The 82,493-nt window shown below is 45.3% G+C and carries 79 protein-coding genes, 5 tRNA genes and 1 other RNA gene; 51 read left to right on the forward strand and 34 right to left on the reverse strand.

Annotation, left to right across the window (positions count from 1 at the left end; translation table 11 throughout):
• Position 1: 1 nt before the first annotated feature.
• From R7190_RS19740 to mutY, 5 genes are all read right to left on the reverse strand, one after another.
• Positions 2–74, reverse strand: a tRNA-Thr gene (locus R7190_RS19740).
• Positions 75–140: 66 nt separating this feature from the next.
• Positions 141–216 (reverse strand) — tRNA-Phe (locus R7190_RS19745).
• A gap of 100 nt (positions 217–316) precedes the next feature.
• On the reverse strand, positions 317–1,456 hold the full coding sequence (gene mltC, locus R7190_RS19750; RefSeq protein WP_005381001.1) for a membrane-bound lytic murein transglycosylase MltC: 1,140 nt from the start codon (positions 1,454–1,456) through the stop codon (positions 317–319).
• A 77-nt stretch (positions 1,457–1,533) separates the two neighbouring features.
• Positions 1,534–1,806 carry an oxidative damage protection protein gene (locus R7190_RS19755; protein ID WP_005381002.1) on the reverse strand — a complete coding sequence of 91 codons (273 nt, stop codon included), beginning with the start codon at positions 1,804–1,806 and terminating at the stop codon, positions 1,534–1,536.
• Positions 1,807–1,825: 19 nt separating this feature from the next.
• Entirely contained in the window at positions 1,826–2,902 is a 1,077-nt protein-coding gene (gene mutY, locus R7190_RS19760) for an A/G-specific adenine glycosylase (RefSeq protein WP_017635575.1), read from the reverse strand.
• A 203-nt stretch (positions 2,903–3,105) separates the two neighbouring features.
• Between mutY and trmB the strand changes: the two genes are divergently transcribed.
• The 3 genes from trmB to glsB all read left to right on the forward strand — a co-directional run bounded on the left by trmB (position 3,106) and on the right by glsB (position 5,890).
• Positions 3,106–3,825: a tRNA (guanosine(46)-N7)-methyltransferase TrmB gene (trmB, locus tag R7190_RS19765; protein ID WP_005384506.1), complete on the forward strand. Its 720-nt coding sequence runs from the start codon at positions 3,106–3,108 to the stop codon at positions 3,823–3,825.
• A gap of 17 nt (positions 3,826–3,842) precedes the next feature.
• Positions 3,843–4,871: a TRM11 family SAM-dependent methyltransferase gene (locus R7190_RS19770; RefSeq protein ID WP_005384509.1), complete on the forward strand. Its 1,029-nt coding sequence runs from the start codon at positions 3,843–3,845 to the stop codon at positions 4,869–4,871.
• A gap of 98 nt (positions 4,872–4,969) precedes the next feature.
• Positions 4,970–5,890, forward strand: coding sequence for a glutaminase B (glsB, locus tag R7190_RS19775; RefSeq protein ID WP_005381007.1), 921 nt, complete (start codon positions 4,970–4,972; stop codon positions 5,888–5,890).
• Between the two features lie 90 nt (positions 5,891–5,980).
• On the opposite strand, the gene hemW is transcribed toward glsB, so the two are convergent.
• The 7 genes from hemW to R7190_RS19810 all read right to left on the reverse strand — a co-directional run bounded on the left by hemW (position 5,981) and on the right by R7190_RS19810 (position 11,038).
• Positions 5,981–7,159 (reverse strand): radical SAM family heme chaperone HemW, encoded by a 1,179-nt coding sequence (hemW, locus tag R7190_RS19780; protein ID WP_186584654.1) that lies wholly within the window; start codon positions 7,157–7,159, stop codon positions 5,981–5,983.
• 18 nt (positions 7,160–7,177) lie between these two features.
• Positions 7,178–7,780: an XTP/dITP diphosphatase gene (locus R7190_RS19785; RefSeq protein ID WP_005381009.1), complete on the reverse strand. Its 603-nt coding sequence runs from the start codon at positions 7,778–7,780 to the stop codon at positions 7,178–7,180.
• 118 nt (positions 7,781–7,898) lie between these two features.
• On the reverse strand, positions 7,899–8,330 hold the full coding sequence (locus R7190_RS19790; protein WP_005381010.1) for a DUF4426 domain-containing protein: 432 nt from the start codon (positions 8,328–8,330) through the stop codon (positions 7,899–7,901).
• Between the two features lie 128 nt (positions 8,331–8,458).
• Positions 8,459–8,749: a DUF167 family protein YggU gene (yggU, locus tag R7190_RS19795; RefSeq protein WP_005381011.1), complete on the reverse strand. Its 291-nt coding sequence runs from the start codon at positions 8,747–8,749 to the stop codon at positions 8,459–8,461.
• Positions 8,749–9,306, reverse strand: coding sequence for a YggT family protein (locus tag R7190_RS19800; RefSeq protein WP_005381012.1), 558 nt, complete (start codon positions 9,304–9,306; stop codon positions 8,749–8,751). Before R7190_RS19800 ends, yggU begins: the two co-directional genes overlap by 1 nt.
• 52 nt (positions 9,307–9,358) lie before the next feature.
• Positions 9,359–10,177 carry a pyrroline-5-carboxylate reductase gene (proC, locus tag R7190_RS19805; protein WP_005381013.1) on the reverse strand — a complete coding sequence of 273 codons (819 nt, stop codon included), beginning with the start codon at positions 10,175–10,177 and terminating at the stop codon, positions 9,359–9,361.
• A gap of 159 nt (positions 10,178–10,336) precedes the next feature.
• The gene (locus R7190_RS19810; protein ID WP_005384521.1) at positions 10,337–11,038 is read right to left on the reverse strand and encodes a YggS family pyridoxal phosphate-dependent enzyme; all 702 of its coding nucleotides are present in this window, start codon (positions 11,036–11,038) and stop codon (positions 10,337–10,339) included.
• Positions 11,039–11,066: 28 nt separating this feature from the next.
• Here R7190_RS19810 and R7190_RS19815 point away from each other — a divergent pair, with 28 nt between their 5' ends.
• Both R7190_RS19815 and R7190_RS19820 read left to right on the forward strand, forming a co-directional pair.
• Positions 11,067–12,107, forward strand: coding sequence for a type IV pilus twitching motility protein PilT (locus R7190_RS19815; RefSeq protein WP_005381015.1), 1,041 nt, complete (start codon positions 11,067–11,069; stop codon positions 12,105–12,107).
• A 30-nt stretch (positions 12,108–12,137) separates the two neighbouring features.
• On the forward strand, positions 12,138–13,244 hold the full coding sequence (locus R7190_RS19820) for a PilT/PilU family type 4a pilus ATPase (protein ID WP_005381016.1): 1,107 nt from the start codon (positions 12,138–12,140) through the stop codon (positions 13,242–13,244).
• A 61-nt stretch (positions 13,245–13,305) separates the two neighbouring features.
• Here R7190_RS19820 and ruvX read toward each other — a convergent pair whose 3' ends face one another.
• The 8 genes from ruvX to metK all read right to left on the reverse strand — a co-directional run bounded on the left by ruvX (position 13,306) and on the right by metK (position 20,035).
• On the reverse strand, positions 13,306–13,731 hold the full coding sequence (ruvX, locus tag R7190_RS19825; RefSeq protein ID WP_005381017.1) for a Holliday junction resolvase RuvX: 426 nt from the start codon (positions 13,729–13,731) through the stop codon (positions 13,306–13,308).
• A gap of 35 nt (positions 13,732–13,766) precedes the next feature.
• Positions 13,767–14,330: a YqgE/AlgH family protein gene (locus R7190_RS19830; RefSeq protein ID WP_005381020.1), complete on the reverse strand. Its 564-nt coding sequence runs from the start codon at positions 14,328–14,330 to the stop codon at positions 13,767–13,769.
• 128 nt (positions 14,331–14,458) lie between these two features.
• Positions 14,459–15,409, reverse strand: a complete 951-nt coding sequence (gene gshB / locus R7190_RS19835) for a glutathione synthase (RefSeq protein WP_005381021.1) — start codon at positions 15,407–15,409, stop codon at positions 14,459–14,461.
• A gap of 14 nt (positions 15,410–15,423) precedes the next feature.
• Entirely contained in the window at positions 15,424–16,155 is a 732-nt protein-coding gene (gene rsmE, locus R7190_RS19840; protein WP_053350809.1) for a 16S rRNA (uracil(1498)-N(3))-methyltransferase, read from the reverse strand.
• A gap of 113 nt (positions 16,156–16,268) precedes the next feature.
• Complete coding sequence (endA, locus tag R7190_RS19845; protein WP_318137591.1) at positions 16,269–16,964, reverse strand: deoxyribonuclease I; 696 nt, start codon at positions 16,962–16,964, stop codon at positions 16,269–16,271.
• Positions 16,965–17,114: 150 nt separating this feature from the next.
• Complete coding sequence (locus tag R7190_RS19850; protein WP_005381025.1) at positions 17,115–17,612, reverse strand: SprT family zinc-dependent metalloprotease; 498 nt, start codon at positions 17,610–17,612, stop codon at positions 17,115–17,117.
• A 68-nt stretch (positions 17,613–17,680) separates the two neighbouring features.
• Complete coding sequence (locus R7190_RS19855; RefSeq protein WP_005381026.1) at positions 17,681–18,478, reverse strand: DUF2189 domain-containing protein; 798 nt, start codon at positions 18,476–18,478, stop codon at positions 17,681–17,683.
• Positions 18,479–18,880: 402 nt separating this feature from the next.
• Positions 18,881–20,035 carry a methionine adenosyltransferase gene (metK, locus tag R7190_RS19860; protein ID WP_186584655.1) on the reverse strand — a complete coding sequence of 385 codons (1,155 nt, stop codon included), beginning with the start codon at positions 20,033–20,035 and terminating at the stop codon, positions 18,881–18,883.
• 315 nt (positions 20,036–20,350) lie between these two features.
• Here metK and tkt point away from each other — a divergent pair, with 315 nt between their 5' ends.
• Complete coding sequence (gene tkt, locus R7190_RS19865) at positions 20,351–22,345, forward strand: transketolase (protein WP_318137592.1); 1,995 nt, start codon at positions 20,351–20,353, stop codon at positions 22,343–22,345.
• Between the two features lie 91 nt (positions 22,346–22,436).
• On the opposite strand, the gene R7190_RS19870 is transcribed toward tkt, so the two are convergent.
• Positions 22,437–23,330, reverse strand: a complete 894-nt coding sequence (locus R7190_RS19870; protein WP_017633561.1) for a LysR family transcriptional regulator — start codon at positions 23,328–23,330, stop codon at positions 22,437–22,439.
• A 140-nt stretch (positions 23,331–23,470) separates the two neighbouring features.
• On the opposite strand from R7190_RS19870, the gene R7190_RS19875 reads away from it, so the two are divergent.
• The 5 genes from R7190_RS19875 to mscS all read left to right on the forward strand — a co-directional run bounded on the left by R7190_RS19875 (position 23,471) and on the right by mscS (position 30,438).
• Entirely contained in the window at positions 23,471–25,429 is a 1,959-nt protein-coding gene (locus tag R7190_RS19875) for a ligand-gated channel protein (protein ID WP_005380999.1), read from the forward strand.
• Positions 25,430–25,564: 135 nt separating this feature from the next.
• The gene (gene epd / locus R7190_RS19880) at positions 25,565–26,602 is read left to right on the forward strand and encodes an erythrose-4-phosphate dehydrogenase (RefSeq protein ID WP_053306782.1); all 1,038 of its coding nucleotides are present in this window, start codon (positions 25,565–25,567) and stop codon (positions 26,600–26,602) included.
• Positions 26,603–26,753: 151 nt separating this feature from the next.
• Entirely contained in the window at positions 26,754–27,914 is a 1,161-nt protein-coding gene (locus tag R7190_RS19885; RefSeq protein WP_005384547.1) for a phosphoglycerate kinase, read from the forward strand.
• A gap of 154 nt (positions 27,915–28,068) precedes the next feature.
• A complete protein-coding gene (gene fbaA / locus R7190_RS19890; protein WP_005380996.1) occupies positions 28,069–29,145 on the forward strand; it encodes a class II fructose-bisphosphate aldolase in 1,077 nt (358 codons plus the stop codon).
• 426 nt (positions 29,146–29,571) lie between these two features.
• A complete protein-coding gene (mscS, locus tag R7190_RS19895) occupies positions 29,572–30,438 on the forward strand; it encodes a small-conductance mechanosensitive channel MscS (protein ID WP_005384548.1) in 867 nt (288 codons plus the stop codon).
• 47 nt (positions 30,439–30,485) lie between these two features.
• On the opposite strand, the gene R7190_RS19900 is transcribed toward mscS, so the two are convergent.
• Both R7190_RS19900 and R7190_RS19905 read right to left on the reverse strand, forming a co-directional pair.
• Positions 30,486–30,968, reverse strand: a complete 483-nt coding sequence (locus R7190_RS19900; RefSeq protein WP_042521288.1) for a YbaK/EbsC family protein — start codon at positions 30,966–30,968, stop codon at positions 30,486–30,488.
• 26 nt (positions 30,969–30,994) lie between these two features.
• Positions 30,995–31,624 carry a LysE/ArgO family amino acid transporter gene (locus tag R7190_RS19905; RefSeq protein WP_031780897.1) on the reverse strand — a complete coding sequence of 210 codons (630 nt, stop codon included), beginning with the start codon at positions 31,622–31,624 and terminating at the stop codon, positions 30,995–30,997.
• Positions 31,625–31,771: 147 nt separating this feature from the next.
• Between R7190_RS19905 and R7190_RS19910 the strand changes: the two genes are divergently transcribed.
• Positions 31,772–32,668 carry a LysR family transcriptional regulator ArgP gene (locus R7190_RS19910; RefSeq protein WP_025768836.1) on the forward strand — a complete coding sequence of 299 codons (897 nt, stop codon included), beginning with the start codon at positions 31,772–31,774 and terminating at the stop codon, positions 32,666–32,668.
• A 208-nt stretch (positions 32,669–32,876) separates the two neighbouring features.
• A complete protein-coding gene (locus R7190_RS19915; RefSeq protein WP_005384550.1) occupies positions 32,877–33,569 on the forward strand; it encodes an oxidative stress defense protein in 693 nt (230 codons plus the stop codon).
• A 71-nt stretch (positions 33,570–33,640) separates the two neighbouring features.
• Here the strand turns inward: R7190_RS19915 and serA are convergent, their stop codons facing one another.
• The 5 genes from serA to R7190_RS19940 form a co-directional block, all read right to left on the reverse strand.
• Complete coding sequence (gene serA / locus R7190_RS19920; RefSeq protein WP_017821632.1) at positions 33,641–34,873, reverse strand: phosphoglycerate dehydrogenase; 1,233 nt, start codon at positions 34,871–34,873, stop codon at positions 33,641–33,643.
• A 274-nt stretch (positions 34,874–35,147) separates the two neighbouring features.
• Positions 35,148–35,804 (reverse strand): ribose-5-phosphate isomerase RpiA, encoded by a 657-nt coding sequence (gene rpiA, locus R7190_RS19925; RefSeq protein ID WP_005380982.1) that lies wholly within the window; start codon positions 35,802–35,804, stop codon positions 35,148–35,150.
• 53 nt (positions 35,805–35,857) lie between these two features.
• A complete protein-coding gene (locus tag R7190_RS19930; protein WP_054701889.1) occupies positions 35,858–36,457 on the reverse strand; it encodes a 5-formyltetrahydrofolate cyclo-ligase in 600 nt (199 codons plus the stop codon).
• A 5-nt stretch (positions 36,458–36,462) separates the two neighbouring features.
• Positions 36,463–36,647, reverse strand: a non-coding RNA gene (ssrS, locus tag R7190_RS19935) — 6S RNA.
• An 8-nt stretch (positions 36,648–36,655) separates the two neighbouring features.
• On the reverse strand, positions 36,656–36,964 hold the full coding sequence (locus R7190_RS19940) for a cell division protein ZapA (protein WP_005384553.1): 309 nt from the start codon (positions 36,962–36,964) through the stop codon (positions 36,656–36,658).
• 249 nt (positions 36,965–37,213) lie between these two features.
• Here R7190_RS19940 and R7190_RS19945 point away from each other — a divergent pair, with 249 nt between their 5' ends.
• The 3 genes from R7190_RS19945 to R7190_RS19955 are packed head-to-tail and all read left to right on the forward strand — an operon-like array spanning position 37,214 to position 40,234.
• Positions 37,214–37,792, forward strand: a complete 579-nt coding sequence (locus tag R7190_RS19945) for a YecA family protein (protein WP_005380976.1) — start codon at positions 37,214–37,216, stop codon at positions 37,790–37,792.
• Positions 37,793–37,815: 23 nt separating this feature from the next.
• The gene (ubiH, locus tag R7190_RS19950) at positions 37,816–38,994 is read left to right on the forward strand and encodes a 2-octaprenyl-6-methoxyphenyl hydroxylase (protein ID WP_186584656.1); all 1,179 of its coding nucleotides are present in this window, start codon (positions 37,816–37,818) and stop codon (positions 38,992–38,994) included.
• A gap of 31 nt (positions 38,995–39,025) precedes the next feature.
• A complete protein-coding gene (locus R7190_RS19955; protein WP_033907445.1) occupies positions 39,026–40,234 on the forward strand; it encodes an FAD-dependent 2-octaprenylphenol hydroxylase in 1,209 nt (402 codons plus the stop codon).
• 65 nt (positions 40,235–40,299) lie between these two features.
• Here R7190_RS19955 and R7190_RS19960 read toward each other — a convergent pair whose 3' ends face one another.
• The 3 genes from R7190_RS19960 to ygfZ form a co-directional block, all read right to left on the reverse strand.
• A complete protein-coding gene (locus R7190_RS19960) occupies positions 40,300–40,506 on the reverse strand; it encodes a DUF1107 domain-containing protein (protein ID WP_005380970.1) in 207 nt (68 codons plus the stop codon).
• A gap of 639 nt (positions 40,507–41,145) precedes the next feature.
• Entirely contained in the window at positions 41,146–41,619 is a 474-nt protein-coding gene (locus R7190_RS19965; RefSeq protein WP_021707783.1) for an aminoacyl-tRNA deacylase, read from the reverse strand.
• Positions 41,612–42,580, reverse strand: coding sequence for a tRNA-modifying protein YgfZ (gene ygfZ / locus R7190_RS19970; RefSeq protein WP_005380959.1), 969 nt, complete (start codon positions 42,578–42,580; stop codon positions 41,612–41,614). Before ygfZ ends, R7190_RS19965 begins: the two co-directional genes overlap by 8 nt.
• Positions 42,581–42,769: 189 nt before the next feature.
• Between ygfZ and R7190_RS19975 the strand changes: the two genes are divergently transcribed.
• Both R7190_RS19975 and R7190_RS19980 read left to right on the forward strand, forming a co-directional pair.
• Positions 42,770–43,030 (forward strand): succinate dehydrogenase assembly factor 2, encoded by a 261-nt coding sequence (locus R7190_RS19975; RefSeq protein WP_005380951.1) that lies wholly within the window; start codon positions 42,770–42,772, stop codon positions 43,028–43,030.
• On the forward strand, positions 42,999–43,460 hold the full coding sequence (locus R7190_RS19980) for a protein YgfX (RefSeq protein WP_232284629.1): 462 nt from the start codon (positions 42,999–43,001) through the stop codon (positions 43,458–43,460). Before R7190_RS19975 ends, R7190_RS19980 begins: the two co-directional genes overlap by 32 nt.
• Positions 43,461–43,482: 22 nt before the next feature.
• Here R7190_RS19980 and nadB read toward each other — a convergent pair whose 3' ends face one another.
• Entirely contained in the window at positions 43,483–45,096 is a 1,614-nt protein-coding gene (gene nadB / locus R7190_RS19985; RefSeq protein ID WP_005380947.1) for an L-aspartate oxidase, read from the reverse strand.
• A gap of 554 nt (positions 45,097–45,650) precedes the next feature.
• Here nadB and rpoE point away from each other — a divergent pair.
• The 11 genes from rpoE to acpS all read left to right on the forward strand — a co-directional run bounded on the left by rpoE (position 45,651) and on the right by acpS (position 54,890).
• Entirely contained in the window at positions 45,651–46,229 is a 579-nt protein-coding gene (gene rpoE / locus R7190_RS19990) for an RNA polymerase sigma factor RpoE (protein WP_005380946.1), read from the forward strand.
• A gap of 26 nt (positions 46,230–46,255) precedes the next feature.
• Positions 46,256–46,882, forward strand: coding sequence for a sigma-E factor negative regulatory protein (locus tag R7190_RS19995; RefSeq protein WP_005380944.1), 627 nt, complete (start codon positions 46,256–46,258; stop codon positions 46,880–46,882).
• A complete protein-coding gene (gene rseB / locus R7190_RS20000; protein ID WP_005380941.1) occupies positions 46,879–47,838 on the forward strand; it encodes a sigma-E factor regulatory protein RseB in 960 nt (319 codons plus the stop codon). The genes R7190_RS19995 and rseB overlap by 4 nt, the downstream gene beginning before the upstream one ends.
• A gap of 2 nt (positions 47,839–47,840) precedes the next feature.
• Entirely contained in the window at positions 47,841–48,311 is a 471-nt protein-coding gene (locus R7190_RS20005; protein WP_005384575.1) for a SoxR reducing system RseC family protein, read from the forward strand.
• A 158-nt stretch (positions 48,312–48,469) separates the two neighbouring features.
• Positions 48,470–50,263: a translation elongation factor 4 gene (gene lepA, locus R7190_RS20010; RefSeq protein ID WP_005380934.1), complete on the forward strand. Its 1,794-nt coding sequence runs from the start codon at positions 48,470–48,472 to the stop codon at positions 50,261–50,263.
• 104 nt (positions 50,264–50,367) lie between these two features.
• The gene (gene lepB, locus R7190_RS20015; protein ID WP_005380933.1) at positions 50,368–51,267 is read left to right on the forward strand and encodes a signal peptidase I; all 900 of its coding nucleotides are present in this window, start codon (positions 50,368–50,370) and stop codon (positions 51,265–51,267) included.
• A 21-nt stretch (positions 51,268–51,288) separates the two neighbouring features.
• Positions 51,289–51,966 (forward strand): ribonuclease III, encoded by a 678-nt coding sequence (gene rnc / locus R7190_RS20020; RefSeq protein ID WP_005380932.1) that lies wholly within the window; start codon positions 51,289–51,291, stop codon positions 51,964–51,966.
• Positions 51,959–52,921, forward strand: a complete 963-nt coding sequence (era, locus tag R7190_RS20025) for a GTPase Era (RefSeq protein WP_005380931.1) — start codon at positions 51,959–51,961, stop codon at positions 52,919–52,921. Before rnc ends, era begins: the two co-directional genes overlap by 8 nt.
• A 115-nt stretch (positions 52,922–53,036) precedes the next feature.
• Positions 53,037–53,768: a DNA repair protein RecO gene (gene recO, locus R7190_RS20030; RefSeq protein WP_005384578.1), complete on the forward strand. Its 732-nt coding sequence runs from the start codon at positions 53,037–53,039 to the stop codon at positions 53,766–53,768.
• Entirely contained in the window at positions 53,765–54,499 is a 735-nt protein-coding gene (gene pdxJ / locus R7190_RS20035; protein ID WP_005384579.1) for a pyridoxine 5'-phosphate synthase, read from the forward strand. Before recO ends, pdxJ begins: the two co-directional genes overlap by 4 nt.
• Before the next feature lie 10 nt (positions 54,500–54,509).
• Positions 54,510–54,890: a holo-ACP synthase gene (gene acpS, locus R7190_RS20040; protein WP_012841407.1), complete on the forward strand. Its 381-nt coding sequence runs from the start codon at positions 54,510–54,512 to the stop codon at positions 54,888–54,890.
• 69 nt (positions 54,891–54,959) lie between these two features.
• Here the strand turns inward: acpS and barA are convergent, their stop codons facing one another.
• Complete coding sequence (gene barA / locus R7190_RS20045) at positions 54,960–57,758, reverse strand: two-component sensor histidine kinase BarA (RefSeq protein ID WP_005383774.1); 2,799 nt, start codon at positions 57,756–57,758, stop codon at positions 54,960–54,962.
• Between the two features lie 192 nt (positions 57,759–57,950).
• On the opposite strand from barA, the gene rlmD reads away from it, so the two are divergent.
• The 13 genes from rlmD to rpoS all read left to right on the forward strand — a co-directional run bounded on the left by rlmD (position 57,951) and on the right by rpoS (position 72,370).
• Complete coding sequence (rlmD, locus tag R7190_RS20050; protein WP_186584657.1) at positions 57,951–59,270, forward strand: 23S rRNA (uracil(1939)-C(5))-methyltransferase RlmD; 1,320 nt, start codon at positions 57,951–57,953, stop codon at positions 59,268–59,270.
• Between the two features lie 123 nt (positions 59,271–59,393).
• Entirely contained in the window at positions 59,394–61,613 is a 2,220-nt protein-coding gene (gene relA / locus R7190_RS20055) for a GTP diphosphokinase (protein ID WP_005380915.1), read from the forward strand.
• 349 nt (positions 61,614–61,962) lie between these two features.
• Positions 61,963–62,766, forward strand: a complete 804-nt coding sequence (gene mazG / locus R7190_RS20060; protein WP_005383780.1) for a nucleoside triphosphate pyrophosphohydrolase — start codon at positions 61,963–61,965, stop codon at positions 62,764–62,766.
• A gap of 204 nt (positions 62,767–62,970) precedes the next feature.
• Positions 62,971–64,611, forward strand: coding sequence for a CTP synthase (locus R7190_RS20065; RefSeq protein ID WP_021034029.1), 1,641 nt, complete (start codon positions 62,971–62,973; stop codon positions 64,609–64,611).
• Positions 64,612–64,689: 78 nt separating this feature from the next.
• Positions 64,690–65,991, forward strand: coding sequence for a phosphopyruvate hydratase (gene eno / locus R7190_RS20070; RefSeq protein WP_005383785.1), 1,302 nt, complete (start codon positions 64,690–64,692; stop codon positions 65,989–65,991).
• A gap of 402 nt (positions 65,992–66,393) precedes the next feature.
• Positions 66,394–66,675: a cell division protein FtsB gene (gene ftsB, locus R7190_RS20075; RefSeq protein WP_005380907.1), complete on the forward strand. Its 282-nt coding sequence runs from the start codon at positions 66,394–66,396 to the stop codon at positions 66,673–66,675.
• 1 nt (position 66,676) lies between these two features.
• Complete coding sequence (ispD, locus tag R7190_RS20080) at positions 66,677–67,384, forward strand: 2-C-methyl-D-erythritol 4-phosphate cytidylyltransferase (RefSeq protein WP_054701898.1); 708 nt, start codon at positions 66,677–66,679, stop codon at positions 67,382–67,384.
• 14 nt (positions 67,385–67,398) lie between these two features.
• Positions 67,399–67,875 (forward strand): 2-C-methyl-D-erythritol 2,4-cyclodiphosphate synthase, encoded by a 477-nt coding sequence (gene ispF / locus R7190_RS20085; protein WP_005380896.1) that lies wholly within the window; start codon positions 67,399–67,401, stop codon positions 67,873–67,875.
• A gap of 45 nt (positions 67,876–67,920) precedes the next feature.
• Positions 67,921–68,964, forward strand: coding sequence for a tRNA pseudouridine(13) synthase TruD (gene truD / locus R7190_RS20090; RefSeq protein ID WP_033907437.1), 1,044 nt, complete (start codon positions 67,921–67,923; stop codon positions 68,962–68,964).
• Entirely contained in the window at positions 68,964–69,740 is a 777-nt protein-coding gene (gene surE / locus R7190_RS20095) for a 5'/3'-nucleotidase SurE (protein WP_005380894.1), read from the forward strand. The genes truD and surE overlap by 1 nt, the downstream gene beginning before the upstream one ends.
• Complete coding sequence (locus R7190_RS20100) at positions 69,740–70,366, forward strand: protein-L-isoaspartate(D-aspartate) O-methyltransferase (protein WP_005380892.1); 627 nt, start codon at positions 69,740–69,742, stop codon at positions 70,364–70,366. The genes surE and R7190_RS20100 overlap by 1 nt, the downstream gene beginning before the upstream one ends.
• Positions 70,367–70,379: 13 nt before the next feature.
• A complete protein-coding gene (locus R7190_RS20105) occupies positions 70,380–71,303 on the forward strand; it encodes a peptidoglycan DD-metalloendopeptidase family protein (RefSeq protein ID WP_017633546.1) in 924 nt (307 codons plus the stop codon).
• Positions 71,304–71,383: 80 nt separating this feature from the next.
• Positions 71,384–72,370, forward strand: a complete 987-nt coding sequence (gene rpoS / locus R7190_RS20110; RefSeq protein WP_005380887.1) for an RNA polymerase sigma factor RpoS — start codon at positions 71,384–71,386, stop codon at positions 72,368–72,370.
• Between the two features lie 82 nt (positions 72,371–72,452).
• On the opposite strand, the gene mutS is transcribed toward rpoS, so the two are convergent.
• Positions 72,453–75,014, reverse strand: a complete 2,562-nt coding sequence (gene mutS, locus R7190_RS20115; protein WP_064354301.1) for a DNA mismatch repair protein MutS — start codon at positions 75,012–75,014, stop codon at positions 72,453–72,455.
• An 84-nt stretch (positions 75,015–75,098) separates the two neighbouring features.
• On the opposite strand from mutS, the gene pncC reads away from it, so the two are divergent.
• The 9 genes from pncC (at position 75,099) to R7190_RS20160 (ending at position 82,490) form a co-directional block, all read left to right on the forward strand.
• Entirely contained in the window at positions 75,099–75,581 is a 483-nt protein-coding gene (gene pncC / locus R7190_RS20120) for a nicotinamide-nucleotide amidase (RefSeq protein ID WP_017633544.1), read from the forward strand.
• A gap of 200 nt (positions 75,582–75,781) precedes the next feature.
• Complete coding sequence (gene recA, locus R7190_RS20125; protein ID WP_005380874.1) at positions 75,782–76,825, forward strand: recombinase RecA; 1,044 nt, start codon at positions 75,782–75,784, stop codon at positions 76,823–76,825.
• A 127-nt stretch (positions 76,826–76,952) separates the two neighbouring features.
• Complete coding sequence (gene recX, locus R7190_RS20130; protein ID WP_017633543.1) at positions 76,953–77,420, forward strand: recombination regulator RecX; 468 nt, start codon at positions 76,953–76,955, stop codon at positions 77,418–77,420.
• Positions 77,421–77,562: 142 nt separating this feature from the next.
• Positions 77,563–80,145, forward strand: a complete 2,583-nt coding sequence (alaS, locus tag R7190_RS20135) for an alanine--tRNA ligase (protein WP_186584658.1) — start codon at positions 77,563–77,565, stop codon at positions 80,143–80,145.
• A gap of 212 nt (positions 80,146–80,357) precedes the next feature.
• Complete coding sequence (locus tag R7190_RS20140; RefSeq protein WP_005383803.1) at positions 80,358–81,545, forward strand: aspartate kinase; 1,188 nt, start codon at positions 80,358–80,360, stop codon at positions 81,543–81,545.
• Between the two features lie 92 nt (positions 81,546–81,637).
• A complete protein-coding gene (gene csrA, locus R7190_RS20145) occupies positions 81,638–81,835 on the forward strand; it encodes a carbon storage regulator CsrA (RefSeq protein WP_004415691.1) in 198 nt (65 codons plus the stop codon).
• A 334-nt stretch (positions 81,836–82,169) separates the two neighbouring features.
• Positions 82,170–82,261, forward strand: a tRNA-Ser gene (locus R7190_RS20150).
• Between the two features lie 31 nt (positions 82,262–82,292).
• Positions 82,293–82,369: transfer RNA gene (locus R7190_RS20155), tRNA-Arg, on the forward strand.
• 29 nt (positions 82,370–82,398) lie between these two features.
• Positions 82,399–82,490, forward strand: a tRNA-Ser gene (locus R7190_RS20160).
• The last annotated feature ends 3 nt before the right edge of the window (positions 82,491–82,493 follow it).

Below are 82,493 nucleotides of genomic sequence, written 5' to 3' on the forward strand. Positions count from 1 at the left end.
GTGCCGACTACCGGAATCGAACTGGTGACCTACTGATTACAAGTCAGTTGCTCTACCTACTGAGCTAAGTCGGCACACTTTATTCTTTGTGCTTTTGTCCGTGTTATAACATTTCGTTAAGACACCAACAAATCAAATTGTGGTGCCCGGAGGCGGAATCGAACCACCGACACGAGGATTTTCAATCCTCTGCTCTACCGACTGAGCTATCCGGGCAACGGAGCGCTATTAAACGGATTTTCCCGCGTTGCGTCAACCACTTTTTTTAAATAATTTCAAAAAAGTGGTTGTTCGAACGCTTTTTATTCAACTGTCACTACAAAGTTTGCTTCGAGTTAAATTCCTTTTTGAAATTTGTAACTTTTTCTAGGTAGCGACGCGCTTCTGCGTTCGGGTGTTTCTTGGTTAACGCCCAATAAACTTGGTTGGGTTGCAATGAATTAAGATCTTGCATTGCGCGTTTGCGATCACTGCGATGAAATGTGTTTAAAACTCCTCCAGTACCGCCATTGTAAGCTGAAATCATGCTGTACTCGAGAGAGGTAGGGTGGCGGACTTCTCTTAAATAACGATTTTTTAAGATATAGAAATACGCAGTACCAGTATCTATGTTGTTTTCTGGATTAAACAAATATTCAGGGCTTGGTTGGCCCGAGCGCTTTTTCACGAGTTTGAACACATCTCGTCCCGCTGTTTTAGGTACAACTTGCATTAGGCCATATGCATTTGCCCAACTTACCGCGTATGGGTTGAAACTGCTCTCGGTTTTAATAATGGCGTATATCAAGTCTTCTGGAATGTCGTATTTCTTGGAAGCTCGACGCACGATATCGGCGTATTGGTAGCTGCGTGTTGAAAAGTGGTCTTCAACCATGGGAATTTCGACGTAATACGCTTTCTTGAAATCTACATTTTTGGTTTTTATTTTATTTGCGATGAGGTATTCCGCAAATCGGTTTGCCCGCCAAGACCATTGAATTGGCTTATTGTCTTGGTCGACAACTTGTTTATACAGGAATGGTTGCCCCTCTAACGTGATACCTTTAGAGGAGAATAAGTCGACGTGCGCGGGATCGTCTGGTGTTAATAAGGTGGTGACAATCGCGTCTTTTAGGTGTTTTTGGGGCTCGGTCGGTGATACGGTCTCTATCGTGATCACGCCTTTGCGAAAGTCGACCTCGGCGCGGCTAAGGTAGTTATCGATGTACTTAACGTAATTACTCTTGCCAGCGTACTTGATTTCTTTTTTACCCCAGCGCTTTTGAATATTGCCTGAAAAGCTATTGATTAAGGCATCTAGCGCCGCAGTATCTTTTTCAAATTGTCCTGGTAGCTCAGCTAAGTTATTGGCAAAACGGTTTGTTGGCTCGTAGTTGACGTCATAAATCTTTTCGACGAATTCACGGCTACAGCCTGCCATTAAAAGTGCGGCAGCAATAAAGACAATTTTTTTCATAAGTATCAGAGTTATTGAAGGTAATAGAAAAATGACACCACAAATGGTTGTGATGTCATTGTTTAACTCAAGCGACTTTATTCGCTCGGAGGTGTGTAACCTTCGATATGAACGTCTTTTCCTTCAAAGAGGAAATTTACCATTTCTGTTTCGATCAGTTTGCGGTGTTCTGGATCCATCATGTTGAGTTTCTTCTCGTTGATCAACATGGTTTGTTTGTGTTGCCACTGAGCCCACGCTTCTTTCGAGATGTTGTCGAAAATGCGTTTACCTAGTTCACCAGGGTAAAGTTGAAAGTCTAGACCTTCGCCTTCTTTCTTTAGTCGAGCACAAAATACAGTGCGGCTCATAATGACTCCTTGTATTCAATTAACGAAGTTCGTGGGGTAGCGTTTCCAGCAATAGTTTTACTGGCGCGGCTAAACCGACTTCTTCAGGTTTAGATAAGTTATACCAAAGACCTTTGTTGCCTTCCATTATCACGTCCGGTTGCTTTGATAAATCAATCAAAATTGGCGTGATATCTAGGTGGTAATGGCTGAATGTATGACGAAAGGTAATCAGTGTTTGCTTCTGTTTGATATTGCTGGCTTGAATGCCGCGTTGATCCAGTAGCAATTCAATGTCGCTTTCTGCATCCACATGTTCGGTTTGTGGGAAGCAGAATAAGCCACCCCAAATGCCTGTTTGTGGTCTTTGCTCCAACCACACCTCATGACCATTTTCGGTGTTGTGGTGAAGCATCACGAAACGAGTTTGCTTGATTGGCTTATCTTTCTTCGGTTTTTTGCCCGGGTAGTCGAGCACATTACCTTGTTGCTTTGCCACACACAGATCAGCAACAGGGCAGAGGCTACATTTGGGTTTGCTGCGTGTGCAGACCATTGCGCCCATGTCCATCATTGCCTGGTTATACTTATCTACATCCGTTTGTGGGGTGTGCGTTTCGGCAATTTCCCACAGCTGGTTTTCAACCTTTTTTTGTCCTGGCCATCCTGCAACTGCGAAACAGCGGGATAGGGTGCGCTTCACGTTACCATCAAGAATCGCGTGTGGTTGTTTATACACAGACGATAAAATGGCGGCAGCGGTAGAGCGACCAATCCCCGGTAGGGCGTTCATTTTCTCTATATCAAGAGGAAACTCACCATTGTATGTAGAGGCGACCTCTTGTGCTGCTTTGTGAAGGTTACGGGCTCGGGCGTAGTACCCTAAGCCAGTCCAAAGGTGTAGGACTTCATCTTGCTCAGCATTGGCAAGATCGATCACGGTTGGAAAGCGCTCCAAGAAACGTTGGTAATACGGAATAACCGTAGTGACCTGAGTTTGCTGAAGCATAATTTCAGACAACCAGACACTGTATGCGGTCTTATTTTGTTGCCACGGAAGATCTTTTCTTCCATATGCGTCATACCATTCTAGGATGGCACTGGCGAAAGGTGTCACGACTTGCTCTGTATTCTATTATTGGTTAGGTGCAAAATTGCACCACATAATGGGCAAGAAGTACAACGGATAAACAGTAGGGATATAAAGAGGTGTGTCGTTGCTTTTGGGTTGCCATAGACCAAGAGCTCAACAAATACTTGCACCTAAGTAAATTCTTTGGATAATCCCCGCTTTGATTAATCAATGTGCAGGCAAAATCAATGAGTGAAGTAACCACTAACGAATACAACGAAGACGGAAAGCTGATCCGCAAAATCCGCAGCTTTGTACGCCGTGAAGGGCGTTTGACTAAAGGTCAAGAGAGCGCGATGAATGAATGCTGGCCTACGATGGGTATTGACTTCAAAGCTGAACTTCTCGATTGGAAAGAGGTGTTTGGCAACGATAACCCAGTAGTGCTTGAGATCGGTTTTGGTATGGGTGCTTCATTGGTTGAAATGGCAAAGAACGCGCCAGAGAAAAACTTCATCGGTATCGAAGTTCATAGCCCAGGCGTTGGTGCTTGTCTTGCCGATGCTCGCGAAGCGGGAATTACTAACCTGCGTGTAATGTGTCACGATGCGGTAGAAGTATTCGAACACATGATCCCAAATGGCAGCTTATCGACACTGCAATTGTTCTTCCCAGACCCTTGGCATAAGAAGCGTCACCACAAGCGTCGTATTGTTCAATTAGGTTTTGCGGAAATGGTGCGTGAGAAGCTTATCCCTAATGAAGGTATTTTCCACATGGCGACCGACTGGGAAAACTACGCAGAGCACATGATTGAAGTGATGAACCAAGCGCCAGGTTTCGAAAACATTGCTAAAGATGGTGATTTCGTTCCTCGTCCAGACGATCGCCCGCTAACGAAGTTTGAAGCTCGTGGTCACCGTCTTGGTCACGGTGTTTGGGATATCAAATATAAGCGTATTGCGTAACCAGAGGAGTTCATGGGATGTACCATTACGCGATATTAGCGAATCCGGGTCATAACCGAATTTACTTTGATAGCGCAATGACCATTGCCTGTTCTGAGCTAAAAGCAATTTTAGCTTCACAAGGCGTGGATGTGACAGAAATTGGTAGTAAAGACGTTGGCTTACCTGCTGCGTTGGTGTTTTCTTGTCAGGAAGCGCTAACCGATGAGCAGGCGCGAAGAATCGCAGCCTCTTCGATTTACTATGCGCTATTTGAAGTGCGCGAAGATGGTTTACTTCGACCAGTTCAAGCGCCCGTATTTAACACTTTCCCGGAAAGTATGAGCCAGATTTTGCGCTACACCGGGAAAACAAACGAGCAGTTTACCCGTTTGATGGTGAATATCGGCATTAGTGCGTCCAATACGGGAAGTGAACAACTGACCTTAATGGATCCAATGTGTGGTAAAGGTACAACCTTATTTGAAGGCTTGATCCACGGTTTGAACGTGGTAGGGGTTGAGATCAACGCCAAGTGGGTGCAAGAGATCCAGACCTTTATTGTTAAGTTCATGAAGAATGGCCGCTTTAAGCACAAAGTGAGCAAAGAAAAGCGCACTGCGGGTGGCAAGAAAGTGGCGGATGGTTTCGTGGTTGAAGCTGCAGCAAATAAAGAAGATTACAACCAAGGCAATCTTCAATTTATGAAGCTGTATTCGGCTGATACTCGTATCGCTGATCAAGTCGTGAAAAAGAACTCAGTTGATGTGATGGTGTCTGATCTGCCTTATGGCGTGCAGCACGGCAGCAAAAATGCCAAGGACAGCAAACTGAACCGTAGTCCACTAGAGCTTTTAAAAGAGGCTCTGCCTGCATGGAAAGTGGTATTGAAAAAGCAAGGTTCAGTGGTGTTGTCTTTCAATGAATTCACATTGAAATGGAAAGATGTCGCGGCATTATTTGAAGAGCAAGGTTGGAAGGTACTTTCAGAAGAGCCTTACATCGGTTATCTTCACCGTGTTGATCAATCTATCAACCGCAATATTATTGTGGCAGTAAAACCATAATCGACTTGAGTCGAACGAACCCTATGGAAAAGCCAACGACACGTTGGCTTTTTTTACCTCTGAGCTCAACGAGTTCTCTTGTAAATAGAAGGTAGAGAATGAAACCGACAGTGGAAATTTTGACAGATATTTTGGCGGAAGTACGCCCTTTAATCGGCCAAGGTAAAGTGGCTGATTACATTCCTGCTCTGGCAAAAGTACCCAGCAACAAGTTAGGTATTGCGGTATACACCAACGAAGGTGAGGTTATTAAGGCGGGTGATGCCGATGAACCTTTCTCTATCCAATCTATTTCAAAAGCATTGAGCTTGACGTTAGCGATGTGCTTGTACAAGCAAGAAGAAATTTGGTCTCGAGTGGGAAAAGAGCCTTCGGGGCAGGCATTTAATTCGCTAATCCAGCTAGAAATGGAGCAAGGTATTCCTCGTAATCCATTTATAAATGCTGGAGCGATAGTAGTGGCGGATTTGTTACAAACTCGCTTATCTGCGCCTCGTCAGCGCCTGTTGGAGTTTGTGCGTCAGCTTTCTGGTGATACCCATATTGTGTATGACAAAGTCGTTGCGGCATCCGAAATGATGCATGGTGACCGTAATGCGGCGATTGCATATCTCATGCGTTCTTTTGGCAACTTCGAAAATGAAGTGATTCCAGTACTACAAAATTACTTCCACGCTTGTGCGCTGAAGATGAGTTGCGTCGATTTGGCTAAAACGTTTAGCTATTTAGCAAACAAGGGCACATCGGTACAAACGGGCAAGCCTGTAGTTTCTCCTGTGCAAACCAAACAACTTAATGCACTGTTAGCAACGTGTGGCTTGTATGATGGCGCGGGCGAGTTTGCTTATCGCGTTGGTATGCCTGGTAAGTCTGGTGTTGGTGGTGGCATTATTGCGGTAGTACCTGGTGAAATGACCATTTCAGTATGGTCTCCAGAGCTTGATCCTTCAGGTAACTCGCTTGCTGGTACTAAGGCGCTTGAGCTGCTCTCAGAGCGAATTGGCCGTTCAATTTTCTAATGTTGGAAATGTGTCAACCTTATTTAGGATGGTACTGTTTCTAAATAAAAAGCCTCTCAATTGAGAGGCTTTTTTTGTTTTGGGGTTGCGTTAGTCTTCGCTTTCTTCGGCCATAAAGGCTTCGAGCAAATCATTAAGGAAGAGCTTCCCTTTTTCAGTAATTTGCCAATGGGTAGCCGTTTCACTCAGGTAGCCCATTTCTATCGCCCAGTCGATGGTTTCTTGAATCGTACTGAGCGGTAAGCCCGTGGTGTCCACATAATCTTGCTTCGGACAGGCTTCGATTAAGCGGAATCGGTTCATAAAAAACTCGAATGGACGATCTTCATCCGCGACGACATGTTCTGTATGCAGATAAGGTTTGACCATATTTTGATAAGCCGCTAAATAGCCTCGCGGGTGTTTTACCTTTGTCGTTCGAATAATACGTCCGTCGGTAAAACTGAGTTTGCCATGAGAGCCACAACCGATACCAAGGTAATCACCAAAGCGCCAGTAGTTGAGGTTGTGCTGACACTGATAGCCCGGCTTGCTGTAACCGGAGATTTCATATTGCACATAACCCGCGGCTGCAAGTTTTTGGTGTCCGAGCTCGAAAATATCCCACAAGTCATCATCGTCAGGTAGCGTTGGTGGCTTGTAGTAGAACATGGTGTTTGGTTCGATGGTCAGCTGATACCAAGACAAGTGCGGCGGTGCCAACTCAATCGCTTTGTCCAAATCTGCCAAGGCTTGTGCGATGCTTTGATCAGGTAAGCCGTGCATGAGATCGAGGTTAAAGCTGTTCAAACCGATTTGGTGCGCCAGCTTAGCAGCATTGACGGCTTCGTCTTGGCCGTGAATGCGCCCCAAACGCTCAAGCTTCTGCTGCTCAAAGCTTTGTACGCCGATAGAGATACGCGTTACACCAGCTTTGCGGTAGCCAACAAAACGCTCTGCTTCGATGGTGCCTGGATTCGCTTCCATGGTTATTTCGATTTCAGGCTTGAACGGGATACGCGCTTCAATGCCCTTAAGTAGACGCTCGATGCCTTCTGCCGAAATCAAACTCGGCGTACCACCACCAATGAAGATTGAATGCAGTGGACGTGGCGCTTCGTTAAGTCGGTATTTCTCAATGTCGGTATCCAAATCTTCTAAAAGGGCACTGATGTACTCTTCTTCTGGAATCTCGGTTTTGAGCGCGTGAGAATTAAAGTCGCAATACGGGCACTTTTGCACACACCACGGGATGTGTACATACAAGCTGAGTGCTGGGGGCGTTAACATGGTCTAATTCGCTCGTGATTACTGAGACACTTGCTCAGACAGTTGAGCAAACAACGACTTGAGCGCTTTACCGCGGTGAGACAGTTGTTTCTTACGTGCAGGTTCAAGTTCGGCTGACGCACAGTTGTCTTCAGGAACAAAGAAGATTGGGTCGTAGCCAAAGCCATTTTCACCGTGTGCTTCAGTTAGAATTCGGCCTTCCCATTTACCGTGACAGACGATAGGCGTTGGGTCGTTCTCGTGACGCATGAGGACTAATACGCAGTGGAAACGTGCTGTACGCTCTGCTTCTGGTACGCCTTCCATTGCCGCTAGCAATTTTTCTAGATTCTCTTGATCAGATGCGCTCTCGCCTGCGTAACGTGCAGAGTAAATGCCCGGAGCGCCTTTTAAGAAATCGACTTCTAATCCAGAGTCGTCTGCAATGGCAGGAAGCCCTGTTTCTTGTGCGGCATGGCGAGCTTTAATGATTGCGTTTTCAATGAAAGTTGTACCCGTTTCAGCTACTTCCGATACATTGAATTCACTTTGCGCTAATACTTCAAAGCCGAAGTCAGACAACAAATCTGCCATTTCACGAACTTTGCCTTGGTTACCAGTTGCTAGCACAATTTTTTTCATGGGAATCTCTTTTAATAGTGATAGAGGAGAACAAATCGTTCTCCTCTAGATATTCTTTAACTAATAAGTGGTTTTTAGCCTGCTTAGATCCAAAAGCTTTTGGAACATCACAACCCAATTACTCTTCAACATAAAACTTCTGGGTGAATTTAAGCTTACCTGAGCCTTTGTTTCCAGCTTTTACGTCAATATCGAAAGTAAAAGTTTCTTCGTGGGTAATTGGTAGTTCGGCTAAATAGTATATCGCATTGCCTTCTTTGACTTCACGAAAGGTCAAGGTCTGAGTTTGGCCGATAAGGTTCTTCGCGCGTCCAGCAATTTTTGCTTCTAATGCTGGCTTACCCAATGAAGCTCTATCTAACACGCTAATATTAACCACAGCGAGGTATCCATTACGTTTGATATCGTAGCTACGTGCGACTTTGGGTGTTAGGAATGTTGAGTTAAACGCGACATAGTGTACTTCGATATCTTTCATATTTTTAAACTGATCGGCGAAGCTTGGTAACGACAACAGGCTAATCAGTAATGCGGTAATCCATTTGCTCATTGTTACTTCCTCAAAGCACTTGTTATAAAACAACCATAGCTGCAATTTTACCTTGGTCAGGGGGTAAAAAATGCGTACTCAGTTGTTGGTATTAGTAAGTGTGGTACAAAATCGTAAATAAAAAGCCATCATATGATGGCTTTAATTTCTGTCGGTATCTGGGTAGGCGATTCTATCCGAATTTGTTTGTGCCGTCCTAATTCACCTTTTTCTATGTGAACCAAGCCCTTAGCGATTTTAAACTGCTTGGCTAAGAACTTAGTTAGGTGTGCATTAGCTTTGCCATCGACAGGTGGAGCAGTAATGGCGATTTTTAGCTCTTCACCATGCAAGCCAACGATTTTATCGCGGCTAGCTTTAGGTTGAATATAGAGCTTCAGGATGATGTCCTCACCATCTTGCCAAACTGCAGCTGACATTATAGCTGGAACCAAATTGGACCAATGATATCGCCCATTAAGAAGTTCGCGAACTGCAAGCCGATAAATAACACCAGTACGCTTAAATCAAGACCACCAATAGCCGGAAGAATACGACGGATTGGAGCGCACATTGGCTCGGTCAGTTGATGGAATACGTACTCGATAGGGCTGCGGCCTTGGCTTACCCAGCTCAAAATTGCACGGATCAATAGTACCCAGAACAATAGGCCACCTGCGGCTTTGATTAATGATAATAAGCCCAAGAATAAGAAGTCAGCGCTGAAAGAGACGGAACCGTTCGAAGCTATTAGGATAAGCACGACAAATTTAAGCACACACAACACGTAGGCAAACAACACGGTTGCTAGGTCAATATTCCCCACGGAAGGGATAACGCGGCGCAATGGACCAATGACCGGCTGAGTCGCTTTTACTATGAATTGCGAGAATGGGTTGTAGAAGTCTGCGCGCGCAGCTTGCAACCAAATTCGCAAAATTACGACCATGATGTACAGGTCAAATAGGGTTGAGATGAGAAAACTCATTGAATTCATAAGGTACCCTTAACAAGTGATGGATGATACTAAACGGAGTTCATCCAAATAATTAAAACAGTTTTTCCATTTCTTCCGCGCGAGCCACAGCAGCTTGCATGGCTTTAGCGACAATATCTGAAAGTTGATGTTCGTTGAATGTACGCAGTGCTTCTGCCGTTGTCCCACCTTTCGATGTTACGTTCTCACGCAGGGTCGATAGCTCAGTTTCTGGGTTGCTAACCACCATACTGGCCGCGCCCAGTGCCGCTTGCTGAACCAATAGTCGAGCGGTCTCTTTATCAAAGCCTTGCGCAATCGCTTCTGCTTGCATCGCTTCCATAAACAGGAAGAAGTATGCTGGAGCACTGCCCGCTGCGGCAATCACATTATTGATGCCAGACTCTTGCTCAACCCAGCATACTTTACCGACCGCTTCCATTAACTCTGCGGCAAAAGCTTTGTCGTGCTCGGTTACATGAGTTGGTGCGAACAACCCACTCATACCCAACCCAAGCTGTGATGGCGTATTTGGCATAACACGAACCAAGTTCAATTTGGTGGCTAGCATATCATCCAATCGTGAACAGTTGATGCCTGCGGCAATAGAAATCACCAGTTTATTAGTGAAATCGATCGATTGCAGTGGTTTACAGACATCCGCCATCATTTGCGGTTTTACAGACAATACCACCACATCCGCCTCGGTCGCAGCTTGGATGTTATCGCTGGTGGTACGGATGCCAAAATCTTGTTCTAGCAGAAGGCGACGAGCCTCTGAAGGAGCCGTTGCGGTAATGTTTTGCGCTGGGTATCCGTTAGCAACCAAGCCGGAAACAATGGCTCTCACCATGTTGCCAGCACCAATGAAGGCGATTTTTTTATGTTCCATTTGTCTGATTTCCATCATGATATTTAGAATTTGTTGTGCGCTCAGGTGTATAATGGCGCCGCTGTTACTTACTGCTCCTATTGGCGAGTAAGATGATTGCGCATTTACGCTCTAACGATTGACGACATAACTTATGTCGCGAGTGAGCGTTTTGTTGATTTAGCTGTAGTCTCGTGCGCCGAAAATAGCGGTTCCAATACGAACCATTGTACTACCAGCTTCGATTGCAGCGGTCATATCACCACTCATTCCCATTGATAATGTATCGATTTCTGGGAACTGTGCTTCGAGTGTTTGCTTCAACGTAGCCAACTTCTGAAATTCACGGAGTTGTGATTCGTAGTCAGACACGTTGGCAGGAATCGACATCAACCCTCTTAAAGTGAGGTTGGGTAGGCGAGAAATCAACTCCGCCAGCTCGAATACTTCCGCTTCAGTGACACCAGACTTAGATGCCTCACCACTGGTGTTAACCTGAATCAGAACTTGTAGCGGTTTAAGTTCGCTTGGCCGCTGATCATTCAGGCGTTGAGCAATCTTGGTTCGATCGATGGTGTGAACCCAATCGAAATGTTCAGCAACAAGTCGCGATTTATTGGATTGAATCGGGCCAATGAAGTGCCATTCGATTCGATTATCTGGATAATGCTCGGCAAAGTGCTGAACTTTACTGACGCCCTCTTGAACGTAGTTTTCACCAAAGGCGGTTTGTCCCGCTTGGTAGGCTTCGAGAATTGCCTCGACAGGTTTAGTTTTGCTTACCGCTAGAAGTTGCACTGACTCTGGAGTTCGACCACATTTTTGCTCGTCATATCGAATTTGAGAGGTGATATGTTCAATATTTTGTTGAATACTACTCATAGCTGTACTTTAGACTTAAGGATTTTAAATGGATATCACTGAGTTACTGGATTTTAGTGTAAAACATAATGCCTCGGATCTACATCTTTCTGCAGGTGTCCCACCAATGGTTCGTATTGATGGGGATGTGAGAAAACTAGGCATTCCAGCGTTTACACACCAAGAAGTGCATCGTTTGGTTTTCGAAATCATGAACGATGCCCAACGCAGTGAGTTCGAAGAAAAACTCGAAGTCGATTTCTCTTTTGAGTTGCATAACGTTGGCCGTTTCCGTGTCAACGCTTTCAACCAATCTCGCGGTTGTGCGGCAGTATTCCGTACCATTCCAAGTAGCATTCCAACTCTGGAAGAGCTAGAAGCGCCAGAGATCTTCAAAAAAATTGCGAACGCTGAAAAAGGCTTAGTTCTGGTCACTGGCCCAACAGGTTCAGGTAAATCGACGACCTTAGCAGCCATTGTTGACTACATTAACCGTAATCACAACAAGCACGTACTCACAATTGAAGATCCGATTGAATTTGTTCACAACAACAATAAATGTTTGATCAACCAGCGTGAAGTTCACCGTGACACCCATAGTTTCCAAAACGCACTGCGCAGCGCATTGCGTGAAGACCCGGATGTCATTCTGGTTGGTGAGATGCGTGACAAAGAAACCATCAGCCTTGCGTTAACGGCGGCGGAAACGGGGCACTTAGTGTTCGGCACGTTACATACCAGCTCGGCGGCAAAAACCATTGACCGTATTATCGATGTGTTCCCTGGCAGCGATAAAGACATGGTGCGCTCGATGCTTTCTGAATCCCTTCGTTCGGTTATCGCACAAAAATTATTGAAACGTAATGGTGGTGGCCGTATTGCATGCCATGAAATTATGATGGCAACGCCTGCGATTCGTAACTTGATCCGCGAAGACAAAGTCGCGCAGATGTATTCGATCATTCAAACAGGTGCGGCTCACGGCATGCAAACCATGGAGCAAAATGCTCGTCAGTTAATGGCGCAAGGCATGGTTGCTCGTGAAGAGGTCGATAGTAAGATCGGATTAGAAGTGCAGCAATTCTCGTAACGTTCATACAGATAATGGTGAATACGGAAGATGGATCTAGATAAATTTCTCGAAGGCATGTTGGCGCTGAAAGCGTCGGATCTTTACATCACGGTTGGAGCGCCAATTCTATTTCGTGTGGATGGCGAATTGCGTCCGCAAGGGGAAAAACTCACCGAGAGTGATGTGGCTGCATTACTCGACAGCGCTATGGAACCAGATCGGCGTCAGGAATTTCGTAAAAGTCGCGAGTCGAATTTTGCCATTGTGAGAGATTGTGGTCGCTTCCGTGTGAGTGCCTTTTTTCAACGCGAGTTACCAGGCGCAGTGATTCGTCGTATTGAAACTAATATTCCTACTTTTGAGCAGTTAAAGTTACCGTTAGTGTTGCAAGATTTGGCGATAGCTAAGCGTGGTTTGGTGCTGGTGGTCGGTGCTACTGGGTCGGGTAAATCGACCACCATGGCGGCGATGACAGGCTATCGAAACAGCAATAAAACCGGGCACATTTTGACGGTCGAAGATCCGATCGAGTTCGTGCATGAACACAAGCGCTGTATCGTGACTCAACGTGAAGTTGGGTTAGATACGGAAAGCTATGAAGTTGCGCTTAAAAACTCGCTGCGCCAAGCACCAGATATGATTTTGATTGGTGAGATCCGTAGCCGTGAAACAATGGAATACGCGATGACCTTCGCCGAAACGGGTCACCTGTGTATGGCAACGTTGCACGCCAACAATGCAAACCAAGCTTTAGAGCGCATTCTTCACTTGGTACCGAAAGATCAAAAAGAACAATTCTTGTTCGATTTGTCGATGAACCTAAAAGGCGTGGTTGGTCAGCAGCTGATCCGAGATAAAAATGGGCAGGGACGTCATGGTGTATTTGAGATCTTGCTAAATAGTCCACGTGTGTCGGATTTGATTCGTCGCGGAGATTTACATGAGTTGAAGTCAACCATGGCTCGCTCAAATGAGTTTGGTATGCTGACGTTCGATCAATCTCTTTATAAGTTAGTGATGCAAGGTAAGATCAGCGAAGAGGATGCACTACATAGTGCCGACTCAGCGAATGATCTGCGCTTGATGTTGAAAACGCAGCGTGGTGAAGCATTCTCTACGGGCAGTTTGGCGAACGTTAAGATCGATATGGATTAATCCAATCCAGAAACAAAAAAGGTTGGCAGGAGCCAACCTTTTTTCATTGTGCTTGAAGTGTTTACTCACCCCAAAGAGCTTCAAACCAGCTTTCTAGAATCACCACTGCTGACTGGCAGTCAACATTACCTTTCGATAGGGCTTTGTAGCCGCCCATGCTGAACAACTCCGCACGAGCTTCTGCAGTAGATAAACGCTCATCATGCAGTTCAACAGGCAATCCGTATCGGCCTTGCAGACGCTTAGCAAATTTTCGTGCACGAGGGGTTATGGTCTCAAGGTCTTTACCATGCAGATCGGTCGGTAAACCGACCACTAGCAAATCTGGTTGCCACTCTTTGATTTGCTTTTCGATATCGTCCCAGTTTGGAATACCGTCATTGGCTTTAAAGGCTTTTAATGGGGAAGCTGTACCAGTAATTTCTTGGCCAATAGCGCTACCAATGCTTTTGGTTCCAAAGTCAAAAGCCATAATTGTGCGTGACATAAGGTGTCTCTATCTAATGTAACTGTATATTTGGACTAAGCATGTCCAGAGTCTGCTGAAAGGTGACTTGGGTCGATACCCAGCTTTTCGACCGCTTTCTTCCAACGCTCGTTGATTGGTGTATTAAAGATAATTTCAGGCGTCGCTTCAATGGTGAGCCAAGAGTTTTCGACCAGCTCACTTTCTAATTGGCCTGCACTCCAACCGGAGTAGCCAAGTGCCACTAAGTAATCACTTGGTTCTGCTTCTGTTCCTAACACCGACAGAATATCACGCGAAGTGGTTACCGCGAGGTCATCGGTCATTTGGACGCTGGACTCGTAGTAATCTTTGGGTTTATGCAAAATAAAACCACGATCTTCCGAGATTGGGCCGCCATTGTAGACTGGTCTATCTAGACTGGCTTCAAACAGGCGAGGGTGTACTGGCTGAACTTCCACCTGCTTGAGCATGTTGCCGACGGTGATATCAACAGGAGCATTGATCATCAGCCCCATAGCGCCGTCTTCGTTGTGCTCACAAACGTAGATCACGCTGTTTTGAAAGTACGGATCTTTCATCCCAGGCATGGCAACCAAAAAGTGATTTGTGAGATTCATACTCATACTGACCCTTAACTCTCGTAAATGCCCTTAAGCAAACATCATACAGTTTACCATCTAGGTATGTGCATGAGTTTGCTTAAGTTAATGTACTACGCTCTCTATTAACTGTAATACAGTTTGAGTTATTCGCCTTTTACTCGACGCTCAATCGCATCCATCAGCTTGCCTGTGATTGAGATATCAAAAGCTGCTTCAATTTCGCGAATACAGGTTGGGCTGGTGACGTTGATTTCTGTTAGCTTGTCGCCAATTACGTCAAGGCCAACAAAGATAAGGCCTTTTTCTTTCAATGTCGGAGCAACGGTTTGCGCAATTTTGAGGTCGGTTTCGCTTAGCGGACGAGCTTCACCAGTACCACCAGCGGCTAGGTTGCCGCGCGTTTCGCCTTTAGCAGGAATGCGTGCTAGACAGTAAGGCATAGGTTCGCCATCTACCACTAAGATACGTTTGTCACCGTTGCTGATATCTGGCACGAAGGTTTGCGCCATTGCGTAGTTTTGACCGTGGTTAGTCAATGTCTCGATGATCACAGAGACGTTTGGATCGTTTTCTTTTACACGGAAGATGGACGCGCCACCCATACCATCAAGCGGTTTCAGGATGACATCACCATGTTTTTCACGAAATTCTTTAATTTTCTCTGCTTTTCGCGTCACGATCGTTGTAGGTGTCAGCTCTGGGAACCATGCCGTAAACAGCTTTTCGTTACAATCACGTAAGCTTTGAGGCTTGTTAACGATCAGTGCACCTTGTTCTTCTGCACGCTCAAGGATGTAAGTCGCGTAGATGTATTCAGTATCAAACGGAGGATCTTTACGCATTAGCACCGCGTCTAGCTCAGACAGTTCGATAGTTTGCTCTGATTTGAACTCGTACCAACCGTTTGGATCTTCTTTTAGTTCTACCACTTTAGTATCTGCAATGGCAACGCCTTGATCGAGATGCAGATCATTCATTTCCATGTAGTGGATTTCATAGCCGCGTCGTTGCGCTTCAAGCATCATGGCAAAGCTAGAGTCTTTTTTGATGTTAATGGACGAGATTGGGTCCATTACGATACCGAGTTTGATCATTATTTTTCTCCGTTTTAACCAAGATCGCCGAAACGAACTTGTAAGGCTGTAATTGCTGTCAGAGCCGCTGTTTCGGTACGCAGAACGCGAGGGCCGAGTAGCGTTTCTTCAAATTGGTATTCTCGAGTCATCTCGATCTCTTCAGACGATAAACCGCCTTCAGGACCGATCAGTAGGCGCACTTTTTCAACCGGGGTTGGCAAAGTGTTGATTGAGTATTTAGCACGAGGGTGAAGGTTAAGCTTTAAACCATCGTACTCTTCTTTACACCACTCTTCCAAGCTCATAATTGGACGAATTTCGGGCACGACATTACGCCCACATTGCTCACAGGCACTGATGGCGATTTTCTGCCATTGCGCGAGTTTTTTCTCAAAACGCTTTTGGTCAAGCTTGACGCCACAACGTTCAGAAATCAGAGGAGTGATGGTATTGACGCCAAGTTCAACAGACTTTTGGATGGTGAACTCCATCTTATCGCCACGTGAAATGACTTGACCAAGGTGCAGATCTAAAGGGGATTCAATACTGCTTTCTACACGCTCGGTGATGTTAACCAAAACTGATTTCTTGCTGACTTCACTGATAACCGCTGGGAACTCTGCGCCACTGTCGTCAAAAAGGAGAACGTCTTGGCCTTCTTTCATGCGCAAAACACGACCGATATGGCCTGCTGCGTCGTCACTTAAAGCAAGTGAGCCAAGTTGATGAATGGTTTCTGGATGATAAATTCGAGGGGTACGCATGAGATTTCCAGCAAGAGAATAAACTTAAACCCTAACATGGATGCTTTGCACCGAAAAAACAAGGGGCAAGAAGCGTTTCAATATCAGTAATTGAAACGCTTCGAGGTCGGAGGTTACAGTGCGCGGCAGGCTTCTTGAACAAATGGGTTGTGATTGCCCTGTACTTTTGCAATGCGCTCGTCACGCTCACATTCCCATTTATCGACAGGATAGGTTTTGTTCCAAGCACTCATTAATTGCGTTTGCTGCTTCGACAGTTTGAAACCGTACTCTTTGCTCATGTATAGATAGGTACGAGCAATTGAGCCACGCGCACGGTCTGGTGGCGTGACTTTACGCTGCTTAAAGTTCACTTGCATCTCACAGCGACCATAACTCACGCCATCCATACCGTTCCATTGGCTGAAGTTGTAGTTCGAACGGTCACCGTTTACTTCACCAATAGCAGGAGTTAGGTTGTGCAAGTCTGCTTCCATCAAACGAAAAGTTTTGTCTTTTTTCTTACAGTTTTTACGTCCGCCATCTTGCCAGCATTGACGCTGGTGGCCAAATTGCCACGCAGGAACAACGTGCTCCCATTCGATTCGTGCAGCCCGTTTTTCTTGTTTACGGACTTGGTAACCGCAAGAGGCTAAATCGGGTAAGCCTTTCTTGCCTTGCCATTGAATGTTACAGCCACAGTAGAAGCTTGTTGGATGGTCTTGATAAATTTTGACCGCCTCACGTTTGGCAGCAGAGAATGAGCTCGGTGGCGCGGCAATCGCAGTGCTAGAAAGCGCGATAAGCAACAGAGAGAGTAAGTATTTCATGATAAAAGTCTTTATAAAGTATGACTTTATTCATGATAACACGCACAAAATAGCTTTAGTGATGAGTAAGTTAACAATAGTTGGCGAAGGGAAGGTTTTGATCAACTCGATCTTTATTTTGGGAACGCAAGTAACACTATGAGGTAAGGGCTACGATAATTGAATACCGGTGAAGTTAAGTGGTTGGCGGCATTTTTGACAAGAGTACGTCGCCTCTTTGCGCAGCACTTTATTATGACGGCGAATCGATAGAGGGTAGGTCATACAACCACAACGATACTCAAAGGTTTTACCTTGAACGGATTTTACTTCAAAGCTGTGAGTGGTTTTGGCTGGTACGTTAAATACGGCTTCCATGACGCCTTTCCATTCTTTACCGTGAGGCCTAACTCGCCCGTAAACCTGATAAGTAATCAGGTGTGCTACTTCATGAGGAATGACTTCATCTAAGAATGCTTGGGTGTTTTCGCGAAATAAAACAGGGTTTAGGCGTACTTGATTTAATTGAAGGTAGGCTTTTCCTGCCGCTTTCCCACGGACGTCGAAGGTGATTGTTGGAATCGGGAAAGAACGTTTGAAAGCTTGTTCCGCCATCGCGATACAGCCCGCCATCACTTGCTTGGCTTTATAGCTGAGTTCTATATCCACAATTCACCTCGATAAATCAAATAAAAAAGCCCCCGCATTTGCGAGGGCCAGATCATAGCATCAGTTAATTATGGTGTGTGTTTTTTCTTGATGGTGGCATGGTAAGCGTGCCATGTACCGTAGCCTAGAATTGGCATGGTAAACAACATTCCGATCCCGTAGGTCGCAAAGCCGATAAGAATACCGCCACAGATGATCGCTGCCCAAACAATCATTGCTGGAATGTTGGATTTCACTGCATTAAAGCTGGTAAATACAGCGGTCATCATGTCTACGCGACGCTCCATCATGAGCGGAATAGAAAAGGCTGAAATACTAAACACCACACAAGCCAAAACAAAGCCAACTAAAGAGCCGATGACAAGGAAGGGTAGAAACTCACTTAAAGGTGCCCCTTGAACAGAAGGGTAGAGCGCATGAAGTAGAGCGGCAATGCGCATCCAAAATATCATACACACTGCGAGTAACACGGCGAACGCCCATTGAGATGTTGAGTTACGACCGATCGCTTTCATTGAATGGAACAAGCTTGCTTTGTGTCCGCGCTCTCTCTCCCAACTGGCATCATACAAGCCGAGCGCGAGAAACGGACCGATTAACATGTAAACAATCAAACTGGGCATGACGACCAAGTGTGTGCCTTGCCACTGTACGAGCAAAACAATGCCTATGGCTGCTGCCATAAAACAGATGCCATAGAAAGCACTAATAAGCGGCATTCGCACGAAATCATGCAGACCTAATGCGAGCCAATGAAAAGGTGCAGAAAGATTGACCGTATTGCACGGTATGGTTCTGGCGTATTCGTTGTCTGGCACTTCCTTTCGCTTGTTGTGGAAGTCCGATGGATTAACAGTTCGAGGCATAACTCCTCCTTGATTTATTCCCACATTATCCGCTTATACCAACTGACAGCGGTTTTTGTTCAGTCAAACTTGAAGCGACTTTTTCAAGTTTACATCTGAGCATTGGCTTAGTTTGGTATCGGCCATAAAGATGCCTGACTCATGTCTTTACTTAAGTGTTGCTTCCACAGTCGCCAGCATCCGACGTCTCTATTTAAATTGGAGTTAACAATATTTTAACTATTGGCGGAGATGGGATAATTTACAAATAATTGCTTAAAATTTATTCGGTATAAAAATGAGGGAGAAACAGGACTGCTTTGTGGGGCAGGGCGGTATGAGCCGAAATGGCTAGATAAAAGTTGCTGAAAATAAAAAGCCCCCACCATAGGCGAGGGCTTGATTGATTCTTGCTTGGCTTGATTATTTGATGCCAGCGAAATCGCGTAGAAGTGCAGCTTTGTCTGTCGCTTCCCACGGGAATTCTTCACGACCGAAGTGACCGTAAGCCGCTGTCTTCTTGTAGATAGGTTGAAGAAGGTTAAGCATTTCTTGTAGACCGTATGGACGTAGGTCGAAGAATTGACGAACCGCTTCAATGATGATGTCGTGAGATACTTTCTCAGTACCGAACGTTTCCACCATGATAGACGTTGGATCAGCAACACCGATTGCGTAAGAAAGTTGGATCTCACAACGGTCAGCCATGCCTGCGGCTACGATGTTTTTCGCTACGTAGCGTGCTGCGTATGCTGCACTACGGTCAACTTTTGATGGATCTTTACCAGAAAACGCACCGCCACCGTGACGAGCTGCGCCGCCGTAGGTATCTACGATGATCTTACGACCAGTTAGACCACAGTCACCCATAGGACCGCCGATTACGAAGCGACCGGTTGGATTAATGAAGAAGTTTGTTTCTTTGTTGATCCACTCAGAAGGTAGCACTGGCTTAATGATCTCTTCCATTACCGCTTCACGCAGGTCTGAAGTTGAGATTGAGTCACAGTGTTGAGTTGAAAGAACAACCGCGTCGATACCAACGATGTTACCTTGATCGTATTGGAATGTTACCTGAGATTTTGCATCAGGACGCAACCAAGGTAGTGTGCCGTTTTTACGAACTTCTGCTTGCTTTTGAACAAGACGGTGAGAGTAAGTAATTGGCGCTGGCATTAGTACTTCAGTTTCGTTACAAGCGTAACCAAACATGATGCCTTGGTCGCCTGCACCTTGTTCTTTAGGGTCAGTTTTATCAACACCTTGGTTGATATCTGGCGACTGTTTACCGATTGTGTTTAGTACCGCACAAGAATCTGCGTCAAAGCCCATATCTGAATGTACGTAGCCGATTTCACGAACGGTTTCACGAGTTAACTCTTCGATGTCTACCCATGCTGAAGTCGTGATTTCACCACCCACCATTACCATACCGGTTTTAACGTAAGTCTCACATGCAACACGAGCCTTTGGATCTTGCTCTAGAATCGCGTCAAGAACCGCATCAGAAATCTGGTCTGCAATTTTATCTGGATGACCTTCTGATACTGACTCAGAAGTAAACAGGTGCTTAGCCATGTTAGCTCCACTATATCTGGTTTAAAACTGGGGAATGATAAACTCTCCAGCGCAAATTAATACTAATTTTTGTAGGTGTATCTACATCTAGACGTCTATTCTAAATTTGATTGCTCGAATTACAAGCTCTTTTTTGGTTTTTGTTATAACCAAACGTTTGCCTGATTTATTGATAATTTTAAGAACTTCGAACGATTTGGCGCGAAAGGTGCAATATTTGTGAGGTTTTGGACTGGAAAACGTTTGCACACCCAACAGGGCTTTGAGAGAATTATGACCTACTTTTCGTTTCGCTTAATGTACTCAGGAGCAGACATGTCGTCTCGTAAACATCTTGCCAATGCAATTCGTGCTCTAAGCATGGATGGTGTTCAACAAGCTAACTCAGGCCACCCAGGCGCACCAATGGGTATGGCTGATATCGCTGAAGTTCTTTGGCGCTCTCACCTAAACCATAACCCTTCAAACCCAGAGTGGGCCGACCGCGATCGCTTTGTGCTGTCAAACGGTCATGGGTCAATGCTTATTTACTCTCTACTGCACTTAAGCGGTTACGAGCTATCTATTGACGATCTGAAAAACTTCCGTCAATTGCACTCAAAAACCCCAGGTCACCCAGAGTACGGCTACGCGCCTGGTATCGAGACAACAACTGGTCCTCTAGGTCAAGGCATCACTAACGCTGTTGGTATGGCGATCGCAGAGAAAGCACTAGCGGCACAGTTCAACAAAGAAGGTCACGATATCGTTGACCACTTTACGTATGTGTTCATGGGTGACGGCTGTCTAATGGAAGGCATCTCGCATGAAGCATGCTCTCTTGCTGGGACGTTAGGTCTAGGCAAACTGATCGCGTTCTGGGATGACAACGGCATTTCTATCGACGGTCACGTTGAAGGCTGGTTCTCTGACGATACACCTAAGCGTTTTGAAGCGTACGGCTGGCATGTAATCCCAGCAGTCGATGGTCACGACTCAGACGCGATCAACGCAGCAATTGAAGCAGCAAAAGCGGACCCACGTCCTACGCTTATCTGTACCAAAACAATTATCGGTTTCGGTTCTCCTAACAAGTCTGGTTCGCACGACTGTCACGGTGCACCACTAGGTCACGATGAAATCCAAGCGGCTCGCGAATACCTAGGTTGGGAGTACGGCCCATTTGAGATCCCGGCAGATGTTTACGCTGAGTGGGATGCAAAAGAAGCGGGCGCCGCGAAAGAAGCAGCTTGGAATGAAAAATTCGAAGCATACGCTGCAGCTTACCCTGCAGAAGCGGCAGAGCTTAAACGTCGTCTAAACGGCGAACTTCCTGCACAGTGGGAAGAAAAAGCGAACCAAATCATTGCCGATCTTCACGCAAATCCAGCGAACATTGCATCACGTAAAGCGTCGCAAAATGCACTAGAAGCGTTTGGTCAAATGCTTCCTGAGTTTATGGGTGGTTCTGCTGACCTAGCGCCTTCTAACCTGACCATGTGGTCTGGTTCTAAGTCTCTAGAAATGGAGGACTTCTCTGGCAACTACATCCACTACGGTGTGCGTGAATTCGGTATGACCGCTATCATCAACGGTATCGCATTGCACGGTGGTTTCGTTCCTTACGGCGCAACATTCCTAATGTTCATGGAATATGCTCGTAACGCAATGCGTATGGCTGCGCTGATGAAAATTCAGAACATCCAAGTTTACACGCATGATTCGATCGGTCTTGGCGAAGATGGCCCAACTCACCAACCTGTTGAGCAAATGGCGTCTCTACGTGTAACTCCAAACATGAGCACATGGCGCCCATGTGACCAAGTTGAGTCTGCAGTTGCATGGAAACTAGCGATTGAACGTAAAGATGCACCAACTGCACTTATCTTCTCTCGTCAAAACCTAGCGCAACAAGAGCGTACTGCTGAACAAGTCGCAGACATCGCGAAAGGTGCTTACATCCTGAAAGATAGCGAAGGTAAGCCTGAGCTAATCCTTATCGCAACAGGTTCTGAGGTTGAGCTTGCAGTGAAAGCCGCTGAGCAACTAACTTCAGAAGGCAAGAAAGTACGCGTTGTTTCAATGCCATCAACAGACGCATTCGACAAACAAGACGCTGCTTACCGTGAATCTGTACTGCCATCAGACGTAACGGCACGTATCGCTATTGAAGCGGGCATTGCGGATTTCTGGTACAAGTACGTAGGCTTCGACGGTCGCATCATCGGTATGACAACATTCGGTGAATCAGCACCTGCTGGTCAGCTATTCGAGATGTTTGGCTTCACGACTGAAAACGTAGTGAACACAGCTAAAGAATTGCTAGCGTAATTGCAGGACCATCTAAACAGTCGAACGTAAACGACAACTGTTAGATGCTAAAGTTAGAAAGGCCATCATTATGATGGCCTTTTTATTTTTGTCAGGTTTTCCAACCTTGTGGAATGCTTTGGTGAATGCAGTCTAAAAGTACGGATAAGCGCAGTGGTGGTCGTCCTGCTGGTGTATAGCAGTTAATGGAAATAGGCTCAGAAAGCCAACCTTCTAAGCATGGTGTGATTCGCCCTGGGTGATGTTTCTCATAGCCGCATGCTGTCCAAGTCGGCAGCAGTCCAATACCATGACCATTCGCGATACTGTCTATTTGCATTGCTATGTTGTCGCTGTATAAGCGACTAACAAAGGGTTCTAAAAAGAACTCACCGTGTTGAGGGTGTGCTAGCATCAATCCATTTTCTTGCACTGAACCAAAATCGATCCATGGATGTGCTTCAAGTTCTTTGGGGTGCGGTATAGGCCCATGTTGTTTTAGATAATTTGGAGAGGCAAAAGGCGTATAGCGAAATACCCCCAGCACTTCTTTTCGCCAGTCTAGCTCTTTACGTTCACCGAGCCAGATGAACAAATCTGGGTCATGATGCGCCTCAGAAAAGTCACTGGTAAGTTGAACTCTAACATCGGGATTATCAGCAAGAAAACGATTGAGTACGCCGCCGAGCCAGCTTCTAACTAAGGCAGTGTGACAAACAATATGCAGTGGCCCTGAAACTTGGTTCGTTAAACCTTGAAGTGCATCATAACTCTCTTCACTTAACTCAAGAATCTGGCGGCTGTAGTGGGCAAAGATCTCTCCAGCTCTTGTCAGAACTAATCGATTACCTTGTCTGGCGGTTAGAGCCTGACCGAAGTCTTCTTCTAATTGTGCCAAGCGACGACTTAGCGTTGATTTTGGCTGATTAAGGGCTTTAGCAGCGGCTGTCAAACTTTTATGCTGATTGAGCGCATCAAAGGCTCTAATTGATGCTAAGTCGTGCATATTTCTTTTACTCCTTACTGCGTTATGTACGAGTTCCATAAATGGAAAGAACCGTTCCATAACTCTCACTATGCATCTCATTCTATTTGTGAATAATTCACTTTCGAAAATAATAATCATTATCAATTATGGAGATGTAGATGTCTACTCTTAGACTGCCAGTTATTACCGCAACTGGTATTTTAGCCTTCGTCAGTGTCCCTCATGTTTTTGCCAATGATGCAGTTTCTAAAATGGAAACAGTGGTTGTAACTGCATCAAGCTACGAGCAATCTCAAGCGGACGCGCCTGCAAGTATTAGTGTTATTTCACGTGAGGAGTTGGACTCCCGTTATTACCGCGATGTGACTGATGCACTAAAAAGTGTGCCAGGTGTTGTCGTGACAGGTGGTGGTGATACCACCGACATTAGTATCCGTGGTATGGGTTCTAAATACACTTTGATACTGGTCGACGGTAAACGTCAAAGCACGCGTGAAACTCGTCCAAATAGTGACGGTCCTGGTATCGAACAAGGTTGGTTACCTCCTCTTCAAGCGATTGAGCGAATCGAAGTTATTCGTGGCCCAATGTCGACGCTTTACGGTTCTGATGCGATTGGTGGTGTGATTAACGTCATCACACGAAAAGATGCGCTAGAGTGGACAGGTAATGTTCAACTGGGCACGGTACTACAAGAGAATAGCCGCTCAGGGGGAGAGCAGAGCGCGAACTTTTTCGTTAATGGTCCGTTGGCTGAAAATTTATCTCTCCAAGTATATGGTCAGTACACAACCAGAGAAGAAGATGACATCGAATACGGTTATGAAGATAAAGATATGCAGAGTATCTCTTCAAAACTGACTTACCAGATTAATGAGCGCCATTCGGTGCAATTAGAAGGTGGCACGTCGGCACAAAGTCGTCGTGGTAATGTGGGCCTTTCAGTGCCGACCACTGGGTGTCGTGGTGGGTGTGAAGACTCACTGAATGAATATCGTCGTAATTACGTAACGGTAAGCCACAACGGTGATTGGGATTCGATTGGCATTTCAGATACTTACTTACAGCGAGAAGAGAGCGAGAACAAATCTCGTGAGATGACGATCACCAACACCACGTTCAAATCGAGCTTGGTGACTGGTATCGGAAACCATACGTTGACGACGGGTGTGGACGCCACTCATGCAGAGCTTGAGGATTTCACCTCCAACAAAGCGTCATCGAAGACTGAAACATCGAATACGCAGTGGGCTGTTTTCATTGAAGATGAATGGAGAATCGCCGATCCGTTTAGCGTTACGCTTGGTGGTCGTCTAGATCATGACGAAAACTATGGCGCGCACTTTAGTCCGCGTGTTTACGGTGTATGGCGAGTTGATCCGTCTTGGACGGTGAAAGGCGGTGTGGCAACAGGTTTCCGTTCTCCACAATTACGTGAAATTACTCCTGGCTGGGCGCAAGTCAGTGGTGGCGGTAATATCTACGGTAACCCAGATCTTGACCCTGAAACGTCGCTAAACAAAGAAATCAGCGTCTTGTATCAAGGTGATTCTGGCTTAGATGTCTCTTTGACAGCGTTCCATAACGAATTCAAAGACAAGATCACACGTGTTGTTTGTCCAGACACTATCTGTACTGATGGTCCAAACCAATGGGGCGCAGATCCAACGTACCGTATTAACGTGGATGAAGCCGTCACACAAGGTATTGAAGCGACCTTAGCATCGCCGTTAACGGAAACCATTTACCTTAGCTCGAGCTACACATTTACCGACTCAGAGCAAAAAACAGGTGAATACAAAGGCATGCCGCTGCAGCAGTTACCAAAGCATCTGTTTAATGTGGATGTGACTTGGCAAACGACAACAGATCTAGAGAGCTGGGCGAAAGTCACGTACCGAGGTAAAGAAATGGATCCGGTTACTGGCCCATCAAGAAACAGTATTGTAGAACCAGCTTATACCTTTGTGGACGCCGGTGTGACATACCAGTTAACCGACAATACTCGTATTAAAGGCGCTATCTATAACTTGCTGGACGAGGAAATCAGTTACGAAGAATACGGATATATTGAAGATGGTCGTCGCTACTGGTTAGGTTTAGACGTCGCATTTTAATTATCTATCGTTGTAATAAGGTCGAGCATAGTCTCGACCTTTTTTAATCCTGCTTTACTTTGATTCAACAGGTGCGTTTGTCAGCCTGATCAGGTAGTATCTGTGACACGAAATTTTTGGTAGGGCGAAGGATAAATGCTAAAGGTTGCGATCAATGGATTTGGACGTATAGGTCGTAATGTTCTGCGAGCGGTGTATGAAAGTGGAAAACACCAGCAGATCAAGGTTGTGGTGGTTAACGAACTAGCTCAGCCAGAGGCGATGGCACACCTACTGCAATATGACACCAGTCATGGTCGCTTTGGTAAAAAAATTTCCCATGACCAAGAACATTTGCATGTTCATCATGACAGCGGTGAATATGATTCCATTCGCATTCTCCACCTCTCCGAAATCGAATTACTTCCTTGGCGTGATTTAGAAGTTGATATCGTCTTGGATTGCACTGGCGTATTTGGTTCGCAAGCCGATGGGCAAGCGCATATAGAAGCTGGCGCTAAGAAAGTACTGTTTTCGCACCCGGGCGCAAACGACCTAGATAATACGATTATCTATGGCGTGAACCACGAAACTCTGAAAGACGAGCACCGTGTTGTCTCCAATGGCTCTTGCACCACCAACTGTATCGTTCCCATCATTAAAGTATTAGACGAAGCCTTCGGCATAGAGTCTGGCACCATTACCACAATTCATTCGTCCATGAACGATCAACAAGTAATTGATGCGTATCATAACGACTTACGCCGTACCCGCGCTGCAAGCCAATCTATTATTCCGGTGGACACTAAGTTGCATAAGGGGATTGAAAGAATCTTCCCGAAATTTTCCAACAAATTCGAAGCAATTTCTGTTCGTGTTCCAACGGTTAACGTCACTGCAATGGATTTAAGTGTCACAATTAGTACAAATGTGAAAGTTAATGACGTAAATCAAACCATTGTTAACGCATCTCAGTGTACATTACGTAACATTGTTGACTATACTGAATCGCCACTCGTTTCCATCGACTTTAACCACGACCCCCATAGTGCGATTGTGGATGGAAGCCAGACTAGAGTGAGTAACGGGCAACTCGTAAAAATGCTCGTTTGGTGCGACAACGAATGGGGCTTTGCTAACCGGATGCTGGATACTGCCTTAGCAATGCAAGCTTCTTCGCAAGTGGAACAGTAATGACGAAGAAGTGATGGAGAATTTTTATTTCAAGCCTTGAAATAAATCCATAATATCTCCATATCTATAACCAGTTTGAAGAATTAACAGGCTTGGCAGGGTTGCCGAGTTTTCAAAAACTTTAATTATTAAATATTTGAGAGGACACATCATGTCTGTAATCAAGATGACTGACCTGGATCTTGCAGGTAAACGTGTATTTATCCGTGCTGACCTAAACGTGCCAGTAAAAGACGGTAAAGTAACTTCGGATGCACGTATCATCGCATCTCTTCCAACTATTAAGCACTGCCTAGAAGCAGGCGCTAAAGTAATGGTTACGTCTCACCTAGGTCGCCCAACTGAAGGTGAATACGCTGAAGAGTTCTCTCTACAACCAGTTGTTAACTACCTAAACGACGCACTAGATTGCGAAGTGAAGCTAGCAAAAGACTACCTAGATGGCCTAGAGCTAAATGCGGGTGAACTTGTTGTTCTTGAAAACGTTCGCTTCAACAAAGGCGAAAAGAAAAACGACGAAGAGCTATCTAAGAAATATGCAGCACTATGTGACGTATTCGTAATGGACGCATTCGGTACGGCTCACCGTGCTCAAGCATCTACTCACGGCGTTGGCATGCACGCAGACGTAGCATGTGCTGGTCCTCTACTAGCAAACGAACTAGAAGCGCTAGGCAAAGCAATGGACAAGCCAGCTCGTCCAATGGTTGCTATCGTAGGTGGTTCAAAAGTTTCTACTAAGCTAACTGTTCTTGAGTCTCTATCTAAAATCGCTGACCAACTCGTTGTTGGTGGTGGTATTGCTAACACATTCATCGCAGCTGCTGGCCACAACGTTGGTAAGTCTCTATACGAAGCAGACCTAGTTGAAACAGCTAAGAAGCTAATGGACGAGTGTGCAATTCCAGTAGCAACTGACGTTGCATGTGCGAAAGCATTTGACGAGAACGCAGAAGCTGAAATCAAGCACGTTTCTGAAGTACAAGACGACGACATGATCTTCGACCTTGGTCCAGATTCAACTGCTGAACTAGCTGAAATCCTTAAAAACGCTAAGACTATCCTATGGAACGGTCCAGTAGGCGTATTCGAATTCAAGAACTTCGAAGCAGGTACTAAAGGTATCTCTGAAGCTATCGCAGCTTCTGAAGGCTTCTCTGTTGCAGGCGGTGGTGACACGCTAGCGGCTATCGACAAGTTCGGTATCAAAGCGGATGTATCTTACATCTCTACTGGCGGCGGCGCTTTCCTTGAGTTCGTAGAAGGTAAAGTTCTTCCAGCAGTAGAAATGCTAGAAGCACGCGCTAAGTAATTAAAGCAAAGCGGGGGAGTGATTCTCCCGCTTTCTTGTTTGCTGCAACGTGTGAGGAACTCTGCTAGAATAGCCTCAGTTGTGAGCAAACGTTTGCAAGATTTTCAACTTAACAAGTTTTGTTTAAAAACGACAGATAAATAGGATTACATCCATGTCTAAGATCTTCGACTTCGTAAAACCAGGTGTTATCTCTGGCGATGACGTTCAGAAAGTATTTGAAGTTGCAAAAGAAAACAGCTTTGCACTTCCAGCAGTAAACTGTGTGGGTACTGACTCTGTAAACGCAGTACTTGAAGCAGCTGCAAAAGTTAAAGCTCCAGTTATCGTTCAGTTCTCTAACGGTGGCGCTGCTTTCTTTGCTGGTAAAGGTCTAAAACTTGAAGGTCAAGAAGCTCAAATCCTAGGTGCTGTTGCTGGTGCGAAATACGTTCACGCTGTAGCTGAAGCTTACGGTGTTCCAGTAATCCTACACACTGACCACGCAGCTAAGAAACTACTTCCTTGGATCGACGGTCTACTAGACGCTGGTGAAGAGTACTTCGCGCAAACTGGTAAGCCACTATTCTCTTCTCACATGATCGACCTTTCTGAAGAGTCTCTAGAAGAGAACATCGAAATTTCTGCTAAGTACCTAGAGCGCATGGCTAAAATGAACATGACTCTAGAAATCGAACTAGGTTGTACTGGTGGTGAAGAAGACGGCGTTGACAACTCTGATATGGATGCGTCTGAGCTATACACTTCTCCAGAAGACGTTGCATACGCATACGAGAAACTAAGCGCAATCAGCCACCGTTTCACTATCGCAGCATCTTTCGGTAACGTACACGGCGTATACAAGCCAGGTAACGTTGTACTAACTCCAACTATCCTACGTGATTCTCAAGCGCACGTTTCTGAGAAATTCGGTCTTCCAGCGAACTCTCTAAACTTCGTATTCCACGGTGGTTCAGGTTCTTCTCTAGAAGAAATCCGTGAATCTATCGGCTACGGTGTAATCAAAATGAACATCGATACTGATACACAGTGGGCTACTTGGGATGGTATCCGTAAGTTCGAAGCTGAAAACCACGATTACCTACAAGGTCAGATCGGTAACCCAACTGGTGAAGATGCACCAAACAAGAAGTACTACGATCCACGCGTATGGCTACGTGCAGGCCAAGCTTCAATGGTTACTCGTCTAGAGCAAGCATTTGCTGACCTTAACGCAGTTGACGTACTATAATCGTTACTGATTAAGTTACTTAAAAACCCGCTCTTTGAGCGGGTTTTTTTTATATCTATCATTTTCTTCCCCTCTGCTTTCTCCCGATATTTTTATGCGTTAGGTTGTATTTGCTAGTGAGATATCTCACCTTTAACGTTTTTTTTAAAGAAAACATGGGAATATCAGTCTTAAGAGTGGCGAAATCAGAGTGCATTGCGTAACCTGTAACAAGTCAGTGTCAGAAAGCTCTGATAAAGTCTTGTTTTGCATATCTTTGCGAAACTCTGACTTTGAAAAAAGTCAGAGTTGGGATATTGTGCCAAAAATCTGACACTGTTCAGTGGAGCAATAGGGATGTTGTTTTAGAAAAGAGCCTTTAAAAAACAAGGTTCATAAATTAACGGCAATTGGATTTATATCTCTTTATTTTTGAGGATAAGAATTATGGCAGGTGAATCGGTGGGTATCGATACCACTTTAACGGATGGTCTAACTCAGGCTGAAACTTGGCTGACAAACAATTCAGATCTACTGGTTCAGTACGGTGTGAACATTATCTCTGCGGTGCTTATTCTGTTTATCGGTAATCTTATCGTTAAGGCAGTCGCTGGTAGTGTTTCTAAAGTACTAGAAAAGAAAAACATGGATAAGGCCGTCGTTGAATTTATTCACGGTCTTGTTCGTTACTTGCTATTTGTAATCGTGCTAATCGCGGCTCTTGGTCGATTAGGAGTTCAAACCGCTTCTGTTGTTGCTGTGATTGGTGCGGCAGGTCTTGCTGTTGGTCTTGCACTACAAGGTTCACTATCAAACTTTGCAGCAGGCGTACTTATTGTTGCGTTCCGTCCATTCAAATCAGGCGACTACGTAGAAATCGGTGGTGTAGCGGGTAGTGTTGAAGCAATTCAAATCTTCCAAACCGTTCTAAAAACACCAGACAACAAAATGGTTGTTGTGCCTAACTCTTCAGTTATCGGCGGTGCCATTACTAACTACTCTCGCCATGCGACACGACGTGTCGACCTAGTGATTGGTGTTTCATACAAAGCAGACCTTAAACTAACGAAGAAAGTGATTCGTGAGACGCTAGAGAAAGATCCACGTATCTTGAAAGACCCAGATATCACAATTGGTGTACTTACGTTAGCAGACTCTTCAGTTAACTTTGTGGTTCGTCCATGGGTGAAAACTGCAGATTACTGGGGCGTATACTTTGATGCAATGCAAGGTATTAAAGAAGCATTGGATGAAAATGGTATCGAGATTCCATTCCCACAAATGGATGTTCACCTGAACAAAGTCGACGCTTAATCAAAAGCAGTCGATATTCAAAAGCGAGGCCAATAGGCCTCGCTTTTTTATATTTCGTAAAGGGTGTGATGACCAGCAAGCAAGAGGCGTTTTAGATGTTTACCTGCAAATCCAAATGTGAACTCAGGTAAGCCAGGCGTATAGAGCAACTCTTGATGTTGATAGAGATTGGTATCAACAATGATAGTGATGTATTCCGGTAAGCCTATTGGGCAAACCGCGCCGGGTACGCAACCTAACACTTCGACCATTTCATCATCATTACAAATAGAGGGACGTTTACCTGTAATCGCTTTAATCTGCTTGGCATCGAGGCGCGAGTCCTTATCTGTCAGATAAACCGCGTAACCTTGTCCTTTGAGTGTTAAAAAGAGGCTTTTGGTATGCGTACCCGTCCAACCAAGCTCTCTCGCAATGCGTATATCTGTCTCAAAGTCTAAGATGGCTTCGTGCTGCCATTCCCGAAAAGGAATAGAGAGCGCGTTGAATCGCTCTCTATTGTTGTTATAAATATGTTTTAGTGACTCCATGTCTTTGCTGCCTTACTACCTGGTGATTACCAATACTTATCAATAAGCTCACTCGCTAAGATATACGCTATTGTGAACATCATCATTGCGATTGCAATGTCGATGGTTTTTTTCACTTTTGGTTGAGAGAGTGTTGGACCTAGTTTGGCTGCTCCTATCGATAAAGTGTAGAACCAAACAAAGGAAGCCATAATCGTACCTAGTGCAAAAGCAATGCGATCATGGCCTTCAAATTGTCCACCGATCGAACCTAGAATAACGACTGTATCTAAATATAAGTGCGGATTAAGCACAGTGACAGCTAACGCACCTAGAATAACCGTTCGACGACCTCGAGCTACGATCTCCCCTTTTGATTCCGATTCACTCTCTGGCTTAAAAGCACTTTTTAGCGAGAGCAGTCCATAGAAGCTCAAGAAAGCAATACCACCAAGTGTCACCGACGTCAGTAAGATTTCATTTTGAGACAGAATTGCACCACCACCAAAGATACCTAGAGAGATGAAAATCATATCTAGCACGCTACAAATAGTGGCGGTTGTTAGGTGGTGGTTACGCTTTATGCCTTGATTCAAAACATACGCATTTTGCGCGCCGATCGGAATGATCATTGATGCTCCTAAACCAAAACCTTGCAATAGAACCCACAAGCTCACACTTCACCTCACTTCAAAATAACAAATACATTTACAGAAAGGGGAAAGATAAAGCGTTTATCTAAATAAGTATAATTAATGATTTTAATCTTACATTAGATAGACTAATTTAACGGGAGGCGTTTGATCAGGAGTGAGAGGAAAGGTATGCGAGGGTTAGATTACAAATGGATTGAGGCATTAGATGCTATAGTTTATCAGGGTAGCTTTGAGCGTGCTGCCGAGCATTTATTTGTTTCTCAATCCGCCATTTCTCAACGTATCAAGCAGTTAGAGAAGTTTCTCGCGCAGCCTGTTTTAATTCGAAGCCAGCCACCTAAGCCAACGCTAATTGGTAAAAAATTGTTGGGTCTTTATCGGCGAGTACGCTTGCTAGAGCATGAAATTCTCCCCGAACTAAAAAATGATACCAGTACGCGACCTGTGCAACTCTCTTTAGCGACTAATGCAGATAGCCTTGCAACATGGCTACTGCCAGCGCTGCAAAATGTTATGAAGCAGCGTCAAGTTGAACTAAAACTGACTATCTATGGTGAATACCGCTCTATTGAAAAACTCAAAAGTGGCGAAGTGACAGGAGCGATCAGCTTGGAGTCCCAGCCAATCCCCGGATGCAGAGCAGACTATTTAGGTCGCATCGATTATGTTTGTGTCGCGAGCCCAGAGTTCTATCAGCGTTATTTTTCTAAAGGCGTAAATAATCAGACATTGGCAAAAGCACCGGCCGTTTCATATGACCAATATGATGATCTACATAAAACATTTCTTACCGAGCATTTTAACGTCAATCCTGACAGCGTTATTCATCACAACATCAGTAGTTCTGAAGCGTTTCTAAAAGTGGCGTTAGCTGGTGTAGCTTATTGCTTGATCCCCCGCTTGCAAATTACCGACGAATTAGACAGAGGTGTGTTGGTTGATGTGACTCCAGGTTTTTTAATGTCCCATCGGATTTATTGGCACCACTGGCAGTTAGAAACTGGGGTACTACAAGAAATCTCACATGCGATAGTGGGGTATGCGCAGCAGCATCTACCTCAATAAGTTCGTCAGAGCTGCATATCGTTCACTTAAGTGTGTTTTGTTTAAAAATTACGCCAATGTTACATAGTCAAAGTTGTGTTAGAAGTCACTATGGGTGCTTGGATAATCGGCGGAAGTTTCTATTATGAAACCACACGCTTTCTCAGCCATGATAGTGATGTTGGAATCTGAGATTAAGTACTTAATTTTGTATGGATGGATTTATTGAATGAAATTGTATTCATTTTTGCTGGCTTCAGCACTCAGCCTTACCAGTGCTTCAGTTTTGGCGAATACGCCAGAGTTTGCTCATGTTACGACAACGGGGTATGGCGAAGTGACGGCCACACCTGACATGGCTACGTTTTCTGTAAAAGTAGTCGATACGACAATGACGGCCGAACAAGCGAAATTGTCCGTAGATAAAACCGTTGAAGAGTTTCTAAAAAGCTTATCGGATGCCGGCTTGTCAAAAGACAATATTACTAGCTCGAATTTATACCTTGCTCCTCAGTACCATTACCCTAAATCAGGGAAAGCAGAACTTGTTGGGTATCGAGCATCTCGCAGTATTGATGTCACGGTGACGGATCTGAAAAACCTTAACCAATACCTAGATATGGCGTTAGAAGCGGGAATTAATCAGGTTGATAATATTCAACTTAAAGTAAGCAACCAAGCCGAATATCAGCAAAAGGCACGAATGGCTGCGATTAAGGACGCAAGAGAAAAAGCAGGGTCATTAGCGACTGGTTTTGAGAAAAAGTTGGGCGATGTATGGCAGATCAATTACAGACAGATGCACGTTCAGCCTGTGTTAATGCGTTCAATGGCGATGGATAGTAAAGAAGGAGCGAATAGCTACCAAGATTCAACCATGATCATTCGCGATCAAGTCGATGTCATTTATAAGCTAAAGTAAGGCTTAGCAAACAGTAAAAAGCAAAAGGCAGGGAGTTACAACCCCTGCCTTTGTCATTTCTATTTCACAGTTTAATGCAGGATACGAGCACGGATTGTGCCTTCAATGTTTTTGAGCTTTGTTAGAGCTTCTTCTGCTCGTTCAGTTTCAACGTCGATCACTACGTAGCCTATTTCAGCGGCTGTTTGTAGGTACTGCGCGGCAATGTTAATGCCTTCTTCAGCAAAGATGGTGTTGATCTGAGTTAGAATACCAGGACGGTTCTTATGGATATGAAGCAGACGAGAGCACTCACCACTGTGTTCTGGCAATGACACTTCAGGGAAGTTTACGCTTGAAAGTGTCGAGCCGTTATCAGAGTACTTAGCCAGTTTGCCCGCCACTTCTAAGCCGATATTCTCTTGTGCTTCTTGCGTTGAACCACCAACGTGTGGAGTGAGAATGACGTTATCGAATTTTTGTAAAGGAGACTCGAACGGGTCAGCATTTGTTTTTGGTTCAGTTGGGAATACATCAATTGCAGCGCCGGCAAGGTGACCAGCTTCTAAGCTATGGCAAAGTGCAGGAATATCCACAACGGTGCCACGTGCCGCGTTGATAAAGATGGAACCTGGTTTCATTCGAGCAAATTCAGCTTCACCCATCATGTTTTTCGTTTCCGGTGTTTCGGGAACGTGCAAAGAAATCACATCACATTTGTTCAATAGTTCACTCATGGTATGTACTTGCGTCGCATTACCAAGGGACAGTTTGTTCTCAATATCGTAGTAGTAAACGCGCATACCTAAGTTTTCGGCAATAATACCAAGCTGCGTACCAATGTGACCGTATCCGATAATGCCAAGGCACTTACCACGAGCTTCGTAAGAGTTGTCTGCACTTTTCTTCCAAATACCGCGATGTGCAAGAGCATTCTTTTCAGGAATACCACGCACTAGTAAAAGGATTTGCCCAAGTACAAGCTCTGCCACGCTTCGAGTGTTAGAGAATGGTGCATTAAAGACAGGAATACCGCGTTTTGCTGCTGCGTCTAGGTTTACTTGGTTAGTGCCAATACAAAAACAGCCAATTGCAACCAGCTTGTTCGCCGCATTGATTACCTCTTCGGATAGGTTCGTACGGGAGCGGATACCAATGAAGTGCACGTCTTTTACCGCTTCAATTAGTTCTTCTTCCGGAAGGGAACCTTTATGGTATTCAATGTTGGTATAACCAGCTGCTTGAAGAACTTCAACTGAAGAAGGGTGGAGTCCCTCTAACAAGAGGATCTTAATCTTTTCTTTTTCCAGTGAAACTTTGGCCATTTTTTCTCGTCCTTAAAATGGAAAGGTGGGCTAATGTGGCGCACATTGGGCAAAACTATTAAAAAGGGGATAATTAACAGTTTTGTAGGAAGACAAACGTTTCCCTGTGCGTCTTCTGTTCAATAAAGTAACAAAAAAAAATTGCTTTGGGTAAGAAAATTACGGAATAAGAGATAATTTTCTTATAGAAAGGAATAAAAAACGGTGCCTTGCAGCACCGTATGTAATGAAATAACAGAAAAGTGAACCAGATAGGTTCATTTTAGGCTGTTATTTACTCTTCAATTTTTGCACCTTCTGGTGTGCCAGTGATCACTACGTCTGCACCACGATGAGCGAAAAGACCCACAGTCACCACACCAGCGATGCCGTTTATTTTGTCTTCCATTTCTTTCGGGTTGGTAATTTGCATATTGTGCACATCCAGAATCACGTTGCCGTTGTCAGTCACAACGCCTTCACGGTAAGCTGGATCACCACCTAGTTTTACCAATTCACGAGCCACGTAAGAGCGTGCCATTGGGATTACTTCAACAGGCAATGGGAACTGGCCAAGTACGTCAACTGCTTTAGTGCCGTCAACGATACATACGAACTTATCAGAGATTGCTGCGACAATTTTCTCACGAGTCAGAGCCGCGCCGCCGCCTTTGATCATTTCACGTGCTGGGTTGATCTCATCTGCGCCATCAACATACACATCCAGCTTCATTACATCGTTACACTCGTATACTTCAATACCAAGCTCTTTAAGGCGCTCAGTTGAAGCGACAGAGCTAGACACTGCACCTTTAATATCATCTTTGATAGTGCCTAGTGCATCGATGAAGTGATTCACGGTAGAGCCAGTACCAACACCGACAATGCTGCCTTTCTCAACATATTTTAGTGCTGCCCAACCAGCCGCTTTTTTCATTTCATCTTGAGTCATGCCAATCTCCTGAATAGATGTTCGTTAACGTTTGCGGGCGTGATTATAGCGGCTTACTTGTCACTTTCCCATTGCCATATTTGGCTTGGGGTCACGATCTTAGGCAATGGAATGTCCCAGCTTTCAATTGGTAAGCGTTCTACATGTTGGCAGTCATGAGCGATACCGACAGGTTTAGCACCCTCTCCAGTTATAAACCAACGTGACAGAGTACGATCGTAGTACCCCCCGCCCATGCCTAAGCGGTGTCCGATGCTGTCGAACCCAACTAAAGGCGTGCAGATTAAATCAAGCTGGCGAACGGGTTTGAGGTGTCTGATATCGAGCTTGGGCTCTAAGATGCCGTACTTGTTGTAGACGAGCTGTTCATCATTTACATACTGAAGAAACAGTAACTGACCTTTAGAAAAGGGATGGATGACGGGCAGATAAACCGATTTTCCCTGTTGCCATAACCATTCAATGAGCGGTTTAGTATCAAGCTCACCGTCTGCAGAAAGGTAGATGGCAATATGTTGCGCCTGATCGATTTCAGGAAGTTGGGAAAATTGAGTAATAAGGTCGATTCCCGCTTGGTATTGCGTATCACTGCACAGAGCGTTGCGCTTTTCACGAATCAGTTTGCGGAAGTCTTGTCGAGAGAGGTCTGACATAGAGAGAATACCCCAGGGTGCCGTTGAGGATTGTGGCCCTTGAACCAGCTGGTTCAAGGCGGATCAGCAATGACAACCGTAGGCTTCTCGGTGCATGCCGAGCTTGCTCAATAGTTACCAAATACTAACCCTTAGGTATTGCTTATCGGCTCAGGGACTTAAATCCTGCTGACGCACACCCCAGGGTAAATTTTGTATTTACTGCTGTCCTTGCGTAACTTTGCTTAGTGCGTTCTCTAAAGACGCGGTGAGCTTTTCCATTCGCTCAGTAATTTCTTGCTGTTGACCATTGGATTCGTATGACTTGGTGTGCAACTCATAGCAAATATTCAATGCAGCAAAGGTCAGCAGTTGGATTTCATTGGTTACCTTAGTACGTTCGCTCATTTCTTTCAATCGGCGATCAAGATCTTTTGCCGCTGCAACAAGAGACTCTTCTTGTCCTGTCGGACAATTCACACGTGTAAGTTTGCCTAATATTTCAACGTCGATCGCTTGATTGCTCATGATGAATAAACTCTATATTCGCGCTATCTAAGGTGTTGCTTCATACAACTACCGAGGAGCAAACTATAGGAAAACCGCTATTAAGATTCAAGCATTTCCCATCACAGAAAGAGAAATGATGACGAGATCACACAGGAATTGGGCAAATTGAACAAATGCTGTCCAAAATTGAATTTGATAGCCGTTTCAGACCACTAACCTTGATGGTAGGATATACCAATACATTATTACGCAAGAATGAGCCAAGTTATGAGTGAAATCACCCTTCCTGAATACCAATCTATTGCTGCTGAACTGCAATCGGCAAGCCTGGCTGTGACACCGGCGGAGTTACATGGCTTATTTGTTGGCATGTTAAGTGGTGGATTGGCGATCAATGATCAAACTTGGCAGCCGATTCTTTTTGACTACACCAATGATGGGATGGGGTGGCCCTCGACAGCACTCACTTTTGCTCAGAGCATATTCAACGTTACTGTTAATGAGCTTACTGGCACATCAATGGAGCTGTCTTTACTATTGCCAGATGAGCCGGGCGAAGAAGGCTTATTCGCATTAGCCGACAGTGTGTCCGACTTTGTAAACCACTTTATTTCTGGGCTAGGTCTAGCAGGCGTTGCGCTTAACAAAGCATCTGATGACGCTAAAGAAGCACTGGCTGATCTAGAAGAGATTGCCAAATTAGGCATTGATGAAGATGACGATCTTGGTGAACAAGCGCAATTGCTAGAGCAAGTGATTGAGCACATCAAAGCTTGCGTACTAACGATTCATGCTGAATTTGGTGTTCGTCCTGAAAGCAGCGACAAAAAACCTACTATTCACTAATCGTAGACCGTCCAGAGGTTAGTATGAAGCAATATGATGTAGTCATTGCTGGTGGTGCCATGGCTGGTACAACGTTAGCATTGGCGATTGACCATTTGTCTCAGGGAAAGCTCCGCATTGCCGTCGTTGAGCCTTTTAAAGCACAATCAGATATGCACCCTGGTTTTGACTCTCGCTCAATCGCATTGTCTTACGGTACTGTCAATCTGTTGCGTCAACTACAGCTCTGGACGTCAGTAGAACCGTTTGTCACACCCATTGAACATATCCACGTTTCTGACCGTTCTCATGCTGGGATGACGGAGATTACCAAGCAAGAGGTTGGGGTTGAAGCTCTAGGGTATGTTGTAGAATTAGCCGATGTTGGGCGTGTATATCAAGAATTATTAGACAGTAGCGAGTCAATTACGCTGTTTTGTCCTGACTCCGTTACCGATATCGAGCGCGAGCAAAACTGTACCCATGTGACGTTGAAAAGTGGTGAGCAACTTGAAGCAAAACTGCTGGTGGCTGCAGATGGTGCTGTTTCGACCTGTTGTCAGAAAATTGGTCTAGAACTTTCTGAGCAAGATTTTGAACAAGTGGCTGTCATTGCCAATATTGTGACTCAAGAACCTCATCAAGGTAGAGCCTTTGAACGTTTTACTGAGAATGGCCCAGTTGCTTTATTGCCAATGAGTGACAATCGAATGTCCTTAGTTTGGTGTTTGCACCCTGAAGAAGCCCAAGCCGTTCTTGAGTTATCTGATCAAGCATTTCTCCAGCGTTTACAGAACGATTTTGGTTGGCGTTTAGGCGCGATGAAAAAAGTGGGGCGCCGTGCAAGTTACCCATTGCTTCTTCGCCATCGAAAGCAAAATATTTCACATCGCTTTGCGATTGTTGGAAATGCGGCGCAAACGCTGCACCCGATAGCTGGACAAGGCTTTAATCTCGGTATTCGCGATGTAGTCTCACTAGCAGAAGAAATTGTGCAGCAAAGTGAGGATGTGGGTCTTTATCAAGGCCTGATGCGCTTTAGTCAACGTAGAGAAGCAGATCGAAGCGAAACTATTTGGCTAACCAGTGCCTTAGTGCATGTTTTTTCAAATGATTTACCCGCGATGCGAATTGGCCGAAATACTGCCTTAGCAGCGATGGATAACCTTTCTATTTTTAAGCAGCCGCTACTATGCCATACACTTGGCTTGGTAAAACGATGAACGGCCGCACTGAATTAGGTAATAAAAAGCAATGATGCAAAGTGTAGATATCGCCATCATCGGCGGAGGGATGGTTGGGTTGGCACTTGCTGCCGCGTTCAAAGACAGTGATCTGCGTGTCGCCGTTATTGAAGGTAAAGTGCCAGATGATTCGTTGAAAGAATTACCCGATGTTCGTGTGTCTGCGCTGAGCCGCTCTAGTGAGACGATTTTGCGTAAACTTGGTGCTTGGCAGGGCATAGAACAGCGCCGAGCTTCACCTTACCATGGCATGGAAGTATGGGAACAAGATAGCTTTGCCAGCATTGAATTTAATGCACAAAGTATGGCACAACCTGATTTAGGGCATATTGTTGAGAATCGTGTGATTCAACTTGCGCTGCTTGAACAAGTCCAAAAGCTCGATAACGTCACTATGTTTATGCCTGCACGTTGCGCGACTCTCGCGGTCGGTGAGCAAGAAAGCTGGCTGACGCTCGATAATGGCCAAGCCATGACCGCTAAATTAGTGGTCGGAGCCGATGGGGCGAATTCGTGGCTTCGCCATCAAATGGATATTCCATTAACGCATTGGGACTATGGTCATCATGCTTTGGTCGCGAATGTCAAAACTGCTATGCCACACAACAGCATTGCGCGCCAGATATTTACTCCTCACGGACCGTTGGCATTTTTGCCAATGTCGCAACCAGATATGTGCTCTATTGTTTGGTCCACGGAGCCAAATCGAGCAGAGCAGTTAGTGGCGATGAGTGAACATGATTTCAATAAAGCGTTGACGAGTGAGTTTGATGCTCGACTTGGTCTATGTGAAGTAGTGGGAGAGCGTGCTGCGTTTCCTTTGAAAATGCGCTATGCGCGAGATTTTGTTGTCGAGCGAGTCGCGCTGGTTGGTGATGCGGCCCATACCATTCACCCATTAGCGGGGCAGGGTGTGAATTTAGGTTTATTAGATGCCGCCAGTCTTGCTCAAGAAGTATTAGCACTTTGGAAGCAGGGACAAGATATCGGCAGTAAACGCAACCTAAGAAGCTACGAGCGTTGGCGAAAAGCGGAAGCGGCAAAGATGATCGCTACTATGCAAGGGTTTCGAGATTTGTTCTCTGGCGAGAACCCTGCTAAGAAGCTTGTTCGTGGCATTGGCTTGAGTTTAGCGGGGCAACTGCCGGGAGCGAAAGATGAGATCATGAAGCGCGCGCTTGGTTTAAAGGGACACTTGCCGGATCTCGCGCGTCAGTAAGTGCAAAGCGAACTTCAAATACACAAAAGGCTGGTTAATCCAGCCTTTGTTTTATCAACATTTTGCTAAGCATATGCGCATCGGAGTTTCATTATTTCTTGATTGATCTCTTTGACCGCTCGGAAATGGCGTTGCTCTGCTTTCTCCGGCAGTATTAACTTACCGTTATCAAACTCGAATCTACCGACCCCGTAAATATAAATTCTTCCTTTAAAAAGACGACTTATATGTTTAGCAATCATACTTGGTGTATAGCGCTTAAACAGTCTCATATTTACTTTCCTTTTATCTAACCTAGCCTAGGTATTCTACGTTCTGGACGCGAAAATTATTGTGACAGCAATAGTATTAAATACAGATGTAGGGTGTTGCGTCAGAGAATTGTGTTGTCTTAGACAATTTGACAGTGTCATCTCTTAAATAGCGTGAGGATTACCCCAAAAATAACCTCTCTAAAGGAACCCTTACGCCAATACACTCCTTTTTACGTGACGCATTAAGCAATAGTTTTGTTACAGAATTAAGAATAGAACGAAAACGGTTGTTTGCTAGTTGTTTCTATTAAGGTCGTGCTTCGCGTAACACACTTTACGTTCTAACGATTAGAGGAAATGAAAGAGAAAAAGTTCCACGTAAAAAAAAGCCCGCTTCAGCGGGCGAATAGTCACAGATGCATTACACAAAAGTGGATAACTAACTGCATGAATGCTGTCACTCAGCTAGCTGACTCACTTTATATTGGTTAAGTGCTTGTTTGAAACTTAACCAACAAATTCAGCATATACGAGTTTTATCTTTGTGACTATTTATGTTTTATATGTGATTAAAAATTCTCATGTCTATTTTTGTAGATATGAGCGAGATCACGCAGTGATAGAAACACTACGTGTCATTACATTGTTTTTAGACGATTAACGACAGATCTCAGCTACGGTCGGCTGGCACAATTGGATAAGATCTTGAATAGAAAGCGCCAGCCCAGCCATTCGATCGCCACTGCTGATCGTGACTTCCTGTTCTTCTAGTAAGCTGGGGTCGAACACGATTGGCATATGACGTTTGAGTAACAGAGGAGTGACAGTACCAACTTTGTAACCAGTGATGGACTCAACATCGGCTTGATCAACACAAGTCATCCGGCGACATTTCAGTAACGAGCGCACTTTTTTGGGATCAACGCTACGATCACCTGGTGCACAGGCGAGTGCATATTGATTACCCATGTCTCGTAGCAAGATTGCTTTCACCATTTGAGAAGGGCGAATGCCGCGTTGGTGCGCGGCATCCTCAATGGTGGTTGATGGTCTTTGATGCGGTAACAGACGAAACGGAATGTGTTGGTCTGTGAGAAATTGCATCAAAGGAGTATTGATTGTATTACTCATCATCAAGACTGTAAGGCAGTGATTCGATTGTCCATTCACATTCTGGTTGCGCAACTAAACGAAGACGAGTGTCTTCATCGAGATTATTAGGCAGTACGATCAGGCCAATCGCGTGATTGTCACTGAACTGGTAGTGATTTAATAAAGCACCTACTGAACGCCAGTTTTCACCTACGCTGCGTTCGAGCTCAATTGGTTCGTCACTGAATGGAGCAGAAGTTGCACCTTTTACGATATACATCGCACGTTTATTGGTACCGCGATACTTCGCTCGTGCTACCGTTTCTTGTCCCGTGTAGCAGCCCTTTGTGAAGCTTATGCCTCCTAAAGCTTGCACGTTGAGTGCTTGTGGAATGTGAGCATTCTGCGCGGATGCAGAGACAAATGGTAAACCTGCCTCAATATCGAAACGATTCCAAAGCTCATTTGTCGTAAAGACAGCGTCGGTAGTTTCAACGATTTGCTGTGCTTCTGGCGCACTTAATATCAGTAACCAGCGATCTTGTGCAACTTGCACTGCTGTGCCACCGTCAACTGCGCGAACGCTGCCAGTTGTCTTGCTCATTGTTGAAATGAATTCGTCGGCTTTGACGCCAGCAACACCTAAGATAACGTCATCAGAAGCTTCAATCGTTACTTTAGAGAAAATGGCGTATTTCTTTATTTCATTAAGTTCTACGTCAATCGCCGATTTTGGTTGGATCATGCCGTAGCCATCATGATGATGGAAAAGGCGGAACACGCTCCACACTTTGCCTTTTGCATCACAATGTGCGCCCAGTGTTGATTGGTCTTGTTCTAAAGAAACAACATCGCAGGTAACCTGACCTTGTAAGTATGATTTTTTATCATCACCGATCATGGTGATCATGCCGAAGTTATCCAGCAGTGAGATAGATAACTCTGGAAGCGCGTCTTGAGTTGAGAGAGGTAATGCTGAAAAACGAGTTTGCCATTCCATAATTACAATGCCTTTTGAAGATATTTTTCCGCTATGTTATACCCAAATAACCTTGAGATACTAGGGGAGCGATTTACGAATCAACATTTGTCTGCTTTCACTATCGTATTGTGACCCGCACACTAGTGACGTAGCACATCCCTTGTTACACTCCGCACTAACAACAAGACATCTATGAAGGAATAGTGAATGTACACTCCGGAAGAAAAAGCGCGTATTAAATGGGCTTGTCGTCGAGGCATGCTTGAGCTTGACGTAGTAATTATGCCGTTTTTTGAAGAGTGCTTTGATACTCTGAGTGAACAAGAGCAGCGTGACTTTGTTTCTTTACTTGAATGCGATGATCCTGATCTGTTTACTTGGGTAATGGGGCATGGCCGTAGCGAAAATTTAGGTCATGCAGCAATGGTTGATAAAATTGTCGCCCATAACCTCAGCAAAGTTCGTTAATTTTACTGCTTCTCCCTCTCTGACTGCCCGAGTCCTCAATGTTGTACTTTTCTTATTGATGACTTGGGCTGTTATCTTCTCTAGCATTCCGCTCGTATTATCGACTTATTTGTTATTACTGATTGTTAAGGCTCTCTCAAGCCAAGGCCTTGTTCAACCTACAAGTCATGGGCATTGGTATGTGCACTGCGATGGCTCGGTTAGGTTTGATGCCCTTGAGTGTGGCGAATGCTCGGAAGATATTGAGTCCGAAAAGGGTCATTTACAGCGAGTCGATACATCGGCATCACCATTCAAGATAACATTCCAATTGCAATCTGGCCGTGTTGTTACGATTTGGCGTGATAGCTGTGACGATGAGCAGTATCGTCAACTATCTTTGGTATTACGCCAATGGGAAATGAAACAGGGAGCTAATGCTCCCTGCTGATGTAATAGTTTACTTGGTAAAGTTAAAGCTGTTTAGCTGGAACCAAAATCGTTGGGCCGCTGTTTTCCAGTTGGTTCGGATAGTCAAGCGTGTAGTGCAAACCTCGACTCTCTTTACGCTGCATCGCACAACGAACCATCAACTCTGCTACTTGTAAAAGGTTACGCAGTTCTAATAAGTTGTTCGACACTCGGAAATTGCTGTAGTACTCGTGTGTTTCTTGTTGCAACAGTTGGATACGGCGTAAGGCGCGCTCTAAACGCTTGTCAGTTCGCACAATGCCCATGTAGTCCCACATAAACAGACGAAGCTCGTGCCAGTTGTGCTGAATGATCACTTCTTCATCACTATTGGTTACTTTGCTTTCATCCCAACATGGCACCTGTGAAGGTAGCTCAACGTTAGTGTGATGTTTTAGAATATCTTTTGCCGCAGACCAAGCATAAACCACGCATTCGAGAAGTGAGTTTGATGCCATGCGGTTAGCACCATGCAGCCCGGTGTAGCTAACTTCACCAATCGCATACAAATTTTTCAGATCGGTGCAGCCATTTCTATCCACCATGACACCGCCACAAGTGTAGTGTGCAGCAGGTACGATTGGGATTGGCTCTTTAGTCATGTCAATGCCCAAGTCCATCAAACGTGAATAAATGGTTGGGAAGTGTTTCGTAATAAAGTCAGCAGGCTTATGGCTGATGTCGAGATACATACAGTCGGCACCTAAACGCTTCATTTCGAAGTCGATAGCACGAGCCACGACGTCACGCGGAGCAAGCTCTTTACGTTCATCGAAATCCGGCATAAAGCGAGAGCCATCTGGACGACGCAGGTAAGCACCTTCGCCACGCAACGCTTCAGTCAGCAAGAAGTTACGTGCTTCTGGGTGATATAAACACGTAGGGTGGAACTGGTTAAATTCCATATTCGCCACACGACACCCTGCACGCCAAGCAATCGCAATACCATCACCAGACGACACATCTGGGTTAGAGGTGTATTGATAAACCTTTGAAGCACCACCTGTAGCGAGAACCACAAATTTGGCTCGCACGGTTTCGACATGCTCTTCGTTGCGGTTCCAAATATAAGCACCGATAACTTTGTTTTTATCACCGCCAATTTTGTCTTCGGTGATTAAGTCCAGAGCATTGTGACGTTCGAGAACATGAATGTTTGGATGGTTATGAGCGTTATCTTGCAGGGAGGTTTGCATCGCCATACCTGTCGCATCTGCCGCGTGAAGAATACGACGACGGCTATGACCACCTTCACGAGTTAAGTGGTAGCGAGGTTCATCGTCAGAGTCATCTTCTTCACGATCAAATGGGACACCACCGTCAATCAACCACTGTACACACTCTTTTGAATGCTCAGCAATGAACCTTACGGTCTCCTCATCGCAAATACCATCCCCGGCGATTTGCGTGTCTTCAACGTGTGAATCAATGGTGTCTGACTCATCAAATACGGCAGCGATACCGCCTTGAGCATAGTAGGTTGCCCCTTCGCTGCGTGGTCCTTTACTCAGCACCATCACCTTACAGTGGTTAGCAACGCGCAAAGCCAACGACAAACCTGCCGCGCCACTCCCTACCACTAATACATCACACTCATGTTCACGATTTGTGTTCATATAACTTTTATAATCCCAAGCTAAGGTAACAAAGTTACCTTGTGTATTATTTGCACACCATGTGCATTCCATTATCGCGACATCTGTCGCTAAGGGCTAAGTTGGGAGACCTATCGACGTCCGTGTTACGGCGGTGACTGAGCCACTCTTCTTTTTCATGCAGAGCATGAGCATGCTTCCTAAGTTATAATTTGTAACGCGGTGTTCAGATAGCCATTAGCCATGCAAATGAAAAGTAATAGTTTGTCAATGCCATTGCTTTTCCATGCCCGACCCAGCACAATCTGGGACAGAGATCATTCATTATACCCATTTCCCTCCAAGATGCTCGCTTGTCAAACTTAGACTAAAGTCAGGCAGCGGTGGTCATTTGGGTACAGACATCACATTGTGAAAAAACAATGACAAAAAACTTGAGAAACCATGGAACTTTCTCATTCACGTTAGGGTCACAATAGTGCTCAAGTAAGCAGTGGTGTCAATACTACGTTTTGCATAATTAGTACCCATATCTGAGAAGAGTAGGGGCATAACAAATAGGAGTATCCGCTCGAATGAACGAGCAGCTGACCGATCAAGTATTGATTGAGCGAGTTCAGAATGGCGATAAGCAAGCATTCAACCTGTTGGTAACAAAGTACCAGAATAAGGTATGTAATCTTATTTCCAGATACGTTAGTAATCCTGGCGATGTACCAGATGTAGCACAAGAAGCGTTTATTAAAGCTTACCGAGCTATCCCTAGCTTTCGTGGGGAAAGTGCGTTTTATACGTGGCTGTATCGCATTGCAGTGAATACTGCGAAAAATCACATTGTTGCTCAAGGGCGTAGACCTCCAGCGACAGATGTCGATGCTGAAGATGCTGAATTTTACGAAACAGGTAGTGCACTTAAAGAAATATCGAACCCTGAGAACTTAACGTTGTCCAAAGAATTGCAACGGGTGGTGTTCAGTGCAATCGAAGCTTTACCTGAAGATTTAAAAACCGCAATGACATTACGAGAGCTCGATGGCTTGAGTTATGAAGAAATTGCAGAAGTGATGGATTGCCCGGTAGGAACGGTACGATCGCGTATCTTCCGTGCTCGTGAGGCGGTGGAAAAGAAAATCAGACCTCTTTTGCAACGCTAGTACAAGTAATAACTATGGTGAAAATAATGGCTGACAAAGAAAAACTTTCAGCTCTCATGGATGGAGAATTGGTCGATAAGGCTTTAATTCAAGAGTTAGAGCAAGACCAAGAGAGCCGTGATGCTTGGCAGAACTATCACCTGATTGGTGATGTGATGCGAGGTGAAGCGCCAGCAAAACCTGAGTGGAATATTGCTGAAAGCGTGGCGTTAGCGTTAGAAGATGAACCTGCACACCGTGCGTTTGATTCGCACAGTGCAAATGTTATCTCAATTGCGGATACGCCAAAAGAGTCGCAACCAGAACCGCAAAAAGCAAAACGTCAGTTGCCAGGTTGGTTGACGCAGTTTGGTCAAGTTGCTGTTGCTGCATGTGTATCGCTTGTTGTTATTTTAGGTGTACAGCAGTACGGTGGTAGCGATTCAATGTCGCCGCAAACAGATCAATTACCTGTATTGCAGACGGTTCCGTTTGCTGGCAGCGCAGAACCAGTGAGTTTGACTCGTGAGTCTGTAGAACGTTCTGTAGGCGAGGCAAATATGCAAGAGCAGCGCAAGCGTGTTCATGCTATGCTGCGAGACTACGAATTGCAGTTACGAATTAACAGTGATGCATCTCAACAAGATGCAAATCTGAATCCGGATATTGAATGAAAAAATTTCTGATCAGCGCTTGCGCTCTGTTCAGTATGATGTCTTCTCAAGCCTTTGCTGGTGATAAGCCAGCGGAGGCTTTATTGCATCAAATGAGCGAGGCGAGTAAGAATTTAAGTTACGAACTCTCTTATATCCTTATCAAAAAGAACAGCATTGAGCCGTTGCTGTATCGTCATGCCACGCATGGTGACGATCAATATGCTCACCTTGTCTACTTAAGTGGCCCCGTGCGTGAAGTGATTCGTCGCGGAACTGAAGTAAGTTACATCGAAACGGGTTTAGAACCGTTCACCATCGAGTCAGGTAAAATGGTCGCTCCGACTATGCCTATGCTCAACACCAATATCGATGAGCTAAACTTGTATTACGACTATGTAAAAGTGGGTAGAGCTCGTGAAGCTGGTGTGGCAACACAAGTGCTGCGTATTGTTCCTAAAGACGGTCTGCGCTATTCATACGTACTATGGATCGATGAGAAGAGTAAATTGCCGTTACGTGCCGACCTTGTGGACCGCGATGGTGAGATGCTTGAACAATATCGCACTATTTCTTACACGGTAAATCCAAAAATCGCAGAGTTAATGAGTGGCCTGCAAGATGTTCAATTACCTGCTGTTCTCACCATGCCAAAAGGCGATATTGGGACCAGTAATTGGCAGGTTGGTTGGATCCCTGAGGGTTTCGAGCCGAACGAGCTCAACCGCTATCGAATGGCCGTTACTAATCAAATGGTGGAGAGCCAGCTGTATTCTGATGGTCTGTTTAGCTTCTCTGTTTACGTGGCAAACAAAGATGAGCATTCGTTAAAAGGGCAGTTGGTTCGCCAAGGCAGAAGAACGCTACACAGTTTTGTGAGCGGTCAACATGAAATCTCTGTTGTAGGAGACATTCCACCGACCACAGCACAGCGTATAGCCCAATCTGTCACATTTAATGTAACAAAGAGTAAATAACAATGATGACCGCGTTGGCTACCGTGACAGACGTGCATCGTCGCGGCAAGCAATACGAAATTGATTTAAGTTGCGAACAGCAGACCAGTTGCAGTAGTTGCTCTTCACAGAAAAGCTGTGGAACGGGCGTTGTTACTAAAGCCATTGGTAACAAGAGTTTATCTTGGCACCTGCGCACGGATAAATCGGTGAAAATAGGTCAAGTCGTCGAGATTGGTTTTCCTGAGTCGAGCCTAATAAAATCAGCAATGGCGGTTTATTTACTGCCATTGTTTGGTTTGATTATCGGTGCGATGTTTGGTCACTTCCTATTAGCGCCGCTGACAGCCGGCGGGGAAGGCATCATCATATTGGCATCGGTATTGTTTGCCGCTGGTGGAATGTGGATCGCAAAACGTGTTTCTCGTCCTTTAGAAGATGAATCCAAGCGCCAAGTTACCCTCGTTCGGGTACTTGGAGAGCCAATCCAGTAAGTGCTGTCCCCCTCCACTAAAGGTTATTTGGGTATGTACTTTAAATTACGTGCGCCCGTTAACGAAATTCGGTAGAATCTGCCAACTTGATTGAAATGCCGTCAGTAGATGGCGTTTCTTACTGTCCCTATTTGTAAAGAGTTAGTCACCCTAAATCTATGAAGCACATTCGTAACTTTTCGATTATCGCCCACATCGACCATGGTAAGTCGACCCTATCAGACCGTCTAATCCAAGTTTGTGGCGGGTTAACCGATCGTGAAATGGCCGCACAGGTTCTGGATTCTATGGATCTTGAACGTGAGCGTGGCATCACCATCAAATCTCAGAGTGTGACGCTAAACTACACCGCTAAAGACGGTGAGACGTATCAGCTGAACTTCATCGATACTCCGGGGCACGTTGACTTTGCATATGAAGTATCACGTTCTCTAGCGGCTTGTGAAGGTGCGCTATTGGTTGTGGATGCGGGTCAAGGTGTTGAAGCTCAAACACTGGCTAACTGTTACACCGCGATCGAAATGGATCTAGAGGTTGTGCCAATCTTGAACAAGATTGACCTACCAGCAGCCGATCCTGAGCGTGTAGCGGAAGAAATTGAAGAAATCGTTGGTATCGATGCAATGGAAGCAACCCGCTGTTCTGCGAAGACAGGCATCGGTGTTGATGACGTTCTAGAGAACATTGTGTCAGCGATCCCTGCTCCGGAAGGTGATCCAGATGCGCCACTACAAGCGCTGATCATTGACTCATGGTTTGATAACTACCTTGGCGTTGTTTCTCTAGTGCGTATTAAAAACGGCGAACTGAAGAAGAACGATAAGATCAAAGTGATGAGTACGGGCCAAGTTTGGGGTGTAGACCGCCTTGGTATCTTTACGCCAAAACAAGTAGATACCGATACCCTTCGTACTGGTGAAGTAGGTTGGGTTGTTTGTGGTATCAAAGACATTCTTGGTGCCCCTGTTGGTGATACGCTGACTCTAGCGAAGAATGGTTGTGATAAACCGCTACCTGGCTTTAAGAAAGTTAAACCTCAGGTTTACGCAGGTCTGTTCCCTGTATCTTCCGACGATTACGAAAACTTCCGTGACGCACTAGGCAAACTAAGCCTCAACGACGCATCGCTATTCTACGAGCCAGAAAACTCTGCGGCACTTGGCTTTGGTTTCCGTTGTGGTTTCCTTGGCATGTTGCACATGGAAATCATCCAAGAGCGTCTAGAGCGTGAATACGACTTGGATCTTATTACCACAGCACCAACGGTAGTTTACGAAGTTGAGAAGACGGATGGCGATCTGCTGTATGTTGATAGCCCAGCAAAACTACCAGCGATCAATGACATTGAAGAAATTCGTGAACCGATTGCGCGTTGTAACATCCTTGTGCCTTCAGAGTACCTAGGTAACGTAATCACACTGTGTGTTGAAAAGCGAGGCAGTCAAGTTGATATGGTTTACCACGGTAACCAAGTCGCTGTGACTTACGATATTCCAATGGCTGAAGTGGTACTGGATTTCTTCGATCGTCTGAAATCAACATCACGCGGTTACGCATCTTTGGATTACAACTTCCAGCGTTTTGAAGCTTCGAACATGGTACGTGTAGACGTTCTTCTTAACGGTGACACTGTTGATGCATTGGCGATGATCACACACAAAGATCAGTCTCAGACTCGCGGTCGTCAGTTGGTAGAGAAGATGAAAGAATTCATCCCTCGCCAAATGTTTGATATCGCAATCCAAGCGGCAATTGGTAACCACATTATCGCTCGTTCAACGGTAAAACAGTTGCGTAAGAACGTTATTGCGAAATGTTACGGCGGTGACGTAAGTCGTAAGAAGAAACTTCTGAAGAAACAGAAAGAAGGTAAGAAACGCATGAAGCAGATCGGTAACGTTGAGCTGCCTCAAGAAGCGTTCCTAGCCATCCTTCACGTAGGTAAAGACTAAAGTTGAACTTTGTCTCACACTTGTCGGTCTTAAGACGTTAGATATTAAAATAAGTGAAAGGGTTTCGGCTCTTTCACTTTCGTATTTTTAGATAAGGGAATTTAATGGCGAATACATTCTCACTGATGTTGGTTATTGCGACTTTGGTAACTGGCGTGGTTTGGCTATTGGAAAAGCTGGTTTTCGCGAAAAAGCGTCAGGAAAAACTGGCTGAGATTCAAGCTCAGACGTCTAATGGTTTGGATGCAGTGACCTTGCAAAAAGTTGAGCGTCAGCCTTGGTGGGTTGAAAATAGCGTCTCTATTTTCCCTGTGATCGCGTTCGTTTTAGTATTACGTTCTTTTATCTACGAACCATTTCAAATCCCATCAGGCTCAATGATGCCTACCTTGCTGGTTGGCGATTTCATTTTAGTTGAGAAGTACGCGTACGGTCTAAAAGACCCAGTATGGCGTACTCAGCTAGTGGAAACTGGTAAGCCTGAGCGTGGTGATATCGTGGTCTTCAAATACCCACCACAACCAAGTGTGGACTACATTAAGCGTGTAGTTGGTTTACCTGGTGATATCGTGCGTTATTCAAGTGATAAGCAGCTTTGCGTGCAAAGCCAAGGCGAATCGGCATGTAAGCCAGTTAAACTGAGCAATGTTGAAGAAAGTCAGTTTAGCTCGAACGGTATTCCAATGATCCAACTGGATGAAAAATTGGGTAACGTTGAGCACAATATTTTGGTTAACCCTCTTGTGCGTAACCGCGTGGAGCAATATTTCCCACGCAGCGGCACGACAGAGTGGGTTGTACCACAAGGTCAGTATTTTGTGATGGGTGATAACCGTGACAACAGTGCTGACAGCCGTTACTGGGGCTTTGTTCCAGAAGCAAACTTAGTCGGTAAAGCTGTCGCGATCTGGATCAGCTTCGAGTTTGATCGTGGCGCAGATAGTGTTCTACCTTCATGGATTCCAACTGGTGTGCGTTTTAACCGCATCGGTGGCATTCACTAACCATTCAAATATCGAGAGAGTATGAATTCTCCAATTGATAAACTAGAGAGAAAGCTCGGCTACCAGTTTCAAGATGCCGGGCTTATCAATTTGGCGCTGACGCACCGCAGCGCCAACAGTAAGCACAATGAACGTCTTGAGTTTCTGGGCGATTCAATTTTAAGTTTTGTCATCGCTGATGATCTGTACCATCGTTTCCCAAAAGTGAACGAAGGTGACATGAGCCGCATGCGTGCTACTTTGGTTCGCGGACATACATTGGCGGAACTGGGTCGTGAATTCGATCTAGGAGATTATTTAAAATTAGGTCCAGGTGAATTGAAGAGTGGCGGTTTTCGCCGAGACTCTATTTTAGCCGATGCGGTTGAAGCCATTATTGGCGCAATTTACCTAGACAGTGATCTTGAAGTTGTGCGAGGCATTGTACTGAGTTGGTATCAGTCACGCCTTGAAGCCATTAAACCAGGCGTTTCACAGAAAGATCCGAAAACTCGCCTACAAGAGTTCCTACAAGGCAGAAGAAAACCGCTGCCTGTCTACACAGTGACTAATATTAAAGGTGAAGCGCACAACCAAGAGTTCACGGTTGAGTGCGAAGTAGCAGGTGTGGATAAGCCTGTAATCGGTAAAGGCACCAGCCGCCGCAAGGCAGAACAAGCGGCTGCTGAAACAGCACTTGAGCAATTAACAAATGGCTGATAACGAATTCGATATCGATGCGTTTTTCGCATCACAAGGTGAGCCAAGCTCGCCAGAAAACCAACACTGTGGCTTTATTGCTATTGTTGGTCGTCCAAACGTAGGTAAGTCGACACTTTTGAACAAGATTTTGGGTCAGAAGATTTCGATCACCTCTCGTAAGCCGCAAACGACACGCCACCGTATTATGGGTGTGGATACGGACGGCGATTACCAAGCGATTTACGTCGACACGCCTGGACTTCACATTGAAGAAAAGCGTGCGATCAACCGTTTGATGAACCGTGCAGCTAACTCGTCATTGAGTGATGTAAACCTTGTGTTCTTCTTAGTCGATGGTACGCATTGGACTAAAGACGATGAGATGGTGCTGACCAAACTTCAAAAATCGAACTTCCCAGTTGTGCTTTGTGTAAACAAAGTCGACAACGTACAAGATCGTAACGACGTGATGCTACACATGGCGGAGATGTCGAAGAAGATGGACTTCGTGGATGTTGTGCCAATCTCTGCCAAGCAAGGTAAGAACATTGACGTACTGCGTAAGCACGTGCGTAATCACTTACCTAAAGCAACGCATCACTTCCCAGAAGAATACGTGACTGACCGTTCTCAGCGTTTTATGGCGTCTGAGATTGTGCGTGAAAAGCTGATGCGCTTTACTGGTGAAGAGCTGCCATACTCAGTAACGGTTGAAATTGAACGTTTTGATTACAACCCCGAAACCGACGGTTTCCACATCAATGCCTTGATTCTTGTTGAGCGTAATGGTCAGAAGAAAATGGTGATTGGCAAAGGCGGCGAGAAGATTAAAACCATTGGTCGCGAAGCGCGTTTGGATATGGAAGAATTGTTCGGTCGTAAAGTTTACCTAGAAACCTGGGTAAAAGTGAAATCTGGCTGGGCAGACGACGAACGAGCGTTGCGTTCGTTGGGTTATATAGACGATTTATAATCTTGGCTGCGAAGGTGCTTCGCTCCAACATCGATGAAAAATCAGTATCGATTAAAATAAGGAGCCGCTCGGCTCCTTATTTTTTATTTCACACTTTTTAGGCACAATGACTTAGATGAGTAATCTGTCTTCCGAAGGTTTACAGCGCTGTTTTGTATTGCACCGACGCCCTTACAGTGAATCGAGCTTAATCCTTGATGTATTTAGTGAGGAATATGGCCGAATGACTTTAATGGCCAAAGGCGCGCGCAGTAAGCGTTCGAACTTAAAAGGCGCATTGCAACCTTTTACCCCGCTATTACTTAAATGGTCGGGGAAAGGCTCGATGAAAACTTTGCGTCAAGCCGAGCCGATAAGTCTAGGTTTGCCGTTAACGGGCATTAATCTCTACTCAGCCATGTACGTCAATGAACTGATTGGCCGTATTTTGATGGCTGAAGTGCCGATGCCAGCACTATTTCATGATTATTTGCATGCGTTAACCGAGTTGGCGCACAACGAGAACCCTGAGCCTGCACTGCGTCGTTTTGAGTTAGCCTTGCTGTCTGCTATGGGGTATGGCGTGGATTTTTTGCATTGTGCAGGTACCGGCGAGCCCGTCGACCCAGAAATGACCTATCGTTACCGGGAACAGAAAGGGTTTATTGCTTCGGTTAGGCGCGATAACCTCACGTTTTTAGGGAATGAACTGATTGCTATCAGTGAGCGGCGGTTCGTCACTAAAGAGCAGCTAAAAGCGGCAAAACGCTTTACACGTATAGCCTTAAAGCCGTATCTTGGCGGCAAACCTTTAAAAAGTCGTGAATTTTTCATTCAGACCCCCAGAGCACGGAGTAACGGAAAATGAGCTCAATTTATTTAGGCGTCAATATCGACCATATTGCCACTCTACGTAATGCACGTGGTACAAAATACCCAGATCCTGTTCACGCTGCTGAAATTGCAGAGCGTGCAGGCGCGGACGGTATCACTATCCACTTACGTGAAGACCGTCGCCATATTTTGGATCGTGATGTACGTATTCTGCGTGAAACCATTCAAACGCGTATGAATCTAGAGATGGCAGTGACGGACGAAATGGTTGAGATTGCGCTGCAAACTAAACCAGAGTTTGTGTGTCTAGTGCCTGAAAAGCGTGAAGAACTGACGACGGAAGGTGGCTTAGATGTTGTAGGGCAGCTTGAAAAAATTAAAGCTGCGACGAAAAAGCTGACAGATGCAGGCATTAAAGTTTCGCTCTTTATTGATGCTGACCGTCAACAGATTGAAGCTGCGAAAAAGTGTGGCGCTCCGTTTATTGAGCTACATACTGGCCATTATGCAGATGCGACGACAGAAGACGAACAACAAGCTGAACTGAAGAAGATTGCCGCTGGTGCGAGTTATGCACATGATCTAGGTATTATTGTTAATGCCGGGCATGGCCTGACTTATCACAATGTCGCACCAATTGCTGCATTACCAGAAATTTACGAACTTAACATTGGTCACTCAATCATTGGTCGCGCAGTATTTGATGGTTTAAATAAAGCGGTTGCTGACATGAAAGCACTGATGATTGAGGCTCGCCAGTCATAGGGCTATCTAGATGGCGATTATAGGGTTAGGGACCGACATTGCAGAAATTGAGCGTATTGAAAAAGCGTTAGCTCGTAGTGGTGAACCTTTTGCTCAGCGGATTCTTTCAGAAGAAGAAATGGCCAAATTCTCACAGCTTAAGCTGCAAGGTCGTTATCTTGCTAAGCGCTTTGCAGTCAAAGAAGCGGCCTCAAAAGCATTGGGAACGGGGATAGCAAAAGGGGTCACGTTTCACGATTTTTCCATCTCGAACGATGCGCTTGGAAAACCAGTGCTCGCATTGACGGGCACAGCCAAGCAAATAGCGGATGCGATGGGCGTTAACCACATTCACCTGTCCATTTCCGATGAGCGTCATTACGCTGTGGCGACGGTTATTTTTGAATCCTAGCTTGTAAGTCTTAAACAAAATACTAAAAAGCCAGAGCATTTGCTCTGGCTTTTGTTTCTCTTCAATAGATCACTGTTCAAGGTATAACTTTGCGGTTGTTGTTACTTTAATCATTTCATCTTGCAGCTCGAACATTTCAGGCTCAACTTCCTCAAGACTGACCCCTGAGCGCAGTGCTTGCTCAAGCGTCGCACAGAGTGACTTCAGTCTTGGAACGCCACAATATGAACTACTGCCGTGCAGCTTATGGATGACATGAATTAGGTCATCACGGGAGATATCTTCTTGCTCCAGAGCTTGGTCAACGACTGCTTCTACTTCAGGGATGAACTCAATCAACATGCGCAGCATGTCTTTAGCGAGATCCTCTTTATTCGCGCTCTGTTTTAAGGCTGCTTGCCAATCAATAATCACATCCTGCTGAGGCGAAGAAACGGGTTGTGGTGCGCTTCCTTCAGGTTCATCAACGTATGAAGGGGCGACTTTGCCAATGCTCTCTGTACAAGCATTTGGGTTCCAGTGAACCAAAACCTGTTGCAGCACATGCTCTTCAATAGGTTTGGTCAAGTAGTCATCCATTCCTGCTGAGAGCAAGCGGTCTCGTTCCCCTGCCATGGCATGCGCCGTTACAGCAATCACTGGCGTGTCTTTATTTAACTCCAACTCTTTAATGTGCTTACAAGCGGTCACCCCATCCATTTGTGGCATTTGGATATCCATAAAGATTAAATCGTACTTTTTCTCTGTCGCCAGGTTCACCGCTTGCTGGCCATTGCTACAGGCGGTGACGGTTTCTACTCGTTCGCGGAGCAGTGCAGAGATCAGCTTCAAGTTTGCAGGGTTGTCATCCACTGCTAGTACAGTCAGAGGTAAACGGTCCCCTTCGCTTGGCGTAATTGGAGCGCTTAATACAGGTGGCGATTCTACATGTTCGCTAATCAGGCTTTGTAGCAACTTACGGCGAGACAATGGCTTCGTCAGGCACTGGACGTGATGCTCTGTCATTATTTGGTCCGCAAGCGCCAATTCGGTACTCGGTGTCCCTAGAAGAACACTCGGAGCCATACGTTTCGCTTGTTCTATCCAAGGTGTAATAACTTCCGCATCGTGAGTCTGGTTGGCCGCTAAATTCAACAATACATAATCATATTGTTCTTCGTTGTTTGGTAGCGAAGAGCGGTATGTTACTAAAATACCCTCCTGACTCAGAATCTGTTGGGTTACGGATGCGGCTTGCATGTTTGGTTCAATCAGCAGTAACTGCTTCCCAGTCAGAAGTTCCACTTCAATCAGTTCGCTCATTGGCATCTCGGTTGAGTGCAAGCGCACCGTAAACCAGAAGGTTGAACCTTGGTGTAGACGGCTGGTTAAACTGATTTCGCCGCCCATCTGGCTCACCAGTTTCTGAGTGATGACCAGACCAAGGCCAGTACCGCCGTAACGACGTGAAATACTTGCATCTGCTTGGCTAAAGGCTTGGAACAACTGCGCTTGCTGACGCTCAGAGATACCAATACCGGTATCACGCACCATGAATTGCAGTTCGACGGAGTCTCCTGATTGAGAGCGCATTTCTACGCTAACATCAATGTTGCCTCGCTCGGTAAACTTGATTGAGTTACCGACTAAGTTCGTCAAAATTTGCTGAATACGTAGTGGATCCCCAACTAAACCCGGTGGAATTTTAGGGTCCACTTTTAGGGTGATTTCTAACCCTTTCTCATGTGCACTTGTGGCTTGTAGGTTAATTACCTCTTCTAAACTTTCTCGGAAATCAAAAGGAATGTTTTCCAGCGCCAGCTTACCCGCTTCAAGTTTCGAGAAGTCGAGAATGTCATTGATGATATTCAGCAGGTTGTTCGCCGATTTCTCAATCGTCTGTAGGTAATCCGTTTGGCTGTTAGAAAGCTGCGTTTTAAGCATTTGACGAGTAAAGCCAATCACCCCATTGAGCGGAGTACGCAGCTCGTGCGACATGTTTGCCAAGAACTCTGACTTAACCCTGGCCGCTTCTTGCGCGCGTTTCTTCGCGATATCCAGCTCAACGTTCTGAATTTCTAGCTGCTCAAGCGTTTCACGTAAGTCGGACGTGGCTTGGTCTATACTGTGCTGCATCTCCACGTGATATTCTGATAACGATACCGCCATGGCGTTGATGCCATTTTTTAGCTGGTCTAACTCCCCGTGCATTTTGCCTTCGATACGCACATCCAGATGACCGCGGCGAATGCGGTCAACGACATTCTTCATGTGGGTGATAGGTTGGGTCACATCGTGCATTAGACGTGAAGCAAACACACTTGCTAAGCCAAGACCGAGAACCAGAACTAAAAACGCAGAGAAGACTTCTTGATACTGTTGCAGCCTCAAGGAGGAGAGATCTAACTCGACGGCGATGTAACCAATCGCTTTTGTGCCTTGGCTTTCGTTCGACAACTCCGCTAAGTAGTGACCTTCTGACAAAATGGGGACACGCAATATCAGTGAGTTTTCGTAGATTTCCGAATTACCCAGTTGCGGGATCGGTTTATCTTTGGGAAACATCAAGGCTTCAAAATTAGGATGAAAGTTAGAGGTTACAAAGAGCTCATGATGTTCATCAAATACCGCGATACTACGAACCAGTTTGGAGTTTTTACGGTGCGCGTAGCTTATCAAGCGACGTACCGCCTCTCGGCTTTCTGATAGTAGATGAGTTTCACTGGCAATCGCCAGCGGCTCAATAATGCTGTTACCAGTGGTGATAACTTGTTTCTCAAGGTCTTGGTAGCGGTTAAATGAGAAAAAGCCGCTCAGTAATAAACCAATAATGAGAGTGGGAGCGAGAGTTAGTGTAATTACACGTGCTCGTAAGCCATATCTGGTCATGTTATCTAATTACATCGGAGTCTGGATATGGGAAAATAACGCATTATTTCTCAAGCGCACGATAAAGCCTTGAGCAAAGAAGTGACGTCACCGAATAAACGGTAAGCATAATCAAGTCACTCGAATCACACAACGGCTGCAATCAAGAATAGTGAAGCCGAAGAGCAATTACACATAAATCAGGCATAGAGCATGGCACGCATCTTTCAACCGAAAAAGAAAACCCAACTCAATACTCGGCACCAAGCAGTGCAAGTAGAGCGTTTAGATCACCACGGCGCAGGCATTGCTTACCTCAAAAAGAAGCCATTGTTTATTGATGGAGCACTGCCGGGTGAGGAGGTGGTCACTCAATTGGTGGAAGAAAAGAGCAAATACGCTCGCGGTAAGTTGATTAAAATCCTTAAGCCGAGTGAAGCTCGTGTGGAGCCATTTTGCCCACATTATAATGAGTGCGGTGGCTGTGATTTGCAGCATCTAGATTATGACCAACAATTGACGTACAAACAGCAAACGTTGCGTCAGCTAATGCGAAAATTTTCAGGCAGTGACATTGAACTAGATGCCCCGTTATTGGGATATTCGCAGGCCTACCGTCGCCGTGCGAGAGTGAGCTTGTTTGTTGATAAAAAAACACGTCAGCTACATTTTGGTTTCCGTAAAAAGCAGAGTAAGCAAATTGCGCAAGTGACCGATTGCCCAGTGCTGGCACCGGAACTGAATGTTTTGCTGCCAGAGATTTACTCAGCCCTAAAAGCGTTCAAAAAGCCGGAACAATTGGGTCATGTAGAGCTGGTACTTGGTGATAATGGTCCGTGTATTACGCTGCGCCACTTGAGCGCTCTGACAACGAGTGAAACTCAATCTCTAACGGAGTTGGCAAAACGTCATGGCGCATCGTTGTACTTAATGCCATCGACAGAACAATTAGACCTTATCGAAGGCGATATGCCTTTTTATCAAGAAGTTGGAGTGAAAATCCCTTTTGCACCAAATAACTTTATTCAAGTAAACCAAGGTGTAAACCAACAAATGGTCAAACAAGCGGTTGAGTGGTTAGACCCACAAAAGAGTGACCGAGTGTTAGATTTGTTCTGTGGCTTAGGCAACTTTAGTTTACCAGTTGCGAAATTAGCTAAGTACGTGGTTGGAGTAGAGGGTGTTGCAGAGATGGTAGAAAAAGCCACAAACAATGCATCTTTGAACCAAATCAATAACGCGCAATTTTATCACGCTAACCTTGAGCAAGATTTTGAAGGCCAAGCCTGGGCCGCAGAGCGGTTTGATAAAGTATTATTAGACCCAGCACGCGCGGGAGCGAGTGGGATCATCGATCAAGTTTCTGAGCTTGGCGCACAGCGTGTAGTTTATGTTTCTTGTAATCCTGCTACCCTTGCTAGGGATAGTCAAAGCTTGATAGAGCAAGGCTATAAATTAACGAAATTAGGTATGCTGGACATGTTCCCTCATACCAGTCATCTAGAATCGATGGCATTGTTTGAAAAGTCCTAACTTTAGGACTTTGACCCCTTATTTGTGGTGGGTGGTCATAAAGCCAGCGTGTACGCGCGGTAAAAAGAACTAACCTGGACGGTGTTAGTCAAACCACACGAATATAATAATTAGGATGATGAGATGGTTGCGGTAAGAAGCGCGCATTTAAACCAAGATGAACAGTTTGAACTCGAAAACTGGGTGGCTAGCCTAGGACAAGAGAAAAACACAGCCTCACGCTTAATCGAAGTATATCGAGATTGCCAGACGGTATTAGCTGATAACGAGCAAGCGGAGCTGTTGTTGTGGCGTGGACGAGAAATGATCGAAATTTTGATCACCTTGTCTATGGATCAAGCCACTTTAGTGGCTGCTCAACTGTTTCCTTTGGTTTCAAGTGGTGCTTTTAACAGAGAAATTCTGGAAGAGAAATACAGCAAAGAAATCATAAAATTAATCGACGGCGTTGAAGAAATGGCTGCTATTGGCCAACTCAACGTCAACATGGAAGGCAGTGCAGCGTCATCTCAGGTAGATAACGTACGCCGCATGCTGCTTGCCATGGTGGATGACTTCCGCTGCGTGGTTATCAAGCTTGCGGAGCGAATTTGTAACCTTATTGAAGTTAAAAAAGCGCCTGATGAAGTTCGACGTGCGGCGGCAAAAGAGTGTGCCAACATCTATGCGCCGCTAGCAAACCGATTAGGCATCGGTCAGCTGAAATGGGAAATTGAAGATTACGCTTTCCGCTACCAACAGCCGGAAACTTACAAACAAATTGCCAAGCAGCTTTCTGAGCGACGCATCGTTCGTGAACAGTACATCAAAGACTTTGTTGAAGACCTCACGCACGAAATGGAAGTGTCGGGCATCAATGCCGAAGTGAGTGGTCGACCTAAGCACATCTACAGCATTTGGCGAAAAATGCAGAAGAAGAGTTTGGCATTCGATGAGCTGTTTGATGTTCGAGCAGTACGTATCATCGCAGACAAACTGCAAGACTGTTACGCGGCTTTAGGCGTAGTTCACACCAAATACAAGCATCTACCGAGCGAGTTTGATGACTACGTTGCTAACCCTAAACCAAACGGTTATCAATCGATCCATACAGTAATTCTAGGGCCAGAAGGCAAAACCATCGAGATCCAGATTCGTACCAAGCAAATGCATGAAGAGTCGGAACTGGGGGTTGCAGCGCACTGGAAATATAAAGAAGGGGCAAGCAGCCGAAGCGGTTATGATGAGAAGATTACGTGGCTGCGTAAGCTATTGGATTGGCAAGAAGAAATGTCTGACTCTGGCGAAATGCTCGATGAGCTGCGTAGCCAAGTCTTTGATGACCGTGTTTATGCCTTTACACCACGTGGTGATGTTGTCGATTTGCCAATGGGGGCAACGCCGCTAGATTTTGCCTATCACATTCACTCCGAAGTGGGACACCGTTGTATCGGTGCCAAAGTCGGAGGTCGTATTGTGCCGTTCACGCATAAATTACATATGGGTGACCAAGTCGAGATTATCACTCAGAAAGAACCTAACCCATCACGTGACTGGTTAAACCCATCATTAGGCTTCGTTCATTCTGGTCGTGCGCGTGCCAAAATTAACGCCTGGTTCCGAAAACAAAGCCGTGAGAAGAACCTTGAAGCAGGTCGTGAAATCCTTGAGCATGAGTTAGCCAAAATTGGCGCAACGTTAAAAGATGCAGAGCATTACGCCCTCAAGCGGTTTAACGTCAAAACACCAGATGAATTGTATGTTGGTGTAGGTAGCGGTGATTTGCGTATCAACCAAATAATTAACCATATCAACGCGTTAGTTAACAAGCCAACGGCAGAGGAAGAAGATCAGCAAGCACTGGAAAAACTGCAAGAAGCTGAGCATAAATCACCCGCGCAAAGCCGACCGAAAAAAGACGCAGTTGTAGTAGAAGGCGTCGATAACCTAATGACACATCTAGCACGTTGCTGTCAGCCAATTCCAGGTGACGATATCTCTGGTTACATAACGCAAGGTCGTGGGATTTCAGTACACCGTAGTGACTGTGAACAGCTAGAAGAACTGCGCCATCATGCGCCAGAGCGCATCATCGATACAGTCTGGGGCAGCGGCTTTGTGGGGTCATACATCCTCACCGTGCGTGTTGAAGCGATGGAGCGAGGTGGTCTACTCAAAGACATTACGACACTGTTCGCCAACGAAAAGATCAAAGTGACCAGTATGAAGAACCGAGTCGACTACAGACGTCAACTTGCCATCATGGACTTTGACCTAGAAGTCACCAATATTGAGGTGCTTTCGCGGGTTTCGAAACGTGTGGAACAGATCAAGGATGTCATGACGGTGAAACGCCTCGGCTAAAACTCTCGTCATAGTTATCGTTGTAGCGTTGTTGACTGCACGCACTCGCTCCATCACATGGTGAACCATGCTCAGGAGTCTCGTTTGTTTGTCGCCTAGCTACAACTTCAACTATTTACAGAGTTACACTTGCGTCATATTTGGCTTTTTATCTGCGTTAGCTGCACTTATTCCGACGTGCCGGCTCAGGGGCATCACATAGTAGGCTATGCTCAGGAGTCGCGAAAACTTGTTGCCTTGTCAAAGTAACAATTACTTAGTGAAAGCTGCTGAGAAAATATAATGTAGAAGGTGAGTGGTTTTGGCTGCTCACCTTTTTCTTTAATAGAAAGGTTTAAAGGAACAAAAAATGAGTCATCCAATTGAACAGTTAGAACAAATCATGGCGAAGCTGCGTGACCCCGAAAACGGTTGCCCTTGGGACTTAAAACAAACCTTTGACACCATCGTTCCGCATACAATAGAAGAAACCTACGAGGTGGTGGACGCGATTCAAAATCGAGATTGGCCCAATCTAAAAGAAGAGCTAGGGGATTTGTTGTTTCAGGTGATTTTTTACAGTCAGCTAGCGAAAGAGCAAGAGCTGTTCGACTTTTCGGATGTCGTCGAAACCGTGAACGAAAAACTGACTCGTCGCCACCCGCATGTTTTTTCAGATGTTGAGTTTGAATCTGACGAGGAAATTAACGCGAACTGGGAAGCGGAAAAAGCAAAAGAAAAAGCCCTAGTAGGCAAAGCGGAAGAAAGTATCCTAGACTCAATACCAAACTCTTTACCGGCACTTTCTCGTGCTACAAAAATTCAGAAAAAATGTGCAAAATTTGGGTTTGATTGGGATTCACTTGGCCCGGTTGTCGATAAAGTACGAGAAGAAATTGACGAAGTCATGGAAGAGGCACTGCAAGTTCAGCCCGATGAAGAGAAAGTTGAGTTGGAGCTCGGTGATTTGCTATTTGCGACTGTCAATTTGGCTCGCCACCTTGATAAAAACCCAGAAGTCGCGCTAGGAAAAGCAAACGTAAAGTTTGCGCGACGTTTTAAACAAGTTGAAGGCAAGGTCCAGCAGTCAGGCAAAGTACTTACAGATTGTTCTTTATCAGAACTTGACCATTTTTGGGATGAAGTAAAACAAGAAGAATCGAGGCAGAGGTAAACTGGCAGAATACATAATATAAGGTCAGCTTGTTTGGTTACACGAAACGGACTTTGGGTTGTCTTTGCTCACTTTGATTTGAAGCAAAAAATAAAAAATTACGGTGTGATAGATTTCACGTTGTGGCGGTAAGGAGCTTCTGGTATATTTATCTCCCGTCCAGAAGCACTCCATTTCCCTCATTCAACCAATTTCAGGTTAAACATGACGACAAATTACATTTTTGTTACTGGCGGGGTTGTATCCTCTCTAGGTAAAGGTATTGCAGCAGCATCTCTTGCGGCTATTCTAGAAGCTCGTGGTCTTAAAGTGACTATGATGAAGCTTGACCCTTACATCAACGTTGACCCGGGCACAATGAGCCCTACTCAGCACGGTGAAGTGTTCGTTACAGAAGATGGCGCAGAGACTGACCTTGACCTTGGTCACTACGAGCGTTTCATCCGTACCAAGATGACCAAGCGTAACAACTTCACTGCAGGTCGTGTTTATGCCGACGTACTTCGTAAAGAACGTCGTGGTGACTACCTAGGCGCAACTATTCAAGTTATCCCTCATATCACTAACGCAATCAAAGATCGCGTTATTGCAGGTTCTGAAGGCCATGATGTGGCTATCGTTGAAGTTGGCGGTACTGTTGGTGATATCGAATCACTACCATTTATGGAAGCGATTCGTCAGCTAGCTGTTGAGCTAGGCCGTGAGCGCGCAATGTTCATGCACCTAACACTTGTTCCTTACCTAGCGGCAGCGGGCGAAGTGAAAACTAAGCCGACGCAACACTCAGTAAAAGAACTTCTATCTATCGGTATTCAGCCAGACATCCTAGTTTGCCGTAGCGATCGCGTTATTCCTGCGAATGAGCGTAAAAAAATCGCACTGTTCTGTAATGTTCCAGAAAAAGCAGTAATTTCAATGAAGGATGTAGACTCTATCTACAAGATCCCTCAGTTGATTAAATCTCAAGGGCTAGATGACCTTGTGTGTGCTCGCTTTGGTATTACTGCTCCTGAAGCAGACCTTTCTGAATGGGAACAGGTTATCTACGAAGAAGCAAATCCTACTGGTGAAGTAACCATCGGTATGGTTGGTAAATACATTGAATTACCAGATGCATACAAATCTGTGAACGAAGCGCTTAAACACGCTGGCTTGAAAAACCGCCTAAGCGTCACAATTAAGTATGTAGACTCACAAGATATCGAAACAAAAGGCGTTGAACTTCTAGAAGGTTTGGACGCAATCCTAGTACCAGGTGGCTTCGGCGATCGTGGTATTGAAGGCAAGATCCGTGCGGCTCAATATGCACGTGAAAATAACGTGCCTTACCTAGGTATTTGTTTGGGTATGCAAGTTGCACTAATCGAATACGCGCGTAACGTTGCGGGTATGGAAGGTGCACATTCAACAGAATTTAACAAAGAGACTAAGTACCCTGTGGTAGGTTTGATCACAGAGTGGGTAGACGAATCAGGTAGCGTAGAAGAGCGTACTGAAAAGTCTGACCTAGGCGGTACGATGCGTCTTGGTTCACAGCTGTGTCACCTAGAGAAAGGGACTAAAGCTCGTGAACTGTACGGTAGCGCGACGATCCATGAACGTCACCGTCACCGTTACGAAGTGAATAACGTGCTTCGTCCGCAAATCGAAAAAGCAGGCCTAAAAGTATCAGGTCTATCTGCGGACAAGAAGTTAGTGGAAATGATTGAGAACCCAGCTCACCCATGGTTTGTAGCGGCTCAGTTCCACCCAGAATTCACCTCGACTCCTCGCGATGGACATCCATTGTTTGCAGGTTTTGTTAAGGCTGCGGGCCAAAACGCACGCGGCGAATTCGAGAAGTAAAAGGATACGGGCGGCGGCGAAGGTTGTGCTGCTGCCCTTTAAGATTGACATTTATATTTGAAACGAGAGGAAACATTAATGTCTAAGATCGTTAAAGTTCTAGGTCGTGAAATCATCGACTCACGTGGTAACCCAACTGTAGAAGCTGAAGTACACCTAGAAGGCGGTTTCGTAGGTATGGCGGCAGCTCCATCTGGCGCATCTACTGGTTCTCGCGAAGCTCTTGAGCTACGTGACGGTGACAAAGCACGTTTCCTAGGTAAAGGTGTTCTTAAAGCAGTTGAAGCTGTAAACGGCCCAATCGCTGAAGCTCTAGTTGGCAAAGACGCTAAAGACCAAGCTGCAATCGACGCAGTAATGATCGAACTAGACGGCACTGAAAACAAATCTAAATTCGGTGCTAACGCTATCCTAGCTGTTTCTCTAGCAAACGCTAAAGCTGCTGCTGCTGCGAAAGGCATGCCTCTATACGAGCACATCGCTGAGCTAAACGGCACTGCAGGTCAGTTCTCTATGCCTCTACCAATGATGAACATCATCAACGGTGGTGAGCACGCAGACAACAACGTTGACATCCAAGAGTTCATGATCCAACCAGTTGGCGCTAAGACTCTTAAAGAAGGTCTACGTATCGGTGCAGAAGTATTCCACAACCTAGCTAAAGTTCTTAAGTCTAAAGGCTACAGCACTGCAGTTGGTGATGAAGGTGGTTTCGCTCCTAACCTTAAATCTAACGCTGAAGCTCTAGAAGTTATCGCAGAAGCTGTTGCAGCTGCTGGTTACGAACTAGGTAAAGACGTAACTCTAGCTATGGACTGTGCTGCATCTGAGTTCTTCGACAAAGAAGCTGGCATCTACAACATGAAAGGCGAAGGTAAAACTTTCACTTCTGAAGAGTTCAACCACTACCTAGCTGAGCTAGCTAACCAATTCCCAATCGTTTCTATCGAAGACGGTCTAGACGAGTCTGACTGGGATGGCTTCAAGCACCAAACTGAACTACTAGGTGACAAGCTTCAACTAGTAGGTGACGATCTATTCGTTACTAACACTAAGATCCTTGCTGAAGGTATCGAGAAAGGCGTAGCTAACTCTATCCTTATCAAGTTCAACCAAATCGGTTCTCTAACTGAGACTCTAGCTGCAATCAAGATGGCTAAAGACGCAGGTTACACAGCAGTAATCTCTCACCGTTCTGGCGAAACTGAAGATGCAACTATCGCTGACCTAGCGGTAGGTACAGCTGCAGGTCAAATCAAAACTGGTTCTATGAGCCGTTCTGACCGTGTTGCTAAGTACAACCAGCTAATCCGTATCGAGGAAGCTCTAGGTGAGCGCGCTCCTTTCAACGGTCTTAAAGAAGTTAAAGGTCAAGCTTAATTCTTAATTGAATTAACCGCTTAACTTAAAGCTTTTGAAAACGCCTCGCACTTGCGGGGCGTTTTTTATATGACGGAAGCGCTAAGTGAGCGCGCTCCTCCATGTTTCAAGGAAGCGGTCTTAAAGAAGTTAAAGGTCAAGCTTAATTCTTATTGAGTAAAGTTTCGCTAAATAGCTTTTTGAAACCATCGCTACGGCGGTTTTTTTGTATTTATAAGTTTGTATTTTTGGCTCTTACTTTGGTCATGGGTAAGGAGCGCTTCCTATGAGCTTGTTTCATTTTGCTGCTTATTTCTTGTAAGGAGCGTGTGAGTCTCCCTTTCTCCCCTAGAGGCAACCTCGCATTTATGCTATATATGTCACCTTATCTAATTCCTTCCGGTACAGAATGTTAGCAGCGATATGCGAATCTTTGTTATAGCCCTTACGCTACTGTTTGGCTTGCTTCAATACACTCTATGGTTTGGTAAAAACGGAGTGTCTGACTACTACACAGTAAAAGATGAAATTGAAGTTCAGCAACAAGTGAACAGCAAGCTACAAGCTCGCAACAATGAAATGTTCGCTGAGATTGATGACTTAAGGCAAGGTCTTGATGCGATTGAAGAACGTGCGCGTCATGAGCTCGGTTTAGTTAAAGATGGCGAGACTTTTTACCGCATTATAGGTGAGGAAAACCATTAAAATGTTGGATATGAACTCATCGCATATCGCAATTGTGCCTGCTGCTGGTGTGGGTAGCAGAATGAAGGCAGATCGCCCTAAGCAATATTTATTGATCGAAGGTAAAGCGGTACTGGAACATACCGTAGAGAAACTGCTTTCTCACCCAAATATTTCTAAGGTTGTCGTTGCCGTTACTGACGGCGACCCATATTACCCAGAATTGTCCGTTGCTAAGCACCCAGATGTGATTCGTGTAGCTGGTGGTAAAGAAAGAGCAGACTCTGTGTTATCAGGGCTAAACTATGTCAATGAGCATCTGGAAAGCGAGTGGGTATTAGTTCACGACGCTGCAAGGCCATGTGTATTAACATCCGACATTGACCGTTTGATTGATGTTTGCTGCGCCCACTCAACGGGTGGCATTCTCGCATCTCCTGTGAGAGATACAATGAAGCGAGCAAACGCAGTGCAAGATATCGATCATACGGTAGATAGAGAAGCATTGTGGCATGCACTGACTCCACAAATGTTTAAAACTCAGCAGCTTACTCAAGCACTGGCTGACGCATTAGAACAGGGTGTAACCATTACTGATGAAGCCTCGGCTTTGGAATGGTTAGGCGAGAAGCCAGCCTTAGTTCAAGGGAATGCGAACAATATAAAAATCACTCAGCCAGAAGATCTTGCGTTAGCCGAGTTTTATCTAAGCCGTGAGCGCGGCGAATAAAGAAAGGATAGAAAATGATTCGAATTGGTCATGGTTTCGATGTACATAAATTCGGTGGTGAAGGCCCAGTCATTATTGGTGGTGTAGCAATCCCTTATGAGCAAGGTTTGATTGCTCACTCAGATGGCGATGTAGCGTTGCATGCGTTAACGGATGCTCTGCTGGGCGCGATTGCTGCCGGCGATATTGGTCGTCATTTCCCAGATACGGATGATAAATGGAAAGGCGCAAACAGTCGTGAATTACTGAAAGACGTTTACCGTCGAGTTAAAGAGCAAGGCTACCGTCTTGGCAATGCTGATGTAACCATCATGGCACAAGCGCCTAAAATGGCACCACACATTGACGCAATGTGTGCGGCGATAGCCGAAGACCTAGAAACCGACATTAGTAACATTAACGTAAAAGCGACGACGACAGAACGTCTCGGTTTTACTGGACGCAAAGAAGGCATAGCAACGGAAGCCGTTGTACTTCTGTTTAAGCAATAACTAGCAATTTGCTCCTCTAAGCTGTGATATCAGCGGAAACACATCATGTCAGACATTTTATCTTCATTGGCTTACCTAACGGGTAAGCCAGTTGCATCGGCAAAAATTAAAGCGCAGCCAGAGCATTTTCAGGTTCGCGAAGATTTAGGTTTTGCCTTTACGGGCGAAGGCGAGCACTTAATGGTTCGTATCCGTAAAACGGGCGAGAACACCAGCTTCGTTGCTAACGAGTTAGCAAAAGCCTGTGGTGTTAAGTCGAAAGACGTTAGCTGGGCGGGTCTTAAAGACCGTCATGCGGTGACGGAACAGTGGTTAAGTGTCCATTTACCAAAAGGTGAAACGCCAGATTTTTCAGCGTTTTTGGCTCAATACCCAAGTATCGAAATCCTTGCAACAGATCGTCACAATAAAAAACTGCGTCCTGGTGACCTAGTAGGGAACGAGTTCGTGGTTACTTTGTCTGAAGTGACAGATATAGCGGATGTAGAGCAACGTCTTGAAAAAGTGAAACAAGTTGGCGTGCCAAACTACTTTGGTAGTCAGCGTTTTGGTAACGATGGCAACAACCTTGAAGAAGCACGTCGATGGGGACGCGAAAACGTTCGTACCCGCAATCAAAACAAGCGAAGCATGTATTTATCAGCGGCTCGTTCGTGGATTTTCAACCGCATCGTTTCAGCTCGTCTAGAGAATGGTGTGTTTGATAAGTTCATTGATGGTGACATTGCACAGACGAATTCTGGCACTCAGTTGATTGATGCAAACAACATCACTGATTTGCAAGTACAATTTGCACAAGGTGAAGCGGCAATTACCGCTGCGCTTGCTGGCGATAATGCACTGCCTACTCAAGCCGAGGCTCTGGCATTAGAGCAACCGTTTTTAGACGAAGAGCCTGACCTCATGGCGCTGATTCGTGGTAATCGCATGCGCCACGATCGTCGCGATATTGCGCTGAAGCCAAAAGATTTAGCTTGGACGGTTGAAGGTAACAACATTACGCTGACTTTCTCACTGGATGCGGGATCTTTTGCGACCTCTATTGTTCGTGAGTTAGTTAATGAGGTTGAAGTAGAAAGAGAATACTAATGGAACAGGATTCACGAAACCCGAAGCCCTTAAGAGTCTTAATCAGCAATGATGATGGTGTTCATGCACAAGGGATTCATGCCCTCGCTGATGAGTTGAGAGATATCGCCGAAGTGACCATTGTCGCACCTGATCGAAATCGTTCAGGTGCTTCGAATTCACTCACATTAGAACAACCATTACGCGTGACTGAAATTGCCCCAAATATCTACTCAGTGCAAGGCACGCCCACGGATTGTGTGCATTTCGCGCTGAATGAGCTAATGAAAGATGATTTGCCTGATCTTGTTCTGTCAGGAATCAACCATGGCGCTAATTTGGGTGATGATGTTCTTTATTCTGGAACAGTAGCAGCCGCCATGGAAGGTCATTTCCTTGGCGTTCAGTCGGTGGCTTTTTCACTAGTGGGTAAGCGACATTTCGAATCCGCCGCTAAAATTGCACGTCAAATTGTACAACAGCATTTAGCGTCGCCGATTCCAACGAATCGTCTACTGAACGTAAACGTGCCTGACTTACCATCAGAGAATTTAGGTGAAATTGAAGTTACGCGTTTAGGTGCACGTCATCACGCAGAGAATATGATCAAGCAGAAAGATCCGAGAGGCCATGACATTTATTGGTTAGGGCCACCAGGAAAGGAGCAAGATGCAGGAGAGGGCACGGACTTTTATGCAATTGAGCATGGCCGAGTTTCAATGACGCCTCTGCAAGTTGATCTCACCGCTCACGAGTCGCTGCGTGCTATGGATAGTTGGTTAAAGGAAGAGAAGTAATGAGTAACCCACATGCTGACAGGTTGATAGCGTTTCTTATCTCCAGTGGCATCAAAGACCAAAGAGTTCTGGATGCTATCCAACGCTTGCCACGAGAAAGCTTTGTTTCTCAAGCGATGATGCACCAAGCCTATGATAACAATGCGTTACCAATTGGTCAGGGACAAACTATTTCTCAGCCTTATATCGTTGCTCGTATGACCGAGTTGCTTGAGCTAGAGCCGGCGAGTCGTGTTCTGGAAATCGGAACGGGATCGGGTTATCAAACCGCGGTACTGGCGCAAATTGTTGATCATGTATACTCCGTTGAGCGAATTAAATCGTTGCAATGGGAAGCAAAGCGTCGCCTGAAGCAATTGGATATCTACAATGTTTCAACTAAGCATGCTGATGGGTGGCAGGGCTGGGAAGCGCGAGGTCCTTTCGATGCTATCATTGTTACCGCTGCCGCTGAAGTGATTCCCCAAGCTCTTCTCTCACAATTAAGAGATGGCGGCAAAATGGTCATTCCTGTTGGAGATACGGAGCAACAGTTATTAAAAATAGAGCGTAAGGGAGACGAATATCTCTCTACCGTTGTAGAAATGGTTCGGTTCGTACCTCTGGTTGCGGGTGATTTAGCTTAAGGGTTAGGGATAGGTGAATAAGTTACTACGTCATATTGGTATTAGCTTTGTGTTTGCTGCAGGACTAGTTGGTTGTGCAGCGCATTCCCCTGCACCTGTCTCTAGCCTAAAAAAAGACTATTCAAGCCTTGAAAGAGGGAGTTACAGAGGGAGTTATTATGAGGTAAAAAAAGGCGATACGCTTTACTTCATAGCTTATGTCACAGATAAAGATGTAAATGATCTTGTTCGTTACAATGAGTTAACTCAGCCTTACACTATCTACCCAGGACAGAGGCTAAAACTTTGGGCTCCGAAATATGTCGCCCCTAAATATGGTCAAAAAGTTGAACCCGTTGTGGCTCCTGTTGTTACGACCCCCCCAGCTCCAGTGACGAAAACATCAACAGCCTCTAAACCTAAACCTTCGAGTAAAAACTCTAGTCAAAAACCTACAGAGACTAAGCCTAAAGTCGTACAAAAACAGCCACCAAAGAAGGTTGAACAATCGAAAACAAAGGAGTATGTTGGTTCAAAAGATAACCAAAAAGTGAAGCAAAAAGCGCCAACTACCACAGCAAAGAGTGATAAAGTCTCAAAGTGGTTGTGGCCAACAAAAGGGAGAGTAATCAAGAACTTTTCGGCGGGAGAACAGGGAAATAAAGGTATCGACATCGCAGGACAGCGTGGTCAACCTATCGTTTCAACCGCAGCCGGCACAGTCGTTTATTCAGGCAATGCGCTACGAGGTTATGGCAACTTAATTATAGTAAAGCATAACGACAATTATTTAAGCGCATACGCACATAATGACAAACTGCTGGTCACAGAAGGACAAAGCGTAAAAAGCGGACAAAAAATCGCCACCATGGGTAGTTCAGGTGCAAAGTCGGTCAAACTACACTTTGAAATTCGCTATCAAGGTAAATCAGTGAATCCAAAACGCTATTTGCCTTAAAACTTTGAAAAACAACTTGCGACATCATTTAGCGACATATTGAGTTGTCATGTCTTGCTAACTCGCCAGGGGGAGGCGTTATGAGTATCAGCAACACAGTAACCAAAGTTGAAGAGTTTGCATTTGACAATGCGTCAGTGAAGACCATTGATAACGAACTCGAAAGATCATCATCCACAGAAAGCAAAGCGACTGCGCGTGAAGAATTTGACGCGAGCAGTAAAAGCTTAGATGCAACTCAGTTGTATTTGGGCGAAATTGGCTTCTCACCTTTACTTACTGCCGAAGAAGAAGTGCTTTACGCAAGACGCGCCCTACGTGGCGACGAAGCGGCACGCAAACGTATGATCGAAAGTAACCTACGTTTGGTTGTTAAGATTTCTCGTCGATACAGTAACCGTGGTCTAGCACTACTCGATCTGATTGAAGAAGGTAACCTCGGCTTGATCCGAGCGGTCGAAAAATTCGACCCAGAACGTGGTTTCCGTTTCTCTACTTACGCAACGTGGTGGATCCGACAAACGATAGAGCGAGCGTTGATGAACCAAACTCGCACGATCCGTCTACCTATCCACGTAGTGAAAGAGCTGAACATTTATCTGCGTACTGCGCGTGAACTTTCTCAAAAGCTCGATCACGAACCGACCGCAGAAGAAATTGCTGCTCAATTAGATATTCCAGTCGAAGACGTAAGCAAAATGTTACGCCTTAATGAGCGTATTAGCTCTGTCGACACGCCAATCGGTGGTGACGGTGAGAAAGCGCTGCTGGATATTATTCCTGATGCAAACAACTCTGATCCAGAAGTTTCGACTCAAGATGACGACATCAAATCATCGTTGATTCATTGGTTAGAAGAGTTGAATCCGAAACAGAAAGAAGTGCTTGCACGTCGCTTCGGCCTACTAGGCTACGAGCCTTCGACGCTGGAAGAAGTTGGTCGAGAGATTGGCCTGACACGTGAGCGAGTACGTCAAATACAAGTGGAAGGTTTGCGTCGTCTTCGTGAAGTCCTAATCAAACAAGGTTTGAATATGGAAAACTTGTTTAACGTAGAAGACGATTAAATAATCCGTATTCCACTAGATACGCAAAAGGCTATGGTTCCCCATAGCCTTTTTTCTTTTTTGCTCCTTGGTGTGAGTCTATTTACAGCATCCTTTTCAAGCGATACAGCTCTTCAAGAGCTTGGCGTGGCGTTAAGTCGTCAGGATCAATACCTGACAGAGCTTGTTCGACCTCGCTAGGCTCTGGAATCAGGCTCAACTGGTTAGCCACATCTACTGCACTTGGACGCGGTGTGTCACTGTTTTGCCCCAGTTGCTCTAGCTGAGATAGCTTGTTACGCGCATTTTTGATGACCGTTTTTGGTACGCCAGCTAAGCCCGCAACAGCCAAGCCGTAAGACTTACTTGCCGCACCTTCTTGAACTGCGTGCATAAAGGCAATGCTGTCTCCATGTTCTACGGCATCCAAGTGAACGTTCGCTAAGCTTGGCAGTTGGTTCGGTAACTCTGTTAATTCGAAGTAGTGAGTTGCAAATAGGGTCATCGCACCAATTTGTGTTGCGAGCCATTCCGCACTTGCCCAAGCTAAAGAGAGACCGTCGTAAGTACTAGTACCGCGTCCGATTTCATCCATTAGCACCAAACTGTTCTTAGTTGCGTTGTGAAGAATATTGGCTGTTTCGGTCATTTCTACCATGAAGGTCGAGCGGCCAGATGCAAGATCATCTGACGCACCAATACGAGTAAATATACGATCTAAAGAACCAATCTGTGCGGATTCTGCCGGTACATAAGAGCCGATATGTGCCATCAATGCAATCAGCGCAGTTTGACGCATGTAGGTTGATTTACCACCCATGTTTGGACCGGTGATGATCAACATCTTACGGGCTGGGTTAAGCTCAATTGGGTTCGCGATGAACGGCTCTGTTGTTACTTGTTCTACGACTGGATGACGACCAGCTTGAATGTGAATTCCTGCGTCTTTCACAAGCGTTGGGCGGCAGTAATCTAACGAATCTGCACGCTCTGCTAGGTTTTGTAATACATCCAGTTGAGACAGGGCAGAAGCTAGGTTTTGCAGCTTCTCAAGGTTTGGCATCAATAGATCAAACAGTTCTTCCCACAACTGTTTCTCAAGTGCTAACGCTTTAGATTTCGAGTTAAGTACTTTGTCTTCGTGTTCCTTAAGCTCTGGGATGATGTAGCGTTCAGCGTTTTTGAGTGTTTGGCGACGTACATAATGCGGTGGAACCAAATGGCTCTGGCCACGGCTTACTTGGATAAAGAAGCCATGAACGTTGTTGTAGCCTACTTTAAGCGTATCGATACCGTGTCGTTCACGCTCATCTCGCTCAAGCTGCTCAAGATATTCTGTTGCACCGTCTGCCAATTTTCGCCATTCATCGAGCTCCGCATTGTAGCCTTCAGCGATGACGCCACCATCACGAATAACAACCGGCGGATTTTCTTTAATCGCGCGCTCTAACAGGTCACATACTTCGTCAATCGGAGCTGCATACTTCGCCAATTTCGTTAGGTACGGATGGGTCAAAGAAGCGGTGACAGATTCTAGCTCTGGTAGCTGTTGCATGGCATTGCGAAGTCTAGCCATATCGCGAGGGCGAGCAGAGCGTAATGCAAGGCGCGCTAAGATACGTTCAATATCACCAATTTGCTTTAACGTTGGTTGAAGATCAGCAAACAGAGCTTGTTCTTTAATCTCACCAATCGCATCAAGGCGATTGTTTAACGTTTCAATGCAACGCATAGGCTGATGCAACCAACGCTTCAGCATTCGGCTGCCCATCGGAGTTGCACAATGGTCGAGTACTGCAGCGAGCGTGTTATCGGTTCCGCCTGCTAGATTTTGAGTAATTTCCAGATTACGTCGGGTAGCAGCATCAAGGATGACGGATTGATCCTGATGATCAAACGTTAAAGAGCGAATATGAGGTAAAGCCGTACGTTGAGTATCTTTTACGTACTGGATCAAACAACCAGCAGCACATAACCCTAAGGACGCATGTTCTACACCAAAACCAACCAGATCTTTTGTGCCAAATTGTTGATTGAGTTGTTGCTTAGCCGTATCAAGCTCAAACTCCCAGACTGGGCGACGACGGTTACCATTGCGGCTCGCCATTAAATGTACAGGTTCAAAATCTTCTGGGAACAGTAGCTCACGTGGTGCGGTACGTTGAAGCTCGGCTGTCATCGCTTCTTCAGTTTCTGGTTCTGTCAGTTGGAAGCGACCAGAGGTGACATCCAGCGTCGCATAACCGAACTTACCGTTGTGATGGTAAATTGCTGCGATTAAGTTATCGACACGCTCAGAAAGCAGCGCCTCATCCGTCACTGTACCTGGTGTCACGATACGCACAACTTTACGTTCTACTGGGCCCTTGCTGGTGGCCGGATCGCCAATCTGTTCACAGATCGCCACAGACTCACCAAGCTGAACAAGTTTTGCCAGGTAGCCCTCTACGGCGTGAAATGGCACACCCGCCATTGGGATAGGTTCACCTGCAGACGCACCACGTTTGGTCAATGAAATATCAAGAAGCTGAGAAGCTCGCTTGGCATCATCGTAAAAGAGTTCGTAGAAATCGCCCATGCGGTAGAACAGCAAAATCTCTGGGTTCTCAGCTTTTAGCTTGAGGTATTGCTGCATCATCGGAGTGTGTTTTTGTTCAGCTTTCACAGGTAAGTTCTTTTGTTTATTTCCGTAGCGGCTTAGGATACGTGAATCCCTATCAAGTAAAAAGAGACAAAGGGCATTTTGGCTATGGAAAAAACAACAAAATTGAGTGCCGATTTAGGCGCATTATTGGCTAAACACGGGCATCTTTTAACGACCGCAGAATCATGCACTGGTGGTGGTGTTGCAACCGCCATTACTGACATTGCTGGTAGTTCAGCGTGGCTTGACCGTGCGTTTGTCACCTACAGTAATGAAGCGAAAATGGAGATGCTTGGTGTGCAAGCTTCAACGTTAGAAGCGCATGGTGCAGTGAGTGAGCCAGTTGTGATTGAAATGGTGCAGGGTGCAATTAAAAACTCCAATGCGACCATCGGTGTGTCCATCAGTGGTATTGCAGGGCCGGGTGGTGGCAGTGAAGAGAAACCAGTCGGCATGGTCTGCTTTGCTTTTGCTGATAACCAAAGTTGGCAGCAAGTCGAAACCATGCATTTTACTGGTGACCGTGCAGAAGTTCGCAAAAAAGCGGTCGAGCATGCGCTGACTCAATTGTATCAACATCTACTCTAGAATTTCTTAAATTGTTTTAGCCCAGCATTGATAAGGGCTAGAGCAAATCACGACTTTAGGTCAGCCAAATTTTTTTCATACAGGTATGGACACTGTATGAATCAACAGTATAATAACTTTCATTGCTGAGCAGTTCTTCTGCTTAAGAAAAATGAATTACTATTCGTCGCCCAAAGAAGATGAATAAATCGGAGAAAGTAATGGACGAGAACAAACAGAAAGCGCTCGCCGCTGCGCTAGGTCAAATTGAAAAGCAATTCGGTAAAGGCTCTATCATGCGCCTTGGTGATAACCGCGCAATGGACGTAGAAACCATCTCAACGGGTTCTCTTTCTCTTGATATCGCTTTGGGTGCTGGTGGTCTACCAATGGGTCGTATCGTAGAAATCTACGGCCCAGAATCTTCAGGTAAAACAACATTAACCCTTGAGCTTATTGCTGCTGCGCAACGTGAAGGCAAAACGTGTGCGTTTATCGATGCAGAGCACGCTCTAGATCCTGTATACGCGAAGAAACTTGGCGTAGATATCGATGCATTGCTGGTTTCTCAGCCAGACACAGGTGAGCAAGCGCTAGAGATCTGTGACGCACTTGCACGTTCTGGTGCTATCGATGTTATGGTTGTCGACTCTGTTGCAGCGCTAACACCGAAAGCAGAAATCGAAGGCGAAATGGGCGATAGCCACATGGGTCTGCAAGCACGTATGCTTTCTCAAGCAATGCGTAAGCTAACGGGTAACCTAAAGCAGTCTAACTGTATGTGTATCTTCATCAACCAAATCCGTATGAAGATTGGTGTGATGTTTGGTAACCCAGAAACAACAACAGGTGGTAACGCACTTAAGTTCTACGCTTCTGTTCGTCTAGATATCCGTCGTACTGGCGCAATCAAAGAAGGTGACGAAGTCGTAGGTAACGAAACGCGCATCAAAGTTGTTAAGAATAAGATTGCAGCACCATTTAAAGAAGCAAACACACAAATCATGTACGGCCAAGGCTTTAACCGCGAAGGTGAACTTGTCGATCTAGGTGTGAAGCACAAGTTAGTTGAAAAAGCCGGTGCTTGGTATAGCTACAATGGCGATAAGATTGGTCAAGGTAAAGCGAATGCGTGTAACTACCTGCGTGAGCATCCTGAAGTGGCTAAAACTATCGATACAAAACTGCGTGAAATGTTGCTAGCGCCAGCACTTGCGGAAGCGCCTGAAGCTGGTGAAGCGCCAGAGCAAGCTGAAGAGTTTTAATCTCTCATAGATTAATAAATGACAAAGCCCTGCAATGCGGGGCTTTTTTGTATCTATTGAAATCAAAAATCGAATTATCACAAAGGCCATTGAGAGCCTGTACAGCAAAAATACTTTTAGGATCATCATGTACCAAAAACGCCAGGCGCCAACATTATCGAGCAAAGAGGCAGCTATCCAATTGCTTAGCCGTCGCGATCATGGTCAGTATGAGCTTTACCAAAAATTATCGATGAAGGGCTATGAAGAATCAGACATCGACATCGCAATTAATTTTTGCCTAGACCATAACTATTTAGATGATTTACGTTACGCGAAGAGTCAAATTAGACAGCATGTATACAAAGGACATGGAGAGCGTCGAATTCGTCAAGAGTTAAACCAGAAGCGTGTTGCGGAATCGGTGATTGAGCAAGCTATGGCTGAAGAGCCGCAAGATTGGTTTGAACTGGCTAAACAGGCGGCAGAAAAGAAATTCAAAGGTATTAAAGCCAAAGACCAAAAAGAGTACGCAAAACAAGTTCGTTTTCTGCAATATCGTGGCTACAGTTTTGACCAAATCAGCTACGCGCTGAGCTTTGAGGACGAAGATTAACGGTCAGTCGTTCGCACTGATTTTTGTTTTGCTTCAAATTTTTTCTCCTACTCCCTCTTTTCCTCAAGAAAACTAGTCTCAGCTGTTTGCATGATCTACAATACGGCAAAATTCTAACTCGACTATTTTCAGGAAGAGCTGCATGTACATGAGCACTGATGAGGTTCGTAACGCGTTCCTCAAGTTCTTTGAGAGCAAAGGACACCAAATCGTAGAAAGTTCATCGTTAGTTCCACATAACGACCCAACCCTGCTGTTCACAAACGCAGGTATGAACCAATTTAAAGATTGTTTCTTAGGCTTAGAAAAACGAGCCTACACTCGAGCGACTACGGCTCAGCGTTGCGTACGTGCAGGTGGTAAACATAACGACCTAGAAAATGTTGGCTTTACTGCTCGTCACCACACATTCTTTGAAATGTTAGGCAACTTCAGTTTTGGTGATTACTTCAAAGAAGATGCGATCTCCTTTGCTTGGGAATTCCTAACCGAAGTTCTTAAACTGCCAGCGGATCGTTTATTGGTAACTGTTTACGAAACCGATGACGAAGCGTTTGACATCTGGAACAAGAAAGTTGGCGTGCCCGCTGATCGTATTGTTCGCATTGGTGACAAAGAAGGCGGCAAGCCGTACGAGTCTGATAACTTCTGGCAAATGGGCGACACTGGTCCTTGTGGTCCATGTACTGAAATCTTCTACGATCACGGTGAACACATCTGGGGTGGTCGTCCTGGCACGCCTGAAGAAGATGGTGACCGTTTCATCGAGATCTGGAACAACGTATTCATGCAGTTCAACCGTCACGCAGACGGCACTATGGAACCGCTACCAAAACCATCGGTAGATACTGGTATGGGTATCGAGCGTATCTCTGCAATCATGCAAGGCGTTCACTCAAACTACGAAATTGATGTATTCCAAACTCTTATCAAAGCAGCGGCTGAAGTCATTGGTTATGAAGATCTATCGAACCAATCGCTACGCGTTATTGCTGACCACATCCGTTCATGTTCATTCTTGATTGTTGATGGTGTGATGCCTTCAAACGAAGGTCGTGGTTACGTACTACGTCGTATCATCCGTCGTGCAGTTCGTCACGGTAACAAGCTGGGCGCACAAGGTGCATTCTTCCACAAGTTGGTTGGCGTTCTAGCTGACATCATGGGTACGGCTGGTGAAGAGCTGAAGCGTCAACAAGCTGTGGTTGAAAAAGTACTGCGTATCGAAGAAGAAAACTTTGGTCGTACACTTGAGCGCGGTATGGCGATTCTAAACGAAGCATTAGATAACCTAGACGGTAAAGTACTGGACGGCGAAACCGTATTTAAACTTTACGACACTTATGGCTTCCCAGCTGACTTAACTAACGACGTTGCACGTGAGCGTGAGTTCGCAATCGACGAAGAAGGTTTTGAGAAAGCGATGGAAGAGCAGCGTCAACGTGCGCGTGAAGCGGGTAACTTTGGTACTGACTACAACGCAGCAATCAAAGTTGATACGCAAACAGAATTCTGTGGTTACACAGGTACTAAAGGCTCTAGTTCTGTAGCAGCGATGTTCGTTGAAGGCAACGAAGTAGATTCGCTATCTGCGGGCGACAAAGCAATCATCGTACTTGGTGAAACACCATTCTACGCAGAGTCAGGCGGTCAGTGTGGTGACGCTGGTGAAATCCGTACTGAGTCTGGTGTATTCCGCGTTGAGGACACTCAAAAACTAGGTAACGCAATCGCGCACCACGGTGTAATGGCAGAAGGCGTTCTAGCGAAAGGTGATGAAGTAGCAACTATCGTTGACGCAGAGCGTCGCGCAGCTATCTCTCTAAACCACTCAGCAACGCACTTGCTACACGCAGCACTACGCCAAGTTTTAGGTGAGCACGTAACGCAGAAAGGCTCATTGGTGAAGGCAGACAACCTACGTTTCGACTTCTCACACCTAGAAGCCGTAACTGCAGCAGAACTGAAAGAAGTTGAGCGTCTAGTTAACGCGCAAATTCGTCGCAACCACACGATTGAAACCAACGTGATGGACATTGAGTCTGCTAAGAAGAAAGGCGCAATGGCACTGTTTGGTGAGAAGTACGATGACGAAGTACGCGTACTGTCTATGGGTGACTTCTCGACAGAGCTTTGCGGTGGTATTCACGCATCAAGCACAGGTGATATTGGCCTATTCAAAATCACTTCAGAAAGCGGCATTGCTGCAGGTATTCGACGTATTGAGGCGGTAACAGGCGAGGCTGCATTAGACGCGATTGAAGCTCAAAACGCGAAGTACGAAGAGAAACTGGCAGAATCTGCACAGAAAGCAAAAGCGCTAGAGAAAGAAGTGCAGAAGCTAAAAGATAAGATGGCGGCAGCAGAAAGCGCTAACATCATGGGCAAAGCGGTTGAAGTCAATGGTACAAAAGTTCTAGTCGCAGCTCTTGAAGGCGCTGACAGCAAGAACCTACGTACTATGGTTGATGACATCAAGAACCAAATGGGGTCTGGTGTCGTACTGCTTGCCAACGTGACAGGTGACAAGGTTGGCCTGATTGCTGGTGTGACTAAAGATCTAACTGGTAAAGTAAAAGCTGGTGATCTAGTTAAGATGATTGCTGAGCAAGTCGGTGGTAAGGGCGGTGGTCGTCCTGACATGGCTCAAGCTGGTGGTACTGATGTAGCCGCACTACCAGAGGCAATTAAAACAGTTCAGCCTTGGTTAGAAGAGCGCTTATAAGCTTTTAACTACTAAAATTACGCTCAATCAAGTTTCTTTGATTGAGCGTAATTTTTTTTAGCAGCCAAGTGGTTTAATTGACCAAAAGTTAACCGAGTCATTTAGGCTATTTGGTTTTTGTTGTAACTACTGCTTATATAATTTTTCTAAAAGGAAATACTGACGATGTAAGCAGTTCTAAAGAGACTTCGGTCTTGGGAAGGTGAAGACTGGTGAAAAAGCCCCTTATCGTGCAAAAGTTTGGCGGAACCTCCGTGGGTTCAATTGAAAGAATCCACCAAGTTGCTGAACACATCATTAAGGCGAAAAATGATGGCAATCAAGTTGTTGTTGTCGTGTCTGCAATGTCAGGCGAAACAAACAGACTGATGGACCTCGCTAAACAGATAGATAGCGTGCCTACAGCTCGAGAACTTGATGTTTTGCTCTCTGCTGGTGAGCAAGTGTCAATGGCACTGTTAGCAATGACACTCAATAAATTGGGTCATGCTGCACGCTCGCTTACCGGAGCACAGGCGAATATTGTGACGGATAATCAACACAATGACGCAACGATTAAACACATTGATACTAAGACAATTCTGGGATTGCTTGAGCAAGACCAAATCGTGATTGTTGCAGGCTTTCAAGGTGTGAATGAGAACGGGGATATCACCACATTAGGTCGAGGTGGCTCAGATACGAGCGCAGTGGCACTGGCAGGCGCATTGCGCGCTGATGAGTGTCAAATCTTTACCGACGTTGATGGTATTTATACTTGTGACCCACGTGTAGTGAAAAACGCGCGAAAATTGGCGGTTATCGATTTTCCTTCCATGGAAGCGATGGCAAGCCGAGGCGCGAAAGTATTACATTTACCTTCAGTGCAATTTGCATGGAAGAATAATGTGCCACTGCGCGTGCTTTCGACATTTGATGTTAATGAAGGCAGTCTGGTAAAGGGGGAGTTAGGCAATCAAGCCGTCTCTGGTATAGCCATTCAACGTGACCTTGCCATAATCGAAGTCGATAAAGAACATTTATCTAGTGCTACAAAACAATGTCAGATGTTGGGTATCGACATTTGGAATGTGATCGAGGAAACAGAACGGGCAGGTATCATGATAAAACAAGATGCATGTGCCAAGTTCGATCTGGTGTTCAGCGACAAAATCCGTAATAGTGAAGTGGTAAGCCTGTTGACCGCAGTGGGGCTTGAGGCCAATGGAATGGTAGAGCACGCATGCGATTTGTTGGCAAAGCGAGATATTGAGATCAATTTCAGCGCAACGAATGCACTCACTATGATGCTAGTTTTAGCACCCGAATGTGTGGATACAGCAGCAAACATTCTGCATGATGCTTACATTACGTCTAGTGAAGCATTAAACATTCAACAAAAACATGCCTTTTTAGGCTGATTTTCGCTAACAAGGTAGTTTACGAAAATATAACTTTTGTTGGATAATAGCTTTGTAGCAAGAAAATTTAGAGATTACTCAAGGAGCAAAGAATGCTAATTTTGACTCGCCGCGTAGGCGAAACACTGATGATTGGTGATGAAGTGACTGTAACTGTACTAGGTGTTAAAGGTAACCAAGTGCGTATCGGCGTTAACGCTCCGAAAGAGGTTTCAGTTCACCGTGAAGAAATCTACATGCGCATTCAAGCTGAAAAAGGCAATGGCAACGTTGCTTCAGGTAACTACTAAGTCGCTCCTGTTTACAGAGCTTAGTTTGAATGAAAAAGGCTAACCGAAGGGTTGGCCTTTTTAGTTTTTACTGTTTTTGAAAATTTGCAGAAACTATTGTATTGAGTATGGCTGTGAATTCATCAATAATGTTGATTCGAACTTCAGAAAGTTATTTGAAAATAAATGTCTTTTTTTCAGAGAAGACTCTCTTTTTTTCATCATAATAGAGTGATAAAGTTCGTTTAATAGTCACTTTGATTAAATCAGCAACGGTTAAGCCAGTTTCGTGGATTTTTTCAAAGAAAATGTTTGACATATTTTCGGTAAAACGTAATATGTGCCTCCGCAAGACGGTGAGGTGGCCGAGAGGCTGAAGGCGCTCCCCTGCTAAGGGAGTATACGGTTTATCCCGTATCGAGGGTTCGAATCCCTCCTTCACCGCCATTCTTGCAACGTTGATTTATCAACAAAAAGTGCGTCCTTAGCTCAGCTGGATAGAGTACCTGGCTACGAACCAGGCGGTCGGAGGTTCGAATCCTCCAGGACGCGCCATATCTCTTTTGAGATATAACAATGAAAACGGTGAGGTGGCCGAGAGGCTGAAGGCGCTCCCCTGCTAAGGGAGTATACGGTTTATCCCGTATCGAGGGTTCGAATCCCTCCTTCACCGCCATTC

It is taken from the genome of Vibrio sp. 1078-1, assembly GCF_033340475.1.

Bases quoted from the DNA above. Each gene is read 5' to 3' on its own strand.
- mltC (WP_005381001.1), bottom strand. From the start codon at position 1,456: ATGAAAAAAATTGTCTTTATTGCTGCCGCACTTTTAATGGCAGGCTGT.
- R7190_RS19755 (WP_005381002.1), bottom strand. From the start codon at position 1,806: ATGAGCCGCACTGTATTTTGTGCTCGACTAAAGAAAGAAGGCGAAGGT.
- trmB (WP_005384506.1), top strand. From the start codon at position 3,106: ATGAGTGAAGTAACCACTAACGAATACAACGAAGACGGAAAGCTGATC.
- R7190_RS19770 (WP_005384509.1), top strand. From the start codon at position 3,843: ATGTACCATTACGCGATATTAGCGAATCCGGGTCATAACCGAATTTAC.
- glsB (WP_005381007.1), top strand. From the start codon at position 4,970: ATGAAACCGACAGTGGAAATTTTGACAGATATTTTGGCGGAAGTACGC.
- hemW (WP_186584654.1), bottom strand. From the start codon at position 7,159: ATGTTAACGCCCCCAGCACTCAGCTTGTATGTACACATCCCGTGGTGT.
- R7190_RS19785 (WP_005381009.1), bottom strand. From the start codon at position 7,780: ATGAAAAAAATTGTGCTAGCAACTGGTAACCAAGGCAAAGTTCGTGAA.
- R7190_RS19790 (WP_005381010.1), bottom strand. From the start codon at position 8,330: ATGAGCAAATGGATTACCGCATTACTGATTAGCCTGTTGTCGTTACCA.
- yggU (WP_005381011.1), bottom strand. From the start codon at position 8,749: ATGTCAGCTGCAGTTTGGCAAGATGGTGAGGACATCATCCTGAAGCTC.
- R7190_RS19800 (WP_005381012.1), bottom strand. From the start codon at position 9,306: ATGAATTCAATGAGTTTTCTCATCTCAACCCTATTTGACCTGTACATC.
- proC (WP_005381013.1), bottom strand. From the start codon at position 10,177: ATGGAACATAAAAAAATCGCCTTCATTGGTGCTGGCAACATGGTGAGA.
- R7190_RS19810 (WP_005384521.1), bottom strand. From the start codon at position 11,038: ATGAGTAGTATTCAACAAAATATTGAACATATCACCTCTCAAATTCGA.
- R7190_RS19815 (WP_005381015.1), top strand. From the start codon at position 11,067: ATGGATATCACTGAGTTACTGGATTTTAGTGTAAAACATAATGCCTCG.
- R7190_RS19820 (WP_005381016.1), top strand. From the start codon at position 12,138: ATGGATCTAGATAAATTTCTCGAAGGCATGTTGGCGCTGAAAGCGTCG.
- ruvX (WP_005381017.1), bottom strand. From the start codon at position 13,731: ATGTCACGCACAATTATGGCTTTTGACTTTGGAACCAAAAGCATTGGT.
- R7190_RS19830 (WP_005381020.1), bottom strand. From the start codon at position 14,330: ATGAATCTCACAAATCACTTTTTGGTTGCCATGCCTGGGATGAAAGAT.
- gshB (WP_005381021.1), bottom strand. From the start codon at position 15,409: ATGATCAAACTCGGTATCGTAATGGACCCAATCTCGTCCATTAACATC.
- rsmE (WP_053350809.1), bottom strand. From the start codon at position 16,155: ATGCGTACCCCTCGAATTTATCATCCAGAAACCATTCATCAACTTGGC.
- endA (WP_318137591.1), bottom strand. From the start codon at position 16,964: ATGAAATACTTACTCTCTCTGTTGCTTATCGCGCTTTCTAGCACTGCG.
- R7190_RS19855 (WP_005381026.1), bottom strand. From the start codon at position 18,478: ATGCCTCGAACTGTTAATCCATCGGACTTCCACAACAAGCGAAAGGAA.
- metK (WP_186584655.1), bottom strand. From the start codon at position 20,035: ATGGCTAAGCACCTGTTTACTTCTGAGTCAGTATCAGAAGGTCATCCA.
- tkt (WP_318137592.1), top strand. From the start codon at position 20,351: ATGTCGTCTCGTAAACATCTTGCCAATGCAATTCGTGCTCTAAGCATG.
- R7190_RS19870 (WP_017633561.1), bottom strand. From the start codon at position 23,330: ATGCACGACTTAGCATCAATTAGAGCCTTTGATGCGCTCAATCAGCAT.
- R7190_RS19875 (WP_005380999.1), top strand. From the start codon at position 23,471: ATGTCTACTCTTAGACTGCCAGTTATTACCGCAACTGGTATTTTAGCC.
- epd (WP_053306782.1), top strand. From the start codon at position 25,565: ATGCTAAAGGTTGCGATCAATGGATTTGGACGTATAGGTCGTAATGTT.
- R7190_RS19885 (WP_005384547.1), top strand. From the start codon at position 26,754: ATGTCTGTAATCAAGATGACTGACCTGGATCTTGCAGGTAAACGTGTA.
- fbaA (WP_005380996.1), top strand. From the start codon at position 28,069: ATGTCTAAGATCTTCGACTTCGTAAAACCAGGTGTTATCTCTGGCGAT.
- mscS (WP_005384548.1), top strand. From the start codon at position 29,572: ATGGCAGGTGAATCGGTGGGTATCGATACCACTTTAACGGATGGTCTA.
- R7190_RS19900 (WP_042521288.1), bottom strand. From the start codon at position 30,968: ATGGAGTCACTAAAACATATTTATAACAACAATAGAGAGCGATTCAAC.
- R7190_RS19910 (WP_025768836.1), top strand. From the start codon at position 31,772: ATGCGAGGGTTAGATTACAAATGGATTGAGGCATTAGATGCTATAGTT.
- R7190_RS19915 (WP_005384550.1), top strand. From the start codon at position 32,877: ATGAAATTGTATTCATTTTTGCTGGCTTCAGCACTCAGCCTTACCAGT.
- serA (WP_017821632.1), bottom strand. From the start codon at position 34,873: ATGGCCAAAGTTTCACTGGAAAAAGAAAAGATTAAGATCCTCTTGTTA.
- rpiA (WP_005380982.1), bottom strand. From the start codon at position 35,804: ATGACTCAAGATGAAATGAAAAAAGCGGCTGGTTGGGCAGCACTAAAA.
- R7190_RS19930 (WP_054701889.1), bottom strand. From the start codon at position 36,457: ATGTCAGACCTCTCTCGACAAGACTTCCGCAAACTGATTCGTGAAAAG.
- R7190_RS19940 (WP_005384553.1), bottom strand. From the start codon at position 36,964: ATGAGCAATCAAGCGATCGACGTTGAAATATTAGGCAAACTTACACGT.
- R7190_RS19945 (WP_005380976.1), top strand. From the start codon at position 37,214: ATGAGTGAAATCACCCTTCCTGAATACCAATCTATTGCTGCTGAACTG.
- ubiH (WP_186584656.1), top strand. From the start codon at position 37,816: ATGAAGCAATATGATGTAGTCATTGCTGGTGGTGCCATGGCTGGTACA.
- R7190_RS19955 (WP_033907445.1), top strand. From the start codon at position 39,026: ATGATGCAAAGTGTAGATATCGCCATCATCGGCGGAGGGATGGTTGGG.
- R7190_RS19960 (WP_005380970.1), bottom strand. From the start codon at position 40,506: ATGAGACTGTTTAAGCGCTATACACCAAGTATGATTGCTAAACATATA.
- R7190_RS19965 (WP_021707783.1), bottom strand. From the start codon at position 41,619: ATGAGTAATACAATCAATACTCCTTTGATGCAATTTCTCACAGACCAA.
- ygfZ (WP_005380959.1), bottom strand. From the start codon at position 42,580: ATGGAATGGCAAACTCGTTTTTCAGCATTACCTCTCTCAACTCAAGAC.
- R7190_RS19975 (WP_005380951.1), top strand. From the start codon at position 42,770: ATGTACACTCCGGAAGAAAAAGCGCGTATTAAATGGGCTTGTCGTCGA.
- nadB (WP_005380947.1), bottom strand. From the start codon at position 45,096: ATGAACACAAATCGTGAACATGAGTGTGATGTATTAGTGGTAGGGAGT.
- rpoE (WP_005380946.1), top strand. From the start codon at position 45,651: ATGAACGAGCAGCTGACCGATCAAGTATTGATTGAGCGAGTTCAGAAT.
- R7190_RS19995 (WP_005380944.1), top strand. From the start codon at position 46,256: ATGGCTGACAAAGAAAAACTTTCAGCTCTCATGGATGGAGAATTGGTC.
- rseB (WP_005380941.1), top strand. From the start codon at position 46,879: ATGAAAAAATTTCTGATCAGCGCTTGCGCTCTGTTCAGTATGATGTCT.
- R7190_RS20005 (WP_005384575.1), top strand. From the start codon at position 47,841: ATGATGACCGCGTTGGCTACCGTGACAGACGTGCATCGTCGCGGCAAG.
- lepA (WP_005380934.1), top strand. From the start codon at position 48,470: ATGAAGCACATTCGTAACTTTTCGATTATCGCCCACATCGACCATGGT.
- lepB (WP_005380933.1), top strand. From the start codon at position 50,368: ATGGCGAATACATTCTCACTGATGTTGGTTATTGCGACTTTGGTAACT.
- rnc (WP_005380932.1), top strand. From the start codon at position 51,289: ATGAATTCTCCAATTGATAAACTAGAGAGAAAGCTCGGCTACCAGTTT.
- era (WP_005380931.1), top strand. From the start codon at position 51,959: ATGGCTGATAACGAATTCGATATCGATGCGTTTTTCGCATCACAAGGT.
- recO (WP_005384578.1), top strand. From the start codon at position 53,037: ATGAGTAATCTGTCTTCCGAAGGTTTACAGCGCTGTTTTGTATTGCAC.
- pdxJ (WP_005384579.1), top strand. From the start codon at position 53,765: ATGAGCTCAATTTATTTAGGCGTCAATATCGACCATATTGCCACTCTA.
- acpS (WP_012841407.1), top strand. From the start codon at position 54,510: ATGGCGATTATAGGGTTAGGGACCGACATTGCAGAAATTGAGCGTATT.
- barA (WP_005383774.1), bottom strand. From the start codon at position 57,758: ATGACCAGATATGGCTTACGAGCACGTGTAATTACACTAACTCTCGCT.
- rlmD (WP_186584657.1), top strand. From the start codon at position 57,951: ATGGCACGCATCTTTCAACCGAAAAAGAAAACCCAACTCAATACTCGG.
- relA (WP_005380915.1), top strand. From the start codon at position 59,394: ATGGTTGCGGTAAGAAGCGCGCATTTAAACCAAGATGAACAGTTTGAA.
- mazG (WP_005383780.1), top strand. From the start codon at position 61,963: ATGAGTCATCCAATTGAACAGTTAGAACAAATCATGGCGAAGCTGCGT.
- R7190_RS20065 (WP_021034029.1), top strand. From the start codon at position 62,971: ATGACGACAAATTACATTTTTGTTACTGGCGGGGTTGTATCCTCTCTA.
- eno (WP_005383785.1), top strand. From the start codon at position 64,690: ATGTCTAAGATCGTTAAAGTTCTAGGTCGTGAAATCATCGACTCACGT.
- ftsB (WP_005380907.1), top strand. From the start codon at position 66,394: ATGCGAATCTTTGTTATAGCCCTTACGCTACTGTTTGGCTTGCTTCAA.
- ispD (WP_054701898.1), top strand. From the start codon at position 66,677: ATGTTGGATATGAACTCATCGCATATCGCAATTGTGCCTGCTGCTGGT.
- ispF (WP_005380896.1), top strand. From the start codon at position 67,399: ATGATTCGAATTGGTCATGGTTTCGATGTACATAAATTCGGTGGTGAA.
- truD (WP_033907437.1), top strand. From the start codon at position 67,921: ATGTCAGACATTTTATCTTCATTGGCTTACCTAACGGGTAAGCCAGTT.
- surE (WP_005380894.1), top strand. From the start codon at position 68,964: ATGGAACAGGATTCACGAAACCCGAAGCCCTTAAGAGTCTTAATCAGC.
- R7190_RS20100 (WP_005380892.1), top strand. From the start codon at position 69,740: ATGAGTAACCCACATGCTGACAGGTTGATAGCGTTTCTTATCTCCAGT.
- rpoS (WP_005380887.1), top strand. From the start codon at position 71,384: ATGAGTATCAGCAACACAGTAACCAAAGTTGAAGAGTTTGCATTTGAC.
- pncC (WP_017633544.1), top strand. From the start codon at position 75,099: ATGGAAAAAACAACAAAATTGAGTGCCGATTTAGGCGCATTATTGGCT.
- recA (WP_005380874.1), top strand. From the start codon at position 75,782: ATGGACGAGAACAAACAGAAAGCGCTCGCCGCTGCGCTAGGTCAAATT.
- recX (WP_017633543.1), top strand. From the start codon at position 76,953: ATGTACCAAAAACGCCAGGCGCCAACATTATCGAGCAAAGAGGCAGCT.
- alaS (WP_186584658.1), top strand. From the start codon at position 77,563: ATGTACATGAGCACTGATGAGGTTCGTAACGCGTTCCTCAAGTTCTTT.
- csrA (WP_004415691.1), top strand. From the start codon at position 81,638: ATGCTAATTTTGACTCGCCGCGTAGGCGAAACACTGATGATTGGTGAT.